Origin of the sequence: Cupriavidus pauculus (assembly GCF_008801835.1) — a bacterium.
In the GTDB taxonomy this organism is placed as follows: Bacteria; Pseudomonadota; Gammaproteobacteria; order Burkholderiales; family Burkholderiaceae; genus Cupriavidus; species Cupriavidus pauculus.
In genome coordinates this window covers 115344-230686 of the sequence record NZ_VZOW01000001.1, presented here as the reverse complement: position 1 = coordinate 230686, position 115343 = coordinate 115344, and the positions used below count along the sequence as shown (strand labels likewise).

Sequence of the window (115343 nt, the reverse complement as noted above, 5' to 3'; positions counted from 1 at the left end):
GGCATCGAGATAGCGCTGCATGTCGCTGTCGCGCATGACTTCTACGGGCGCGCCGGCCAGCGCCCTGCCGTATCCCTGCTCGATCATTGCCATGCAGCTGCGCGCCGTGGCGGCATCCATGAAAATGTGGTGGTACACGATTGTCAGCACATAGGCGGACGCACCGTATCGCGCCAGCGCAATGACGCCTGCGGCGGCCGTGATATCGAGCGTCTGCCGGTTCTGCTGGTCGATCCACGCCAGCGCCGCGTCACGCGGGCACTGGCCGCCCGAGTCGCGCAGGTCCCGGTATGCAAACCGCAGCCTGCTGAAATCCATCGGCGGCAGCACATGCTGGATTGGCTCCGACGCATCCACGATGACCGACCGGCTTGCTTCCATGTTGGCGTACGCAAATTCCAGCGCGCGCCGAAAGCAATCGTGATCGAGATCTCCCTGCAATTCATAACTGAGGAAGTTATTGAATCGATCAGACTTGTCGATGAGATAGGAAAGCCAAAGTTCGTGCTGCTGTTGCGTGAGCGGAAACTGCCGGTGGGTCAACATGGTATTGATGCGGAATACTGTGAGGGTGAAAGGCCAGACGCGCCGATTGCGCGTGGCTGGCGACAGCGCGATCACGCGCCGTAACAAAAGGTCTTTTGCAGGATCGGCCCCGATGTCAGGACATCGAAACACTGACGATGTGCGGTCGACAGATTCAGGTCGGCAACAGCTTCGGCAACGGGCAACCAGCGCCGCGGGGGCAATCCCGCTAACTCGACCGGTCGGCCCGCCGACGACGGGCGCGCGATGGCAACGCCAAGGCAGATTCCATGGGGCACCTCCGGTGCAAAGAAATCCCAAAGCCGCCCAGCGTTTTCCGGAGGAAGCCGGCATTCCGGCATCAACCGATTGAGGCGGTCGAAGGCAATCGCCTTCGGCGGCACGGAAAGCCCTGTCCCGATCGCCTTCAGATACGCCTCCTTGAGCGTCCACAGCCCTAACATATGCCGCGTATTCAGGGCGCCCGACTGCTGCCGCGGAAGTTCCTGCACTTCGCTGGTGTGGAGTTGGCCCAGCAAGGCGGTCGCCATGCCGGCATCAACATCTGTCGATTCGACATCGACGCCGATACCTTCGACACTCGCCACCGCGATGGCGACAGCCCGTTGGCAGTGCGAGATGCTGAAGTGCAATCCCACGGTGCCCCGCACCGCATCGATACGCGGCCGACCGGTCGCTTCGATGGCAAAGCACCAGCCCAGCGGCGCAATCGACGGGTGGCAGTGCGTCAGGACGTGCCGCAACATCAGCCTGGAAAGCAGATACAGATTTGCCGGCTCGACCGCGACGAAGCTGCGCCACCGAGAGATTTCATCGCGCGACAGCACCGTGCCGACCGCCGCCGTGGAAGCGCCGCCGGGCGCACCGGCATCGGACGTACGCACGTACCAGACGCTCGCGAAATGACCTCCATACGGCGGCAACGGCGATCCGTCCTTCCCGAGACTTCGGCCCGCGTGCGCAGCGCCCCCGCCGCCTGTCGATGCGGGAACTGACGCGGGCACGCCTGCGCGCGCGGTCACGGCGCGTGGGCGTCCAGATCGTCCACCGAATGCGCGCGCTCGGCCAGGTACGCTTTCATCGCCTCGGCGCAATGCGGTGGAATATCGAGACGGCTCCCGGGCCGCAGCATGGCATTCATCTTGTTCAGCCCATGCTCGCCGTGCCTGGTGAAATAATCGTCGAGAAATGCTCTTTTCTCGGCGAGAAATACCGCGTCCAGCGCAACCATTTCCCGAATCACCAGCAACGGCAATGGCGATTGCAGGGCATGGAAGTTCGCATTCCGAATGCCGGGCTTTTCACATCCTTCGTAAAACTCGCCCAGCATCAGACCCTGCGCCACAAATACCGGCTTCATGCGTTTATGAATTTCCGCAACATCCGCCGGACGGTCGAGTCGGTCGATAATAGTGAGAATGGTTTTGTGGCGCGCCTCGTCACCATCGGTGGGAATCTGGTCCCGATAAATTCCCAGCAGCGCTTCGATGGCATTATCGACGGCCTGGGCGGTTAATCCCGCAACGTCGATCCGGGTGATCCACAACGTATCCTGCGCAATTGCCACCGGCGTCCACGGGCAGACCACGCCCTTGCGGCCGAGCTCGGGATGGGGCCGGCACAGATATTCCATTACCCATTTCGCGATCGTGCCGACGCCGGCGGATGCGAAACGGTCGTCATCCATTGCTCGGGAAAACGGGATGAGTTCGAATTCGATTGTACTGATTGCACTTTGCATTTCGGGTATTGCCATACGAAAGCCAGACTAAACATGCCAGCGGATTGATGATTAATCCCAAAAATGCCAACGTGCACTGCCCAGCAGTGTGGAGATTACCTGACGTTTCCGGGAAGCATCGGCGATTGCCGGATCGAGATCTTGAATCGAACCGAATAGATGCTAGATGCCGAAGTCTATAGACCCGCTGTCATAGCGAGAATGGCACTTCGTCTAAATAAGGGCGTTGTTTATTCCGTTGTTTCAAATTTAAAAAGGCGATCGTCAATATCTGATCCTTCGAATAAACTTCACCATTCCTGAGGTAGATGCAATCCCCGTTTGAATTGCGATTCCTGTATATTTGACGCCCATCGTCGGGAGCGAGAACTCCCGCGGCGCACTTTCGCGCTTTCCATCCGCAGGATCCCAAATTGGCCGATCAAGACCTGAGCAAGCTGAAAATCGACCGTAGCGCCATGGCGCCCGTGCAGCGGCGGCGGCGCCCGTGGCGGCGTTACGCAATCATCACCGTGGTCCTCCTGGCGCTGATCGGCGTGGGTGTCAAATTGATGGGCCCGCAGCCCGTGGAAAGCACCACCGTCACCACCGCCTACCCATCCCAGAACTACACGCTGCTCAATGCCACCGGATACGTGGTGCCGCAGCGCAAGGCGGCCGTGGCATCGAAGGCGCAGGGCCGGCTGGAATGGCTGGGCGTGCTGGAAGGGTCGCGGGTCAAGAAAGACGAGATCATCGCGCGCGTGGAAAGCCGCGACGTCGAGGCATCGGCGGCGCAGGCGCGTGCGCAGGTGGAGGTGGCCCAGGCCAACCTGCAATTGCAGCAGGCCGAACTGCGCGACGCCGAAGTCAACCTGAAACGTTCCGAAATGCTGCTGGAACCGAAGGCCATCTCCAAGCAGCAGTACGACGCCGACCTCGCCCGCTACAACAAGGCGCGCGCGTCGATCAGCAATGCCCAGGCGTCTATCGTCTCGGCCAAGGCCAATGCCCGCGCCTCGGAAGTCTCCGTCGAGCAGACGGTGATCCGCGCGCCGTTCGACGGCGTGGTGCTGATCAAGCATGCCAACGTGGGCGACAACATCACGCCGTTCTCGGCCGCCGCCGACACCAAGGGCGCCATCGTGACGATTGCCGACATGGAAACGCTGGAGGTCGAGGCCGACGTGGCCGAATCGAATATCGCCAGGATCACGGTGGACCAGCCGTGCGAAATCCTGCTCGACGCCCTGCCCGGCCTGCGCATGGCGGGGCGCGTGGCGCGCATCGTGCCGACCGTGGACCGCTCCAAGGCTACCGTATTGGTCAAGATCCGCTTCGTTGACCGCGACCAGCGCGTGCTGCCCGACATGAGCGCGAAGATCGCCTTCCTGTCAAAGCCGGTGCCGCCGCAGGACAACACGCCGCTGCCGGCCGTGCAGCCGTCCGCCGTGGTCGAGCGCGATGGCAAGCCCGTGGTGTTCGTAATCGACAACGGCAAGGTGCGGCAAACCGCCGTCACGCGCGGCGCGAAGATCGGCGAACTGCAAACCGTGCAGGGCATCAAGCCCGGCGCTACCGTGGTGCTGGCGCCGGCTGACAAGCTGGCGGATGGCGCCAGCGTGACGCTGGCCAAGAAGTAAGACATGGCCGAACCCCTCGTTTCGATCCGCCATCTGGCCAAGTCTTACCAGCGCGGCGCGCAAACCGTGCCCGTGCTGTCGGACATCTCGCTCGATATCGCCGAAGGCGATTTCATTGCGCTGATGGGGCCGTCCGGGTCCGGCAAGAGCACGCTGTTGAACCTGATCGCCGGCATCGATCGTCCGGACCGTGGCGAGCTGCTGGTCGGCGGCATCGATATCTCCGGGCTGCCCGAAGCGTCGCTGGCCGACTGGCGCGCCGCGCACGTCGGCTTCATTTTCCAGTTCTACAACCTCATGCCGGTGCTGACCGCCTATGAAAACGTGGAACTGCCGCTGATGCTGACGCGACTGTCGCGCGCCGAGCGGCGCGAGCGCGTGGAACTGGTGCTGCGCATGGTCAACCTGGCCGATCGCATGGACCACTACCCCACAGAGCTGTCCGGAGGGCAGCAGCAGCGCGTGGCCATTGCGCGGGCGCTGATCACCGACCCCACACTGATCGTTGCCGACGAACCCACTGGCGACCTGGACCGCTCGTCGGCCACCGAGATCCTGGCCATGCTGCAACGGCTTAACGCCGACCTTGGCAAGACCATCATCATGGTCACCCACGACGCCCACGCGGCCGAGGCGGCAAAGTCGCTGGTTCACCTTGAAAAAGGCGAGCTGCTGCATACCGAACAGCGCCGCCCGGCGCCCCGGGACTGACGATGTTCGTGACCAAGCTGATCGCGCGCAACGCGATGCGCCACAAGCTGCGCACGATGTTGACCGTGCTCGGGCTGGTGATCGCCGTGCTGGCTTACGGACTGCTGCAGACCGTGGTCGATGCCTGGTACGCCGGCGCGTCCGCGGCATCCAACGCGCGCCTCATCACGCGGAACGCCATCTCGCTGACGTTTGCGCTGCCCCTCAATTACGAATACCGGATCAAGGGCGTGGATGGTGTGACGCTGGTGGCGCGTTCCAATTGGTTTGCCGGCATCTATCGCGATCCCAAGAACTTTTTCGCGCAGTTTGCGGTATCGGACAACTATCTGGACCTGTATCCCGAATACATCGTCCCGGCCGAGCAACGCGCCGACTACCAGCGCGACCGGCGCGGCGCGCTGGTGGGCCGCCAGTTAGCCGATTCCTACGGCTTCAAGGTCGGCGATGTCATTCCGCTCAAGGGCACGATCTATCCGGGCACCTGGGATTTTGTCGTGCGCGGCATCATCGATGGGCGCGACGAAAGCACGATCACGCGCCACATGATCTTTCACTGGGACTACCTGAACGAATCGGTGCGCAAGAGGAACCCGCGCCAGGCCGACCAGGTGGGCGTGTTCGTGCTGGGCGTCGACAATCCCGACAATGCCGCGGGCATTTCCCGCGCGGTCGACAACGTGTTCAAGAACTCGCTGGCCGAAACGCTGACCGAAACCGAGCAGGCGTTCCAGCTTGGCTTCGTGGCGATGTCCAACCAGATTATCGCGGCAATTCGCGTGGTGTCGTATGTGGTGATCGTGATCGTGATGGCGGTGATGGCCAATGCGATGGCGATGAGCGCGCGCGAGCGGATCACCGAATACGCGACGCTCAAGGCGCTCGGGTTTCGCGCCGGCTTCCTGTCGATGCTGGTGTTCGGAGAATCGCTGATCATCAGCGCGCTGGGCGGCGCGATCGGCATGCTCCTGACGCCGCCCGCGGCGAGTTTCTTCAAGCAGGCCGTGGGCGGTGTGTTTCCGGTGTTCACGGTGTCGCATGAAACCATGGCGATGCAGGCTGGCTGCGCACTGGTGGTGGGGCTGGCTGCGGCGATCGTGCCGGCCGTGCAGGCCGCGCGCGTGCGCATCGTCGAAGGCCTGCGGGCAATCGGATAGGCGCAGATGGCGATTCCGCTCCAATACATCGCGCGCAACGTGTGGGCCCGGCGCCTGACCACGGCGCTGACCGCCGGCGGGCTGGCGCTGGTGGTATTTGTCTTCGCCACCATGCTGATGCTCGATGCTGGCCTGAAGCAGACGCTGGTGACCACCGGCGAGCGCGACAACGTCGTAGTGATCCGCAAAGGCGCCGAAACGGAAATCCAGAGTTCGATCACGCGCGACCAGGCGGCCGCGATGGAAATGCATCCGTCCGTGGCGCTCACATCGGAAGGCCGTCCGACGTCGTCGCGCGAGGCCGTGGTGCTGATCTCGCTGACCAAGGCCGGCTCTCAGACCCCGTCGAACGTGGTGATTCGCGGCGTATCGCCGCTGGGTGTATCGATGCGCCCGCAGATCCGGCTGACCGAGGGCCGGGTGTTCAAGCCGGGGTCGGCGGAAATCATCGTCGGCAGCGGCATCGCCAAGGGCTACGGCAACGTGCGCGTGGGCGATCATCTGCGCTTTGCGCAGCGCGACTGGACCGTAGTGGGCCATTTCGACGCCGGCGGCAGCGGCTTCGATTCCGAGATCTGGGGCGATGTGGACCAGTTGATGCAATCGTTCCGGCGCACCTCCTATTCGTCGATGGTGGTACGGCTGACCGAAACCGACGCCTTCGACAAGTTCCGCACCGACATCGATGTCGATCCGCGACTGGCCAACGAAGCGAAGCGCGAGCAGCAGTTCTACAGCGACCAGTCCAAGGCGCTGTCGGCATTCATCAATATTCTGGGGCTGACGCTGACCACGATCTTTTCGGTGGCGGCGATGATCGGGGCGATGATCACGATGTACGCGTCGGTGGCCAATCGCGTCGGCGAGATCGGCACGCTGCGCGCGTTGGGATTCCAGCGCAAGAGTGTGCTGATGGCATTCCTGATCGAAGCGGGATTGCTGGGGCTGGTTGGCGGTGTCGCGGGGCTGCTTTGTGCGTCGCTGATGCAGTTTGCATCGTTCTCGACCACAAATTTCCAGACCTTCTCCGAGTTGTCGTTCCGCTTCCTGCTGACGCCGGCAATCGTCGCCAAGACGCTGTTGTTTTCGATGGCGATGGGCTGGATTGGCGGGTTCCTGCCGGCGTTGCGCGCGTCGCGGCTCAATATCGTCGACGCGCTGCGGGCGCGCTAGGCCTGGCCCATAACTTCCTCGCACACGGCGAGCCACGCGCGCGCCGCGTGCGATAGATAGCGCCCCGGCGACCAGATATGGGCCAGCGCCCAGTCCATGGTCGGCTCCGTCAGCCGTGCTACGGCCAACTTGTCGCGCGTTTCCAGCCGCGACAGCAGCGGCTCGGGCAGGAACGTCGTGCCAAGCCCGGCGGCGGCCATCGACGCGAGGAAATCCCAGTGGCCGCTTTGCGCCACCACATGCGGATCGATGCGGGCCTCCATAAACGCCTGACGCAGCTTGCGCGTCAGCGAGAAATCTTCGGTCAACAGGATCAGCGGCTCGTGGCGCAGCGCTTCGAGCGTGACGGTGCGTCCACTGGCCCACGCCGCGCGATGCGGCCCGACCGCCCAGATCGGATATTTCGCAAACGCGCGCGTTTCCAGCTGCAGGCCGCTGTCGCCGGGCAATACCGTGGCGCCCACTTCCAGTTCCCCGCTTGCCACCTGCTGCTCCACCACCTGCCCGCCATGCTCGGAGAGAATCAACTGCAGATTGGGATACCGCTTGCGGAACGCGCTGACCGCTGGCGAGAAAAACAGGTTCACCATCGGCGGGATGCCGACGGTCAACTGTCCGCGCCCGAGCGACGACAGGTCAGCCACCTCGAGCGTCAGCCGATGTACCACACCCAGCGCTTCCTGGCCCCGGTCATACACCACACGGCCCACGTCGGTCAGCCGCACGGTCTTGCCTTCCCGAATCAACAGCGGTTGTCCAACCTCGTCTTCCAGTTGCTTGACCATCTTGCTGATGGTTGACTGCGTGACATAGAGCGACGCCGCGGCCTGCGTGAAGCTCTTCAGTCGAGCCGTTTCAACGAAGTAGCGAAGCGCGCGGATATCGATCGGCATGAGCGCATTCCATGAATATTCCGAATAGAAGCTGGAATTTTAAATCATGACGTGAATATTTGCAGCGGGGCTACACTTGCCGTCCTACGCCCTCCTATTCACCACAATGCCGGACCACCGGCACATCACAACCATGGCTGGCTGGCCGCATGCCCGACAGTGGCTGTTTTCGCTGAAGGCATTCGCGGCCGCGATGCTGGCGCTGTATATCGCGCTGTTTTTCGGACTGCCGCGCCCTTTCTGGGCCATGGCCACCGTCTATTTCGTCTCCAATCCGCTGACCGGCGCCACGCGCTCGAAGGCGACCTACCGCGTGCTCGGGACATTGCTGGGCGCCACCGCCGCGGTCGTCACGGTGCCGCAGTTGGTGAACATGCCGATCGTGCTGATGGGTGCGATAGCGCTATGGATCATGCTGCTGGTCTACCTGTCGCTGCTGCAGCGGTCGCCGCGCAGCTATGTGTTCTTGCTGGCAGCCTATACATTGCCGATCGTGGCGCTGCCGGCCGTGATGCACCCCGCCGACATCTTCGACATTGCCGTGGCGCGCATCGAGGAAATCGTGATCGGCATTGTCTGCGCCGCGCTGGTTGGGGCCATCGTGTTTCCCGCCAACGTGGCCAGCGCGCTGCGCGAACGCACGCAAGTCTGGCTCGATGACGCCGCGGCCTGGGCTGCCGATATCGTGCGCGCCAATCCCCGCGCGGCCGCCAGCCGCCACCGGCTGGCGGCGGACATGCTGGCGCTGGACCAGTTGATCGCGCAGATGTCATTCGACGCCGGCAGCCAGCAGACGCTGTCGCACGCGCGCGCGTTACGGGCGCGGATGTCGCGTCTGATGCCCGTGCTGTCCGGTTGGGAAAGCGTGCTGCATGCGATGCGCGGCGAGCCCGGACATAAGCTGTCGCACACGGCGCTGGCAGAGACCGCCGCCTATCTGCAAACCCGCCAGGATGCGTTGATGCAGTCTTGCATCGCCCTGCAGCGAGCCATCGGCGATCACAACGGCACGTCACGGTCCGAGTCGCTTGCGGCAAGCGGGGCCACCCAGGCGACTGAGGCCGCTGAAGCCGCAGACGCGCAGGCGCTGTACCACGATCACGCGATGCTGTTGTTCGGCGCGGCCTCGGCTGGGCTTGCCGTGTTCTGCGCTGGGCTGCTGTGGATCTTTTCAGGCTGGGAGGATGGCGGCGGCCCGGTGGCGGTAGCGGCAATCGCCTGCTGCTTCTTTGCCACGATCGACGAGCCGCGCCCGGTGGCCAGGTCATTTATCCGTTGGGCCACCGTCTGCCTGCTGATCTCGTCGTTCTATCTGTTCCTGGTCATCCCGCATGCGCAGACCTTCGAAGCGCTCACGGGCATGCTGGCCGTGCCGTACCTCGGCATCGGCATGCTGATCACGCGACCCGGCTTCAATCTGATCGCGATGCTGCTGTCGGTCAATACGGCGTCATTCGCCAATGTGCAGAGCGTCTATGACGTCAATTTCGTCGGGCTCTTCAACGCCAATCTGGCCAACGCCGCGGCAATGGTATTCGCGCCGCTGTGGGCGATGCTGGCCCGTCCGTTTGGCGCCCATGTGGCGGCCCGCCGGCTGATTCGCGCCAGTTGGCAGGACCTTGCGCGTGCGGCTACCCGGCGCGGCGCCGACACTCACACCCAGGTTGGTGCGCGCATGTTCGACCGACTGGGGCAATTGATGCCCCGGCTCGGCGCCAGCCGGGGACGCATTGCATCGGACGGTTTCACCGAATTGCAGATCGGCTATTGCACGCTCGCGTTGCAGCGCGCGTTGCCGGCGCTGCCGCCCCACGCGCGCAAACCCGTCCGTCGCGTCCTGAGCATCGTGGCACGGCATTTCCGCGCGCGCGTGAAGTCGGGAGCGCCTCTGGTCGTGCCGCCGGCGCTGCATCCGTGGATTCAGGCGTCGTTAGCCGAAATGGCCTGCCTGCAGGATCGGAACCTGGCCGCCGACGTTGCCAGCGCGCTGACCGTGCTTGACGTCACGTTGCAGACACATGAAAAAATCGAATGAAAAATTGATTTTTAAATCATCACATGAATGATGCGGCGTGACTACACTTCGTCCCGTGCCGCACCACTCCGATGCGACATCGCCCACAAGGCGTCCAGGACGGCGCATCACCACTCCCCACCCCCGCACGATGCGCCGTCCACCCAATCAGTTGAAGATCCACATGCACAACTACACGATCAAGACCCTGCTTGCTACCACGATGCTCTGCGCCTGCACATTGGCCTCGGCGCAAACCAGCCAGGGCATGCAAGACCGCGGCGTTCCGGCCGACCGCTACGGCTACGCGACGCACAACGGCACGCGCGACGTCTACACCGAAGGCGCCAACGCCATCGGCAAGCGCGACGTTTATACGGACGGCGCCAACGCGCTGGGCAAACGCGACGTCTATACCGATGGCGCCCACGGTACCGCGGCGATGAACCTGGCCGGCATGGACCTGCATGGCGTTTCCGCCCCGCCGGCGCATACCGCCTGACGGGCTCACGCCCTCCACGCTCGCATTACTGCTTCGTTTTCTTGAGACCTTGTGCCGCGCCCGATTTCCGGGCGCGGCTTTTTTTCGATCGCGTGCTCAGCCCGGGCGCTTTGCCTGCTCCGTTGCCCATGCGCCAAGCGCGTCGAGCAACAGGCCCATCCCGTGTTCGCGCGATCCGGCATCGTCATAGCCATCGAGAAACGCACCATGCTCGGTCAGCGTAAGCTGCGTGCCTTGACCGGCCGGCTTGATCTCGAACGTGGCCAGCGACACCGAGATCTTGCGCGCGCCCATGTGCATCTCATAGCTGTAGACCAGCCGCTCGTTGGGGATCACGTCGAAATACACGGCATCGAACGTCGACACCATGCCGTTGTCCCACTTGCCCTGCAGATGCTCGCGCCCGCCGGGCCGTACATCCATCGAGCGCGACACCTCTGTATAGCCTGAACCACCATGAAACCACTGGCCCTTTGCCGCCGGATCGCTCAGCGCGCGGAATACCAGCGCCGGCGGTGCGTCGTAGGTGCGCTGGATCGAGAACGTGCTGTGCGCCACGGACCGCGGCGGTGTTTCCGCGCTGATCCGCGCAACCGTCTTTTCCAGCCGGTCCAGCGTCTGTAACCAGCCTTGCTCCGCGCCGCGCGTGAAATCGCCCGCCGTGGCATCGAGCAAGGTGTATTGCTGGGTCACCGTCATTTCGGTGCCGCCGCAGATGGTTTCAAAGCCGACCGCGGTGTGAGCGTTGAACAGCGGCTTGCCCTCGGTGGTCACTACGGACATGTCGATCACCAAGCGCGCGTGCGGCATGATTTCGACGTAGTGCCCGCGAATCCAGTGCTCGGACTCGCCGCCTTGCGACCGCATGCAGAGGTCGAACTTGCCGCCGGGATGGAAATCGATCTCGCACTCAGGCACGGTGTATCCCTGCGGGCAAAACCACTGCTTCAGGTGTTCTGCGGCGCTCCATGCCTTGAACACCAGATCGCGCGGCGCATTGAAGGCGCGCGATACGGTCAGGGATGGGCTCGGGTCTTGACGCTGTTGCGCGGCTTCGCGCGTTTCAGTTGCGGTTGCCATCGGATGCTGCCTCCTTTTTCATGGTTTCCAGGTACTCGCCCAGTCGATCGAAATGGCCTTCCCATTCCGCGCGCCGCGCGGTGATCCATTGCTCGGCCTCGCTTAGCGCATGTGGCGCCATTCGGCAGGTGCGCACCCGCCCCACTTTCTGCGTGTTGACCAGCCCGGCCTGTTCCAGCACGGACAGGTGCTGCATTACGGCCGGCAGCGACATGGCCAGCGGCCGCGCCAGTTCAGTCACCGACAGCGGCCCGCGAGCCAGTTGCGCAAGCATCGTGCGCCGCGTGGTGTCTGCCAACGCCTGAAAGGTTGCATCAAGCGGATCCGGAGAAGTGGAATAGTTAAGCATGTCCTTTAGTATATCGACGCGCGATAGTTAAGCAAGAACTTTAGTAAAGTATTTACGGAGCGGTCGGAAGAATCAGGAAACGGCCGACGTGGACGCCGCCCCGGCCTGGCGCTGCATCGCGGCGATGCGCGCCAGCACATCGGGCAATTCCGGCGGCGCCTGCAACCGCCCGAGCAGCCATTGCACCGATTCGACCAGCCGGTCGCGGCTGTAGTCGGCAGCGAAGCTGTGCAGCGTGGCGCCGTGCAGGAACAACCGCAACGCCAGCACCTCGGGATACGACTTGTCGGACGGGCCCTGGCCGAAAAGCCGCTCTGGCACCGTGGCCAGCAGCGGCCCAACGGCGTCGGCCAGGCGCTGGTCGCCGCGTGCCGCCATCCAGACTTCAAGGATTGCCACCGAGGTATGCCGCTGCCGGCGCTGCACCAGCATATGCAGCATCAGGTGCAGGCGTACGCGCGCCGACATCGGGCCCAGCGCGGCCAGGCGTCGGACCTCGGTATCAAGCAGAGCTTCGACCATCGCGGGCAGCAGGTCGTAGCGCCCTTCCGGAAACTGATGGCGCAGCGATCCGCGACTGATGCCGGCGAGCTCGCAGACGCGGGCCTCGCCAAAGGCGGCATAGCCTTGCTCGATCAGCAATGTGGTAGCGGCATCGATCAGCGCCTGACGTGTGAAGGCGCTTCGTTCGGCTTGTGTCGGCATGCGTGGATTGTAGCGATAACGTCATTGCGACAAGTTGAGTATTCAACCAATTCGTCGCATGTCACAAAAGAAACATACAAGTTTGTTTATATGTCGTCCGCGCGACTGTCCCGGAGCCAACGGGGACGGCGCGCTTCCAAAAACGACAAGGACTTCCACATGTTCAAGCTTCTCCGCACGCGCTGGCCGGCCGCGCTGTGCGCCCTGTCTGCCGTAGCGGCCGCATTGGCCGTCACGGCATGCGGATCCGACGACAACAAGGCGGCGGACAACACCACGCCCGCCGTTGTGGCGCCCGCGCCAAAGACGATCCAGTCGATCAAGCACGTGTTTGTGATCACGCTGGAAAACGAGAATTACGCCACGACATTTTCTGCAACGTCGAAAGCGCTGTATTTGTCCAAGACACTCACGGCCCAGGGCGCACACCTGCAACAGTACTTCGGCACCACCCACGTCAGCCTGGGCAACTACATCGCCATGATCAGCGGCCAAGCCATCACCGCCGATACGCAAATGGACTGCATGGTCTACAAGGACTTTGCCTTGACCGGCATGGGCGATCACGGTCAGGCGATCGGCACCGGGTGCGTGTATCCGGCTTCGATCAAGACCCTGCCCGACCAGCTCAAGGCCGCCAACCTGGCGTGGCGCGGCTATATGGAAGACATGGGCAACGATCCGTCGCGTGAAAGCGCCACCTGCGGCCATCCGGCGCTGAATACCACGGACGGCACGCAGGCTGCGCAGGCCGCTACCAGCGGCGGTCTGCCTGCCGACCAGTACGCGACGCGCCACAACCCGTTCATGTATTTCCACTCGATCATCGATTCGCCCGATTGCGCCACCAATGTCGTCAATCTGAACAAGCTCAGCGATGATTTGAAGTCGATCGACACCACGCGGAACTTCACGTTCATCACGCCAAACCTGTGCAACGACGGCCACGACGGCGGCAGCAGCACCTGCGTGAATGGCGATCCGGGCGGCCTGGTTTCCGCCGATGCATTCCTGCAGAAATGGGTGCCGATGATCATGGCATCGCCGGCGTACCAGAAAGACGGGCTGATCATCATCAATTTCGACGAAAGCTCGTACGCCACGCAGTCGCTGGACAACTCGACCACGCCCCCGAAGCTGACCATGGCGTTCTCCGGCAACACCTGCTGCAACCAGCAGGCCGGGCCGAACGTACCGGCACCGTCGTTCCCGATCTCGCAAACCTTCCCGGCATCCGTGTCGCACTACCCGTACGACATCGAATTGTTGACGCAGAACTTCGGCGGAGACCGCACCGGCGCCGTACTGCTGTCGCCGTTCATCAAGGGCGGTACGGTATCGACCACGCAGTACAACCATTACTCGATGCTCAAGACGCTGGAGGACATCTTCCAGCTTGGCGGATACCTTGGCTACGCAGGCCAGGAGGGGCTCGCCACGTTCGGCACTGACGTGTTCACCAACCTGTGACGCGCCGCCGCGGCCGGCAACGGCCCGGCGCGCCCAGCCGCCGCGGGACAGTGCGCCCCGGCGGCTTTCGCCATCATGACGTCTCATTCTTCCTTTCTGCGCTGGCTGGGCGCTGGGCTGCTGTGTCTTGGCATGCTTGCCGGATGCCAGCCCCGGCACGGCGCCAGCCATGCCACCAGTACTCCAAGCGGCACCGCCGCATCCACACCGGGCGGCACCTCCGCAGATGCGCGGATGGCGCCCGCCGCTGCCGACCCCGACGCCGCAACGCTGGCGCGTCTGGGCAAGGCGATGTTTTTCGACCCAACGCTGTCGGCCTCGGGTCGCCAATCGTGCGCCAGCTGCCACGATCCCGATCATGGCTACGGCCCGCCAAACCGCCTGGCCGTACAACTGGGCGGCCCCCACCTCGATCGCCAGGGCAAGCGCGCCACCCCGGCGCTGGCCTATACGCTCAATGCCACGCCGATCTGGACTCATACCCAGGCGGCAAGCCTGACCGAGCGCCTGACCGAAACCGATAACCCGCCCAAGGGCGGCTTGATGTGGGATGGCCGCTTCAACAGCCTGCACGACCAGGCCGCCGGGCCACTGCTCGATCCTGACGAGATGGCCAACGAAAGCCGCGCCGCGGTGGTCGAAAAGCTTTCACGCGCCAGCTATGCCGACGCCTTCCGCGCCGCATTCGGCGCCAACGTGTTCGACCAACCGGAGCAGGCATTTGCGCTGGCGATGCGCGCGCTCGAACGCTTCGAACTGGATGACCCCAGCTTTCATCGCTTTGACAGCAAGTTCGACGCCTATCTGGACGGCAAGGCCGCACTGAGCGCCGCCGAAATGCGCGGGCTCAGGCTGTTTGCCGATCCCGAAAAAGGCAACTGCGCGGCCTGCCATTTGATCGACAAGCGCGCGGACGGCTCGCATCCGCTGCTGACCGACTACCAGTTCGCCGCATTGGGCGTGCCGCGCAACCCGGAGATTGCGGCCAACGCCGATCCCGCATATTTCGATCTTGGCCTGTGCGGCCCCAAGCGCGCCGACAAGGCCGAGCGCGCCGATTACTGCGGCATGTTCAAGACCCCCTCGTTGCGCAATACCGCAAAGCGCGGCGCGTGGTTCCATAACGGACGCTTTCACCGGCTGGAAGATGTGGTTCGATTCTATGTGGAACGGGATCTCAAGCCGGGCAGATGGTATCCGGCCGCGGGCAGGAGCCCGAGCGAAGTCACGCTCTACGATGACCTGCCCATGGCGCTGCGCGGCAATGTCGACCACGTCGATCCGCCATTCGACCGCAAGCCGGGCGCCAGGCCAGCCCTGAACGATGCCGAGATCCGCGACGTGGTGGCCTTCCTGAAAACGCTCGACGACGGCTACGTCCCCGCCGCGCGCAAGCGCCTTTAAGGCGTCTTGCTGCGAGCGAACCCCGCCGTGAGGCCATTGCCGACTCCGATGGCCGGCTCGAGGCGTTGAACATCCAAAAGCCCGTGCCCTGCCATCCCTCGCTATATATAGTGAGTGCGCTGCGCACCGTGCCCGACGCCGCGTGTGACGCGCGCGGGTCCGTCCGGCGGCAAGCCCGGGGGAAAGCCCGCTGCCTGACGTCGATCTCCCGGCCTGGCTTTGGGCGCCGCGCAATACCCGGGCGAAACCGCGGCATCAGGTCAAGCCGATGCCGCTGTGCCCCCTGCGCAACGTGCAGCGGCGAGGGAATCGGCGTATTCTGGCGAACTTGTCATTCCTGCGTCGTAGGCGTAGTGTTTCGCATCGCCACGCACCCCCGGGTGCCGCAGCCGCCCCACCTGATTGTCGACGGATGAACCAGAACGCCCCCAAATTCCCGGACGAGCCGCCCTTGCCGTCCACCTGGGATGCCCGCATTGCCCGCCATCTGGTGCGGCCCCTGAAAAATACCCGCATCACCCCCAATCACCTGACCACGCTGCGCCTGCTGATCGGCCTGGCCGGCATCGCCTGCATCGCGTGTGGCGGCTATGCCTGGACCAACTGGGGCGCGCTACTGGTGGTGATCTCGAATTTCGTCGATCACACCGACGGCGAACTGGCGCGAATTAGCGGCAAATCGAGCAAGATCGGTCATTTTTACGACCTCGCCAGCGATGCGCTGATTACCGTGCTGCTGTTCGTCAGCTTTGGCATGGCGACCGCCGCGACAGGCGCCGCCGCTGACGCCATTGGCCCGGTTTGGCGTGGCACCGTGGCGGGCCTGGCCGTGGCGCTGATCTTCTTCCTGCGCATGCGTATAGAATCGCGGGTTGGCAAAAGTGGCACCAAGCAGGCGTCGGCCGGAGGTTTCGAAACCGAAGACGTGTTGTACCTGCTTCCGCTGGTCACGCTGACGGACGGCATCGGACCGTTCCTGGCGGCGGCTTCGATCGGCGCTCCGCTGTTTGCCGTCCTTGTCATCATCGATTACTGGCGAGTCATGCGGCGCCCCCAGCCAGTGGCCACTACCACCGATCATTGAGATAGCCCATGCGTGAGCCAGTTATCAGCGACATCGCGCTCGATCCGCCCGTATCCCCGCAAGCCGCCCGCACTGCCCCTGCCGCCCAGGCCGGCCAAGCCGCGCGCCGTCCCGATGCCGCTGTCGCCAGCGTCGTCGCCCAGCTCGACACCGCGTCGCTGCGCGCCGATTTCGAGCGCCAGGGCGCGTTCCTTTACCTGGACAAATTTCTCGCGCCGGAAGAGACCGCGCAGCTGGTTGCGCTGGCGCGCTCGGCGCTGGCGCGCTCGCTGCAGGCCGATCTGAACCGCAACTACCTGCCCGGCCACAAGCAGGGCGGCAGCGTCAGCCGGCACACGATCGACGAGAAGGCACCGTTCATTGCCGAGCTGTACCGCTCGAAGGCGCTGATCCACTGGCTCGAACAGGTCACGGGCGACAAGCTCCAGCCCTGCCCCGATTCCGACCCGCACACCTACGCGCTCTATTACTACACGCGCCAGGGCGACCATATCGGCTGGCATTACGACACCTCGTATTACGACGGCCGCCGCTATACGCTTTTGATCGGCGTGCTCGACGAATCGTCGTGCCAGCTGGAATACGAACTGCACACCCGCAACCCCGATGTGGCCGACGAGCCCGGCGCGGTGCGCATCCCGCCGGGCGGCATCGTGCTGTTCGATGGCGACAAGCTGCGCCACCGCATCACGCCGGCCGGGCCCAACGAGATCCGCGTGTCGCTGACGTTCGAATACGTGACCGATCCGGGCATGCGCCCGTGGCTGCGTTTCATCTCGAACATGAAGGACGCGGTGGCCTATTTCGGCTTCCGGCAGGTTTTCCGGCGTTTGCTGGGCGGGAAGTCACGGGCGTGAGTCGTGCAGCATTCCTTCTGTTGTCGGTAGGCGCGGCGCTGTTCGTCGGCCTGCTGGCGTGGCAGGGCTTTGGCGCGGTTACCAGCACGCTGCTGTCCGCCGGCTGGGGCCTGGCCGTAGTTGCCCTGTTCCACCTGATTCCGCTGGCGCTCGACGCCGGCGCCATTGCCGTCCTGCTCGACCGCAAGACCCGCCACGGGTCGTTCTGCAGCTCGCTGAAGGCGCGCTGGGCCGGCGAGGCGGTCAACAGCCTGCTGCCGGCTGGCCAGATCGGCGGCCCGGTGCTGATGGTGCGCTACCTTGCGCATCGCGGCGCGCGGATGCGCGATGCCGCCGCGGCCATTACCGTCAGCACCACCACGCAGGCGCTCTCGCAGATGCTGTTCGCGCTGCTCGGCATCATGGTGTTCGGCGCCAACGATGATCTGTCCGACTACCGCGCGCCGATCGTCGCTGTCACGGTGGTGCTCGGCGCTTGCGTGCTGGGGTTCTGCGTGCTGCAGCGCCGCGGCATGTTTGGCCGGGTGATGCGCATCGGCCAGAAACTGTTCGGCAAGCGCGCCGGCAATAGCGAAGGCAATGACGAAGGGGCGGCAGCCGACGCGAAGCCGGGCCGCTGGGCCGGGCTGGCGCTGCGCGCCGATGCCGTGGACGGTGCGATTCGGGAACTGTATCGCGATCGAAAAAAGGTCGCGGCCAGTTTTGGCCTTAACCTGCTGGGGTGGATCGTCGGCACGGGCGAGGTTTGGTTGATCCTGTATTTTCTTGGCCATCCCGTGGGCTGGCACGAGGCCCTGCTGCTGGAAAGCGTGGGCCAGGCGATCCGCGGCGCCGCGTTTGCCATCCCCGGTTCGCTCGGCGCGCAGGAAGGCGGCTACCTGCTGCTGGCGCCGCTGGTCGGCCTGCCGCCGGACGCCGCACTGGCGCTGTCGCTGGCCAAGCGCGTGCGCGAACTGGCGCTGGGCATCCCCGGACTGGTGTATCTGCATTTCAGCGAGCGCAAGTTCCAGCGCCGCCGTGCCGCAACGGCCCTGTCGACCGAACGGGGCTAGCAAAACCGTCTCAATCTGCATGTGAGAACAACATAATGCGAGCAATCATTCTTGCCGCGGGCCTTGGCCTGCGACTTCAGCAACAGCCGGGCAAGCAGTTCCCGAAATGCCTGTTGCGTTTTGACGGGGTCACGCTGCTGGAGCGTCACCTGCGCATGCTCGACGCCGCCGGTGTGACCGAAGTCGTGCTGGCACTCGGCTTCGAGCCGCAGCAGGTGCAGGACGAACTGGCCCGCATGGGCCGCAACCTCGAAATCGTCATCAACCCGCGCTACGACCTCGGCAGCGTGCTGACCGTGCACACCGTGGCGGACGCCATGACGCGCGGCGGCGATGTCCTGCTGATGGACGCCGACGTGCTGTACGACGAACGCATCATGGCCAAGCTGGTGGCCGGCGACACCGTCAACCGCCTGCTGATCGACCGCGATTTCGAAGCCGGCGACGAGCCCGTGAAGCTGTGCCTCAAGGACGGCGTACCGGTGGAATTGCGCAAGCAGCTGATGGCCGACCTGCAATACGACACCATTGGCGAATCGGTCGGCTTCTTCCGCTTCAAGGAAGACTGCGCGCGCCGCCTGGCCGAAATCGTCAAGGGCTACGTCGACAGCGGCCGCGCCAACATGCCGCACGAAGAAGCGGTGCGCGACCTGCTGCTGGAACGCTCGCACGTGTTCGATACCGCCGATGTCACCGGCGCGCCCTGGATCGAAATCGATTTTCCCGGCGACGTGGCTCGCGCCGCCGAAGAAGTCCTGCCCCAACTTCTGCCCGTAGGAATCGCACAATGAACGCCATCGACCCGAACCTGCTCGCCACCTCGCGCGCCGCCCGGCTGCGCCAGATGCTGCTGTCCAACGACCTCGAATTCATCATGGAGGCCCATAACGGGCTGTCCGCGCGCATCGTGCGCGAGGCCGGCTTCAAGGGCATCTGGGCGTCCGGGCTGGCGATCTCCGCCCAGTTCGGCGTGCGTGACAACAACGAGGCCAGCTGGACCCAGGTGGTGGATAACCTGGAGTTCATGGCCGACGCCAGCGATCTGCCGATCCTGCTCGATGGCGACACTGGCTATGGCAATTTCAACAACGTGCGCCGCCTGGTGCGCAAGCTCGAGCAGCGCGGCATTGCAGGCGTGTGCATCGAAGACAAGATCTTCCCGAAGACCAACAGCTTCATCGGTGGCGAACAGCAGCCGCTGGCCGATATCGACGAATTCTGCGGCAAGATCAAGGCGGGCAAGGATTCCCAGGCCGATGACAATTTCTCGATCGTGGCGCGCGTGGAAGCGCTGATCGCGGGCTGGGGCATGGAAGAAGCGTTGCGCCGCGCCGAAGCGTATCGCCAGGCCGGCGCCGATGCGATCCTGATCCACAGCAAGCTGTCCAAGGCCGACGAGATCGTCACGTTCGCGCGCGAATGGGCCGGCCGCGCACCGCTGGTGATCGTGCCGACCAAGTACTACAGCACGCCGACCGACGTGTTCCGCAAGGCCGGCATCAGCCTGGTGATCTGGGCCAACCACCTGATCCGCGTTGCGGCATCGGGCATGCAGGCCGTGGCCAAGGAAATCCACGACAGCGAAACGCTGATCAACGTGGAAGACCGCATCGCCACCGTCAACGAGATCTTCCGCCTGCAGGATGCCGACGAATACTCGGCCGCCGAGAAAATCTACCTGACCGGCGGGCAGGCGCCGAGCAGCGCCGTGGTGCTGGCCGCGGGCCGTGGCAAGGGCCTCGAGGCGCTGACCGAGGACAAGCCGAAGGTCATGCTGCCGGTGGCCGGCAAGCCGCTGCTGCGCTGGCTGGTCGACGGCTTCAAGAATCAGGGCATCAACGACATCACCGTGGTGGGCGGCTACAAGGCCGAGGCAATCGACGCCGCGGGCATCAATCTGGTGCGCAACGAACGCCATGCCGAAACCGGCGAACTCGCCTCGCTGGCGTGCGCGGCCGACACGCTGCAGACCGACACCGTGATCGCCTACGGCGACCTGCTGTTCCGCAGCTATATCCTGCGCGACCTGCTGGAAACCGACGCGCCGTTCAGCGTGGTGGTCGATTCGTCGGAATCGGCGCCGTCCAACCAGAGCGTGCGTGACTTCGCCTGGTGCTCGGCCGCCGATGACCGCGACCTGTTCGGCCAGAAGATCCTGCTGCGCAAGATTGCCGACGAGGTGCCCGCCGGCGACGCCCCGCATGGCCGCTGGATTGGCCTGCTGAGCGTGCGCGGCGAAGGCCGTGTGCGCCTGCAGAAGCTGCTGGGCGAACTGCGCCAGCGCGCCGATTTCGACAAGCTCGACCTGCCCGACCTGCTCAACGCACTGGTCGCCGCCGGCGAACAGGTCGAGGTCAAGTACGTGCACGGCCACTGGCGCGGTGTGAACGACCTCGAGGATTTCCGTCGCGCCGGCGATTTCGCGCATACGCAAACGCCGTACGCGCTGGGCAACAACGCTGGCGAGGCCGCTCGATGATCGAGGCGGTTCAATTCGTCCAGGCCGCGCGCGAGCGCGGTTTCGAATGGTATGCCGGGGTGCCCTGCTCGTACCTGACGCCGTTCATCAACTACGTGGTGCAGGACCCGTCGCTGCACTACGTGTCCGCCGCCAACGAGGGCGACGCGGTGGCGTTCATCGCCGGCGTGACGCAAGGTGCGCGCAACGGCGTGCGCGGCATCACGATGATGCAGAACTCGGGGCTCGGCAACGCGGTGAGCCCGCTGACGTCGCTGACCTGGACCTTCCGGCTGCCGCAGTTGCTGATCGTGACGTGGCGCGGCCAGCCCGGCGGCGCGGCGGACGAGCCGCAGCACGCGCTGATGGGTCCGATCACGCCGCAGATGCTCGATACGATGGACATCCCGTGGGAACTGTTCCCGACCGAAGCGGATGACGTCGGCCCGGCGCTGGACCGTGCCGTGGCGCATATGGATGCCACGGGCCGCCCCTACGCGCTGATCATGCAGAAGGGCAGCGTCGCGCCCTACCCGCTGACCTCGCAGACGCCGCCCGAGGTGCGCGCCCGCGCCACGCCGCAACACGCGTTTGCCGGCGCCGCGCAGCTGCCGAGCCGCCAGCAGGCGTTGCAGCGCGTGATCGCCCATACGCCGGTCCATTCCACCGTGGTGCTCGCGTCCACTGGCTTCTGCGGGCGCGAACTCTATGCGCTCGACGACCGGCCTAACCAGCTCTACATGGTGGGCTCGATGGGCTGCCTGACGCCCTTCGCGCTGGGGCTGGCGCTAGCGCGTCCGGACCTGAAGGTAGTGGCCGTCGACGGCGACGGCGCGGCGCTGATGCGCATGGGCGTGTTTGCCACGCTGGGCGCCTACGGTCCGGCCAACCTCACCCACGTGCTGCTCGACAACAACGCGCACGACTCGACCGGCGGCCAGGCCACCGTGTCGCACAACGTGTCGTTTGCGGGCGTGGCGGCGGCGTGCGGCTATGCGTCGGCCATCGAGGGCGACAACCTCGAGATGCTCGACGAGGTGCTGGCGGGCGCGGCCACGGCCGCCTCGGGGCCACGCTTCGTCTGCCTGCGCACGCGCCCGGGATCGCCCGACGGCCTGCCGCGTCCGTCGGTGACGCCGGTGGAAGTCAGCACGCGGCTGGGCCGCCAGATCGGCGCCGATGCGGGCAACACTCGCCCCGCCTGATCACCGCATGCCGCGCCACGCAACCCACGCCACGCCTCACACGAAAAATTGCCAAGGACCACCATGCTGCTGCTGAACCCGGGCCCCGTCACGCTATCGGAGCGCGTACGCAAGAGTCTGCTGCAAACCGACCTGTGCCATCGCGAAAGCGAATTCTTCGACCTCCAGGACGAAGCGCGCCAGCGCCTGCTGGAAATTTATGCGCTCGACCCCGCCGCGTGGTCGGCCGTGCTGATGACCGGTTCGGGCACGGCTGCGGTGGAAAGCATGATCGCCGGGCTGGTGCCCGCGCAGGGCAAGCTGCTGATCGTACAGAACGGGGTCTATGGCGAACGCATCGCGCAGATCGCGGCGCAATACGGGATCGCGCACACGCTGGTCACGCATGACTGGATGGAAGCGCCCGATCTGGCACGCATCGACGCCGCGCTGGCTGCCGATCGCGCCATCACGCACGTTGCGGTGATCCATCATGAAACCACCACGGGCCGCCTGAACGATCTGCCGGCCATCGACAAACTGTGCCAGGCGCGCGGCGTGCGGCTGCTGGTCGATGCGGTGAGCAGCTTCGGTGCCGAGGCGATCGACTTCGGCGGCAATATCGACGCCGTGGCCGCCACGGCCAACAAGTGCCTGCATGGCGTGCCCGGCGCGGCGTTCGTGATTGCGCGCCGCGATGCACTGGCCGGCGCGGCAAGCCGCACCTATTATCTCGACATCGCGCGCCACGCCAAACTGCAGGACCAGCGCAACACGCCGTTCACGCCGTCGGTCCATGCGTATTACGCGCTGGTCGAAGCGCTGCGCGAACATCGCGACGAAGGCGGCTGGCAGGCGCGCCACCAGCGCTATGCCGCATTGGCCGAAGAAGTGCGCAGCGGCCTCGCGGCACTGGGCGTCGAGGCGCTGTGGCCCGCCACGCAGTCGTCGGTGGTGCTGCGAGCCTACCGGCTGCCAGCAGGCGTCACGTACGAACAGCTGCACGATGGGCTCAAGGCGCGCGGCTTCGTCATCTATGCCGGACAGGGTGGCCTGTCGTCGCAACTGTTCCGCATCTCGACCATGGGCGCGTTGCACGCATCGGACATGCATCGCCTGATCGCGGGCTTCCGCGAAATCCTGCACCGGTAAAAGCGCGCCGCGTCGGCCGCCTTTTTTGTTGCGACGATGGCGCAACGATCAAGGCGGCGGCAGGCGCGGTCGCTGCGTCGCACGGCCGGCGCGGCCCGCCGGCCGCTAGAGCTCGCCCTCCACCGGCAGAATCCGCATCACGCCCTGCTTGAACTTGTCCCAGGCGTTCATGTCGGGCTCGCTGGTGTACGTGCGCAGCACGCCGCCCTCGCGCGTGATCCACTGCATCGCCCCGTCTTCGAGCACGACCTGGTACGCCGCATCGAGCAGCGACTCGTCGACGCCGCTGCCGAGCATTTCGCACAGCTCCTTGCTGTCGACCACGATCCCCATTTCCGTATTGAGTTTTGCCGAGCGCGGGTCGAGGTTCAGCGAGCCGATGAACAGGCGCTGCCGATCCACCATATACGTCTTGGCATGCAGGCTGGCGCGACTGCTGCCGCCCGGCCCGCGACGCTTCTTTTCCTTGGCAATCTCCGCATAGGCGCTCGGCTTCAGTTCGTACAGGATCACGCCGGCCTCCAGCAGCGCGCGGCGCTTGGGCGCGTAGCCGGCATGAACGATCGATACATCGGTGGCGCCATAGGAATTGGTCAGGATCCGCACTTGCACGCCGCGCTTCTGCAAGTCGATCAGCCAAGCCATGGCCGCTTTCGACGGCACGAAATACGGCGAGATCAGCGTGAGGTCGTGCCGGGCGCTGCCGAGAAACTGCACGAGCTTCGGGATCGCGTGGGTCGAATCGTCATCGGGCGGAGACAGCACCTTGGCCGCGCGGTCGGCGATCACCGTTGCGTCGCCCCAGAATTCGGGCAGCCGATCCTGCTGGATCAACTGCACGATGCCGGTTTCCAGCACCGACTTGCCGTACGGCGTGGCGCGCATGGCCACGGCGTGTTCGTCCAGATAAGTGCGCAGCTTCTGCTGTTGCGCCGCGGCCTCGTCGCCGCTCAGGGGCCGGGCCAGCGCCGACAGCGGATAGGCGGCCTCGCTGTTCCAGTAGTCGTCGAACACCGCGGAGACCTCCGGCACCACCGGTCCGGCCGCCAGCAGATCGAGATCGGTGAAATCGGTCTCGGACGCGCCGTAGTATTCGTCGCCGACATTGCGCCCGCCGACGATCGTCAGCTGGTTATCGGCGGTCAGCGACTTGTTGTGCATGCGCCGGTCAATGCGCCGGAAATCGATCACGTATTCGAACAAACGCACGTCGCGGCTGGCGAACGGATTGAACAGCCGCACCTCGACATTGGGATGCGCATCGATCGCGGACAGTGCCTGATCCAGCCCGGCGAGGTGAATGTCATCGAGCAGCACGCGCACGCGCACGCCGCGGTCGGCGGCGGCCATGATCTCGGCCAACAGCGTGAGGCCCGTGTTGTCGGGCTCGAAGATGTAGTACTGGACGTCGAGGCTGCGCTGCGCGGTGCGCGCCAGGGCGATGCGCATCGCGAACGCGTCGGTGCCCGACAACAGCGGATAGAACACGGCCTGCCCCGGATGGCTTGCCAGCCGCGGCGCCAGACCACGCGCCAGCGCGGTGTCGCTGGTGTCCTGCAGCGCGTGCTCCGGCGGCAGTTCGGGCCGCGGCGGCAGCCCCGCGCATGCCGCGGTCAGCAACGCCAGCAGCAGCATCAGCGGCCGCGCCAGCCGGCCCAGCGCCGTGTCGTAAGTCGCATGCGTACCGTGAGTCATTCCGCCCTCCGAGATTGTTCCAGTGGGAACAACGTAGCGATACTAAATCGCCGCTTGCGATAGTACCGCGCACTGCTATGCTTTCGTTACTTTCAACTTGATAGCTATATAGCTTTCGCACATATCGTTATGCCGACACTTTTCGACCCCCTGCAGATTGGCAGCCTCCGCTTGCCCAACCGGATCGTCATGGCGCCGCTGACGCGGCTGCGCGCGGCCGATCCGGTGCATGTGCCGAATGCGCTGATGGCCGAGTACTACACGCAGCGGGCGAGCGCCGGCTTGCTGATCTCCGAAGGCGTGCCGGTGTCGCCCGATGGCGTCGGCTATCAGAATGTGCCTGGTCTGTGGACCGACGAACAGGTGAGCGGCTGGAAACAGGTGACCGATGCTGTGCATCGCGCCGGCGGCCGGATCGTTGCCCAGCTGTGGCATGTCGGCCGCGTGTCGGACCCGAGCCTGCTGAACGGCCGCACGCCCGTGGCGCCGAGCGCCATCGCGCCGGCCGGCAACGTCAGCCTGCTGCGTCCGCAACGGCCGTTCGTCGTGCCGCGCGCGCTGACGGTCGAAGAAATCCGCCAGGTGGTGGCCGATTTCGGCCGCGCCGCCGCCAACGCCCGCGCGGCCGGCTTCGATGGCGTGACGATCCACGCGGCCAACGGCTATCTGCTCGACCAGTTCCTGCAGGACGGCAGCAACGTGCGCGACGACGCCTACGGCGGCTCGATCGAAAACCGCGCGCGCATCTTGCTGGAAGTGACGGACGCGGTCACGGCGGTGTGGGACGCCAGCCGCGTCGGCGTGCATCTGGCGCCGCGCTCGCCCAGCCATTCGATGGCCGACAGCCAGCCCGCGCAGACCTTCGGCTACGTGGCGCAGGCGCTGGGGCAACGCGGGATCGGTTTTCTGTTCGTGCGCGAGGCGCCGGGAGAAGGCGCGCTGCTGCCGCAACTGAAGCAGACATTCGGTGGCGCGGTGATAGCCAATGACGGATTCGACCAGGATGCCGCCCAGGCCGTGCTGGACCGCGGCGAGGCCGACGCCGTGGCGTTCGGTCGTGCGTATATCGCCAATCCGGATCTGGTGGAACGGCTGGCCCAGCGCGCGGCACTCAATGCGCTCGACCCGGCCACGCTGTACGGCGCGCCAGACGGCTCGCCAGCGCGCGGCTACGTCGACTATCCGACGCTGGACGCGCTGCAGGCGGGCTGAACCTGGCCGCAGGCATCAACCCTGAACGGGCTGGATTGGAATCACGGTGCGCGCGCCGCATTCGCGCAGCAGGTCGCGCAGTTCCTTGATGACCGGGAAGACCTCGTGGTTCCAGTCCTCGCCCTGGCGGTCGTGCGCGGCCTGCTCCATTTCCACGATCTCGCGGTCTTCCTTGAAGATGCGCTCGGTAAACCAGACCAGCAGCGGCCAGGCGATGTCGAGCGCGAACGGCACGCCCGGGCGGCGGATCGACAGCATGCCGAAGGTGCGGTTGGTGCGCTGCGCGGCGTCCAGCGGCACATAGGCGATCCACAGGTCCATCACCAGCGTGCCCGACCCGGAGCGAATCTGCAGCGTCTGATACGGATAGACGGTGCGCACCGTCATCACGTCCTTGTTGTTCTGGCCGCCGTCGTTGCCGAACACCAACGCCTCGCCTACCGGCTGCTTGCCGCCTTCACGCGTGAAGGTGTAGTCGACCTCGACAAAGCCCTCGCCGCGCCGGCGCCCCAGCGACCGCGCGCGCATCATGCCCATCTGCTTGCGATGCAGAAACTGATGGTTCATATCCATCAGGTTCTCGTGCATGAACGAGTAGTGACATTTCACCTCGCGGCCGAAGCGGCGCGTCTTGTACTTGGGATCTGCAACCGAGGCAAATTCGGGCAGCGGCGTCTGCTCGGCCAGCATCGGATTGCCCGGGAACACGAAGATCAGACCGGCGCGTTCCTCGCACGGATAGGCGCGCACGCCGTTGGGCAGGCGTTCCTTGCCCAGGTAAGGCACGTCGATGCAGCGGCCCGTGCAGTCGTAGGTCCAGCCGTGGTAGCAGCAGCGGATCGATTCTCCATCGACCACGCCCGCGTGTAGCGGCACCTGCCGGTGTGCGCAGCGGTCTTCCAGCGCGAAGATCTTGCCGGTTTGGGTGCGCACCAGCACGATCGGATCGCCGGCGAACTGCACGCCATGCGCGCGCCCGGGCTTGACCTCGCGCGACCATGCCAGCGGATACCAGTGATCAGGATGAATCGGGACACGACGCAGATCTCGCGGCGGCGCTTCGGGCAACACGGGCGCGCCGGGCGCGCTGGCGGGATCGGTGGCACGGCGGTCAAGCGCGGACTCTGCATACATGCGGGGCGTCTCCTTCGTCGTCCTGGAAACTCGCGCGGGGCCGGTACGGCCGTGCCGGATACGTCGAGCGAGTGAATCCCAACGAGTCTAACCCAATGCCGCACGGCTGGTCTGTCGGCTTTTCTCCGACTGGCGCCAAATGACTCAGACATGAGGGCGGGCGGCGCGGCGCTGGGCGCGCATTGGCACGCCGCGCCGCCGGGCCGCGGGACCGGCCGTGCGATGGATGGCGCGGCGCGCCGATTCGGGGTTATCCTTACCGCCACCATACAGAGACATGCCACAACGATCATGTCCCGATCCAGCCGGACAGTGACCCCCGACCCCGCGCCCGCCGCCGACACCGGCAACGCCCCCGCCTCATACCGCACGCTGGTCGAATCGATCAGCGACTACGCCATCTTTTCGCTCGACGCCCGCGGTTACATCACCAGCTGGAACGCCGGCGCGGCCCGCATCAAGGGCTATACGCGCGAGGAAATCATCGGACAGCATTTCTCGCGCTTCTACACTGAAGAAGCCAAGGCGCGCAACTGGCCCGCAACCGAACTCGAAGCCGCCGCGCGGCTGGGCCGGTTCGAGGACGAAGGCTGGCGCGTCCGCAAGGACGGCGGCCAGTTCTGGGCCAATGTGGTGATCACCGCGCTGCGCGACGAGCATGGCCGCCTGATCGGGTTCGGCAAGGTCACGCGCGACATGACCGAGCATCGCCGCACGGTCGAGGCGCTGCGCCAGAGCGAGGAGACATTTCGCTTGCTGGTGGAAAGCGTCAAGGACTACGCGATCTTCATGCTCGACGTCGACGGCCATGTCATGAGCTGGAATGCCGGCGCGTCATATATCAAGGGATACCGGCGCGACGAAATCGTCGGCAAGCATTTCTCCGTGTTCTACACGCCCGACGACATGGCCGCGGGCAAACCCGAGCGCGAACTGGCCACGGCCCGCGCGATCGGCCGTGTGGAAGACGAAGGCTGGCGCGTGCGCAAGGACGGTTCGCTGTTCTGGGCCTACGTGACGATCACGGCGGTCTACGATGGATCGCGCGAGCTGCGCGGCTTCGCCAAGGTCACGCGTGACATGAGCGAACGCAAGCGGCTGGAGGAACTGGAACAGTCGGAGCGACGCATGAACGAATTCCTGGCCACGCTCTCGCACGAGCTGCGCAACCCGCTGGCGCCGATGCGCAACGCGCTGACGGTGATGCAGATGCGTCGCGACGATCCCGCCATCATGCAGCGCAGCGTCGAACTGATCGATCGGCAAATGTCGCACATGACCCGACTGGTCGACGACCTGCTGGACGTGGGCCGGATTGCCGCCGGCAAGATCCAGCTGCAGCTCGAACACCTCGACGCGGCCGAAATCATCGCGCATGGCATCGAGGCGGCCGAGCCCGCCCTGATCGAAAAATCGCAGACCGTGCAAGTGACCAGCGACACCGCGCCAATGCCGCTGATGGCCGATCACACGCGGCTGGTTCAGGTGATGCAGAACCTGCTGCTCAACGCCTCGAAGTTTTCACCGCCCGGCACGGCCATCGACATCTCGGCGACGGTGCGCGACCGCATGCTGATCATCCAGGTGATCGATCACGGCCGCGGCATCGGGGCCCACGCGCTGGAATCGGTCTTCAATCTGTTCGCGCAGGAAGACCGGCCCGGCAGCAGCGCGCAAGGCGGTCTCGGCATCGGCCTGTCGCTGTGCCGCTCGCTGGTGGAAATGCACGGCGGATCGATCGCGGCGGCCAGCGAGGGCGCCGGACTGGGCGCCACCTTCACGGTGCAGTTGCCGCTGGCGGCGGCATCCGAAGCCGGCCGCCAGTCCGACGAGACGCCGCCCAGCCACGGCCGCACGCGGCGCGTGCTGCTGGTCGACGACAACCGGGACGCAGCCGACAGCATGGCGATGCTGCTCGAGATGTCGGGACACACGGTCGTCACCGCGTACGACGGCATGGAGGCACTGCACGTGGCCGCACGCGTGCGCCCCGATATCGCGCTGATCGATCTGGCCATGCCGGGCATGGACGGCTTCACCGTGATCCACGCGCTGCGCGCCATGCCGGCACTGTCCGACACGCGCTACGTGGCGCTGACCGGCTTCGGCCAGGCGTCGGACCGCGCACAGACCGCGGCGGCCGGCTTCCATGTGCACCTCGTCAAGCCCGTGGAAGTGGATCTGCTGCTGAAGATCGTCGCAGGCGACGCGGACGCGCCGTGATTGGCCGCAGTGGCCTCACCCACGCCGCCGTCGCCGATCCTTCCACCCTAGCCACCCTCCCCGCCCGGCGTGCTGCCGGTTTCCCCGCGCCATCCAGCCAGCCGCGTCAGCGCGGCGGCAAAGCCCACACCCGTCCACCGCCCACCGCATAGAGGCGCTCGCCCGCGCCGGCGCGCATCGTGGCGTGGCCGGTAAACGCCCCGAATGCAGGCAGGATCATGCCGTCCGGCGCGACGACGAAACATGGCAGGCGCAACGAATCCGCGCCCGCGCCGCGCAGCACGCAGGCCGGATGCAAATGGCCCGCCATCACATAGCCATGCGGCGACGCGCCCGGCGTGTGACACAGCGCGAACGGCGCGACGATCCACGGCTCGGCGACCACTTCGATGCCCAGACCTTCGGGCGGATCGCCGGCATGGGCGTCATGGTTGCCGCGCACCAGCGTGCAATGCACGCGCGACGGCATCGCGCGCCGCCAGTCGTGCAGCGCCAGCAGCACCGCCGCGGTGCGTGCGGCGCGCGCATGGAGGAAATCGCCCAGAAACACCAGTTCACGCGCCGGGTAGCGGCGGACCAGATCGGCCAGCCGGGCCAGATTGTCGGCGGTCGTACCGTGCGGCACCGGCTGGCCCAGCGCGCGGAACGCCGCCGCCTTGCCAAGGTGGACATCGGCCACCAACAGCATCGCGGCGCGGGGCCACCAGACCGCATGCTCGGGCAGCAGCCAGAGCGTCTCGCCAGCAATCTCGACGATCTGCGCGCCGGCTTCCCGCACGGCCGGGTCCTGGTTTGTGGCGGCACTCATAGCAGCGGCAGCGGTTTGGACGGCTTGCGCGGACGGCGCGCGCCGCGCGGTTTTCGTGTGCCATCCGCCGTGCGCGCGCCCGGCGCCCGGGCGTGATCGGCCATGCCAAAGCGCGCCAGTTCGGCCACGCGCTCGGCATCCACCGCGGGCGGCGAATCGTGCATCGGCCCGCGATAGCGGCTGGCATCGGCACTGGCCCGCGTGCGGCCTTGCCGGCTGGCGCGGGCCTCGCCGCCGGGGTCGGCATCGGGCTGCGCCGCGGCCAGCTCCAGTTCGGCCAGCATGCGCGCGATGCGGTCGGCCAGCTTCTCGGTGCTGAGCTTTTCGCGCAGGAATTCCACGATCAGCGGAAACGACAGCGGCGACGGGCGTAGCAGCGCGCGCAGGTCCAGCCGCAGCGCAGCCAGCCGCGTCAGCGTATCGGCCAGCCGGTGCGCGTCCAGTTCCTGCATCAGCACTTCGCGTTCGGCCTGGCCCAGCAGCAGGTTGCCGGGATCGTGCTTGCGGAACACCTCGTAGAACAGGCTCGACGACGCCTGCAACTGCCGCGCGCTGCGATGCGCACCGGGGTAGCCCTGGAAGATCAGCCCGGCCACGCGCGCGATCTCGCGAAAGCGTCGCAGCGACAACTCGCCCACATTGAGGCTGCCCATCACGTCGGCAGCAAGATCGCGCTGGCGCTCCTCGGCCAGCACCTGCGGCAGCCAGCGCGCCCAATCCATCGGCACCGACGACAGCAATTCCAGTCCGTAGTCATTGACCGCCACGGAGAACGTGGCCGGCACCTTTTGCCCGAAGCGCCATGCCAGCAGGCTGCCCAGCCCCAGATGGACCGAGCGCCCCGCGAACGGGTAGAGAAACAGATGCCAGCCTTCGCGCGAATGGAGCGTCTCGGCCAGCAACGTATTGGGCGATGGCAGCGCCGACCAGCGCGCCTGCAATTCGACGATCGGCGCGATCAGCGGCAGCTCGGGCGTGCTGGCCGGATCGAGCCGGCCCGCTTGCACCGCGTCGAGCGTCGCCACCACGGCATCGGCCAGTTCGGTCGATAACGGCATCTTGCTGCCATTCCAGCGCGGCACCGCCGGGCGTTTGCCGCTGGCGCGCCGCACATACGCAGTCATTTCCTGCACGCGCACCAGTTCCAGCAGGCGCCCGCCAAACAGGAAGCAGTCGCCGGGCGCCAGCCTTGCGATGAATCCTTCCTCGACCGTGCCCAGCGACGCGCCGCCACTGCCGGCGCGCGTCCAGAAACGCACCTGCATGGTGGCGTCGCTGACAATGGTGCCGACGCTCATGCGATGGCGCCGCGCCAGACGGGCATCGGGCACGCGCCACACGCCATGCTCGTCGGGCATGGCGCGTCGATAGTCCGGATACACGGACAGCGTTGGGCCGCCCTGCCGCACGAAATCCAGACACCAGCGCCACTCGTCGTCGGTGAGATCGCGATAGGCCCACGTGCGCCGTACCTCGTCGCGCAGCGCTTCGGCCTGGAATCCGCCGCCCAGCGCCACCGTGACCAGATGCTGCACCAGCACGTCCAGCGGCTTGTCCGGCGATTCGCGCGCTTCGATACGCCCGGCCTCGATTGCCATGCGCGCCGCCACCGACTCCACCAGTTCCAGCGAATGCGTGGGCACCACGGTCACGCGCGAGGCACGGCCCGGCGCGTGGCCCGAGCGCCCCGCGCGCTGCAGCAGTCGCGCCACGCCCTTGGGCGAGCCAATCTGCAGCACCCGTTCCACTGGCAGGAAATCGACACCGAGATCGAGACTCGATGTGCAGACCACCGCGCGCAACGCGCCGTTCTTCAGATTCAGTTCCACCCACTCGCGCACCGCGCGATCGAGCGATCCGTGATGCAGCGCGATCTGGCCGGCCCAGTCGGGCCGCGCGTCGAGCATGGCCTGATACCAGATTTCCGCCTGCGAGCGCGTATTGAGGAACACCAGCGAGGTGCTGCTCGATTCCAGTTCGCGCAGTACATGCGGCAGCATCGACAGGCCCAGATGCCCAGCCCACGGAAAGCGCCCGGCGCTGTCGGGCAGGAGCGTATCGACGATCAGCGTCTTGGGCGTGTGGCCGTGCACCAGCACGCGCCGCGCCTCCGGCACGCCGGCCAGCAGCACGTCACGCGCGTGCTCGAGATTGCCGAGGGTCGCCGACAGGCCCCACACGCGCAGATCGGGCTGCCAGCGATGCAGCCGCGCCAACGCCAGTTGCACCTGCACGCCGCGCTTGCTGCCGATCAGTTCGTGCCATTCGTCGACCACCACCAGCCGCACGCGGCCCAGCGCTTCTCGCGCATCGGCACGCGTCAGCAGCAAGGACAGGCTTTCGGGCGTCGTCACCAGCGCCGTGGGCAGCCGCCGCGCCTGCGCCGCGCGCTCGCTGCTGCCGGTGTCGCCGGTGCGCAGCGCCACGGTCCAGTCCAGCCCCAGTTCGGCCAGCGGCGCCTGCAGCGCGCGCGTGGTATCCGCCGCCAGCGCGCGCATCGGCGTCAGCCACAGCACCGTCAGCGGCGGCGGCAGCGCGTTGGGCCGTGCCGGCGGCTCGGCGAATGCCAGCAGCGCGCCGAGCCACGCCGCATAAGTCTTGCCAGTGCCCGTGGTGGCGTGCAATAGCCCGCTTTGCCCCTTGCCGATGGCGTCCCACACCTCGCGCTGGAAGTCGAACGGTTGCCAGTGGCGCGCGGCGAACAGCGCCGGCAGCGATTGCGCCACCGGCGGCGCCTGCACAAAAGGCGTATCGCCGGCGCTCATGCGGCGTCCCTGGCCTGCGGCGCGGGCAGCATCGCTTCGAGCGTGGCCAGCGTATCGGCTTCGTCGACCGGCTTGTCGGTGCGCCAGCGCAGCATGCGCGGAAAGCGCACGGCAATGCCGCTCTTGTGCCGGCCGCTGCGCGCGATGCCCTCGAATCCCAGCTCGAACACTTGCGTCGGCGTGACGCTGCGCACCGGGCCGAACGACTCCACCGTGGTGCGCCGCACGATGGCGTCGACCGCACGGATTTCCTCGTCGGTCAGCCCGGAATAGGCCTTGGCGAACGGCACCAGCGCGCGCTCCGGCGCGCCGGGCGGCGCATTCCACACTGCGAACGTGTAATCGGTATAGAGGCTGGCGCGCCGTCCGTGTCCGCGCTGGGCGTACACCAGCACCGCATCGACCGTGTAGGGATCGATCTTCCATTTCCACCAGACGCCGACGTCGCGCGTGCGTCCCGCGCCGTACGCGGCGCTGGCGGCCTTGAACATGAAGCCCTCGACGCCCAGCGCGCGCGATGTCTCGCGCAGACGGGCGAAGTGCGGCCAGTCATCGGCCTGGACCAACGGGCTGAGTTCCAGCGCGGGATGCACGTGATCGGCGATCACGCGCGCCAACTGCGCACGGCGCTCGGCCTGCGGGCGCGCGCGCCAGTCCTGGCCCTGCCATTCCAGCAGGTCATAGGCCATCAGGATCGCAGGCGCCTCGCGCAGCAGCTTCGCGTTCAGCGTCTTGCGCCCGATCCGTTGCTGCAACAGCGCGAACGGCTGCACCTGGCCGTCGATCCAGACGATGATTTCGCCGTCGAGCACGGTGCCATCCGGCAGCATGCGCGCGGCCTCGGCAAGTTCGGGAAAGCGCTCGGTGATCAGCTCTTCGCCGCGCGACCACAGCCACGACTGGCCGTCGCGACGCACCAACTGCGCGCGGATGCCGTCCCATTTCCATTCCACCAGCCATTGCGCCGGATCGCCGAGCACCGTGTCGAAATCGTCGACCGGCGCCTGCAGCGGATGCGCAAGGAAGAACGGATACGGTTGGCCGCCGCGCGGCGTCGCCTCGCCTGTCGCCGAGGTTGGCGCGATCAGCGCCAGAAAGCGCTCGGGTGTGGGCCGCGCGGAGATGTCGGTATAGCCGACCAGCCGCTCGGCAACGCGCTTGGGATCGACGCCCGCCACCTCGCCCAGTGCGCGCGTGACCAACAGCTTCGACACACCGACCCGAAACGCGCCCGTGATCAGCTTGAACAGCACCAGCCGCGCACGCGCGTCCAGCGGGCGCCACAGCACGTCGAGCGCCGCCGATAGTGTCTCGGGCGGTTGCCCGCGCAGCGGCAGCAGACGCTGCTCGACCCATTGCGCCAGTCCCGCCGTATCGGCGTGCTCGGCCTGCGGCAACAGCAGCGCGATGGTCTCGGCGAGGTCGCCAACGGCTTGATAGCTTTCCTCGAACAGCCACTCGGGCAATCCCGCCGCGCGTTGTGCAAGCTCGCGCAACGCAGCGACGGGCACGATCTGGCGCGGCTTGCCGCCTGCCAGAAAATAGACCGCCCACGCGGCATCGGCAGGCGGCGCGGCGCGAAAGTACTCGACCAGCGCGGCCAGCTTGGCGTTGCTCGATGTGGTGCCGTCCAGCGCGCTGTAGAGATCGGCGAACGCCTTCATGCCGTCACCTCCGCGGCGGCGCCGGTGCCATCGTCATCGTCAGCGAATTCCGTCGTAAACGCCTCGGCCGACAAGCCCTGCTCCGACAGGTAGCGCACCATCACCGGCACGTTGCCATGGGTGACGATCACGCGCTGCGCGCCCGTGGCGTCGATGGCCGACAGCAGGCCCGGCCAGTCGGCGTGGTCGGATAACGCAAAGCCACGATCGACGCCGCGGCGGCGGCGCGTGCCGCGCAGCTGCATCCAGCCGCTGGCGAAAGCATCGGAAGCGCTGCCGAAGCGGCGCAGCCAGGTGGAGCGCTGCGCCGACGGCGGCGCAACGACCAGCGCGCGCTGCAACGCCGGGCTGCGCGCGGGCAGGTCCGCGGTGGTGAGCGTTGGCGGCAGGGCCACGCCGGCCTCGGCATAGGCGCGGTTCAGGTTGGCCATCGCGCCATGGATCACGATGGGCCCGGGCATCTCCAGCGCCGCGCCCGCGTGGCGCATCAGTCCATGCAGAATGCGCTGCGCCTTGCCGAAGGCATAGCAGTACAAAACGCTGGCGCGCCCCGCCGCGGCGTTGACTTGCCACCAGTGAAAGATTTCGGCCATCAGCGTGGCCTGCGTGGGCCACCGATAAATCGGCAGGCCGAATGTGCTTTCGGTGATAAAGGTGTCGCAGCGCACCGGCTCGAATGGATCGCAGGTGCCGTCGGCTTCCACCTTGTAGTCGCCTGACGCCACCCAGACCTGACCGCCATGTTCAAGCCGCACCTGGGCCGACCCGAGCACATGTCCGGCGGGATGCAGGCTCAGCGTCACGCCATGATGCGTGATGCGCTGGCCGTAGGGCAACGTGTCGAGCGAAATCCCGGGCAGCCGCGCCAGCAGCACGCCGCGACCGGGTTCGGCGCACAGGTAGTGCGCGTGGCCAAAGCGGGCGTGATCGGAATGGGCGTGCGTAATCACGGCGCGCGCCACGGGCCGCCAGGGGTCGATATAGAAATCGCCGGGCGGGCAGTACAGCCCTTCCGGCCTTGCCACGATCAGGTCCGCCGCCATCGCCGCCGTTGCTGTCTTTGCCGCCAGATGCCTTGCCGCATTCGTCCTCCGGATCAGCCCACCGGCCCGCTTGCCGCCGCGTCCGGCCCGCGTTGGTCACCTTGGCCGTCACCTTGGCCGTCACCCGGTCCGCCATCGCGCCGCGCCTTGCGCGCTTCGGCCTGGCCTCGCAGGTTCAGTGCCGCCAGCGCAAACTGCAGCACCACCAGCGCCCAGGCGCCGGAGTGCAGGCCCCATCCCACCCATAGCGCGTTGCTGAACAGGAACACCCAGAAGCCGATTTTGCGCTTGCGCGGCGACTGGCACCCCACCAGCCATGTCGCCAGCACCGTCACGGCCATCGCGGGCCACTGCAATGCATCGAGCCAGTCCACCCTCGCCTCCGCCTGTGTCTACGTCTACGGCCTTTTTGCGGCCTGATGCTCACAGGCTAGGCGCAGCGCAGCGCTTTCGTCACCGGCCCCGGTCCGCTTCGCCTGTCGGCGCATTCTCACAGGTGCACCAATTCTGGCGCTAACTACACCCGTTTTGGTTGTTTCGTCAATCAGCCGGAAGCCGATAGTGTGATCTAGCCATCTCTCCTACAATGATTCGATCACCTCCTGCCGACGCTGTCCTGCGGCCGGCGTCCCCAACCCCATTCGATACTCGTCATGCGCCCCGAAAACCAGCGACTTGCCGATCTCCTGCGTAACGAGCAGGACAATGTTTTGCGCGGCTGGGCCGCGGAATACCAAAGCGCCGCCGATGGCCGCGGACTGAGCCAGAATCTGGCCGGCGACCAGCAGGCGATCCTGCGCGGCTTCGAGCGCGGCCTGCAGGCGGATGGGGCGGCCACCGGCTTTGCCACGTCGCCGGCGTGGTCGGCGCTGCGCGACACGCTGGCGCAGTTGTCGTCGGCGCGCGCCGCGCAAGGCGAAACTGCGGACGTCACCAGCGCCTTCGTGCTGTCGCTGAAACGGCCGATCTTCGACGCGCTGCAACGCCAGGCCGCCACCGGCGGGCTGGACTCGCAGATCGACGCGATCTGGGCCACCTCGGCGCTGGTCGACCGCATGGCGCAATGGACCGTTTCCACCTACACCCGCACGCGCGAGGACATCATCACGCGCCAGCAGCATGAACTGCTGGAACTCTCGACGCCCGTGATCAAGCTCTGGGAAGGCGTGCTGGCGGTGCCCGTGATCGGCACGCTGGACAGCAGCCGCGCCCAGATGGTGCTGGAGACGCTGCTGGATCGTCTGGTCGAGACCAGCTCCGAACTGGCCATCATCGACATCACGGGCGTGCCCACCGTCGATACGCTGGTGGCGCAGCACCTGATGAAAACCGTCACGGCCATCCGCCTGATGGGCGCCGAATGCATCATCAGCGGCATCCGCCCGCAGATCGCACAAACCATCGTCCATCTGGGCATCGATCTGCAGGGCATCATCACCAAGGCAAGCCTGGCCGACGCGCTTGGCGCCGCCATGCGCATGACCGGCCACACCGTCGTGCGCAACGCCAGCTAACCGGGAGCACGAGGTAGCCATGGAACGGATTCCAATCTTGCGGATGGGCAAGTATTTGCTGGTGACGATCCAGATCGACATGCAGGACCAGACCGCGCTGCTGCTCCAGGAAGACCTGGCCACGATGGTGGAAAAAACCGGCGCGCATGGTCTGCTGATCGACGTATCGGCGCTGGAAATGGTGGACTCGTTTATCGGACGCACGCTGGTCGGCATTTCCGATATTTGCCGCATCCTCGGCGCGACGACCGTGGTGGTCGGCATCCGCCCGGCGGTGGCGATCACGCTGGTGGAGCTGGGGCTGTCGCTGGGCGGCGTGAAGACGGCACTTAACGTGGAGCGCGGCATGGCGATGCTCAACGCTGCGCAGGACGCCTGACGTGGCCGGCGAACTGGCCCCGACCGGCAGCGCCCCGGTCCGCGACGAACGCGACATCGTTCAGGCGCGCGCCGTGGTGCGCACACTGACGGCCCAGCTGAAGTTCTCGCTGGTGGAGCAAACTAAGATGATTACGGCGGCCAGCGAGTTGGCGCGCAATGCAATGGTGTACGGCGGCGGCGGGGAAATGCGCTGGGAGATCGTCCAGGACGGCATCCGCCGCGGGCTGCGCCTGCATTTCGAGGATCAGGGCCCGGGCATTCCCGATGTCGAACAGGCGCTGGTGGATGGCTGGAGCACCGGTGGTGGCCTGGGCATGGGCCTGTCGGGCAGCAAGCGGCTGGTGAACGAATTCGCGATCCGTACCAAAGTTGGCGAGGGAACCTGTGTCAGCATCACTCGGTGGAAGTAGCAACCACGGACCCCACATCGTCGTGCCGATGGGCGATGCGAGCCGCGTGGGCGAGGCGCGCCGGCTGGCCGCCGAGTTGTCCACGCGCCTCGGGTTCGACGGCACGGTGGCGGGCCGGCTGGCCGTGGCGGTCAACGAGCTGGGCAACAACCTCGTGCGTTATGCGCAGGGCGGTCGCCTGTTGCTGGCCGCGCGCGAGGTCTCGGGCAACCTGGCCGTCGAGCTGCTGTCGATCGACGACGGCCCCGGCATGGACGACCTGCAGGCCTGTCTGCGCGACGGCCATTCCACGGGCGGCAGCGCCGGCCAGGGGCTCGGTGCAGTGAGCCGGCTGGCCGACGATTTCGACATCCACACCAGCCCAGGCCAGGGCAGCCTGATCCTGGCGCGCTTCTACCGCGACCGCGTACCGGGCGGCGCCGCACGGCGTCCCGGCGGCGGCTTCGCGGTAGGCGCCGTCTGCCTGGCCGCGCCAGGCGAAAGCGTCAGCGGCGATGGCTGGGGCGTGGCCGTGCACGACGGGCGCGCCGACGTGGTGGTGGTGGACGGCCTCGGGCATGGCCCCGACGCCGCCCACGCCGCCACGGCCGCCCTCACCGCCTTCGATGCCACGCACGGCGGCGCGCCGGGTGCTTACGTGGAACGTGCGCACGGCGCACTGCGCGGCACGCGCGGCGCGGCGGTCGCGGCATACCGGATCGACGCGGGCGCCAACCGCATCCGCTTTGCCGGCGCCGGCAATATCCTGGGCCGCGTCATCTCCGGCATCGGCGACCGCACCATGATCAGCCAGAGCGGCACGGCCGGCATCCAGGTGCGCAGCGTGCAGGAGCAGGAGTTGGACTGGCCCGCGCATGCGCTGGTCGTCGTGCATTCCGACGGCATCCAGTCTCGCTGGCAGTTGGACGATCCCACCTTGCTGCAGCGCGACCCGGCCATCGTGGCGGCATTCGTGCTGTGGAAGTTCTGCCGCGGCCGCGACGACGCCACCGCCGTGGTGATCCGACGTGCAAAAGACTGATATGAACGCGCCCACCTTGCCCCCATCGCCCATGACTTCCGACGATATTGCCGCGCTGCAGGCCACGCTCGAAGCTCGCACGCAGGAAGTGCTCGCGTTGCGCGCCGAACTGGAAGAGACCAATCGCGGCGTGGTGGCGCTGTACTCGGAGCTCGACATGCAGGCCGAGCAGCTGCGCCAAGCGACCGAACTCAAGAGCCGCTTCCTGGCCTACATGAGCCACGAATTCCGCACGCCGATCGTGTCGATCCAGAGCATCACGCGGCTGCTGATCGACCGCGTCGACGGCCCGCTGACCGCCGAGCAGGAAAAGCAGGTCAAGTTCGTGCGCGACACGGCGGCCGAGTTTGCCGAGATGGTCAACGACCTGCTCGACCTGGCGCGGCTCGAAGCGGGGCGCGTAGACGTGTCGCCGGCCTGGTTCGACATGGTGGCGCTGTTCGACGCGCTGCGCGGCATGTTCAAGCCCGTGCTGACCAATCCCGAGGTCTCGCTGATCTTCGAGGAACCGCATGGCGTGTCGAAGCTGTTCAGCGACGACCGCAAGGTATCGCAGATCCTGCGCAACTACATCTCCAACGCGCTGAAATTCACGCCCAGCGGCGAAGTGCGCGTGTCGGCGGTGTGCGAGGCGCCGGACACCATCACGTTTTCCGTGCGCGACACCGGCATCGGCATTCCGGCCGCTTCCCACGGCGAGGTTTTCCAGGATTTCGTGCAGATTGATTCCCCGCTGCAGCGGCGCTACCGGGGCTCTGGCCTGGGCCTGGCGCTGTCCAAGCGGCTGGCCGAACTGCTCGGCGGGTACGTCGGCTTCGAAAGCGAGGTCGGGGTGGGTTCGCGTTTCTACGTGACGCTGCCTACCACGTACCCTGCCGCCACGCCTGTTTCCGGAGCCGATCATGCCGGATGATCCGCAGCGCGACTCTTCCGCACCGGCCGGCCGCGACGGCGCCTGGCTGGCCGCCCCACATAGCACAGGCGCAAGCGGCGCCGATGCCGCGCACCAGTTGGTGCTGGTGGTGGACGACAATCCGGTCACGCGCTACGCGACGGTGCGCGTGCTGGCCGCGGCGGGATTTCGCACCGCGGAGGCCGACAGCGGGCAGCAGGCGCTGCAACTGGCCGACACCAGCGTGTCGGCAGTGGTGCTCGATGTGAACCTGCCGGACATCGACGGCTTCCAGGTGTGCCGCATCCTGCGCGAGCGGCCCGACACCACCACGGTGCCCGTGGTGCACCTGTCGGCCACCTACGTCGCCGACTACGACAAGGTGCGCGGCCTGGACGCCGGCGCCAGCGCCTATCTGGTCCATCCGGTCGAACCGACGGTGCTGGTCGCCACGATTTCGTCGCTGCTGCGCGCCAGCGCCGCGGAACGTTCGATGCGCGAAAACGAGGCGCGCCTGCGCGCGATCTACGACCAGGCGATCGGCGGCATCTGCACGCTGGACCTGGACGGCCGGCTGGTCGACGTGAATCCAGCCATGCTGACCATGCTCAAGCGCCCCGCGTCCGAACTGGTGGGCCAGCCGGTGTCCGCGTTCGCGCCGCCGTCCTGGCGCGAACGCGTGGCCGACGCCACCGGACACTCGCGCCAGGACGGCTGGCAAGGCACCTTTCCGCTGGAAGACGCCCACGGCGAGACCATGCACCTGGAGTGGAGCATTTCGCCCGCGCTGGAAACCGGCATCAAGGTGGCCGTGGTGTCCAACATTACCGACCACGTCAACCTCGAACGCCAGCGCGAACAGTTGATCGAACGCGAGCAGGCCGCGCGCGCCGCGGTGGAACGGCTCAATCGCATGAAGGACGATTTCATCGCGATCCTGTCGCACGAGCTGCGCAATCCGCTCAATGTGATATCGGTCTGGACCCATGTGCTGACGCGCCATGTCAACTCCGATGAGGGCCGGCGCGGACTGGCCGCCGTGGAGCGCAATATCGCGATCCAGCGGCGGCTGGTGGCCGATCTGGTCGACGTGTCGATGCTCAACGTCGGCAAGATGAAGCTCGAGCGCGAGCGCGTGGATCCGGCCGACGTGGTACGCGGCGCGATGGAGAGCATGCAGGCGCAGGCCGAGGAGCGCCAGGTGACGCTGGCGATCGAGCTGGCGCCCACGCTCACGCACACCGCGTGGCTGGACGCCGCACGCTTCCAGCAGATTCTGTGGAACCTGATCTCGAATGCGATCAAGTTTTCGCCCGAAGGCGGCACGGTGCGCATCCAGGTGTCCTCCGATACCGAATCGCTGCATGTGCGCGTGATCGACAACGGGCGCGGCATCCCGGCCGAATTCCTGCCGCTGCTGTTCGACCGCTTCACGCAGAGCGAAGACGCCAATCGCCGCAAGCACGGCGGACTGGGACTCGGGCTGGCCATCGTCAAGCATCTGTCCGAAATGCATGGCGGCACGGTGCGCGCCTTCAGCGCTGGACTGGACCAGGGCTCCACGTTCGACGTGACCATCCCGCTGATGGGCCGCGCCGAGCCCAATCCCGCCGACACGCTGGCCGACACGCCCCCGCTGCAGCAACCGGCGCCGCTCAGTGCACTGGACGTGCTGGTGGTGGAAGACGACGCCGATGCCGCTGCTGCGCTGTCCGCGATCCTGGCCGACTATGGTGCCCGCGTGCGTACCGCGCGCGACTGCGAGGAGGCGCTCGACCACGTCTCGCGCAGCCGGCCGGACCTGATGATCAGCGATATCGGCCTGCCCGGCCGCGATGGCAACGACCTGATCCGCGATGTACGGGTGCACGAGGCGCTGCAAGCGCTGCCGCGCATGCCGGCCGTGGCGCTCACCGCGTTTACGCGCCAGCAGGACCGGCGCGCCGCAATCGAATCGGGCTTCGACGCCGTGTGCGGCAAGCCGCTGCGCCTGCAGGAACTGATGGACGCCATCGAGGCCGCGCTGGCGTTGGGCCGGTAGCGCGGTAGCGCGCGGCAGCCGGGAGTCCACGGCAGGCGCGCAGAAGCCCGGCCCGCACGTCGGCCATTCAAAACGAAAACGCGATGCGCGAAGCGCGTCAGACCACGCCTGCCTCGCGCAGGCCCGCGAGATCGGCCTGCGTCAATCCCAACGCGCAATAGACTTCCGCATTGTGTTCCCCCACCGACGGACCGCTGCGTGCCGGCACGGCCGTGTAGCCCGAAAAGCGCGGCACCACGCACGGCGCCGGGATCGAACCGAGATCGGGATCGGGCAGGCGCACGATGGCTTGGCGCGCCTGGAAATGCGGATCGTCGACGATATCGGCGATCGAAAAAATCTTGCTGAACGGGATCTGATGCGCTTCCAGCGCCTGCGCCACGTGCGCATGCGGGTGGGCCGCAAACCACTGGGCGAGCACGGCGTCGAGTGCCTGCAGATGGCGCACGCGCGCGGGGTTGCTGGCAAAACGCGCATCGTCGGCCAACTCCGGCTGGCCGATCGCATCGCACAGGCGCCGGAAGATCGCGCCGGACGACGCCACAAGCGAAATCCATTGCCCGTCGGACGTTGCGTACATGTTCGATGGCGCGGTGTAGGTGGCGCGGTTGCCGGCGCGCTGACGGATCTGTCCCAACTGCTCGTATTCCACGGCCAGCGGCTCCAGCACGCGGAACAGCGCCTCGGTGGCCGACAAGTCGATATCTTGCCCCGGCATGTCGGCGTTGCCCGGCCGGCGGCGTTCGGCCATCGCGCAGGCGATCGCGAACGCGCCGAACAGGCCCGCCACCATATCGCCGATCGGATAGTTCATGTGCAACGGCGGGCCGTCGGCATCGCCGGTCAGGTTCGTAAAGCCGCTCATGGCCTCGAAGATGCGCGCAAATCCGGCGCGCTGCGCATAGGGCCCGGTCTGCCCGAAACCGGTCAGCCGCAGCACCGTCAGGCGCGGATTGGCGCGTTGCAGCGTGGCGAGGTCCAGGCCCCAGCGGTCCAGCGTGCCGGTGCGGAAGTTCTCGATCAGCACATCGAAATCGGGCAGCAGCCGCAGGAACAGTTCGCGCCCGGCCGGTTTGCGCACGTCGAGCGTGATACCGCGCTTGCCGCGGTTGGTGACCTTCCAGTACAGCGCCAGGTCGTCCTTGACCGGGGACAGGCCGCGCAGCGGATCGCTGCCGTCGGGCAGTTCCAGCTTGACCACATCGGCGCCCATGTCGGCACACAGCGTGCCGGAAAACGGTGCGGCGATGACGGTGGCCATGTCGAGAATGCGCACGCCAGCCAGCGGGCCTTGGGTATTGCCTTGCATATCGTCGCGGTCCTGTCGATTAGTCCAGCGTGGTGCCGGTAGATTTGACCAGCGCGCCCCACCACGCGCCATCGGCCTTGATCTGCTGCGCGAACTGTTCCGGCGTATTGCCGACCGGCTCGGCGCCCTGCTCGATCAGCCGCTTGCGGATATCGGGCCGCGCCAGCACCTTGACGACCGCGTGGTTGAGCTTGTCGATGATCGGGCGCGGCGTGTTGGCCGGCGCCATCATGCCCTTCCACGCCGTCACCGTATAACCCTTGAGCCCGGCTTCCTCGGCCGTTGGCACGTCCGGTGCGCCCGAGGCGCGCTTGTCGCTGGTCACGGCCAGCGCGCGCAGCTTGCCGGACTGCACGTGCGGCCACAACGCCGGCATGTTGTCGATCATCAGTGTGATATGTCCGGCGATCAGGTCCGCCACGGCCGGGCCGCTGCCCTTGTATGGCACGTGCTGCATGCGAATGCCGGCGGTCTGGTTCAGCAACGCGCCGGCCAGTTGCGCCGGGCTGCCGTTGCCGGGCGATCCGAACGTGACGTCGTTCGGGTGCGCCTTGGCATAGGCGATGAACTCCTTCACGTTCTTCACCGGCAGCGACGCATTGACCGCCATCAGGTTGTGATCGCGCGCGATCATCGTCACGGGAGCCAGATCGCGCGCCGGGTCGTAGCTCATCTTCGCGTAGAGGCTCGGATTGATCACGATCTGGCCTGCCGCGGCCATCAGCAGCGTGTAGCCATCCGGCGCCGCCTTGGCGACGATATCGCCGCCGATATTGCCGCCCGCGCCGGGACGGTTGTCGACGATTACGGTTTGCCCCAGCTCTTCGCGCAGCGGCTCGGCGATCAGCCGCGCCACGATGTCGGTGGATCCGCCCGGTGCGAACGGCACCACCAGCCGGATGACTTTGCTCGGATATGCGGCATCGGCGGCGTGCGCGGGCAGCGCCGCCACGCCGCCCAGCAGCGCGGCGGCTGCCAGCAGGGGCTTGAACATGGGTGTCTCCTCGTTGTCTGGGTGCCGCGGCGCGTCAGCGGCCGCCCGCCTGCGCAAAGGTGCGCTTGGCGATGTTGAGTTGATGGATCTGGCTGGTGCCTTCGTACAGGCGGAACAGGCGGACGTCGCGATAGAAGCGCTCGATGCCGTAGTCGGCGATGTAGCCGTAGCCGCCAAACAGCTGCACGCAGCGGTCCGCCACGCGGCCGCACATCTCGGAAGCGAAGTACTTGCAGATCGACGCTTCCATCGTCACGTCCTGCCCCTGGTCCCGCTTGCGCGCGGTTTCCATGATCAACGCGCGTGCGGCGTGGATATCGGTCTGGCAGTCGGCGATCATCGCCTGCACGAGCTGGAAATCGGCCAGCGGCTGGCCAAACTGCTTGCGCTGCGTGACGAAGCGCACGGCGTCGTCGAGCATACGGATCGCCGGTCCCGTGCACAGCGCAGCCAGATGGATGCGCTGCTTGTTAAGCACCTTCATCGCGGTGCGAAAGCCCTGCCCTTCCTCGCCGCCGATCAGGTTGGCGGCCGGCACGCGGCAATTGTCGAAATGCACCTCGGACACCGGCGACCCGGCCTGGCCCATCTTCTGATACGGCTGCCCGGTGGTGAGCCCGGGCGTGTCGCGCGGCACGATAAACGCCGAGATGCCGCCCGCGCCGGCGCGCGCCGGATCGGTACGCGCCATCACGGTAAACAGCCCGGCGATCGGCGCGTTGGTGATGAAGCACTTGGTGCCGTTGAGCACATAGTGATCGCCGTCGCGCCGGGCCGATGTGACTAACGCGGTGGCATCGGACCCGGCATCGGGCTCGGTCAGCGCAAACGCGCCGGTGACGGCGCCGCTGGCCAGCAACGGCAGCCAGGTGCGCTTCTGCTCGGCCGTGCCGTCCGCCACCAGGGCCTCCGATCCGATCCCGGTATTGGTGCCCACGCGGGCGCGGAACGCGACCGAGCATTGCGACAGCTCGATGGCCGCCAGCACCAGTTCCTCGGTGGTCATGCCGGCGCCGCCGTACGCTTCGGGAATCGAATAGCCGAACATGCCCTGCGCCGCCATCGCGTCGACGAGATCCTGCGGCACCTCGTCGCGTTGCGCCACTTCCGCTTCACGCGGAACCAGCTGTTCGCGCACGAAGCTGCGCAGCGTGTGCAGGAATGCCTGGAAGGATTCTGCGTCTCGGATCATCTTGTCTCGCTCCTGAGGGGTGGATGTTGTCGTCGTTGCCGGATCGCGCCGGCCGCGCGCCAGCGGTTCAATGCGTTTTTTTGATGGGCCCGAGCGTACGCCTGGCTTCGAAATACCGGCACGCTTGTTTCGCTATCTTGAACATCGGCCGGGATAAAAGGCGGCCGCTTCGGTAAGATCGTCGCCAATGACCACGTTGCCGTCTCATTCGCCTGATGCGCCTGATGGGCCGCGCAAGCCGCGCCCGCGCCACCCCGACCCCGCCTTCGCCACGACGCTGGCCCACGGGCTGGCGCTGCTGCAGTGCTTTGGCGTGGGCGACGCCGCGCTGAGCAACAAGGAATTGGCCGAACGCACGCAGCTGTCGAAGGCCACCATCAGCCGGCTGACGTACACGCTGGCGGCGCGCGGGCTGCTGCTGTATGACACGCGCCTGCGCCGTTACCGGCTGGGATCGACCGCGCTGTCGCTGGGCTATCCGCTGCTGGCCAGCCTGCGCATTCGCCAGGTGGCCCGGCCGTTGATGAAGGCGCTGGCCGACCGCGTCGGGGGATCGGTCTCGCTGGGGCTGCGCGACCGGCTGCGCATGGTCTATGTGGAAACCAGCCGCGGGCACGATGCGATCGCGTTCCGGCCCGATATCGGCGCATCGCTACCGATGCTGTCGTCCGCAATGGGCCGCGCCTGGCTGGCGCAGGCGCCGGCGGACGTGCGTGCCGCCGTGGTCGACGCCTTGCGCGAGGCCGATCCCGGCGACTGGCAGCGCCATGCCGAGGCCATCGCCAGCGCCGTGAACGATCTTGCCGCGCTTGGCTTCACGCGGTCGGCCGGCGACTGGCTGCGCGACGTGCATGCCGTGGCCGTGCCGATGCGCCGGGCGATCGACGGCGAAATCCTGGTGTTCAATTGCGGCGTGCCGATTGCGCGCATGTCGCCGCGCAAGCTCGAACGCGAAATGGGCCCACGGCTGATCGCGCTGGTGGAAGACGTCGAGGCGCTGCTGACATGACGCGCCGTACCGTTCCGGGCGGACCGGCCGATCCCGTCGATCCCGCTGGTCCCGCCGACGCAGCGATTGGGGCCGGATCGGGATGGTCGGGCGCCTCCGGCGTCACGGCGGGTGCGATCGACGCAGGCAACCGGAACGCACCGGCCGACGCGCCTCCGAAGGATCGCCAGTTCGCCACGACGCTGGCCAGCGGCATCGACATCCTGCTGGCATACCGGCCCGGCGACGCGCTGCTGGGCAACAAGGACTTCGTACAACGCACCGGGCTGTCGAAGTCGACCGTGGCGCGGCTGACCCATACGCTGTGCGTGCTGGGCTATCTCCGTCACGAGGCGGCGCTGGGCAAATACCGGCTCGGCGCGCCGGTGCTGGCGCCCGGCTATCCGCTGCTGGCCAGCATGCAGATCCGGCAGGCGGCGCGCCCGCTGATGAAGGCGCTGGCCGACGAAGTGGGCGGCGCCGTGTCGCTGGGCATCCGCGACCGCACGCAGATGATCTACGTGGAAACCGCGCGATCGACCGACAACCTCGTGGTCCCGCCCGATATCGGCGCCGCGCTGCCGATGCTGACCACCGCCATCGGCAAGGCATGGCTGTGCCGCGTGCCGGCCGCCCTGCGCGACCCGGTGCTCAACCGGCTGCGTCTGCAGGATGGCGACGCGTTTCGCCGCGCCGCGCCCGGTCTGGCGCAGGCGCGCGAAGATCTGGAAACGGTCGGCTTCTGCTCGAATCGCGCCGAATGGCGACACGACGTATTTGCGTTTGCCGTGCCGCTCTGCAAGCCGGTGGACTCGCAGTGGTTCGTCATCAACACCGGCGTCCGCGCGCGATCGGGAGCGTTCGAGGCGTTGCGCCGGACCGTTGGCCCACGTCTGGTCGCGGTCGCGCATAACCTGGAGTCGCTTCTCGGGCTGCGATAGCGCGCGTGGCGGAACGACACCGCGCCCAGATGGCCCACCGGATCCGGCCATCGGATCGCCCACGGGTTCGCCCACCACATCGCGACAGATCGACCCGGATCAGCGATTTTCCTCGGCAAAAGCTCGCTTGACTCGCCGCCTGCAACGGTTCGGGCCTGGTCCTGTTCAACGGAAAAGCGACACAAGAGCCATGCCGCCGTGAGGCTTTCCTTGACGCATCAATTGTCCGATGGGCATAATGCGCACTGATTACGTAATGCGAGTCGTTCGCATTCGTGTTTACATTTACATCTACGAGCCACCGTACCATGATGTCCACTTCGTCGTCGGCCCTGCGCCGACCGCAAGCGCCTTCGCGCATCCGTCCCCTCGCCGCATTTGCCCGCCTCGCCGTCGTCGCCGGATTTCCGCTGTGCGCCACCGCGTACGCCCAGACGGCCACCGAGGCGGCGTTGCCCGCCGTGACCGTCAGCGCGAAGCAGGATATCGAGATCGGCCAGCCGCTCGACAAGAAAACGTCGGGCGGTGCGCTTGGCAGCAAATCGCAACTGGACACGCCATTCTCGACCGCCGTGTTCACCAGCGACGACCTCGCCGACCGCCAGGTGGCCAAGCTGGGTGACGTGTTCTTTACCGATGCGTCGGTCTCGGACAACAGCAACGCGACCAATGCCTGGGCGGCCTACACCACGGTGCGCGGCCTGCAGTTGGACTGGCGCAATGCGTTCAAGATGAACGGCATGCCGTTCATCAGCTACGGCCTGACGCTGCCATACGAGCAACTCGAACAGGTGGAGCTGCTCAAGGGCGCATCGGGCTTTATGTACGGCTTTGGCAATCCCGGCGGCACGATCAACTACGTGACCCGGAAGCCGACCGACACATTTACCGCCAGCGCGGAACTAGGCTTCCGCTCGTCGCACGTCTGGTCCGAGCATGTGGACGTGGGCGGCCGCGCCGGCCCGGACAACATGTTCGGCTATCGGCTGAACCTGACGCACGAGGAAGGCAAGCCGTCCAACGCGGTGGGGCTGAATCGGAATTCTGTGTCGCTCGGCCTCGATGCGCGCATCACGCGCGATCTGACCTGGACGTTCGACGGCATTTATCAGGACCGCAACAGCTGGGGCGGCACGCCATCGTTCTATGTCGGTGGCATTGCGCCCAACGGCCAGCTGCCCAGCGTGATCAGTGGCCGCGGCGGCCGGTACGGCGGATCGGACACCCATTTCTATTCGAACCTGCAGGTGTATCAGACCGGACTGCGCTACAAGCTCAACGACGACTGGACGGTCAGCACGCTCTACAGCTTCAGCAAGCAATCGCGCAGCCGCAATGAATCGACGCTGTTCCTGTCGAATGCGGCCGGCGACTACACCGATCTGCGCTACGACGGCGCCGAAAGCCAGCAGTTCAGCAACTGGACGACGATGGTCGAAGGCAAGTTCCGCACCGGTCCGTTCAAGCATGAACTGGTGGCGGGCCTGAGCTGGCAGGAACAGATCGATCGCTACAGCAGCAACTTTGTCAACACGCCGCTGGCCAGCGGCAATCTGTTTGCGCCGTACACCGGCGTCTATTACAGCGCTACCGCATTCAACAAGTACCGCGCCAGCGACACCACGCAGAAGGCCGCTTTCGTCAGCGACACGATCCAGTTGACCGAGCGCTGGTCCGTACTGGCGGGCCTGCGCGTGACGAACTACGAGCAGAACGGCTATGGCGTGCCGGGCAGCACCGGCGGCGACACGCAATACACCAAGAACGGCCTGTTGACGCCGACGGCGGCCATCATGTTCAAGCCGCTGCCGAGCACCACCCTGTACGCGAGCTATGTGGAATCGTTCGATGGCGGCGGCGTGGTATCGACGTTCTATGCCAACTCGGGCGCCGCGCTGACGCCGGCCAAGAGCCGCCAGTACGAACTGGGCGCAAAGACCGAGCAAGGCAACTGGAACGGAACGGCTGCATTGTTCCGCATCGAACGTCGCGCGGAGTATGTCAACTCGCAGAACGTGTTCGTCCAGGATGGCCAGTCGATCTACCAGGGCGCCGAACTGGCTGGCGCCGCGCGCATCGGGTCGCAATGGGAAGTGGGCGGCAGCGCGATGTACCTCGACAGCTACTACAGCGAAGGCGAATTCAACGTCGGCAATCGCGTCGCCGGCGCACCCAACTTCATCCTGACAGGCCGTGTTGCGTACCGCGTGCCTTTTGTGCCGGGCCTCAAACTCGGCATCGACGGCAAGTACACGGGCACTACCAAGGTGCGCCCCGAGGGCGACCTGACGCTGGGCGGATACACGGTGTTCAACCTCGGCGCCACGTACAACACGCGCGTTGCCGGCAAGTACCTGACGCTGCGCGCGGCCGTGACCAACCTGACCAACAAGCGCTACTGGGGCTTCCAGTACGCCAACTACATCCAGCCCGCCGATCCCCGCGCCATCAGCCTGAGCGCAAAGATCTCGTACTGAAGCACCGGATTTTCGGGACGTCGGATCGCTGGATCGCCATGCGACGGTCTGACGATCCGACGGGTTGATGCCCTGACGCCCCGATGCGTCGATCCGTTGCCCCCGTCTGCCGTCTGCCCGAGGATGCCCCCAACCGAGCGATCGGCGGGGCAATTTCGTTTTGTGGCCCCACCTGTCCGGCGCGGCCGCGGGCCGTATACAATCGCGTTTTTTCTTTCCCTGCCCGAGCCGCCCCATGACCACTCTTGGAACTCCCCTCTCCCCGTCCGCCACCAAAGTCATGCTGCTGGGCTCCGGCGAGCTAGGCAAGGAAGTGCTGATCGCACTGCAGCGGCTGGGCGTGGAAACCATCGCCGTCGACCGCTATGAAAACGCGCCCGGCCAGCAGGTGGCGCATCACGCGCGCACGATCACCATGAGTGACGGCGAGCAGTTGAAGGCGCTGATCGAAGCCGAACGGCCCGATCTGGTTGTGCCGGAAATCGAAGCGATCGCGACGCCGATGCTCGAAGCGCTGGAAGCCGCCGGCGTGGTCCGCGTGATTCCCACGGCGCGCGCCGCGCGCCTGACGATGGATCGCGAAGGCATTCGCCGCCTTGCCGCCGAGACCCTGAACCTGCCGACCAGCCCCTACAAGTTCTGCGATTCGCTGGAAGAACTGCAGGCCGCGATCGACGGCGGCATCGGGTATCCGTGCGTGGTCAAACCCGTGATGAGCAGCTCGGGCAAGGGCCAGAGCAAGATCGACGGCCCGGCCGACGTCAAGGCGGCATGGGACTACGCTATGGCGGGTGGCCGTGTCAGCCACGGCCGCATCATTGTCGAAGGCTTTATCGACTTCGACTACGAGATCACGTTGCTGACCGTGCGCGCGCCGGGCGCCAATGGCGAGGTGGAAACACATTTCTGCGAGCCGATCGGTCACGTCCAGGTAGCGGGCGACTACGTCGAAAGCTGGCAGCCCCACCCTATGCATCCCAAGGCCCTACAGACCGCCCAGCATATCGCGCGCGCCGTGACTGCCGATCTGGGTGGCCAGGGCCTGTTCGGCGTGGAGCTGTTCGTCAAGGGTGAACAGGTCTGGTTCAGCGAAGTCAGCCCGCGTCCGCACGACACCGGCATGGTCACCATGATCACCCAGTCGCAGAACGAATTCGAACTGCATGCGCGCGCAATCCTGGGCCTGCCGGTCAGCACTGCCCTGCGCGCACCGGGCGCCAGCGCCGTGATCTACGGCGGCGTGGACGCCGAAGGCATCGTCTTCGACGGGGTGGACGACGCACTGCGCGTTCCCCAGACGGAACTGCGACTGTTCGGCAAGCCCGAATCGTTCACCAAGCGCCGCATGGGCGTGGCGCTGGCTTACGCCGACGACGTCGAGACCGCACGCGCACGCGCCAAGGAAGCCGCTGGCAAGGTCAAGCCGCGCAAGGCCTAGCCGTAGCACCGCAGACCATCGCAGGGCCAGCCGCGGTATTGCAGTCCGCGGTGTCGCAGCAGTCCGGCGTGCCGCAATTAGTCGTGTCGCCGTCCGCTGACACCGCCAACCATCACGCTACCCGGTCCGCGCGGTCCGTATGCGCGCCGACCGGGTCGCGCGCGCCCGGATCGGCGGCCGCAGCAGCCAGCGCCGCATGAGCGCCCTGCGGCGAATGATCGCGCAAGCCGCTCAGATCGGCGCCGGACGGCGCCTGATAGAGCCGCAATCCCAGCTCGGGCAGGATCGACAGCAGGTGATCGAAGATATCGCCCTGAATGCGCTCGTAATCCATCCAGCCCGTGCGTGTGCTGAAACAGTAGACCTCGATCGGAATGCCCTGCGAGTCGGGCTCCATCATGCGCAGATTGAGCAGCAGGTCCTGGTGGATATCGGGATGGGCGCGCAGGAACGCGATGCCATAGGCGCGGAACGTGCCGACATTGGTTAATCGGCGGCGATTGACGGGGTCGGTGTTTTCGCCCAGCAGCGCCCGATTGGTCTGTTCCACTTCCTGCTGCTTGACCTCGAGATAGTCGTGCAGCAGCCGAAAGCGCATCAGCGCCTTGACCTCGGCGTCGTCCAGGAACCGCACCGTCGTGGCGTCGATACGCAGCGTGCGCTTGATACGGCGCGCGCCGGACTCGAACATGTGACGGTAGTTGCGATAGCTCTCCGAGAACAGCTTGTAGGTGGGCACCGTGGTGACGGTATTGTCCCAGTTCTTGACCTTGACCGTGTGCAGCGCAATGTCCATCACAAAGCCATCGGCGTTGGATTGCGGCATCTCGATCCAGTCGCCGATACGCAGCATATCGTTCGACGTCAGTTGCGTGCTGGCCACCAACGACAGCAGCGTGTCCTTGAAGACCAGCAGCAGCACCGCCGACAGCGCACCGATACCGGACAGCATCCACAGCGGCGAACGGTCGATCAGGATCGACAGCACCAGCACGGCGCAGACCAGCCACAGCGCAAGCTGGGCGATCTGCACATAACCCTTGATCGAGCGCGTCTGCGCGCGGCGGCTGTTGGCAAAGACGCTCTGCCAGGCACCGAGCACGCCGGAAAGCATCAGGAACACGCTGATCCAGGTGCCCGCGTGCGCCAGCCGCTCGATCAGGATCGAAAACTTGCCGAGGTTGGGCACCTGGCTTACGCCGACCGTGATCACGGCCAGGAACACCGCGTAGCCCAGCCGGCGGTAGGTGCGGTGGCGCAGCAGCGCGGTGGCCCAGTCGGCATTGCCGGACAGGCTCAGCACGCGGTAGACCAGGCGTCCCACGACGCGCGCGACCAGCCACTGCGCGATGCCCGCGATCAGCACCAGCGCCAGCACATACAGCGATACCTGGGCCCACGGATGGGCCGGAATGCGTTGCTCGAAAAGCTCAAGCAGAGCGTCGAAATTCATGGGGGATGATGCATGGATTCAGCCAGACAAGCCGCAAGTCTACCCGCCGCGCGCCTTGCTGCCATCATTTGCGGCGGCGGATTCTGGCATTTCCCCGATTTTTCAGAATCGTCTCAGGCGATCGGCATGGCCGCCCGCGGCGCGCGGCGCGCGCACAGGCGGCCGCCGCGCCGTCATTTGGCGTGCGGTGCGTACATCGCCATCAGTTGCTCGTCGGTGAAGCCCCACTGGCGCGCGTCCTCGAAAGCGATGACGGTGTCCTCGCTCTGCGTGAGATCCAGCACTTCGGGCGGCAGCGGCCGCGACTCCGCCACGGAATAGAACGCCATGACGCGCGGGCGCAGCGCTTCGTTGTCGTTCTGGCCGCAGACCACGGCAAGGCGTCCCGAGCGCAGGCGCAGCACGGTGCCCAGCGGATAGATGCCGACCGTGCGCGTAAACGCCTTGAACACGCGGCGATCGAACAACGTGTCCACCCGCACGGCGATGTATTCCATCGCGCGCGCCGGCGACCACGCCAGATGATTGGGTCGCGGCGAGGTCAGCGAATCGTACGTATCGCAAATTGCCGCGATCTTTGCGTGGATGCTGATTTCGTGCTCCAGCAGACCGAACGGATAGCCGCGGCCGTCCACCCGCTCATGGTGGTGCACGCAGACATCGAGCGGAATGTTGGTGTACAGGCGCGCCTCGTTGAGGATCCGATAGCCGGCCGACGGGTGGCGGCGCATCTGCTCTTCCTGCGCGGGCGTCAGGTCGCCGGCCTTCATCAGCAGCGATTCGGGCAGCGTGAGCTTGCCGATGTCGTGCACCAGGCCGGCCAGCCCCAGCTCGCGTACTTCGCCATCGGGCAGCTTGAGGTTGCGTCCGACCGCGATCATCAGCGCGCAGACCGAAAACGAATGGAGATAGGTGTAGTCGTCCTTGGCCTTGAGCCGCGCCATCGCCAGCAGCGCCTGGGAATGGCGCGACAGCGACGCCGATGCCGAATCCACCAGCAGCAGCGCGCCATGGGTTTCCAGGGCACGGCCCATGCGCACGTCGTTGAACAGGTTGCCGATCAGCGCGCGGCCCGACTTGATCAGCTCACGCGCGCGCTCCAGTTCTTCTTCGAAGCTGCATTCGGGGGCGTCGTCGACATCGGCCTCCATCATCTCCGGTGCGGCCGGAGTCGGCAGATTGCGTCCCTTCAATATGTCGATCCAGACATCCTGCACGTTGGCCGCCTGGATCTGCTCCACCTGCTCGTCGCTGGTGACCAGAAAGCGCGAGCGCCAGAACGGATGGTTCATCCATGGTCCGCCCAGCCTTGCCACAAACATGCCTATCTGCAGTTGCTCTGCCTTGATTCTTCTCAGCATGTACTTGCCCCTATCAATGGGTGCGAAGCGCGCTTCGCGCATCCCGTGAGCGGGGCTCTTGGCAGGCCCCTTCTCTGATACTTCTTGTTGGCCGCCATTATCGGCAGGCAACCGGATTTCTTTAGCGTTTTCTGACACGAAGCCGATCCGACCCGCGATCCAACCCGCTTCGCCGCGCTTTCGCGCGCCGACGGACAGCATGCCAAAAGTCCGGGCCATCCCATCGTCATGCGCCAAAATACAACACCGCTGGCTTCGGCCGCGGTTCGGCGTGGTAACGCCATGTTGCGCCGAACGTGCTCGCTTTGTTCGCCAGCCCGCAGACCGGCCGGCGGGCCGGCATCAACAATCGGCAACGTGCGGCGCAGCTGCGCCCGGCGCTGCGGACTTGAAAAAAGCGGCCGTATTGCCGTTATTTGTTGTCGACCACCGATATTGCGTCCTTTCCGCTTGATGCATACCCATTACGACAACCTCAAGGTTTCACGCGATGCGCCCCCGGAAGTGATTCGGGCCGCGTACAAGTCATTGAGCCAGAAGTACCATCCCGATCGCCATGCCGACAGCGACGAAGCCAATCGCATCATGCGACTGCTGAACGCGGCCTACGAAGTGCTGCGCGATCCGGCGCGGCGCGCTGAGCATGATCAGTGGATTGCCGCACAGGAAAAGCGCGAGGCGGAACAGAAGCAGCGGCGCGCCCAGGCCCAGCGAGCGGCGGCTGCGGCGCAGGCGCAGCGTCGGGCCACGCAGCCGCCGCCACGGCCTGCCGCCCGGCCGGCACCGCAGCCCGCGCCCGAGCCCGAGGCCGAACCCGACTGGGATGCGCCGCCGCGACGCCGCAAGGCCCGCCGTCCCCGTCCCGATCGTCAGGACCGCAACGACGGTCCGGCGATGCCGTTGCCCAGGTACGGCTCGTTCGCGCTGTACGCGGCGGTTGGCGCGGTGATCGTGATCCTGCTGGGCGACTGGTCTGGCGCGAGCGAAGCCACGCCCGAGCACCGCGCGTCGCAAATCATCAAATCCGCACAGGCAAGCGGCGCCACGGCAGCGCCACGGGCCGCCGCGTCAGAGACGGGCGCGGCCGCGCGCACCGGCAAGTATCAGCGGCCCGCGCTGACACCGCGCGGCCTGCCATGGCCGGCGCATTCTGGATATCTGTCGGGCTATCCGGTGCTGAACGACCGTGGCCTGTCGACGCTGACGGTCGACAACGCGCGCAGTCTGTCGGACGTGCTGGTCAAGCTGGTGGCCCTCGACGGCAATACGCCGCTGCCGGTGCGGACGAGCTTCGTGCGCGGCGGATCGTCGTTCACGATGGAGAACATCTCGCCGGGCAGCTACGACATCCGTTATCAAAGCCTCGATACGGGGGAGATTTTTCGCTCGGAGCGCTTCGAACTGGCGCAAGCGAAGGAGAACGGCGGCACCAGTTTCGGACGTACCATCCTCACGCTGCAGACGGTGCCGGAAGGCAAATCGCGCTCGGCGATGATCAGCGAGCGCGATTTTCCCTGACTCAGTTGGCCTTCGGCTGCTGGCCGTCAGGCGTCCATGGCTTGGGCTTCGGGGCAGGCACCGGCAGGTTGCCGTAGAGCTTTTGCCAGCGCGACTTCAGGCCATCGGCAATTTCTTTCTGGTTGTACTGGTCGGCAAAGTCGATCACGGTCATGCCCTGCTGGTTTTTCAGGCGCATGTCGGCGCCCTCGTCCAACAGCAGCTTGACGGTCTCGATATGGCCGCCGCGCGCCGCCATCATCAGCGGCGTGGTGCCGTTGGGACTTTCCGCATCGATATAGGCGGCGTGGTCGACCAGATACTTCACCACATCGTTGTGGCCGTTGGTGGCCGCATAGTGCAGCGGCGCCCAGCCCTTCTTGTTGACCTCGGCTTCCATGCCGTCGACCATCAGCTTGACCATGTCTAGCTCGCCTTGCAGGCTGGCCATCATCAGCGCGTTCTCGCCGGCCGGATTGGTCTTGTCGAAGTCGATATTTTTCGCCTTGATCAGCGCCGTGGCCGCCTTGGTCGATTTCTCGCGCAGCGCCACCACCAGCATTGGATTGCCGCGGTTATCGACCAGGTTTGGATCGACACCCTTGGCCAGCAGCTTTTGCACCGTATTGCCGTCGTCGAATTCCACCGCCTTGCGCATATCGTCGGCCGGCGCGGCGTGCACCAGCGCGCAACCCGCCAGCGCGCCGCAGCCGACCAGTGCCATCGCTGCGGCGAGTCGTCGAATCTTGATATCAAGCATGAGCATTCCTATCTATGTGCTTGAACAAACGGAAAAAATTTTCGGTCGTCTGTTCCGCGACGGTTGCCACGGGCACACCGCGCAGGCCGGCGATGAATTCGCCGACATGACGCACCCATGCCGGCTCATTAGTCTTGCCGCGATACGGCACGGGCGCCAGGTACGGCGAATCGGTCTCGATCAGCATGCGGTCCAGCGGCACCTTCTTCGCAGTTTCCTGCAGGTCGGCCGCGCTCTTGAACGTGACGATGCCCGAAAACGAGATATAAAAGCCCTCGTCCAGCGCCTGCCGGGCGATGTCCCATGTCTCGGTGAAGCAATGCATCACGCCACCCGCTTCGCGCGCGTTTTCCTCGCGCATCAGTCGCAGCGTATCGTCCGCCGACGACCGCGTATGGATGATCAGCGGCTTGCCGGTCTGCCGCGCCGCGCGGATATGGGTGCGAAAGCGCTCGCGCTGCCATTCCATCTCGTCGATGCTGCGGCCGTTCAGGCGGTAGTAATCGAGGCCGGTTTCGCCGGTGCCGACCACGCGCGGATGCGCGGACAGCGTCACCAGCCGTTCCAGCGTAGGCTCTTCGGCATCTTCCTCGTAATCGGGATGCACGCCCACCGACGCATACAGGTTGGGATGCTGCTCGGCCAGCGCCAGCACACGCGGGAAATCCTCCAGCGTCACCGAGATGCACAGCGCATGGGTGACCTGGTTGGTCTTCATGTTTTCGAGCAGTTGCGGCAGACGCTGCGCCAGCTCGGGAAAATCGATATGGCAATGGGAATCGACAAACATCGGGATTCTCGGTTTTTTGGACGCGGACGGTGTCGCGCCGCGTCAGTCCAGGCGACGGCCGACGATCACGAGATCGCGTTCAATGCCATCGAGCACGGCTACGCGCGGCAGGTCGCCCCAACGCACGAAACCATGCCGCTCGAAAAGCGCCAGGCTTGGCGCATTGTGGCCGAAGATGAAGCCCAGCAGCGTATTGACGCCGACCTTGGGCGCATGGGCGATAGCCTGTTCCAGCAGATACCGGCCCAGCCCCTGGCCGCGAAACGCTTCGTGCAGATAGATCGACACCTCGGCGGTGGCGCCGTAGGCGGGACGGCCATAGAAATCGGAAAAACTGACCCAACCGGCCATCCGGCTGTCGGCGGCCGTACACACCCATAGCGGGCGGCGCTCGGGCTGGTGGGCGTCGAACCATGCTTCACGCGACTGCACGGTGACCGGCGCGGTGTCGGCCGTCACCATGCGCGACGGCACCGTGCTGTTATAGATGTCGACGATACCAGGCAGATCCTGACGCGTGGCAAGGCGCACGGTGAAACCAGAATTACTCATAAATACATGTATTTGCGCGATAGTCTTCGCGCAATTTATTAGGTTACAAAGTCTGCGTGGGACGCCCCGATTCGACGGTCTTGCCCAACAGTTCCTCGACCGCGCGCTTCAGGGCGCGGCCGTTGTCGTCATCGGGCAGGTGCACGCCCACGCCGGGCGTCTTGAGCGGCGTGCCGACAGGCGTGATCCATGCCACGGTGCCCTGGATCTGGTATTTCTGCGGCCGATCCAGCAATGAAAGCACCAGAAAAACCTGTTCGCCAAGCCGGAACGGGCGGTTCGACGGTACAAAGATGCCGCCGTGCGTCAGGAATGGCATGTAGGCGCCGTAGAGCCCGGCCTGGTCCTTGATCGACAGCGACAGCACATTGGGACGCTGCGGCGCGCCCGGAGCTGCCGCGCCGCCGCTGGCGGCAGGCGGATTCCCAGGCGCAGCCGTTGCCGCGCGTGGCGGCATCGTGACTGGTGCATTCATTGTTTGACCCCTTGCTGCATGCCCGCTTTGCGCGGGCTATTTATCGTGGAACTGCGTCGCTCGATTTTTACCACGTGCGTATCACAATGCCTATGGCTTTGTCGCCCCGCGCCATCACTTTGCAGCGCCGGACCCGAACAATTGCCGATAGTCGAGAAATACCGATTCCATCACGAGCCGGGCCGCCAGCGGATGGTTTTCGCTGCGGCGATGATTGACCAGCCGGCCCGCGAACGCCTGCAGCCGATGCGCGTCGGTAGCGCGGGCGCAACGTTCAAGCGCGGCGTGTTCCTTGGGGAAATACCGCGCCACGCCGGTGCCCAGGCAGAGCGCCAACAGATCGTAGGTCCAGCGCTGCAGCGTGCCGAGGATCGCCGGCACGGGCAGCTTCTGCAATTGTTCGGCGGCGGCGAACGCATCGAACGCGGCGCCGTTGCCGAGCTGACCGACCAGCCAGCGCTGCAGCGGCTGTTCCTCGGCTTCGGCGGCGTGCATCGCGGTCAGCGGCGAACCGCCCGCCAGCGCCAGTTGCGCCTCGACATCGGCCACGCCCTGGCTGCGCAGCCAGGCCAGCGCCTCATCGGCCGTCGGGCGCGTCACGGAAAACTGGCGGCAGCGCGACAGGATCGTCGGCAGTACGCGGTCGATACGGTCGGTCACCAGCAGGAAAACGGTCGACGGCGGCGGCTCTTCCAGCGTCTTGAGCAGGGCATTGGCGCCTTCGGTCTGCAACGCATCGAGCGGATACACCACGACAACGCGCAATCCGGCGCGGTGGGTGCCGACGCCTACCGCCTCGATCAGCGCTCGCACCTGCTCCATGCGGATGATCTTGCTGGGCGCCTTTTTCTTGCTGCCACTCTCGGCGTCGCTGTCCGCATCGCCGCCCGCGCCGGTCTCCAGCGCCTCCGGCCGCACCACGGTGAAGTCCGGATGGTTGCCTTGCCCAAACCAGTGGCATGCGCTGCAGCCATTGCACGGCTGCCCGTCAGCCAGGGGCGTTTCGCACAGCAAACCCTGGGCGAAATGCAACGCCAGATCGCGCTTGCCGATGCCTTGCTGCCCGTGCACCAGCAATGCATGGGGCAGCCTGCCGCGTAGCGCAGCCAGCTCTTGCCAGTCTTTTCGTTGCCAGGGATAAAGCATGCGGATTCAGTAAGTTATCGCCACTTTCTCATGTGTTTTCGCAGTAACTGCCGGCGACATCACGGTGACGATATAAACCATAAAAATCAAAGAGTTGAGACGATTTCATCAAGTTTTTGACGAATTGCGTCGATCGACCGCGTGGCGTCGATCACTCGGAAGCGATGTGGCGCCTGCGCCGCGCGACGCAGGTATTCGGCGCGCGTGCGCGAAAAGAAGGCGCGCGACTCCGCTTCGAACTTGTCTGGCGTGCGCGCTCCGGCCAGGCGCTCGGCGGCGGTTTCCAGCGGCACGTCGAACAACAATGTCAGATCCGGCTGCAGACCGCCCTGCACCCACTGCTCCAGGACTTCCAGGCGCTCGCACGGCAGGCCACGACCTCCGCCCTGATAGGCGAAGGTGGCATCGGTAAAGCGGTCCGAGATGACCCAGTCGCCGCGCGCCAGGGCCGGTTCGATGACTTCGGCGATGTGTTCGCGGCGGGCCGCGAACATCAGCAGCGCCTCGGTTTCCAGATGCATCTTGCGATGCAGCAACAGGTTGCGCAGGTCCTCGCCCAGCGGAGTGCCGCCCGGCTCGCGCGTGGTCACGACCGGTGCGCGTGCGCGCAGGCGCTCGGCCACCCATTCGATATGGGTGCTTTTGCCCGCGCCGTCGATGCCTTCGAAGGTGATGAATTTGCCGCGCATGAAGTTATGGCTTGCCGCGCTGGTATTTGTCGACCGCGCGGTTATGTTCGGGAAGTGAATTGGAAAAATGGCTGCTGCCGTCGCCGCGCGCCACAAAATACAGCGCGTCGGTTGGCGCCGGCGCGGTGGCTGCGGCCAGCGAGGCCAGGCCCGGCAGCGCGATCGGCGTCGGCGGCAGGCCGGTGCGAGTGTACGTATTGTACGGGGTGTCGGTCAGCAGATCCTTCTTGCGCAGATTGCCGTCGAACGACGGACCGATGCCGTAGATCACGGTCGGATCGGTCTGCAGCATCATGTTCTTGCGCAGCCGATTGGCGAACACGGCGGCAATCATCGGCCGTTCGGCCGCCTGGCCGGTCTCCTTCTCGACGATCGACGCCATTACCAGCGCCTCGTACGGCGACCGGTACGGCAGGTCCGGCGCGCGTGCGTTCCAGGCGTCGTTCAGGCGCCGCTGCATGGCGCGATAGGCGTGCTTGTACAGCTCGATATCGCTGCTGCCGCGCGCAAACAGATAGGTATCGGGAAAAAACAGCCCTTCCGGCGAGGTTTCCGATGCGCCAATCGCCTTCATCAGATCGGCATCCGACATGCCCTGCGTATCGTGCTTGAGCGCCGGATTGGCATCCACGGCCGCACGCATCTTGCGGAATTCCCAGCCTTCGATCACGGTGACCACATAGTGCGTGACCTCGCCCTTGGCCAGCTTGTCGATCACGCCCAGCGGCGTCACGCCGGTTTCGAACTGATAGCCGCCCGCCTTGAGATCGGCGCCATGGCCGGTGATGCGCGCCAGCAGCTGAAACAGTTGCGAATCAATGGGCACGCCGCCCCGCTGGATTTGGCGGCCCACGCTGGCCACGCCCGAATTGGGCTTGACGATGACTTCCACGGGCGACGTGGCAAGGACCAGCGGCTGATTGGCCCACCATGCAAAACCGCCGGCGGCGGCGATGGCAAAGACCAGCAGGACGCCAAGCAGGCGCAGGAACAGACGTTTCATGTGCGATGGCAAGGACTGGCCGCCATGTCCCCGCCGGCGGGTCGGGATCAGCGGGGCGGCCGGTCGGAATGGCGACAGCCCCATATAATACCGGGAGCCTTGTGGCCGATGTGCCACTACGCGAGAAGCGTTACACCATGCATCGTCGCGATGCCTTGTATCGACGCCCGATCGCCCCCATTCATCTGTATCTTTCACCGCCTTTCAGGACCGCCTGCATGTCCGCCACTGATTTCCCGACCCTCGCCGACAGCCTCGCATCGCTGCACAGCGCCGGCATTGTGTCCGCGCCCGCCGGCCTCGGCCTGATCCGCGTGGCTGGCGACGACGCCGCCACCTTCCTGCACAGTCAGCTCACCAATGGCGTCGAAGATCTGACCGCGGACGCCGCGCGCCTGGCCGGCTACTGTTCGCCCAAGGGCCGCCTGTTGGCCAGTTTCCTGATGTGGCGCGACGCCGAGGGCATCGTGCTGCAGTTGTCCGCCGATATCCAGCCGGCAATCCAGAAGCGTCTGACGATGTTCGTGCTGCGCGCCAAGGCAAAGCTGTCGGACCTGTCCGCCACGCATCGCGTGCTGGGCGTGGCCGGTGCGGGCGCCGAAGCCGCGCTGGCGCAGGCCGGCCTGCCCGCGCCGCACGCCCCGCTGGCCACGGCCCATGCCGACGGCGTGACGGTAATCCGGCTGGCCGACGCCGAAGGCGAGCCGCGCTGGCAGATCGTCGCCGCCGCCGATCAGGCCGATGCGCTTCACGCACGGCTGGCCCAGGCGCTGGCCGGCGCCGCGCCGGCATTCTGGGATTGGCTGGAAATCGGCGCGGGCATTCCGCGCATCGCCGCCGCCACGCAAGAACAGTTCGTGCCGCAGATGATCAATTTCGAACTGGTCGGCGGCGTCAATTTCCGCAAGGGCTGCTATCCGGGCCAGGAAGTGGTGGCGCGCAGCCAGTACCGCGGCACGCTCAAGCGTCGCATGTGGCGCGTGCATGGCGATGGCGATGTGCCTGCCGCGGCCGCCGAGGTGTTTCGCCCCGAGGATCCCGAACAGCCGTGCGGCATGATCGTCAATGCCGCCGCCGCGCCGCAGGGCGGCTGGGACGGCCTGGCGGAACTGAAGATCGATGCGGCCGCCGGTGCGCTGCATCTGGGCCGCGCCGATGGTCCGGCGCTGGCCACGCGTGCGCTGCCGTACGAAGTGCCACTGCCAAACGAGGCGCAAGCCGCCGGCTGAACGCCACGGGAATCACGTCATGAGCGATCATCTCTACGTCTATTTCAAGGTGCCGGACGAGCGTGCCAGCGCTGCGCTGCCGCACTGGCACCGCTGGATGGAAACCGTGGCCGAGGCCACGGGAATTGGTGGTACGCTGATGCGCAGGCCGGAAACCCGCGCCGGCCTGCAGACGTGGATGGAGTGTTACGCCGATGTGCCGCCAGCGTTCGACGCCACGCTGGACGGGTTGTGGCGCCAGAGCGGGCTGGCGCAGTGGATCAGCGGCGAGCGGCTGTCCGAGCGTTTTGTCGACCTGGACGCGCTGTGAGCCGCACGATGATCCGCAAGCAGCAACGCGCAGCAAAGGAAGCGATATGTGCCTGATATTGGTGGCCTGGCAATCTCACCCGGACTATGCCCTGGTGGTTGCCGGCAACCGCGACGAATTCTATGCCCGCCCCGCGGCGGCCGCGCAATGGTGGCAGGACGCGCCCGGGGTGCTGGGCGGTCGCGACCTCGCCGAGGTGATCGGCGACGCCGGCACGTGGATGGGCGTCGCGGGCGGCGACGCGCAGCACGGACATCACGGCGCGCACCTGCCGGGCCCGCGCTTTGCCGCGCTGACCAACTACCGCGCGCCGTCGGAAAAACGCATCGACGCGCGGTCGCGCGGCGAACTGGTCGCCCATTTCCTGCGCGGCCACCAGACGCCCGATGAATATCTACACGCCCTGGCGGGCGCGCACGGCGCGTACAACGGCTTCAACCTGCTGGCCAGCGATCTGCACGATCTGTGGTGGTACAGCAACCGCTCGAAATCGCGCCAGCCGCAGAAGCTCAAGCCGGGCCTGTATGGCTTGTCGAACGCGCTGCTCGATACGCCGTGGCCCAAGGTGCGCAGCCGCGTGGGCGCGTTGTGCGAGGTGCTGGCTGCGGATCGCGGGCAACTGGGATCGAGTCCCGAAGCCTATCTGCAGATGCTGGCCGACGACCGCCAGGCGCCCGACTGGGAACTGCCCGACACCGGCGTGGCCGCCGATTGGGAAAAGCTGCTGTCGTCGGCGTTCATCCGCTCGCCAAGCTACGGCACGCGCGCCAGCACGGTTCTGCGCGTCAAGCACGACGGCCGCTTCGATTTCGTCGAACGCAGCTTCGATGCCGACGGTCAGACCGGCGAGGTCTCGTATCAAGGACGCCTGAACGTGGCGCGCGATACCGGCACGATCCCCGCGCCGCGCTGAGATTCGCGCCGCCGATAGGCCTCAGCCCAGGCGCTTGCGCATCTCGATGTGCGGGATGCTGGCCTCCTCGAATTCTTCCCCCACCTGCTCGAAGCCCACGCGCGCATAGAACGGCGCGGCGTGGGTCTGCGCGTTGAGGATCAGCTCACCGTAGCCCAGCTCGACGGCCTTGGCCATCAAGGCGTCGAGCACGCTGGCGCCCATGCCGGTGCCGCGCGCGACGCGGAGCACGGCCATGCGGCCGATATGCCCGTCAGGCAGCAGGCGTCCGGTGGCCACCGGCGTGCCATCCTGCGCAAACGCCAGCGCGTGCCAGCTCGGCGCGTCCATATCGTCCCACTCCAGTTCCACCGGCACGCCCTGCTCTTCGACGAACACGCTGTATCGAATGGCCCGCGCGCGTTCGCGGGCGGTATCCCAGTCACAGACCAGTACGGCGGAAGCTGGCGCCTCGGTGGACGGCGTTTGGACAGGCGTTTTGTCGGACGATGCAGGCATGGTGGTCAGCAAAAGGAGTTTGCGAAAGAGGCGCAATCATACGCCGACGCGCACTGGCGTGAACCGACGTGAACTGGCGCGAACCGACCCAAATGGGGCAAATTGAGGCGAATCCACGCGAACCGGCGCAATCGAGGTCGGACATGCGCGAATGCGCCGTGCAACGCGCGCCATCGCCCCACCGGCTAGATCGCGCGATTATCGGCCAACCTGCGAAACAGGGCAGGGATAACCCGTCTGCCCTCCGCCAGTGAAATTTGTATGATGACCTGACTACCGGATGACGTGATGGCGATGTTCGAAAAAGTTCCTGCGCGCGCGCTGACCGACAGCGTGGCTGAGCAACTGCTGGAAAAGATACAGGGCGGCGTGTTTGCGCGCGGTGCGAAGCTGCCGACCGAAGCCGTGCTGTCCGAGGAATTCGGCGTGAGCCGCACGGTGATCCGCGAGGCCATCGCGCGGCTCAAATATGAGGGACTGGTGGAATCGCGCCAGGGCAGCGGCGTGTTCGTGACCGAACAGGCCGGCATCCGGCCGCTGCGGATCGACTACACCGACGTCGATGCGCTGGAATCGGTGCTGCAGATTGTCGAGCTGCGCCGGTCGATCGAGGCCGAAGTCGCAGCGCAGGCCGCGCGGCGGCGCACCGATGCCGCGATGGCCAATATCGATGCGGCGCTGGCCCGCATCGATACCGAAGTGCTGACGGGCGGCGACGGCGTGAGCGCCGACGTGGCGTTTCATCGCGCCATCGCCGAGGCCACCGGCAATCCGTACTTCCTCAAGACGCTCGCGTTCCTGAGCCAGTATCTGGAAACCGCCACGCGCGTCACGCGCACCAACGAGGCGCGGCGCGAAGACTTCTCGCGGCAGGTTCGCGAGGAACACCAGGCCATCGCCGCGGCAATTCGTGCCGGCGATCCCGATGCCGCGCGCAATGCCGCGCAAAACCACATGTACAACGCGGCGCGCCGCCTTTCGCAGCTTGGCACGGACGAATCGGCCACCGGAGCGGCGCCGACGGGCCCCGCGCATTAATCCCGAATTCAGGAGACATTCATGTCCAGAAACATTGGCGTCATTGGCTTGGGCGCGATGGGCAATGGCGTGGCGCATTCGCTGTTGCGCGCCGGCTTCAAGGTCCATGCCTGCGATCTGCGTGCGCCGGTGCTGCAGCGCTTTGCCGACGCGGGCGGCGTGCCTTGCGCCGATCCGGCCGAATTGGGGGAACGCTGCGATGTGGTGATCACGCTGGTGGTCAATGCCGCGCAAACCGAAGCGGTGCTGTTCGGCGCGCAAGGCGCCGCGACGACGATGGCGCCTGGCAAGCTGGTGATCGCCAGCGCCACGGTGCCGCCCGGTTTTGCCGAATCGCTGGGCCGGCGGCTGGCCGAGCGCGGTGTGCTGATGCTCGATGCGCCCGTGTCCGGCGGCGCGGCCCGCGCGGCCAGTGGCGAGATGACGATGATGACGTCCGGCCCGGCCGAAGCCTATGCATTGGCCGAGGACGTGCTGGCCGCGATTGCCGGCAAGGTGTACCGATTGGGCGATGCGCATGGCGCCGGATCTAAGGTCAAGATCATCAACCAGTTGCTGGCCGGCGTGCATATCGCCGCTGCTGCCGAAGCCATGGCGCTGGGCCTGCGCGAAGGCGTCGATCCCGACGCGCTGTACGACGTGATCACGCACAGCGCCGGCAACTCGTGGATGTTCGAAAACCGCGTGCCGCACATCCTGTCCGGCGATTACACACCGCTGTCGGCCGTCGACATCTTCGTCAAGGATCTTGGCATGGTGCTCGATACCGCGCGCACCAGCAAGTTTCCGCTGCCGCTGTCCGCCGCGGCGCACCAGATGTTCATGATGGCGTCCACCGCGGGCCATGGCGGCGAAGACGATTCGGCCGTCATCAAGATCTTTCCCGGTATCGCACTTCCCACGGGCAAAGCCGCCGCAACCGACCAGCCCGGCGACCCGTCCGCGCGCCAGTCCGCCGACAAGTCCAGGGAGTGAGCCGATGACCCTCAACCGTCCGCTGCTTGGCTGCATCGCCGACGATTTCACCGGCGCGACCGATCTGGCCAATACGCTGGTGCGCAACGGCATGCGCACCGTGCAGACCATCGGCGTGCCGGCGTCGGCCAGGGGCGCCGATGTCGATACCGATGCCGACGCCATCGTCGTCGCGCTGAAGTCGCGCACGATCCCCGCGCGCGATGCCGTCGCGCAATCGCTGGCCGCGTTACGCTGGCTGCGCGAGCAAGGCTGCCGCCAGTTCGTCTTCAAGTACTGCTCGACCTTCGATTCGACCGACGCGGGCAACATCGGCCCCGTATCGGACGCGCTGCTCGATGCGCTGGGGAGCGACTTCACGATCGCCTGTCCGGCCTTCCCCGAGAACGGCCGCACGATCTTTCGCGGTCACCTGTTCGTGGCCGACGCGCTGCTGAACCAGTCGGGCATGGAACACCATCCGCTCACCCCGATGACCGATGCCAACCTCGTACGTGTCTTGCAACGGCAAAGCGCGTCGAAAGTGGGCCTGCTGCGTTACGACACGGTGGCCCAGGGCACGGGCGCAATCGGCGCGCGCATCGACGCACTGCGCGGCGAAGGCGTGCGTCTGGCCATTGCCGACGCCATCTCGGACGCCGATCTGCTGGCGCTGGGCGAAGCCTGTGCAGCGTTGCCGCTGATTACCGGCGGTTCGGGCATTGCGCTGGGCCTGCCCGAGAACTTTCGTCGCGCTGGCTTGCTGCCGGCGCGCAGCGACGCCGCACTGGTGCCGCCCGTCGACGGACACGGCGTAGTGCTGGCCGGCAGCGCATCGCGCGCCACCAACGCGCAGGTCGCCCACTGGATCGCGCAGCAACGCCCCGCGCTGAGGATCGACCCGCTGCGGCTGGCGCGCGGCGATGCGGTGGTCGACGAGGCGCTGGCCTTCGCACGCGATCACGATGCGGCCGTGCTGATCTACGCCACCGCGCAGCCAGACCAGGTGAAGGCCGTGCAGGCCGAACTGGGCGTGGCGCGCGCCGGCGAGCTGGTGGAGCACGCGCTGGCCGGCATCGCAGCGGGCCTCAAGGCGCGCGGCACGCGACGCTTCGTGGTGGCCGGCGGCGAAACGTCGGGCGCCGTGGTGCAGGCGCTTGGCGTGCAGGCGCTGCGCATCGGCAAGCAGATTGCGCCGGGCGTGCCGGCCACCATCACGCTCGATGCGCAGCCGTTGGCACTGGCGCTGAAGTCCGGCAACTTCGGCGGAGAGAACTTTTTCGACGAGGCGCTGCGGGCGCTGGGAGGCGCGCAATGAGCCAGGTCACGCCCCATCAAATCAGCCGGGAAAACGCGCTGCGCGAGGAAATTTGCCGGGTCGGCGCCAGCCTGTACCAGCGCGGCTATACCGTCGGCACGGCCGGCAATATCAGCGCGCGGCTCGACGACGGCTGGCTGATCACGCCAACCGACGCATGCCTCGGTACGCTCGACCCCGCCCGCGTGGCCAAGGTGGCCACGGATGGCAGTTGGGCGTCGGGCGACAAGCCGTCGAAGACGCTCGCACTGCATCGCTGTGTCTACGACAACAATCCCGCCGCGCAGGGCGTGGTCCACACGCATTCAACGCATCTCGTCGCACTGACGCTGGCCGGTGTCTGGCAGGACGACGACGTTCTGCCGCCGATCACACCGTACTACGTGATGAAGGTGGGACATATCCCGCTGATTCCGTATCACCGTCCCGGCGATCCCGCCGTGGCCGCGCGCGTGGCGCAACTGGCCAACGAGGTGCGTGGCGTGCTGCTGGCGCGGCTCGGCCCGGTGATGTGGGAAGACAGCGTGTCGCGTGCCGCCTATGCGCTCGAGGAGCTAGAGGAAACCGCCAAGCTCTGGCTGATGCTGGCGAACAAGCCCGCGCCGCTCGATGCCGACGCGCTGCAGGAACTGCGCGAGACCTTCAAGGCAAGGTGGTGACGCACAGCGCGTTGCGCCCGCATGACTAGCCATTATGTGCGGCGTTCAATGACCGACGTCCCTGCGATTGTCGTCACGAACATCCTCGGGCACAGCGCTGATGGGCGCCACGGGCTTTGCCATTGCTGCGCCGCTCACCCACAATACGCCGGTGGCCATCGCGGCGCTGTCGATCGCTGACGCCGGCGAAGCTGGTCAACCGCTGAGCCCTTTTCTGAATCCGCTGTTAGACGTGTTGCAAGGAGACCTGACATGCCGCGCTTTGCCGCGAACCTCTCGATGATGTACACGGAGCACGATTTCCTGGACCGGTTTGCTGCCGCGGCCCGGGACGGCTTCCAGGCCGTCGAGTACCTGTTCCCGTACGACCATCCCGCTGCCGAGATCCGCAAGCGGCTCGACGACAACGGCCTGACCCAGGCGCTCTTCAACGCGCCGCCCGGAGACTGGGCCGCCGGCGAGCGCGGCATCGCCGCACTGCCCGGCCGCGAAACCGAGTTCCGCACGGCCTTTGCCCGCGCGCTTGAATATGCCGCCGTGATCGGCAACGACCGCGTGCATGTGATGGCAGGCATCGTCGCGGCCGACGCCGACCGCGCGCAATGTCGCGCCGTGTATCTGGAAAACCTCGCCTATGCTGCAGCGTCGGCGGCCGCGCATGGCCTGACCGTGCTGATCGAGCCGATCAACACGCGCGACATGCCGGGCTACTTCCTGAACCGGCAGGACGACGGCCAGACCATCTGCCAGCAGGTGGGCGCGGCAAACCTGAAGGTTCAGTTCGACTGCTACCACTGCCAGATCGTGGAAGGCGATATCGCCAAGAAACTGGCGCGCGACTTCGCCGGCATCGGTCATATCCAGATCGCCGGCGTGCCCGAGCGACACGAACCCGATATCGGCGAACTGAATTACCCGTATCTGTTCGACGTGATCGATCAACTCGGCTACACGGGCTGGATCGGCTGCGAATACCGCCCGCGCGCCGGCACGTCGGAAGGACTGGGCTGGCTCAAGCCGTACCTGAAGCGCTAAACACAGGGAATACCGCCATCATGAATGTTCTGATTACCGGCGGCGCCGGTTTCCTGGGCCTGCAACTGGCGCGGCTGCTGCTGCAGCGCGGCGCATTGCAGCTCGACGGCAAAGCCGTCGCCATCGATCGCCTGACACTGCTCGACGTCGTGGCGCCGCAGATCGACGATGCGCGGGTGCGCGTGGTAACCGGCGACCTGTCCGATCCGGCCGTGCTCGCGCAAGCGATCGATCGCGATACGGGCGCCATCTTCCATCTAGCCGCCGTCGTCAGCGGCCAGGCCGAAGCCGATTTCGATCTCGGCATGCGCGTGAACCTCGACGCGTCGCGCGCGCTGCTGGAGACCTGCCGCCGGATCGGGCACGCGCCGCGCGTGGTGTTCACCAGTTCCGTCGCGGTCTATGGCGGCGAGCTGCCGCCCGTGGTGCAGGACGACACCGCGCTGAATCCGCAATCGTCGTATGGCGTGCAGAAGGCGATCGGCGAACTGCTGCTGTCCGACTACAGCCGGCGCGGCTTTGTCGACGGGCGTGTGCTGCGGCTGCCCACGATCAGCGTGCGTCCGGGCAAGCCGAATGCCGCCGCGTCGTCGTTTGCCAGCGGCATCATCCGCGAGCCGCTCTCCGGCATCGCGGCCAACTGTCCGGTGGCGCCCGACACGGCGTTGTGGCTGCTGTCGCCTCGCGGCGCGATCCAGGCGCTGGTCAACGGCATCGAACTCGATGGCGCACGCCTGGGCACTCGTCGCGTGGTCAATCTGCCGGGGCTATCGGTGACGGCGGCGCAGATGGTGGAAGCGCTGCGGCGCGTCGCGGGCGATGCGGTGGCCGACCGCGTGTCCTGGCAGCGCGAGCCGCGCGTGGAAAACATCGTCGGCACCTGGCCAGCCGCGTGGGACGTCACGCGCGCGAAAGCGCTGGGCTTCGAGAGCGATGCGAGCTTCGACGACGTGATTCGCGCCTACGCCCAGGACGCCGGCATCGCTCTGTAAGGCGCTCTGCTGCGGATGCGGGCCGACGCCGATCTGTCGGCCCGCGGTCTTTCCTGCCGGCGCGCCGGTCAGGCCGCCGGCTTTACCACTTCCCACGCGGCGATCGTTTCCCTTACCTGCGCGGGGATCGGCGCCGACGTCTGCGTCTTCGGGTCGGCGCACACGTAGACGATCTCGCCGGTGATCAAATGCTCGTCGCCGCGATACATCTCCACGCGGAACAGCATGCTTGAGCGCCCAAGCCGCGCCATGCGTCCCCGGATCTCCAGCATGTCGTCGAAGCGCGCCGAGGCGTGGTATTCGAGCGTGGATTTCACCACGAAGATATCGACACCATGCGCGTGCAGCACGTCTTCGGGATAGCGGATACCTACCGCGCGCCAGTATTCGGTCACGCAGATATCGCAGTAAGTGAGGTAATGCGCGTTGAAGACGATCGATTGCGGATCGACTTCGGCCCAGCGTACGCGCAACGGCACGCTGTGACGAAAATCCTCTTTGGCCATCTGTCGGGGCTCCAATGAAAAACGGGGCGCCCGTGTCGAGCGCCCCGTTGTCTTGCAATGCTTACTGACCCTTGGCCAGTCCCAGCTTTTCGATGATCGCGCGCTCGCGCTTGACCGTATCGGCCGCGAACGCCGCGTACTGGCTGCTGCCCATGTAGTACGGCTCCATGTCGAACTTGGCCAGCGACTCGCGGTAGTTCGGCATTTCCATCGCCTGCTTGAATGCGTCATGCAGCTTCTTGACGATGGCCGGATCGGTGCCCTTCGGTGCCACCAGGCCAAACGGCGAGGTTTGCACGATGCCCATGCCCAGTTCCTTGAGCGTCGGCACATTGGGGAAGCGCGCCGAGCGCTTGTCGCCCCAGGTGGACAGCAGGCGCAGCTTGCCCGATTCCACGTACTGCGCCCACGCCGGCGTGTCGGCCACCGACATCACATGGCCGCCCAGCAGCGCCTGCATCGATTCCGAATTGCCCTTGTACGGAATATGCGAGAACTGCACGCCCTGGCGCATCGCCAGTTCTTCCATCGTCAGGTGCAGCGTGGTCATCGATCCCGGCGAGCCGTAGGTCAGCTTGCCCGGGTTCGCCTTGGCATAGGCGATGTAGTCCTGCATCGTCTTGATCGGCGAATCGGCCGGCACCACCAGGCCGAAAGAATAGCCGGCCAGGTTGATCACGTAGGACAGGTCCTTGACCGGATCCCAGTTGATCTTGGTGGTGTACGGCAGGCGATACACCGGCATGGCCACCTGCGCGAGCGTGTAGCCGTCCGGTGCGGTCGATTGCATCATCTGCGCGGGCAGCACGCCGCCTGCGCCGGGCTTGTTCTCGACGATCACCGGCTGACCGAGGATCTTCGAGGCGTTGTCCGCGAGCACGCGGAACGGAATATCGGTGGACCCGCCCGCGGTGTAGCCGATTACCAGGCGGATCGGACGATTGGGAAATTTGTCCGCCTGGGCGTGGGCCGGCATGGCGGCCAGACCGATGGCGGCCGATGCGGCGAACAGGCCCGCGCGGGCCAGAAAGTGGCGGCGTTGCATAAGTCTTGTCTCCTTCTTCTGCTGCAAAAATGCGCTATTGCGACTTCGATAAAACCATTGCGGGCCGCCCCTGATTCTTGTGCGGGGTCGGACCGAAAACTTGCTGGCGCCTACGCCATGCCGAACGCGCCCTTCAGCGCGGCGACGGCATCGGCATGGGCGCCCGCTACGGCGGCGACAAAGCGGCCGAGCTTGAAAAAATCGTGAATCATCGTCGGATAGTCGGCCAGCGCCACGTCGACACCGGCCGCCGCGAGCTTGGCGGCATACGCCACGCCTTCGTCATGCAACGGGTCATAGCCGGCCACCGCGATCCAGGCCGGGCACACGTTTCGCACGTCGGCCCCGCGGCCGCCGCCGTCGAGCGGCGCGAAGCGCCAGTCGTCGCGGCTGGCGTCGCGATCGAGATACTGCGCAAAAAACCACTGGATCATGTCGGACGTCAGCAGATAGCCATCGGCCAGCGCGCGGTGCGACGGCATGTCCTGGCGTGCGCTGGTGCCGGGATAGATCAGCATCTGCAACACCGGCTTCAAACCCTTGTCGCGCGCTTCGACGGCGCAGGCCGCGGCCAGCGTGCCGCCCGCACTGTCGCCACCCAGCGCGATCCGCTGCGGATCGGCGCCCAGCCGCGCGGCGTCTTCGAAGGCCCAGTGCAAGACATCGAATGCGTCGTTGGCCGCGGTCGGAAATTTCCAGTCCGGCCCGAGCCGATAATCGACCGACAGCACCAGGCACTGTGCGCCGTTGCAGAACATGCGGCACAACGGGTCATGAGATGCGATGCTGCCCACCGTAAAACCGCCGCCATGAAAGTAGATCAGCAACGGCAGCGGATCGGCCCAGCTAGCCTCGCGTGGCGCGTATAGCCGCACCGGAATCGGATAGCCATCGCGCGCGGTCACGGTGAAATTCTCGACGCCGTGCACGGCAGCCGGCGAAATATCGAGAATCGGCGCGCTCTTTTCATATCCGATCTTCGCGTCCGCCGGATCGAGCGTATGGATGGCCGGCCGCTTGGCCCGCGCGATCAGCTCCAGCAGCTGCGCGACCTGCGGGTCGAGCGGCTGGTCGGGCAAGCCGGGCGTGGACGGAGAAGGCTGAGCGGACATGTTGACGGTCGAAATCGGACAGGCGGTCAATGGTAGACCGGCGACCGACCGGGGCATACCACAACCATGGGGTTCGAATAGTGAACGATCGTTCGATTTCCGTATCATGCCAGCGTTTGTGGCGTGCAGCATTCCGAAATAACCCTCAAGACAACCGCTGTCGCAGCTTTTGCGCGATCACCGGCCATGCTGCCAACCGCACGTTCGCCGCCTATGCTTGGAAGACGCCACACGACACACGACACAAGCCACCAGTTGGTCCTATCAAAACAGGAGACACCATGACAGGCGAACACTTGCAGGTTGTGCACGGGGATATCACGCGGATGGAAGTCGACGCGATCGTCAATGCGGCCAATAGCGGGCTGCTGGGCGGCGGTGGCGTCGATGGCGCGATCCACGGCGCGGGCGGTCCGGCGATCATGGAAGCCTGCCGCGCCATCCGCGATGCGCAAGGCGGCTGTCCGACCGGCGAGGCGGTCATCACGACGGGCGGCCGGCTGCCGGCGCCGTACGTGATTCATGCGGTGGGACCGGTGTGGCAAGGCGGCGGCCAGAACGAGGATGCGCTGCTGGCCAGCGCCTATCGCAACAGCATACGCATCGCTGCGGCGCACAATCTGCGCACGCTGGCGTTCCCGAACATCAGCACCGGGATCTACGGCTTTCCACGCGAGCGCGCCGTCGACATTGCGATCGCCGCGGTACGCGAGGCGCTGGCCAAAGCGCCGTCCATCGAACAGGTCACCTTTGTCTGCTTCGACGACCAGAACTATCGGCTCTATCGCGAACGCCTGACCTGAAGCCGCATCGGCTGCGCGCCGCGCGCAAAACGCCAATGGCGCCCGGTCAAGGCGCCATTGGCTTGTGCACGGCCCGCTTGGGCCCGTCAGGGCAGCGCGCTGCGGATCAGCAGGTTGATCCGTTCGGGCTGTTCATGGATCACCCAGTGCGTGGCTTCGGGGATCCGTTCGAGTCGCATGTCGGGCACGAATTCTTCGAGTCCGTCTACCAGCGATTTAGGCAATGCACGGTCGTTTTCGCCCCAGATCACCAGCGTCGGCACGCGCACCACGAACATCGACGGATCGAGCCGCGAAATGTCGGGCGCGGTCTCGCCGGGCGCGGGCGGATGCATCGGCGACGCGCGGTAATAATTCACGCCGCCCGTCATCGGATGCGAACCGTCGTCGCCCGCCTGGGACCATGCGGCGTGATAGCGCGCACGGGTTTCGCCGGCAAACCACGTCGGCAGACGGTCTGCCCCGCCGGCCAGCATGTTTTCCAGCAGCGCGAAGTCGTTGGCCGCCAGCGCTTGTTCGGAGCCCGGCTTGCGCAGCCAGTTCATGTACGCCGACGCCTGCTGCTGCGCAGGATCGGATGACAACGCTCGCGCAAACACATACGGATGCGGCGAGTTGATGATGATGAAGCGGTCGATCAGTTCGGGGAACTGCGCGGCCAGGTTCCAGCAGATCGCGCCGCCCCAGTCGTGGGCGACGATCGTACAGCGCTGGTAGCCCAGCACGCGGATGAACTGCACCAGATCCTCGACCAGCTGCTTCGGCTTGTAGGCCTCCACCGCAGCCGGCTTGCTGGACAGGTTGAAGCCGCGCAGATCGGGCGCGACCGCGAAATGCGTCTGGCCGAACTCGGCCAGTTGATGTTCCCATGCGTACCAGAACTCCGGAAAGCCGTGCACGAACAACATCAGCGGCTTGCCCGGCTCCCCTGCACTGCCGTAATGCAATCGCGTGCCGTTGGGCAGGTTCGCGAATTGCAGGTGATGAATCACGGCGGGTGCAGTCATCATGGTCTCCCTGGCTATCTCTGCCATCACAGGTCTCCCGATCGACGATGCAAGAAAGTGGCCAGGTCAGCCGCGCAGTGCGGCAACCAGGCTGGCGCGGACTTCCGGCTTGTCGCCGAATGGATCGCCAGGATTGCGCTGGTTGACGATGTCCTCCATGCGATGCCGAACCGTGGCCAGGGCCTGTGGGTGGGAATAAATATAGAAGCTTTCGTCGCGAATGGCGTCGAACGTCATCTGTGCAACATCGGCGGCAGTCACCTTGCCCGAATTGACTGCCTTGTCCGACAGCGCCTGCGACACCATCTGCGAGCGCGTGGGCGGTGCGTCGTTGGACAGACCCGCGGGCCGGTTGCGTTGCGACTGGCTGATGCCGGTCGGCACAAAGTACGGGCATAGCACCGAGCAATGCACCTGCTCGGTGACCAGGCTCAGATCCTGATACAGCGATTCCGACAGCGACACGACCGCGTGCTTCGACACGTTGTACACGCCCATGGCCGGCGGATTGAGCAGGCCCGCCATCGACGCAGTATTGACGATATGACCCTGGAACGACGGATCCTTCTGCGCGGCGGCCAGCATCAGCGGCGTGAAGATGCGCACACCGTGGATCACGCCATACAGGTTCACACCAAGCACCCAGTCCCAGTCCTTCTGGGTGTTTTCCCAGAGCAGGCCGCCGGCGCCCACACCGGCGTTGTTGAACAGCAGATGGACTTCGCCAAACGCGGTCATCGTGGCGTCTGCCAGCGCCTGCACCTGCTCGGCCTTCGACACGTCGGTGCGCAGGCCGATCACCTGAACGCCCTGGGCCTTGAACTCGGCCACGGTGGTGTCGAGCGCATCCTCCTGGACGTCAGCCAGCACCAGCTTCATGCCAAGTTGCGCGCCGATTCGTGCAAATTCCCTGCCGAATCCGGACGCGCCGCCCGTGATCACGGCCACCTTGCCTTCGAACTGCTTCATGGTTGTCTCCTCCGCCTCTGATTTTTTGTATCGGATGAATGCGTTCAGGCCGCGGCCTGGACGTGATAGTTCTGTCGCGGGAAATGCACGTTGACCGCACCAGCACGCGGATCCTGGCGACGGATCGTGACCACGCGCTCGCTCAGCGTCAGCAGCAGGCCGGACACCGGGTCTTTCGCGTAGTCGGTCGGTGTGACCGTCACGGCGTCGCCCGCGGCAAAGCCACCGCCGGGCAGAATCGTCGAGTCATGCGGCAGCGGATCGTGGTTGTACGCTTCGGCCACGGCCGATTCGGACGGAATCACGCGCAACTTGCCGTGCCCATACGCCTGCATGCGCGCGAACCACGTCTTGACCAGCGGATAGCCATCGAGCAGCGCGGCCAGCGGCGTGGCGCGGCGGATGAACCAGATGCAATGGAACAGCGAGAAATCCGCGATCGACAGCTCCGGACCGGCCACATGCTGCACGCCCGCCGCGAACTGTTCCTGCAAGCGCGCCAAGGTTTCGTGCAGCATGGCCGCCGCTTCGGGCAACGGCATGCGCAACGCGTTGGTATCGCCGCGCATCGCCTTGCGGTCGGCCATGAACGCCTGGATCTGTGCCGGTGTCAGGTGCGACAGCATGGCCTGCACACCGGCCGGCTGCATGGTGTACGCCACCGTTGCCGTGAACAGCGCGCTGTCGATCCACGCCGCCGCGAGGCGCGACTGCGCCGCTTGCAAAGCAGGATAGAGCGGCGGATTCGGTGCCAGCCGGTCAAGTACTTCGCAGATCAGCGCCGAATCGCAGTAGATATCCGCGCCGATCTGCATCACCGGCGTGCGGCGATAGCCGCCGGTCAGCGCGATCACGTCGGGCTTGGGCATGATCGGCGGGATTTCCACCGCGTTCCAGGACAAGCCCTTGGCGCCCAGTACAAGGCGGACTTTTTCCGAGAACGGCGACGTGGCGTACTGGTGAAGAATGATGTCAGGCATCCTGCCTTTCCTTTTCGAGTGAGAGTGCAACCCTCTTAATCGAGCAGATCCGGCTGTTCTTTAACGATCCGCGCGTAAAGCGGCTGGAACTGGAACCATCCGGCCTGCGCCGTGCCGACGATCGAGTACGCCTGGCGCGCCGCCGCGTCGCTGATCGTGCGCGGCGGCTCGCCCGTGCGGGCCGCGGCCGATTCGGCCAGGATCTGCACCTGGCACGAGCGCTCCATCGTGATGAACCACCACGCGGCTTCGTCCACGGTCTTGCCGACCGTCAGCAGGCCATGATTCTGCAGGATTGCCGCCTTGTTGGCGCCCAGCGCGTTGGCAATGCGCTGGCCTTCGTCCAGTTCCACCACGACACCGCCAAAATCGTCGTACAGCGCGTGATCGTTATAGAACGCGCAGACATCCTGTGTCAGCGGATCGAGCTTGCGGCCCAGTGTCGACCAGGCGCGTCCGTAAGTGCTGTGCGAATGCGCGGCCGCGACGGCGTCGCTGCGCGTCTGATGCACTCGCGAATGAATCGCAAACGCGGCGGCGTTGACCGGATAATCGCCCTCGACCACGTTGCCGTGGTGATCGCAGCGGATCAGGTTCGATACCTTGACCTGGCTGAAATGAACGCCGAACGGATTGACCCAGAACGTGTCGGCAAACTCGGGGTCGCGCGCCGTGATATGGCCGGCCACGCCTTCGTCGAAGCCGAACTTCGAAAACAGCCGGAACGCCGCCGCCAGCCGTTGCTTGCGATGCAGGCGCTCCTGCGCCGGGGTGTCGAAGCTCGGTGGTCGCGGCAGGTTGCGGTAGCGGGCCTTGACCTCTTCGGACAAGCCCGCGGCGATGTCGTCGTTGTCCGCTGGCGATTGGGGGGCGTTCATGGCTGTCTCCGGTTCTTTTGCGGGAAGGTCGTGGCGCCGATACGCGCGGCGCCGCGCGGGTCAGGCGAGCTTGACCAGTTGCTTGCCGAAATTCTTGCCCTTGAGCAGGCCCATGAATGCTTCGGGCGCGCTGGCCAGGCCTTCGGCGATGCTTTCGCGGAACTTGAGCTTGCCCTGCGCCACGAAGCCGCCAAGCTCCTTGAGCGCCTGCGGCCACACGTCCATGTGCTCGGAAACGATGAATCCTTCGATCTTGCAACGCGACACGAGGATCGCGCGCGGGTTGCGCATCGGCATATCCTGGCCGTCGTAGCCGGCGATCAAGCCGCACACGGCGATGCGGGCAAACGGATTCAGGCGGGCCATCACCACATCGAGAATGTCGCCGCCGACGTTTTCAAAATAGCCGTCGACACCCTTGGGCGTGACCGCCTTGACCATCGCATAGAGTTCCTTGGCGTCCTTGGCGGCCTTGTAGTCCACGCAGGCGTCGAAGCCCAGTTCGCCGGTCACGTAGTCGCACTTTTCCTTCCCGCCGGCCACACCCACCACATAGCAGCCCGCCAGCTTGGCCAGTTGGCCAACCACGCTGCCCACGGCGCCGGAAGCCGCGCTTACCACGATGGTTTCGCCCGCCTTCGGCGCGATGATCTTGTTCAGGCCGTACCACGCCGTCACGCCGGGCATGCCGACCGAACCCAGATAGGCCGAAAGCGGAATGTGGGTGGTATCGACCTTCTGCATGCCGCCGCCATCGGTCACGCCGATTTCCTGCCAGCCAAACATGCCGACCACCTTGTCGCCAACGTTCCACTTCGGATTCTTGCTGGCGATGACTTCGCCGACGGTGCCGCCGATCATTACCTCGTTCAGCGGCTGCGGATCGGCATACGACTTGCCTTCGCCCATGCGGCCGCGCATGTACGGATCCAGCGACAGGAAATGATTGCGGACCATCACCTGGCCATCGGCCAGTTCGGGCACGGGCACTTCCTCCAGACGGAAGTTATCGGGCGTGACCGCAGCAGTGGGGCGCGAGGCCAGGACGATGCGCTTGTAGGTTTGCTTCGACATATTCGTTTCCTTCGCTCTTGTGGAGGTACGTGTGTGGAGTGGAACAGCGCGACGGCGATCGGTCGATCAGCCGTCCGCGCCGGAATCGGCCGCACCGATCTGGCGCTTGGGCGGCTTGCGGTTGATGAACTTGAACGTGCCCGACGCCTTTGACACGATCTTGTCGTCGGCATCGACGATCTCGCCTTCGCAGAACACCATCGTCAACGTGCGGTGCACGGCAACCCCGCGCGCCCTGAGCTTGCCGCGCCCGGGCGCCATGAAGCTGGTCTTCATTTCGATCGTCACGACGCCGCGGCCTTCGGCATCGGTCGAACGGCCGGCAATGGCCATGGCCACATCGAGCAGCGTCATGAGGACGCCGCCGTGCGCCATGTCCCAGCTGTTCTCGTGACGCTTCTGCAGGTCGAGCTCGATCTCGCTGCGGCCGCCCTCCATGTAGTTGCACAGCACGCCGAGATCGGCAAGAAAGGGAATGTTGAGTTGGCGTTGAGTCATGGTCTGGGGCAACGAAAATATGTGGGCCGCATTATGCGCCCGGTTGCCGTGTCCGCATCGATGGACGCACGGCAAGCCTCTGCATCGTCAGACTGCGCTCACGCCACCATCCACCGCCAGCACCTGGCCGGTGATGTGCTTGCCGGCGTCGCTGGCAAACAGCAGCGCCGCGCCCTTCAGGTCTTCGTCGTCGCCGAGCCGGCGCAGCGGCACGCCTTCGCACATCTTTTCCACGCCAAGACGCTCCAGCGATCCCTTGGTCATCTTCGACGGAAAAAAGCCCGGCGCCAGCGCGTTCACGGTGATGTTGTGCTCGCCCCATTCCGCGGCCAGCGTGCGCGTGAAATTGATCACCGCGCCTTTGGACGTGTTGTAGGCAATGGTGTCCATCGATCCGGGCGGGTTGCCCGACAGGCCCGCAATCGACGCCACGTTGATGATGCGGCCGTGCCGGCGCGGGATCATCGACAGCTTGCCGATCTTCTGCGACAGCAGAAACAGCCCGCGGATGTTCAGGTTCATCACCTTGTCCCACGCTTCGATGGGATGGTCTTCGGCCGGCGCGCCCCAGGTGGCGCCGGCGTTGTTGACGAGGATGTCGACGTGGCCGAGCTTGGCCAGTGTTTCGTCGGCCAGCCGCGCGATGTCTTCGTCGCGCGCGCCGTCGGCGGCGATCCATTCGGCCTCGATGCCGCGCGCCTTCAGGTGCGCCTGCGCCGATTGCAGTTCGTCAGCCTTGCGGGCCGACAGCACCAGACGCGCGCCCTGCTCGCCCAGCGCCTCGGCAATCTGCAGGCCCAGGCCGCGCGAGCCGCCCGTGATCAGCGCGGTGCGGCCCTTGAGGTCGAACAGTTGTTGAATGCTTCGCATGTTGTCTCCCATTTCTTGATAGTTCTCGCAGGAGCGCCCAGCGCAGTGCGCTGGCGCTCAGCGGTTAAAACCAGGCGTCCTGCATGTCGAGCGTGGTGCGATCGAGCGATGCCAGCAGATCGAGCTGCGGGTAGATCCTGGGCAGTTCGAAGCGGAAGAAATACGCAGTGGCCGCCAGCTTGCCGCGATAGAAGTCGGCTTCGTCGCCCTGGGCCGACGCCATCGCGGCGTGCGCCACCAGCGCCTGTTCGAGCCAGATCCACGCCACCACGACGTGGCCGAACGCTTCGAGATAGACCGATGCGTTGGCCAGCGTCACGTTCGGATCGCCGGCCGCCCACAAGGTGCGCGTGACTTCGGCCAGCCGCGCGGTGGCCGCGCCGAGCGCGCGGGCCTGCTCGCCCAGCGTGGCGTCGCCGCTGTTCGCCGCCTGTTCGCAGGTGGCCTGCACCCGCTTGCCGAGCAGCTGGAACGCGGCGCCATCCTGCATCACGACCTTGCGGCCCAGCAGGTCCAGACCCTGAATGCCATGCGTGCCTTCATGGATCGGGTTGAGGCGATTGTCGCGATAGAACTGCTCGACGTTATATTCGCGTGTGTAGCCATAGCCGCCATGCACCTGGATCGCCAGGTTGTTGGCTTCCAGGCACCACTGCGACGGCCAGCTCTTGGCGATCGGCGTGAGGATATCGAGCAGCAGCGAAAGCTCGCGCTGTCGATCGGCCTGCCCGGCCGCCTTGGCGGCGTGTTCGTCGTCCACCAGCCGCGCGCAATAGAGATTCAGCGCCAGTCCGCCTTCCACATAGCTCTTTTGCGCCAGCAGCATGCGGCGTACATCGGCATGTTCGACCAGCTTGACCTGCGGCGACGCCGGATCCTTGCCTTGCGGGCCCATCGGGCGGCCCTGCGGGCGATTGCGCGCGTAATCGAGCGCATGCAGGTAGCCGGTATAGCCCAGCGCGACGGCGCCCAGGCCGACGCCGATGCGCGCCTCGTTCATCATATGGAACATGCAGGCCAGGCCCTTGTGCGGCTCGCCCACCAGATAACCGATGGCGCCTGCCTTGCCGTTCGGGCGGTATTTCATGCCTTCGCCGAAGTTCAGCAGGCAATTGGTCGTGCCGCGATAGCCCATCTTGTGGTTCAGGCCGGCCAATACGACATCGTTATGCTCGCCGAGCGACCCGTCCTCGTTGACCAGGAATTTCGGCACGATGAACAGCGAGATGCCTTTCACGCCAGGGATCAGCTTGCCATCCGGGCCGGGGATCTTGGCCAGCACCAGATGCACGATGTTGTCCGACAATTCGTGCTCGCCGGCCGAGATCCACATCTTGTTGCCACGCAGCCGGTATTGCTGGCCTAGCGGCGATTCGCCCTCGTAATCGGCGCGCGTGGTGATGTCGGACAGCGACGAACCCGCCTGCGGCTCCGAGAGACACATCGTGCCAAAGAACCGCCCTTCCAGTTCCGGTCGCACGAAGGTATCGATCTGCGCCGGCGTGCCGTGGGTCAGCAGCAGGTTTGCATTGCCGATGGTCAGAAACGGATATGAGCTGGTGCCGACGTTGGCGGCCTTGAAGTACGCGAATGCGGCTTTTTCCAGCGTCACCGGCAATTGCATGCCGCCGTACTCGTAGTCCTGCCCCGCCGCCATCAGGCCGGCCTCGCAGAATGCCTTCAGCGCGACCTTGACTTCGGGAATGATGGTGACCGTTTCGCCATCGAAATGCGGCTCCTGCGCGTCGCTTTTCTTGTTGTGTGGCGCGAACAGATCGGTGGCGATTTTCTCGCAGGTATCGAGCGCGGCGTCGAAAGTTTCGCGCGAATGATCTGCGTAGCGGGGAATCTGCGTCAGTGACTCGGCCTTCAGCCATTCGTACAGGACGAAATTGAGATCACGGCGGGAGAGAATCAGCGACATGGGAGAAGTGACTCCGGGCTGAAAACTGCGCGGCAGACAGCCGTCGCAAGGGATGGAAAATCACGCCTTCCCCGGCGTGCGGGAAAGGCGTGAAAAGCGTGTACCGGGCCGCGCAGGCCCGGCAGGCATTACAGAACTTCGAACAGGCCGGCAGCACCCTGGCCGCCGCCGATGCACATCGTCACGACGACGTACTTGACGCCGCGGCGCTTGCCTTCGATCAGCGCGTGGCCGACCAGACGCGCGCCGGACACGCCATACGGGTGGCCCACGGCGATCGCGCCGCCGTTAACGTTCAGGCGATCCATCGGGATGCCCAGCTTGTCGGCGCAGTACAGCACCTGCACGGCGAACGCTTCGTTCAGTTCCCACAGGCCGATGTCCTCGACCTTGAGGCCGGTCTTCTTGAGCAGCTTGGGCACCGCGAACACCGGGCCGATGCCCATTTCATCGGGCTCGCAACCGGCCACGGCAAAGCCGCGGAACACGCCCAGCGGCTGCAGGCCCTTGGCGGCCGCCACGCGCGCGTTCATCACCACGGCGGCCGACGCGCCATCCGAGAACTGCGAGGCGTTCCCGGCCGTGATCACGCCGCCCGGCATTGCGGTGCGGATCTTCGAGACGCCTTCCAGCGTGGTGTCGGCGCGGATGCCTTCGTCGGCGTCAATGGTGACTTCGCGCGTCATCAGTTGGCCGGTTGCCTTGTCGGCTACGCCGGCCAGCACCGTGATCGGCACGATCTCGTCCTTGAACTTGCCGGCTTCCTGGGCAGCTGCGGCGCGCAACTGGCTCTGCACGCCGTACTCGTCCTGGCGCTCCTTCGGGATGTTGTAGCGCTTGGCGACGTTCTCGGCGGTCTGCAGCATGCTCCAGTAGATTTCCGGCTTGTTCTTGTTCAGCCAGCTTTCCTGGATCATGTGGCGGTTCATCTCCTGCTGCACGCACGAGATCGATTCCACGCCGCCGGCCACGAAGATGTCGCCTTCGTCGGCGATCACGCGTTGCGCGGCCATGGCGATGGTCTGCAGGCCGGACGAGCAGAAGCGGTTCACGGTGGCGCCGGGCACGGTCACCGGGCAGCCGGCGCGCAGGGCGATCTGGCGCGCGATGTTGGCGCCGGTGGCGCCTTCAGGGTTGGCACAGCCCATCAGCACGTCTTCCACTTCGCCCGCTTCGATCTTGGCGCGCGCAATCGCGTGCTGCACGGCATGGCCGCCCAGCGTGGCGCCGTGGGTCATGTTGAAGGCGCCCTTCCAGCTCTTGGCCAGCCCGGTGCGGGCCGTGGATACGATGACAGCTTCGTTCATGTGTTGCTCCTCGGTATCTTGGTGTCTCTGCTAACTGCGAGAAATATTCGGTGGATGCGGTATCGGCCGTGCGTGAAGGTTTCAGGATTCGGGCAGCCAGGGATTGTGCTGACGGGCGGCAGCGGACAGCAGCGCTTCAGATGTCGTGCGTTCGACACCGGCATCGGCGAGCGCTCGCCATGCCCGGTCGAGCGATCCATCCAGATCGATCGCCCGGCACGCGTCCTCCACCACCACCGCATCGAAGCCCGCGGCGCGCGCATCGAGCGCGCTCCAGGCCACGCAGAAATCCGTTGCCAGTCCGACGCACACCACCCGGCGCACGCCGTGTTCGCGCAGGTATCCCGCCAATCCGGTGCGGGTGGTCCTGTCCGCTTCCACGAACGCGCTATAGCTGTCGACGCCGGCATGATGACCCTTGCGGATCAACAGCCGGGCATGCGGCACATGCAGGTCCGCATGCAACGCCGCGCCGTGCGTGTCCTGAACGCAATGCTCGGGCCACAGCACCTGCTCGCCGTACGGCAGCATGATGGTCTGGAACGGCGTTGCGCCGGCGTGGCTGGCGGCAAACGACGCATGCCCCGCCGGATGCCAGTCCTGCGTCAGCACCACATGCTCGAACGCGCTTGCCAGCCGGTTCACAACGCTCACCACCTCATCGCCACACGGCACGGCAAGCGCGCCGCCCGGCATGAAGTCGTTCTGAACATCGATCACCAGCAGGCAATCCTGCGCGCCGTAGGCCATGGTCCTGATCCCTATTTCCTATTCCCTGTTCCCTATGCCTTCCGATTCACGTCGTCGGTATCAGCCGTTGAAGCCTTTGCCTTCGTCCGCCAGCTTTTGCAGCAGCGGGGCAACCTGCCAGGCTTCGCCGTGATAACCCTTGGCGTAGCGCTTCATCGACTGGGCCACGTTGAACAGGCCGACCTGATCCGCGTAAAGCATCGGGCCGCCGCGGAACAGCGGGAAACCGTAGCCGGTCAGGTAAACCATGTCGATGTCCGAAGCCTTCGACGCGATGCCTTCTTCCAGAATCTTGGCGCCTTCATTGACCAGCGCGAACACCAGGCGCTCGACGATTTCCTCGTCGGAAATCTTGCGGCGCGTGATACCGAGTTCCTTGGAATGCTCGACGATCATGTCGTTGACCTGCTGGTTCGGGTACGGCTTGCGGTCGCCCGCCTTGTAGTCGTACCAGCCGGCGCCGGTCTTCTGGCCGAAGCGGCCGAGTTCGCAAAGCTTGTCGGCGGTCTTCGAATACTGGATGTCCGGCTTGTCCACGGCGCGGCGCTTGCGGATGGCCCAGCCGATGTCGTTGCCGGCCAGATCGCCCATGCGGAACGGGCCCATCGCAAAGCCGAACTTCTCGATCGCCTTGTCGACCTGTTCGGGCAGCGCGCCCTCGTCCAGCAGATACCCGGCCTGACGGCTGTACTGCTCGATCATGCGGTTGCCGATAAAGCCGTCGCAGACGCCCGACACCACGGCCGTCTTCTTGATCTTCTTGCCGAGTTGCATGACGGTGGCCAGCACGTCCTTGGCGGTCTTCTCGCCGCGCACCACTTCCAGCAGCTTCATCACGTTGGCAGGGCTGAAGAAGTGCATGCCCACCACATCCTGCGGGCGGCGCGTGAACGAGGCAATCTTGTTCACGTCCAGCGTGGACGTGTTGGAGGCCAGGATCGCACCGTCCTTCATCACTTCGTCCAGCTTCTTGAACACCGTTTCCTTGACGCCCATTTCCTCGAACACGGCCTCGATGACGAGGTCGGCGTCCTTGATATCGTCATAGGACAGCGTGGTGGTCAGCAGGCCCATGCGCTGCTCGACCTTTTCCTGCGTCAGCTTGCCCTTCTTGGCGCTGTTCTCGTAGTTCTTGCGGATGATGCCCACGCCGCGGTCGAGCGCTTCCTGCTTGGTTTCCAGCATCGTCACCGGGATGCCTGCGTTCAGGAAGTTCATGGTGATGCCGCCGCCCATGGTGCCGGCGCCGATCACGGCCACCTTCTCGATCTTGCGCACCGGCGTGCCTTCGGGCACATCGGGAATTTTGCTGGCGGCGCGCTCACCGAAGAACGCATGGCGCAGCGCGCGCGATTCCGGCGTGCCGACCAGGTACATGAAGCCTTCGCGTTCTTCCTTCAGGCCGGCCTCGAACGGCTTGAGCGAGGCCGCCACGGCGTCCACGCACTTGGCCGGCGCCGGGAAATTCTTGGCCACGGCGGCCACGGTATTGCGCGCAAAGGCCAGGAAGCCTTCCGGGTTTTCGTGGCGCACCTTCAGGTCGCGCACCTTCGGGTGCGGGCCGGGCGCAGCCGCCACGCTCTGCGCAAACTTGACTGCGGCGGGCAGCACGTCGCCGTCGACTACTTCGTCGAACAGCTTCGAGCCGGCAAACTTTTCCGACGGAATCGCGGTGCCGGACACGATCATGTTGAGCGCGTGCTCCAGCCCGATCAGACGCGGCAGGCGCTGCGTGCCGCCGGCGCCCGGCAGCAGGCCGAGCTTGACCTCGGGCAGTGCGATCTGCGCGCCCTTGGCGGCCACGCGATAGTTGCAGCCCAGCGCCAGTTCCAGTCCGCCGCCCATGGCCACCGAGTGGATCGCCGCCACGACCGGCTTGGTCGAGGCTTCCAGCGCGCGGATCACCGAATGCAGCGTCGGCTCCTGCGTCGCCTTCGGCGTGTTGAATTCGCGGATGTCGGCGCCGCCCGAAAAAGCCTTGCCGGCGCCGGTGATGACCACTGCCTTGACGGCCGCATCATCCAGCGCACGGGTCAAGCCTTCGACGATGCCCAGGCGGGTACTGTGACCGAGGCCGTTGACGGGGGGATTGTCGAGCGTGATAACGGCTACGCCGTCCTGAACCTGATACTGCGCTGTCATAACGCGTTCCTTTGATGAAGTTTTTGTCTCGGGATTCGAATTCTCGAATGTAGGTACCGCCAGGATGCGGGTGGGTTCTGTTTGTGCCCCGCAATCCCTTGCCGCACAAGCCCTCCGGCTTGAAAGCGGGTCAAGCATACACAAAATAGCACGGTCGTTCAATTTCATTTTTCGGCCATGGAAATCGCGTCATGCGTGCTCTTCATGACGGGCTTTTCCGGCGTTCATGTTGATCCCGCGCGCGCCGCGAAACCCTAAGGGGGAACCCCTACACCAGCGGTGCTGGTGCGCTTGCAGAATGCTGCACGCCGCACATTCGCCCGGCCATCGCGACGCCAGAACGTTTTTTTTGACGCCGGCCTCCAATCCACTAAAAAAGACACGGTAGACTCGCGCCTTTTCGTTTTTCGGCAGGCCGTCGCGCCCTTCCGGCCCACAAGGCACATTCGCGCGAGCCAACCACGCCGACGATCCAGCGACCCTGATGCCATCCCACCCACATCCCCATCAGCACCCCGTCGTCGAGCACGACGATCTGCACCGAAAACTCAAGGCCCGGCACCTGACGATGATTGCCCTGGGCGGCGCCATCGGCACCGGCCTGTTCGTGGCGTCCGGCGCGTCGATCGCGCAGTCGGGGCCCGGCGGCGCGTTGTTGGCGTACTGTCTGATCGGCCTGATGGTGTATTGCCTGATGACCAGTCTGGGAGAACTGGCGGTGCATATGCCCGTGGCGGGTTCGTTCGTGACGTACAGCGCGCTGTATGTCGATGAAGGTTTCGGCTTTGCCTTGGGCTGGAACTACTGGTTCAGCCTTGCCGTGACGATCGCGGTGGAGCTGACCGCCGCGCAACTGGTCATGCAGTACTGGTTCCCCGACGTGGCGGGCGTGTACTGGAGCGCAGCGTTCCTCTTCCTGATGTTCGTGCTCAACGCATTTTCGGTGCGTGGCTTTGGCGAAGCCGAGTACTGGTTCGCGCTGATCAAGGTGATTACGGTTATCGTGTTCCTCGGCGTTGGCACGCTGATGATCTTTGGCGTGCTCAAGGGCGGCCCGCAATCGGGCTGGCACAACTTCAGCGTCGGCGAGGCGCCCTTCGTCGGCGGGCTTCCCGGGATGTTCGCCGTGGCGATGATCGCGGGCTTCTCCTTTCAGGGCACCGAGACCGTTGGCGTGGCCGCTGGCGAGGCCGACGATCCGTCCCGGACGATTCCGCGCGCCATCCGGCAAACGTTCTGGCGCATTCTGATGTTCTACGTGGTGGCGATTCTGATCATCGGTGTGCTGATTCCCTACACCGACCCCAGCCTGCTGCGCAACGACGTAACCGATGTCGGCGTCAGCCCGTTCGCGCTGGTGTTCCGGCACGCCGGCCTTGCTTTCGCGGCGGGCCTGATGAATGCCGTGGTGTTGACCGCGTTGTTGTCGGCCGGCACATCGAGCATGTATGTGTCCACGCGCATCCTGTACGGCCTGGCCGTCAGCGGTCGCGCGCCACGCGCATTCGGCAAGCTCACGCGCAGCGGCGTACCGTTCAACGCGCTGCTGCTCACCACAGCCATCGGCGCCTTGTGCTTTTTCAGTTCGCTGTTCGGCGACAAGGCGGTGTATCTGTGGCTGCTCAACACCTCGGCGATGACGGGATTCTTCGCGTGGTTCGGCATCGCCATCAGTCACTATCGGTTCCGCAAGGGACTGATCGCGCAAGGCTACAAGGTCACCGACCTGCCTTATCGGTCGCCGCTGTATCCTTTCGGCCCGATCTTTGCGGGCGTGCTTTGCCTGGTGATCGTGGCCGGACAGAACTATCAGGCCTTCAGCGATATACCGGGCCGCTGGCAGGAAATCCTGGCCACCTATATCGGCGTACCGGTGTTCCTGGCGTTGTGGCTCGGTTATCGACTGGCGAAGGGCACGCGACTGATCGATTACGAGGACATGCCGTTCGATCTCGTGAAAAGGGACTGAGCCGGTCCGAAGGCCAGCGGAAGCCACGATCCAGATTGAGGACGAGGCGTCCAGGGAACAGGCGCCGCACGGGCGCCTTTTTTCATGCGCGCGGCTTGCAGCCCGGTATCAGACTTCGAGCCATTCCTTGCGGATTTGCGTGTTGGCTTTGAGTTCGGCGGGCGATCCTTCAAACACGATGTGCCCGTGGCCCATCACGTAGACACGCTGCGAGATGTCGAGTGCAATCGCCAGCTTCTGTTCGATCAGCAGCACCGACACGCCCCGCTCCTTGAGGGTCTTCAGGAATTCTCCCACCAGCGTCACGATCATTGGCGCCAGGCCCTCGGTCGGCTCGTCGATCAGGATCAGATCGGGATCGCCCATCAGAGTGCGGCACAGCGTCAGCATCTGCTGCTCGCCACCGGACAGAACGCCCGCGGCAGTGTGCTCGCGCTCCTTCAGCCGTGGAAACATGCGGTACATGTCGTCCACGCTCCAGCGCGGCTTGGCCTGCCGTGGATTGCGCTTTTCGCCGAGCAGCAGGTTCTGGCGCACGGTCAGGGTGGGGAAGATGTCGCGGTTCTCCGGGACGTAGCCGATGCCGGCATGGGCGATCTCGAAGGTGCGGCGACCGAGGATTTCTTCGCCGCGCAGCCGTACCGACCCTTCGGCCTTCACCATCCCCAGGATGGCCTTGGCCATGGTCGAGCGACCGACGCCATTGCGTCCCAGCAGCGCCACGATCTCGCCCGTGTCGACGTGCGCATCGACGCCGTGCAGGATGTGGCTCTTGCCGTAGTAGGCATGCAGCCCGGAAACTTCCAGCATGGGCTGGCTCATGCGTGCGCTCCTTCGACGGCCGGCTCGTCCAGCGTAGTGCCGAGATAAGCTTCCTTGACGCTGCGGTTGTTGCGGATCGCCTGCGGCGTATCGGTGGCGATGACCTCGCCGTAGACCAGCACGGAGATGCGGTCCGCCAGGCCGAACACCACGCTCATGTCATGCTCCACCATCACCAGCGTCTTGCCGACCGTCACCTTGCGGATCAGTTCGACAGCGTGATCCGATTCCGACCGGCTCATGCCCGCCGTGGGTTCGTCGAGCAGGATCACCTCTGCGCCGCCGGCGATGGTGATGCCGATTTCCAGCGCGCGTTGTTCCGCGTAGGTCAGCAGCCCGGCCTGCGTTTGGCGTCGATGCTGCATGCCGATCAGTTCCAGCACCTCCTCGGCGCGCTCGCGCGCATCGCGCAGCGCCGCCAGGCGATGCCAGAACGAATACTTGTAGCCCAGCGACCATAGCACCGCGCAGCGCAGGTTTTCGAACACGCTCAGGCGATGAAAGATGTTCGTGATCTGGAAGCTGCGCGACAGCCCCATGCGGTTGATCTCGAACGGGCGCATGCCGGCAATGCTTTGCCCGTTAAGCTTGACCGTGCCCGAAGTCGGCGCGAAGCGGCCCGAGATCAGGTTGAACGTGGTCGATTTTCCCGCGCCGTTCGGCCCGATCAGCGCGTGCCGCTCGCCCTTGCCAATCGACAGCGTGACGCCACGGATGATTTCGGTCTGCCCGAAGCGTTTGCGAACGTCGTTCAATTCCAGTGCGGCCGTCATGCCACGCCTCCCGTTTCCGCCTGGATGGCGTCCAGTTGCGCACGCACCTTCGCGCCGGCCCATCGCCATGCGGCATAACCGATGCCCCACAACGCCGCGGCCACGATCCATGGGGTCAGCGTGGCGGCGTCGAATCCAATGCCCAGCAGCGTCATGGCGGTCCCGTTGGCGCTATCGACCTGCACCTTGTAGATCATTTCGACGGTCAGGATCGTGGCGGCCAGCAGCACCAGCCCCGCGGCGCCGGCCTGCGCATACGATGGCAGCATGCGGCCCAGTTTTTTCCTGGCCAGCAGCGGCACCTGCATCAGCAGCAGGCTGGCGATACCGCCGGGCACGAACATCACCATCATCACGAAGAACAGGCCCAGGTACAGCAGCCACGCCTTCGTCAGATCCGACAACGCCACCGCGAACAGCGTGAAGACGATCGCGCCGATCACCGGGCCGAAAAACACGCCCGCGCCGCCGATAAAGGCCGCCAGCAGCACGCCGCCCGAACGCACCGCGCTGACATTTTCTGCCGAGACGATTTCGAAGTTGATCGCGGAAAGCGCACCTGCGATGCCGGCGAAGAATGCCGACAGGATCAGCACCAGGTATCGCACGCGCTGGGTGTTGTAGCCGATGAATTCGACGCGCTCGGGATTGTCGCGCACGGCATTGGCAATGCGGCCGAGCGGCGTCTGCGTCCAGGCATACATCGCCACCATCGACAGGAAGCACCAGATCGCGATCAGGTAGTACACCTGGCGCCCCGGGCCGAACGTGATGCCCAGGAACGGATCGCCAACCACGCGGTTGGTGGAAATGCCGCCTTCGCCGCCGAAGAAATCCGGGAACATCAGCGAACTGGCGAAGACCATCTCGCCGATCCCCATGGTGATCATCGCGAAGGTGGTGCCGGACTTCTTGGTGGTGACGTAACCGAACACCACGCCGAAGAACGCGCCCGCCAGCCCGCCCACCAGCGGCAGCATCGACACGGGCAGCCAGACCTTGCCGGCGCCCACCATGTTCAGCACGTGCACTGCGATGAACGCGCCGAGGCCCGAATACACGGCGTGCCCGAAGGACAGCATGCCGGTCTGCCCGAGCAGCATGTTGTACGACAGCGCGAAAATGATCATGATGCCCATCTGCGACATCAGCGTCACGGCGAAACCGCCCGTGAAGATTAGCGGCATCACCAGCATCACCAGGGCCGTGGCGCTCCAGATGATCCAGCGCGCCAGATTCATCGGCTGGTAGCGCATGGTGCGTCCCGTCACAACCGGTTGCGGGCTTTGTTGCATCGTCGTCGACTCCATCGCCTAGCTCTCCCGGGTGCCCATGAGCCCGCGTGGGCGGAAAATCAGCATCACCACCATCAGCAGATAGGGCAGCACCGGTGCCACCTGGGCCACGGTAAGGTTCCACAGCGAGCTGAATGGCGTGGCGGCCGTGACCGTCATGCCGAGTGCGCCGAACAGGCCGGCCAGCGATGCGTCAACGGTGATCGCGAACGTCTGCAGCACGCCGATCAGGATCGACGCGATAAACGCGCCGACCAGTGAACCCATGCCGCCGACCACGGCGACCACGAAGACGATCGATCCCACCGCGGCCGCCATCGACGGCTCGGTGACGAACGCGTTGCCGCCGATCACGCCGGCCAGCCCGGCAAGCGCCGCACCGCCGCCAAACACCATCATGAATACGCGCGGTACGTTGTGGCCCAGCGCCTCGACCATTTCGGGATGGGTCAGCGCGGCCTGGATGACCAGCCCGATGCGGGTGCGCGTCAGCACCAGATAGATCGCCAACAGCATGCCGAGCGACACCAGCATCATGAAGGCGCGGTACTTCGGGAACGACGAAGTGAACACTGTGAAGAGCGGGCCGTCGAGTTCGGCAGGGATCCGATACGGCACGGCGGCCAGCCCCCACACCAGCTTGACGCCCTCCTCGATCAGATAAGCGAGCCCAAACGTAAACAGCAGCTCGGCCACGTGGCCGTACTTGTGCACCGTGCGCAGCCCGAAGCGTTCCACCAGCGCGCCTGCCCCGGCCACCAGCAGCGGCGCCAGGATCAGTGCGGGCCAGAAGCCGACCTTGCCGGCCAGCGTATAGGCGAAGTAGGCGCCCAGCATGTAGAAGCTGGCGTGCGCGAAGTTGAGCACGCCCATCATGCTGAAGATCAGCGTAAGTCCCGACGACAGCATGAATAGCAGCAAGCCGTAGCTGATGCCGTTCAGTAGCGATATGACAAAGAATTCCACGGCAAGTCCTCAGGGCCTTATTCAGGCGCCGGCGTCTGACCCGGCAAAAGCCATATTGTCAGGGGTTCCGGCGCAAGGCGGAACCCCGTACCGCATGTGGCCCGGGCGTCAGTTCGGCCGCTTCATCTGGCACGACGTCGGCTGCGCCGCGACGAACTGGTCGAGCGCGGCGTCGGTCTTCCAGCCATAACCAGTGTTTTCCTGGTCGAACTTGATGTCCTTGCCGTTGACCTTGGTCCACGTCGCAACGACCAGCGGCTGCTGCGCCTGGTGGTCGGTGTTACGCATCTCCACGGTGCCGTTCATGCTCTCCACCTTCATGCCTTCCAGCGCCTTGGCCACCTTGACCGGATCGGTCGAGCCGGTCTCCTTCATGGCCTTGGCCAGCATGGCGATGCCCGTGTACGAGGCCATCACGTAGAAGTCGTCGTTGTACTTCTTCTTGAAGCCCTCGACGATGTCGCCGCCGCGGAACGTCGGATTGTTCGGGTTGTAATAGCCGACGTACTTGACGTGTTCGGCGCCCGACGCGCCCATCGCCGTCGGCACGCCGGTGGTAGCCGCGTAGTAGGTGTAGTAGTTGACCGGCAGGCCGGCGTCCTTGCCGGCCTTGATCAGCAGCGCGAGGTCGCTGCCCCAGTTGCCGGTGATCACCGTGTCGGCGCCCGATGCCTTGATCTTGGCCGCGTACGGCGCGAAGTCCTTCACCTGCGCCAGCGGATGCAGGTCGTCGCCGACGATCTGGATGTCGGGACGCTTGCGCTTCAGGTAATCCTTCGCCGCGCGCGCCACCTGGTGGCCGAACGAATAGTTCTGGTTGATCAGGTAGACCTTCTTGACCGCCGGATCCTTGGCCAGGAACGTGGTCAGGGCCTCCATCTTCATATCCGAATTGGCGTCGAGACGGAAATGCCAGTAATTGCACTTGCTGTTGGTCATGTCCGGGTCCACCGCCGCGTAGTTCAGGTAGACGATTTCCTTGCCCGGATTGCGCTCGTTGTGCTTGGCCACCGCGTCTTCAAGTGCCAACCCCACCGACGATCCGTTGCCCTGGACGATATAGCGGATGTTCTGGTCGACCGCCTGCTTCAGGATCGTCAGGCTTTCCTGCGGGCTGAGCTTGTTGTCGAAGCCCACCACCTCGAACTTGTGCGCGCCGGCCCAGTTCTTCTGATTGGCGACATCGGCCACGTATTGCCAGCTCTTGAGCTGGTTCTGCCCGACCGGGGCCATCAGTCCCGACAGCGGATCGATGAAGGCGATCTTCACCGTATCGGCCGCCGCCACTCCCGAAACCAGCACGGAACCCAGAGCAACTACTGCTGCCACACCGTTTACCAGCGGACGCAACTTCGTCATACCTGTCTCCTTCACGTTATTGTGGTTGGCCGATAGCAGCCGCCAACGCCCTCCTCGCGCGGGCGGCAGCATATCCGGTCATTTCTTCAGGATCGAACCACCGCGACAGCCCGGCGCCGCTGCGACGCAGGCCGGTGCGGCTTCAGGCGGGCAGCCTGTAGTCCTTGAACTGTTCGCGCAGCTTCAGCTTCTGCATCTTGCCGGTTGCGGTCAGCGGAATCTCGGTCACGAACGCCACGTCGTCCGGAATCCACCATTTGGCCACCTTGCCCTCGAAGAAAGCCAGCAGTTCCTCGCGCGTGACATCCATGTTGGCGCGCTTGACCACCACCAGCAGCGGGCGCTCGTCCCATTTGGGGTGATAGGCGGAAATGCACGCGGCCATGTGCACCGCCGGATGCGCGGCGGCCACGTTCTCGACGTCGATCGACGAAATCCACTCGCCCCCCGACTTGATCACGTCCTTGCTGCGGTCCGTGATCTGCATGTAGCCTTCCTCGTCGATCGTGGCCACGTCCCCGGTCGGGAACCAGCCATCGACCAGCGGATTGTTGTCGTTGCGATAGTAGTGGTCGATGACCCACGGGCCGCGCACCAGCAAATCGCCGAACGCCTTGCCGTCCCAGGGCAATTCGTTGCCCTCGCCGTCGACGATCTTCATGTCGACGCCGTAGATCACGCGGCCCTGTTTTTCCAGGATCTTGTGGCGGGCATCCTCTGGCAGGTCCTTGTGTCGCGCCAGCAGCTTGCACGATGTGCCCAGCGGCGACATCTCGGTCATGCCCCAGGCGTGGATCACTTCCACGTCCAGCGCCTCGAGTGCGCGGATCATCGCCGGCGGCGCGGCGGAGCCGCCGATCACGGTGCGGCGGAAAGTCGAGAACTTGAGCTTGTTCGACTGCACATACTGCAGCAGGCCAAGCCACACCGTCGGCACGCCGGCGGAGAACGTTACGCCTTCCTGCTCGAACAATTCGTAAAGCGATGCGCCGTCGAGCCGGGCGCCCGGGAACACCAGCTTCGCGCCGACCAGCGGCACCGAATAAGGCAGACCCCATGCGTTGACATGGAACATCGGCACCACCGGCAGGATCACGTCCTTGGCCGAGCAGCCCAGTGCATCGGGCAGCGCCGACGCATAGGAATGCAGCACCGTCGAGCGGTGCGAATACAGCGCGCCCTTCGGATTGCCCGTGGTACCCGACGTATAGCAAAGGCTGGACGCCTGGTTCTCGTCGAGATCGGGCCACGTGTAGTCGCCGTCCTGCGCGTCGATCAGATCCTCGTAGCAGAGCAGCGGAACCTTTGGATCGACCGGCATGTGCGCGCGGTCGCTCATCATCACCCAGCCCTTCACGTTCGGGCAATGCGGCGCCACGCCTTCCACCAGCGGCAGGAACGTGGCATCGAAGAACACGTACTGGTCGTCGGCGTGATTGACGATGTAGGCGATCTGCTCGGGAAACAGCCGCGGATTGACGGTATGGCAGACCGCGCCCATGCCGGACACGCCGTAGTAGATCTCGAGGTGACGGTAGCCATTCCACGCCAGCGTGCCCACCCGGTCGCCCTGCTGCACGCCCAGCGCCCCCAGCGCCTGCGCCAGCTTGCGCGCGCGCAGCTCGCAGTCCCGATAGGTATAGCGATGCAGATCACCTTCGGTTCGCCGCGAGACGATTTCCGTGCTGCCGTAGTAGCGTGCAGCGTGCTTGATGATGGAGGAAATGAGCAGCGGCGCGCTCATCATTTGACCCATCAATGCCATGAAGCGGTCTCCCGTCTGATTGTCTCGATCAAGAAAAAGCGAACAACCGTGCTTATTTTCGGCCGATCGCCCTCATACGCTGCAGCACTCAAAAAACTCTGAACTTGTCGATGATGATGTTGGTGGACTGACGCGCAGCGGACCTCTCTCGGGAACCGTACGCGCGCCCTGCCATGCATGGGATTGATGTCCACCATATGCGTCGCTTTTTGATTGGTCTGCGAGCAGCGGACAACCCTTGGCCGACAGGGGAAAACCGGTGCAAGTACAATACTGCGAGCCCCGATGCGTCTCAATATGTCGTTTTCCCCTAGCGCCGTGCACTGCACGCCCGCGCGCGCAAATGGGACAAGCCCACGGACGCATCTTTTCGATCGCGAATACGCAGCCGCAACACAGGCCACGACACAGGCAGCCGCCCCCAATGCCCACCGAATCCGACACCGCACCGCCGCGCGCGGCCGCTCCCGTAGCCTTTCCCGTGCCGTTCAACACGACGCCCGGCATTGCCTCGCTTGGCGAGCGTTTCTTTACGCGCCTCGCGCCCACGCCGCTGCCGTCCCCGTACCTCGTCAGCGTGGCGCCCGCCGCCGCGGCGCTGCTGGGCTGGGATGAGCCGGGCCTGCAGGCCGCTTCCAGGGACCCGGCCTTCCTCGACACGTTCGTCGGCAACCTCGTACCCGATTGGGCCGACCCGCTGGCCACGGTCTATTCCGGGCACCAGTTTGGCGTCTGGGCCGGCCAGCTTGGCGATGGACGCGCGATTCGCCTCGCCCAGGCGGCCATGCCCGACGGCCCGTGGGAAATCCAGCTCAAGGGCGCGGGACTGACACCCTATTCGCGCATGGCCGATGGCCGTGCCGTGCTGCGCTCGTCGATCCGCGAATACCTGTGCTCCGAAGCGATGCATGCGCTGGGCGTGCCGACCACGCGCGCGTTGTCGATCGTCGGCTCCGATGCGCCGGTGCGGCGCGAAACCATCGAGACGTCCGCGGTGGTCACGCGGCTGGCGCCGAGCTTCCTGCGCTTCGGCCATTTCGAGCATTTCGCGGCGCGCGAGGATCATGCCTCGCTCCGGCAGCTCGCCGATTTCGTGATCGACAACTTCTATCCCGCATGCCGCGATGCGGCCAATCCATACCAGGCGCTGTTGCGCGAGGTTTCGCTGCTGACGGCGGACATGGTGGCGCACTGGCAGGCGGTGGGTTTTTGCCATGGCGTCATGAACACCGACAACATGTCGATCCTTGGCCTCACGATCGACTACGGCCCGTTCGGTTTCCTGGACGCCTTCGACGCCAATCACATCTGCAACCATTCCGACCAGCAGGGCCGCTACGCGTATAGCCAGCAGCCGCAAATCGCGTTCTGGAACCTGCATTGCCTGGCGCAGGCGCTGCTGCCACTGTGGCGCGATGCGTCGGCGGCCGACGCCGAGGCCGCCAAGAACGACGCGGTGGAGGCCGCGCGCGAAGCGCTCGATCCGTTCCGCGATCGCTACGCAGAGGCGTTTTTCCGCCACTATCGCGCCAAGCTTGGCCTGCGCGCCGCGCACGAACAGGACGAGGCGCTGATGACGGACCTGTTCCGCGTGCTGCACGCCAATCGCGTCGATTACACGTTGTTCTGGCGCGGCCTGGCGCAGGTGGATTCGCGCGATGGCGCGCACGATGCGCCGGTGCGGGACCTGTTCCTCGATCGTGCCGCCTGGGATGCGTGGGCCGCCGAATATCGCGCCCGGCTGCTGGCCGAACAATCGGACGACGCCGCGCGCAGGGTTGCAATGCTGCAAGTCAACCCGAAATACGTGCTCCGCAATCATTTGGCGGAAACCGCGATCCGCGCGGCGCGCGACAAGGATTTTTCCGAGGTGGACCGTCTGCTCGCCGTGCTGTCCAGGCCATTCGACGAGCAACCGGAAGCCGAGCACTATGCGGCCTTGCCGCCAGACTGGGCATCGGGGCTGGAAGTCAGCTGCTCGTCGTAGCAGCACCCCAAACCGCCTTGCACCCTCGACCACGAAACAGGAAGCGAGATGACCACCACCAAGACCGACGCCGAATGGCGTGAGCAGTTGTCCGATATCGAATACCGTGTGACGCGCGAAGCGGCCACCGAACGCCCCTTCACGGGCCGCTACTGGGACCACTGGGACCAGGGCATCTACCATTGCGTGGGCTGCGGCACGCCGCTGTTCGAATCGGCCACCAAGTTCGACGCCGGATGCGGCTGGCCGAGCTACTTCCGGCCCATCAACGGCGAGGTAATTTCCGAACATGTCGACCATACGCACGGCATGACGCGCGTGGAAGTGCGCTGCAAGGAATGCGGCAGCCACCTGGGACATGTGTTCGAGGACGGCCCCGCGCCAACCGGTTTGCGCTATTGCATCAACTCGGCTGCGCTAAAATTCGACGATCGCGATCCGGCCGACCGCGGGTGAAGCCACCCGCACCCGGGACGCCTCGTCCGATCCGCCACGCGGATCGCCAGCAAGCCCGGCCGTCGGCCGGTCTTGCCTATCAGCCCTGGCCCGCATGAAATTTCTCTTCGACCTCTTCCCGGTCATCCTGTTTTTCGTCGCTTTCAAGCTGTTCGGCATCTATCCGGCAACCGCCGTCGCCATCGGCGCCACGGTGCTGCAAATCGCCTGGGTGCGCTTCCGGCACGGCAAGGTCGAGCCGATGCAATGGGTCAGTCTGGCCATCATCGGTGTGTTCGGCGGCGCGACGATCGTGCTGCACAACGACACCTTCATCAAATGGAAGCCGACCGTGCTGTACTGGCTGTTCGCGGTCACGCTGATCGGCTCGGTGATCGGCTGGCGCAAGAATCTGATCCGCGCCATGATGGAAAAGCAGGTAACACTGCCCGATCCGATGTGGGGCCGGCTCAACACGGCCTGGGCCGTGTTCTTCGCTGCCATGGGCGCGCTGAACCTGTATGTCGCCTATCAGTTTTCCACCGACACGTGGGTCAACTTCAAGCTGTTCGGCAGCATGGGCCTGATGCTGGTGTTCATCGTGGCGCAAAGCATCTGGCTGTCGCGCCATATCCAGGAAACCCCTTCCCAGAACGGCCGTCCGGACTGACCGGCTGGCTTTCCGCCCTCACCCCATTTGCAAGGAATCCGGATGGCAGCCGATCCCGCCACCATCGAGGCGCTGCTCCGCGCAGCGCTGGCCCCCACACACCTGAACGTGCACGACGACAGCGCGGCCCATGCCGGGCACGCCGGAGCGGCGTCGGGCGGGGGACATTACAACGTCCTGATCGTCAGCGAGCGGTTCGCCGGGCATTCGCGCGTGACGCGCCATCGTATGGTGTATGATGCGCTGCGCGAACTGTTCCCCTCGCAAATCCATGCGCTGGCCGTCAGCGCATACACCGACCAAGAATATCAATCCCGCGAAGCATCACGCGACGCTACTCGCAACTCTCAGATCTGACTCCATGAAGACCACCGTCCTCTCGTTCAGCCTGGCGGCTGTGCTCGCTGCTGGCAGCCTGCCCGCAATCGCCCAGAACGCCGCCGTTGTGAATGGCAAGCCCATCCCGTCGGCCAAGGTGGACAAGCTGATTGCCGGAACCGGCCAGCCCTCCTCGCCGGAACTGCGCGACCGTGCCCGCACCATGCTGATCGACCGGGAACTGCTGCTGCAGGAAGCCAACAAGCGTGGCATCACGCAGCGCCCCGATATTCAGGAGCAACTGGAACAGGCACGCCTGAATGTGCTGGCCGGCGCGGTATTCGAGGACTACGTCCGCACCCACGGCGCCAACGACGACGAACTGCGCAAGCAATACGACAAGATCAAGTCGCAGTTCGGCAACGGCAAGGAATACCATGCCCGCCACATCCTCGTGGAGAAGGAAGCCGACGCCAAGGCGCTGATCGCCAAGATCAAGGCCGGCGCCAAGTTCGAGGACGTCGCCAAGGCTTCGTCGAAGGACACCGGATCGGCAGCCAATGGCGGCGACCTGGACTGGGCCAACAGCAGCAGCTACGTGCCCGAGTTCTCGGCCGCGATGACCGGCCTGAAGAAGGGTCAGATGACCGATACGCCGGTCAAGACGCAGTTTGGCTGGCACATCATCGAGCTGGTGGACACGCGCGACGCGAAGATCCCGTCGTTCGAGGAAGTGAAGCCGCAGTTGCAGCAGATGCTGATGGGCGACCAGGCCTGGCAGCGCGAGCAATTCCAGGCGATGATGAAGTCGATCAAGGACAAGGCAAAAATCCAGTAAGCGGTGTTGCACTGGACATGAAAACCGGCGCCACTGCGCCGGTTTTTTTATGCCCATTTGCCATCGTGCGGGCTTCGGCACACATCGACACTATTGCCTTGTTTTCTCGGCGCGTGGCTCTCGGTAATATCGAAGCCATCGTCCGGGGCCGCCGCGCCATCGGTGTCCAATCGGCAAAACGAGGAAATTTGAGTCATGGGCGTTACGAGCGGCTACTGGCAGATGTGGCACCTCTACTCCAGTGGCATCGTCTACTGCGCATTGGGGATGCCCCACATCGAATGCACCGGCTCGCGCTGGCGCCAGCTTCACCCCCACCTGCCCGCGCGCGACCGGTACGCGCAGTCCAAGTTGCTGCAAGCCACCATTGCCTTCATGGAAGTGCGCGGCGAGGTACCGGTGCCGCCGGGCTCGGACCGCCTGCGGCTGCTGTACTCGCGCTACCTGCCATGGAGCGCGCGCCAGCATGCCGAGCCGATCCGGCCCGTGGTGCAGCCGAACCCCGCCGCTTGAGATAACCGCGCCGACGGCGCTACCCGTGGGCACAAGCCGCGCAAGCCGCACGCCCACCTCCGCATCCGGACGAAAAAATGCCCGCCATTGCAGCGGGCATTTTTTCATCTCGGCGTGGGCCTGTCAGCCGACCCACTTGCGCGCGTTGCGGAACATGCGCATCCACGGGCTGCCGCCATCGGGAATGTCCTTCCACGCATCGGGCGCCCAGCTCATCGTGGCGGTTCGGAACACGCGTTCCGGGTGCGGCATCAGCGCGGTGAAGCGCCCATCGCCGGTGGTCACCGACGTAATGCCCTGCGGCGATCCATTCGGGTTGAGCGGATACGTCTGCGTCACCACGCCGCGGTTGTCGACGAACCGAAGCGCCACGTCGACCTTGCCGATATCGCCCTGCTGCGAGAAATCGGCAAACCCCTCGCCGTGCGCGACGGCGATCGGGATGCGGCTGCCTTCCATGCCGGCAAAGAAAATCGACGGCGACTGCTGCACTTCCACCGTCACGAAGCGCGCTTCGTACTGTTCCGACTGGTTGCGCGTGAACTTCGGCCATGCGCCGGCGCCCGGAATGATCGGGGCCAGGTTGCTCAGCATCTGGCAGCCATTGCACACGCCCAGCGCGAAGGTGTCCTGACGGTTGAAGAACGCGGCGAACTGCTCGGCCATCTGGCCATTGAACAGGATCGTCTTGGCCCAGCCCTCGCCCGCGCCCAGCACGTCGCCGTAGCTGAAACCGCCGCAGGCCACAAAGCCCTTGAAATCGGTCAGGTTGGCGCGGCCGGCGATCAAGTCGCTCATATGCACGTCGACCGTATCGAAGCCGGCCAGATCCATGCTGTAGGCCATTTCGATCTGCGAATTGACGCCCTGCTCGCGCAGGATGGCAACGCGCGGACGGCTGCCGCTGGCGATAAACGGCGCGGCGATGTCCTGCGCCGGATCGAACGTCAGCACCGGGCTGATGCCGGGATCGGCGGCGTCGAGCAAGAGGTTGTACTCGCTGTCCGCGCAGTCCGGATTGTCGCGCAGGCGCGCGATACGCCAGCTCACTTCGCTCCAGGTGCGCTGCAGGTCGGCCCGCGCGGCGCCGAACACCTTCTTGGCATCGCGATAGATCTCGATCTGGTCGTTGGCGTTGGGCTTGCCGATCACATGGCTGCAGGCCGAGAGCCCAGCCTCGCGCAGCACCGCGAACACCGCGTCGCGCTCCTCGGTGCGCACCTGGATCACGGCACCCAGTTCTTCCGAGAACAGCGCGCGCAGCGTGCGGTCGTTGCGCAGTTCGGCAACCTGTTGCGCCCAGTTCTTGGCGTCGCCGTAGTCCTGTTCCTGGTTCGGATCCAGCGTCAGCATGTCGACGTTCAGCGACACGCCGGTACGGCCGGCAAACGCCATTTCGGCCACCGCTGCCATCAGGCCGCCATCCGAGCGGTCGTGGTAGGCCAGCAGCTTGCCTGCGCGGTTCAGGCGCTGGATGACGTTGAAGAAATTCTTCAGGTCTTCCGGATTGTCGACGTCCGGCGCGCGATCGCCCACCTGCTGCGACACCTGCGCAAGGATGCTGCCGCCCATGCGGTTCTTGGCGCGGCCCAGATCGATGGCGATCAGCACGCTGTCGCCCAGGTCGGTGCGCAATTGCGGCGTCAGGGTCTTGTTGACGTCATCGACGGCAGCGAAAGCCGAAATGATCAGCGACACCGGCGCGACCACTTCCTTGTCGCCATCGGCATCGCTCCATTTGGTGCGCATCGACAGCGAATCCTTGCCCACCGGGATGCTGATGCCAAGCGCGGGGCACAGTTCCATGCCGACCGCGTGAACCGTGTCGTACAGTTTCGCGTCTTCGCCGGCCACGCCGCAGGCCGCCATCCAGTTGGCCGACAGCTTGACCTTGTCGAGGCTCTTTACCGGCGCGGCGGCCAGGTTCGTCAGCGCCTCGCCAACGGCCATGCGTCCCGAAGCCGGCGCGTCGATCACGGCCAGCGGGGTGCGCTCGCCCATCGTCATTGCCTCGCCGGCGCGGCCCTTATAGTCGAGCGTGGTCACCGCCACGTCGGCCACCGGCACCTGCCACGGTCCGACCATCTGGTCGCGCGCATTCATGCCGCCCACGGTCCGGTCGCCGATCGTGATCAGGAACGACTTGCTGGCCACGGTCGGATGACGCAGCACATCGCGCACCGCCTGTTCCAGCGAGATGCCGGTGACATCGACCGGCGGCAGTTCCTGCGCCACGCGCTGCACGTCACGGTGCATGCGCGGCGGCTTGCCCAGCAGCACGTCCATCGGCATGTCTACCGGATAGTGCTCCTTGAGCGCGGCGTCCACGCTGGCGTCCACCAGCTGCAACTGCTTTTCTTCCGTGGCGATGCCGACTACGGCGAACGGCGAGCGCTCGCGTTCGCACATGGCCTGGAAGCGCGGCAGGTCGTTCGGGGCGATCGCCAGCACGTAGCGCTCTTGCGACTCGTTGCACCAGATTTCCGCCGGCGACAGGCCGGATTCTTCCAGATGCACCTGGCGCAGGTCGAAGCGCGCGCCGCGGCCGGCGCCATCCACCAGTTCCGGGAAGGCGTTCGAAATACCGCCAGCGCCGACGTCGTGGATCGACAGGATCGGGTTGTCTTCGCCAAGCTGCCAGCAGGCGTTGATCACTTCCTGCGCACGGCGCTCCATTTCGGGGTTGCCGCGCTGCACGGAGTCGAAATCGAGATCGGCCGTGTTGGTGCCGGTCGCCATCGAGCTGGCGGCGCCGCCGCCCATGCCGATGCGCATGCCGGGTCCGCCCAGCTGGATCAGCAGCGTGCCCGGGGGCAGCGGGTTCTTGTGGGTGTGGTTCGCATCGATATTGCCGATGCCGCCGGCGATCATGATCGGCTTGTGATAGCCGCGCACGGTGCCGCCCACGTTCTGCTCGTAGACGCGGAAATAACCGCCCAGGTTGGCGCGGCCGAACTCGTTGTTGAACGCCGCGCCGCCGAGCGGCCCTTCGATCATGATCTGCAGCGGCGATGCGATGCGGTCCGGTTTGCCGGTCACGCGGGGCTTGTCGTCGGGATTGCGGTGCGCCACAGGCTGGGCCGCGTCGCGCGCGTTTTCCCACGCTTCGACCGCATCGGGCAGCATCAGGTTGGACACCGTAAAGCCCGTCAGGCCAGCCTTGGGCTTCGCGCCGCGGCCGGTCGCGCCTTCGTCGCGGATTTCGCCGCCAGCGCCAGTCGATGCGCCCGGGAACGGCGAGATCGCGGTCGGGTGGTTATGGGTTTCCACCTTCATCAGCGTGTGGGTCAGCGCTTCATGGCGACCGTACTTCTGGTCCGCGCCGCGCGGGAACCAGCGCTCGGCGACATCGCCTTCCATCACGGCCGAATTGTCCGAATAGGCGACGATCGAGCCCTGCGGATTCAACTGGTGCGTATTGCGGATCATCGCAAACAGCGATTTGTCCTGCGCAACGCCGTCGATGGTCCACGTGGCATTGAAGATCTTGTGGCGGCAATGCTCGCTGTTGGCCTGCGCGAACATCATCAGCTCGACATCGGTGGGATTGCGGCCGAGCTTGCCGTAATTCTCCAGCAGATAGTCGATTTCGTCCTCGGACAGCGCCAGACCCATCGCGGTGTTGGCCTCGACCAGCGCGCTGCGGCCAGCCGAAATGTCGACGAACTGCAGCGGCTTCGCAGGCAGCTCCTGGAACAGGCCGGCCGCCTCCTCGCGCGAGGCGACGACGGTTTCGGTCATGCGATCGAACAGGTGCGCGGCCACGGCGGCGCGCGTACCGGCGTCGAGCGACTTGCGGCCACGCAGCAGGCCCTTCTTGCAGATCACCGTGATCTCGATGCCGCGCTCGATGCGATGCACGTGCGTCAGGCCGCAGTTGTGGGCGATGTCGGTGGCCTTGCTGGCCCACGGCGAGATCGTGCCAAAACGCGGGATCACCACGAAGCGGTCGCCCTCGGTCTGGGCCGGGAACGGCGCGCCGTAGGTCAGCATGGCGCCGATGCGCGACTGATCTTCGGCGGAAAGCGGCGTGTCCGAATCGACAAAATGCACGAACTGGCCGTGCACGGATTCAATATCGGCGTCGATTTGTTGGAGAGCGGCAAGCAGGCGTTGCTGACGGAAGGCAGAAAGCGCCAAAGCGCCGGGGAAGCACGAGAAATGCGCCATGATCGGTACGGTCAGGAGGCGAAGGAGGGTCGGGGCAGGCGGCCGCCGACACTGCTGAATGGAATGCCGGCTGGCGGGAAGCCGCTATTGTACCTTGTTGCGGCCCGCTTTTTGCATTGCGCAATGAACCGGCGGAGATTGGCGAGGCGAAAACCGGCCGCCAACGCCCGCCGGTGGCGGATCCGGCGCCCGGCGCAGACCGCCGTGCGTGGCCGCAGACCGGCTTGCGGCGCCCTTCAGAGTGACGTTGCCGAGCGCGCGGCCTGCTCGTACAGGCCGGTCAGCACGCGCAGCAGGCGTGCCAGTTCGCCGATTTCGACGTTTTCTTCGCTGCCTTCGGTGAAATTGCTGGTCAGGCACTGCTCGCGGATCTCCCGGTATTTGGCGCACGCGGCGGCGCCGGCGACGGTGGTGGCGTAGGTGGCCTCCTTGCCGACGCGTTCGCCGGCCACCAGGTCCAGGCCGACGAGTTTCTTCAGCGAATACGTCACCAGATGTGTGTCCTCGACGTTGAGCACGAAGCAGATATCGGCCAGCCGCTTGGCGCGCCCGCGATGGTTCACATGGTGCAGCACCAGCACATCGAGGAAGGTCAGGTCGCGCACGCCGGCCGCGCCCATGCAGCGCACCACCCAGCGGCTGTAGGCGTTGTAGGCGGTATTCAGGCCGAATTCGAACTCGGACAATTCCGGACTGCGCACGGACACCAGATGCGAGGACGAGACGATGTTCACGCCTGGGGCGCGCGCTAGCGGCGCGGCCCGGCCGGCGCCGGCGTCGGATGCGGCGTCTGGCTGGCGGACCGGGGCGGGCTTGCGGGCCATGGAAATCTCCGTAGCTGAGACGAGGGGGTGACGATAGGAATGGCGATAGGTGAAAGCCCGAAGCGGCTTCGGGCAATTTCAGCTTGACAGTTTATCGGCGAATTATGAGCATGAATACCTTATTTCACCGAGGCAATGCGTGAATGCGGTCCGGTTCCGCGACGCCCTTCAGATGGTTAATCGCGCATGCTGCCTCACGCTGAATCACCGGAATCGCCCCAACCTCTCCAATCGCTGGAATCGCTGGAATCGCTTCACACCGCGCTGCGCACCGGCGTGGTCGACCGTGCCGGGCTGATCGCGCACGCCGCGGCGCGCGCGCAAAGCGAAGCCGGACGCGCGGTCTACCTGCACCAGACGTTCGCGGCCGCCAGCCAGGTGGCGCGCGCAGCCGATGCCGCCGCGGCTGCCGGCAAGCCTTTGCATCCGCTGGCCGGGCTGCCGGTTTCGATCAAGGATCTGTACGACGTGGCCGGCGAAGTCACGCGCGCTGCGTCGGCCGCGCGCCATGACGCCGCACCGGCCGCTGGGGACGCCACCGTCGTGGCGCGGCTACGCGCGGTCGGCGCGGCGTTGGTCGGCCGCACCAACATGACCGAATTTGCCTTCTCGGGCGTCGGCATCAATCCCCATTTCGGTACACCGGTGAACCCGTGCGACGCAGCCGTTGCACGCATTCCGGGCGGATCGTCGTCCGGCGCGGCAGTGTCGGTCGCCATCGGTTCGGCCGTCGCCGCGCTGGGCAGCGATACGGGCGGGTCGATCCGCATTCCCGCTGCGCTGTGCGGCATCACGGGCTACAAGCCCACGGCGCGCCGCGTGCCGCTTACCGGCGCCTACCCGCTGTCGTACACGCTGGACACCGCTTGCGCGATGGCGCGCACGCTGGCTGATTGCATTGCCGTCGACAGCGTAATCGCCGACGATGCGGTGATCCCCGCCGTGACCGCGCCTGCCGCGATCCGGCTGGCGATTCCGCGCCAGCTTGTGCTCGACGACCTCGACGAGACGGTGTCGCGCGCGTTCGACCGGGCCATGGGTCGGCTGTCGGCGGCAGGCGTGCGCATCGAGCACGTGGACATGCCGGAGCTGAACGAACTGGCCGCGCTCAATGCCGCGGGCGGTTTTTCCGCACCGGAAGCCTTCGCGCATCATCGAGCGCTGATTGCCACGCATCGTGATCGCTATGACCCACGCGTGCTGATGCGCATCGAGCGCGGCGCGCAGATGAGCGCGGCCGACTATATCGCCTTGCATCGCGCGCGGCTGGACTGGATTGCGCGCATGACCGCGCGACTGGCGCCGTTCGACGCGGTGGTGTGTCCCACGGTGCCGATGGTGGCGCCGCCGATCGCCCCGCTGGTGGCAGACGACGCGCTGTTCGTGCGCACCAACGGGCTGCTGCTGCGCAATACATCCGTGTTCAATTTTCTCGACGGCTGCTCGGTGTCGCTGCCGTGCCAGGCAAGCGACGAACTGCCGGTCGGGCTGATGCTCTCGCACGGGCCGATGCGCGACGCGCAACTATTGGGCACGGCCCTTGCATTGGAATCGATCGTTCAACCGTCACCGCGCGGGGGCTGAGCCACCTCCTTGCCGTGACCGCAGTACCGCGCCATGTCGCATACATCCGCGACCTGCGCGGCGGCAGTTCCAGGTAGTGCCAACCCGCGCGTACGGCCAGGCGCCCCGCGCAAAACACCAGGAGAGATCGAGATGCGAGTCAAGGCAACGGCAGTCGCGGCGGCGGCATTGCTGCTGGCCGCCACGGCGGCACGGGCGGATACCAAGTGGGACCTGCCGACCGGATATCCGGCCACCAATCTGCACACGGAAAACCTGCAGCAGATGGCCAACGATGTGGAAAAGGCCACGGGCGGCAAGCTCAAGATCGTCATCCATCCGAACGGCTCGCTGCTCAAGGCCAACGAGATCAAGCGCGGCGTGCAAACTGGCCAGGTGCAGATGGGCGAGATCCTGATGTCGCTGCTGGCCAACGAAAACCCGGTGTTTGGCGTCGATGCGGTGCCGTTCCTGGCCACCAGCTATGCGGAATCGTACAAGCTGTGGCAGGCGTCGAAGCCCGTCACCGACAAGGTTCTGGATCGCCAGGGCATGAAGCTGCTGTACGCCGTGGCTTGGCCGCCCCAGGGCATCTATGCCAACAAGCCGATCAACAGCGCCGCCGACATGAAGGGCCTCAAATGGCGCGCCTATAACCCGGCCACGTCGAAGATCGCCGAACTGGTCAGCGCCCAGCCCGTGACGATCCAGGCGGCCGATCTGGCCCAGGCGCTGGCCACCGGCACCGTCAACTCCTTCATGTCGTCGGGCGCGACCGGCGTGGACACCAAGGTGTGGGAGTCGGTCAAGTATTTCTACACCGTCGATGCCTGGCTGCCCAAGAACATGCTGGTGGTCAGCAAGAAGGCCTTCAACGCGCTCGACAAACCCACCCAGGATGCGCTGCTCAAGGCAGTGGCCGATGCGGAAAAGCGCGGCTGGCAGGTTTCCGAGCAGAAGACCCGCGACTATCTCGCCACGCTTGCGAAGAACGGCATGACGGTGGCGCCGCCCTCCGCCCAGCTCAAGACCGACATGCAGAAGGTGGGCGACACCATGGTCGGCGACTGGGCAAAAAGCGCGGGCGAGGACGGCAAGGCCATCCTGGACGCCTATCGCAAGTAATCCCGCCCGGCAGGGTAGTCATCGGCCCGGTCCAGCCGCGCGCGCCTCGCGCCCGCGCCGACCGGGTTCCCTCGTGTTGGCTGTGCCGCATTACAGGTAGCCTGTTACCGATATGGAAGCCCCCCTCCTTCGCAAGCGATGGCTCGACCATCTGCTTGACCTGTTCGCCGTGCTCGGCGCCCTTTGCATCCTTGCGGTCTGCATCATGATGATCGCGATGTCGGTCTCGCGTGAGACGCTGATCGTCCTGAAGGGCGGCGACGACATCGTGGCGTGGCTGTGCGCCGCGTCCGCATTCCTCGTGCTCGGCCAGACGTTCCAGCACGGCGGCATCGTGCGCGTGGAAATGATGCTCGACGCCGTCGGACCCCGTCGCCGCTGGGTGCTGGAAGCGCTGTCGCTGTCGATCTGCCTGGTGTTCGCCGCGTACGCCACCTGGGCGCTTGGCACGTTCGCGTGGCAGAGCTGGGACATCGGCGATGTTTCCCAGGGCCAGATCGTGATTCCACTCTGGATGCCGCAAAGCTTCGCGGTACTGGGCGCCGTCGGCTTCATGCTGGCGGTCGGCGACGAATGGCTGCGCGTGATGCGCCGCCGCAAGCCGCGCTATCAGTTGGCGCAGGAAGCCAAACTCGCCGCGGGTGACTTCGGGGAGACCGTCTGATGAGCACGATACTTGTTGCGCTGGTCCTGCTGCTGGTGATGATCGTCTTCCTGGCGATCGGCGCGTGGATCCCCGTGGCGATCGCCGTCACGTCATGGGTGGGCCTGGTGGTCTTTTCCGATCACGATGCGCTGGTCAACCTGGCCAATGCGTGGTGGTCGTCCAGCGCGTCGTACACGCTGGCATCGCTGCCGTTATTCGTGTGGATGGGCGAAATCCTGTTTCGCACCAAGCTGTCGGAACAGATGTTCAACGGCCTGTCGCCGTGGCTGAACTGGCTGCCCGGACGCCTGATGCATGTGAACATCCTGGGCTGCGGCATCTTCGGGTCGGTGTCGGGCTCATCGGCGGCCACCTGCGCCACCATCGCCAAATCCGCCCTGCCCGAACTGACGCGGCGCGGCTACGATGAGCGCGTCACGCTGGGATCGCTGTCGTGCGCGGGCACGCTCGGCATCCTGATCCCGCCGTCGATCACCATGGTGGTGTACGCGGTCTCGGCCGATGTGTCGATCATCCGCGTGTTCCTGGCCGGCTTCCTGCCCGGGCTGCTGCTGATGCTGCTGTTCTCCGGCTATATCGTGGTGTGGGCGCTGATGAATCCGGACCGGACGCCCGCAGCCGAAACCTTCGGCTGGCGCGCGCGCATGGCGTCGATCAGGCAACTGATGCCGTGCATCATCCTGATCGCGTTCATCACGTGGATCATGGTGGCCGGCTATTCCACCGCCACCGAGGCCGCGGCCTACGGCGTGGTGGCGTCGCTGGCGCTGGCCTGGGCGGGCGGGTCGCTGACGCGCAAGGCCTTCTGGGAAAGCCTGATGTCGGCCACGCGGTTGACCGCGATGATCATGTTCGTGCTGGGCGCCACGTCATTCCTGTCGGTCACAATGAGCTTCACGGGGATTCCGCGGGCGCTGGCCGAATGGGTGGCCGCGCTGCACCTGTCGCCCTGGGCGCTAATCGCGGTGCTGACGGTGATCTATATCCTGCTGGGCACGGCACTGGACGGCATTTCGATGATCGCGCTCACCACCGCCACGGTCCTGCCGATGGTGCAGGCGGCCGGCTTCGATCTGGTATGGTTCGGCATCTTCATCGTGCTGCTGGTGGAGATTGCCGAGGTGACGCCGCCAGTCGGCTTCAACCTGTTCGTGCTCCAGAGCATGACCGGCAAGGACAGCAACTACATTGCGCGCGTGTCGTTGCCGTTCTTCATGATGATGGTGCTTGCCATCGCCATCGTCACCGTCTGGCCGGCCGTGGTCACGTGGCTGCCCGACGTGGTGATGGCCAAGGAGATCAAGTAGCCAAATAGCAAGTAGCAGCCACGCGCGGCACATCGACAGGGATCACCCAACCCCATGCACGTCATCGTGATCGGTGCCGGCGCCATCGGCGTCAGCACCGCGTGGTATCTGCGCCAGGCGGGTTTCGACGTCACCGTGCTGGAGCGGCGCGGCGCGCCCGCGCAGGAAGCCAGCTTCGGCAATGCCGGTGTGATCGCCCCCGGCTACGTGACGCCATGGGCCGCGCCCGGCATGCCGGGCAAGATCCTGCGCGCGATCTTCGCGCGGGAATCGCCCGTGCTGTTCCGGCCCAGCGCCGATCCCGCGATGTGGCAATGGATCGCCCGCTGGCTGCGCGAATGCCAGCTTGAACGCTACCGCGCCAACAAACTGCGCATGCAGCGCCTGGCGTTCTACAGCCGCACTTGCCTGCACGCGTTGCGCGCCGAACTGGCAATCGAATACGAACAGTCGCGCGGCTATCTGCAGTTGTTCCGCGCGCAGAAGGATCTCGACCTCGCCGGCCCGGCGCTGGCGTTGCTGCGCGAAAACAAGGTGCCGCATCGTCTGGTGGACGCGGTCGGCTGCCGGCAGATCGAGCCAGGCCTGACCACCGACACGCCGCTGGCAGGCGGGCTGCATCTGCCCGACGACGAATCGGGAAACTGCCCGATGTTTGTGCGTCGGCTGCACCAGCATGCCGAAGCCGCCGGCGTGCGATTCCGCTTCCACGCCGATGTGGCGCGGCTGCGTGTGGGCGCGGGGTCGGCGTTGCAGGTGGAACTGACGCCCGCGCATCCCGGCATAACTGCCGAAACGCTCGTCGCCGACCGCGTGGTGATGGCCGCCGGTGTCGGCAGCGCGCGCCTGCTGCGCCCGCTGGGACTTCGGCTGCCGCTGTATCCGGTCAAGGGTTACTCGGCCACGGTCATGGTGCGCGACGAACTGCAAGCGCCGCTCGGTGCGCTGATGGACGAATCGTTCAAGGTAGCCATTACGCGCCTGGGCAACCGCCTGCGCGTGGCCGGCACGGCTGAACTGGGCTCGCGCAAACTGGATCTGCGGCCGGCCGCACTGAATACGCTGATCCGGGTGGCGCGCGACTGGTTTCCAGTCGCCGGACACTACCAGGAAGCGACACTTTGGGCAGGCGCCCGCCCGATGCTGCCGGACGGTCCGCCAGTCATCGGCGCGACGCGCATCCGCGGTCTTTTCCTGAATCTGGGCCACGGATCGACGGGCTGGGCGATGAGCTGCGGATCGGGCAAAATTGCCGCAGACCAGATTGCCGCCAGCGCTGGCCAGGGCGACGGGCCCGCCATCGACATGGAGGGCCTGACGCCGGCGCGCTATCGGCTGGCACCCGAGTCATCCGACACATGAATACCACCGCGCCCCCCTCTTCCGCTTCCAACCCGGCGCCGGACGCCGCATCGGCTTGGACCACGCTCGACGCCGCCGGCCGCGAACCGACGCCGCTGTACGACGTCGCAACGATCCGGCGCGTCGAACACGCGGGGCTGGCCGCGACGCCTGCGTTCACGCTGATGTCGCGCGCCGGCGCCGCGGCCGCCGAGTGGGTCGGCCAGCATGTCCCGCACGGACGCATCCTGTTTCTTGCGGGACAAGGCAACAATGGCGGCGACGCCCTCGTTGCGGCGACGCGCCTGCATCAGGCCGGGCGGCTGGTGGAAGCCTGGCTCGTGGCCGATCCTGACCGTCTGCCCGACGACGCCGCGCGTGCGTGGCTGGAGGCGCGCACGGCCGGCGTGCCCCTGCTGGTCATGCATGACGATCCCGACGCGGCGCTGCCGCCCTGGCCGTCCGGCTGCGCCGCAGTGGTCGACGGACTGCTCGGCATCGGACTCAACCGCCCGGCCGACGGCAGCATGGCGCGCTGGATCGATCATCTGAACCACGCGCATCTGCCCGTCTATGCGCTGGACATCCCAAGCGGGCTTTTTGCCGATACCGGCGCGGGCCACCCTGCCATTCGCGCACACCGCACGCTGACGTTTCTGGCGGCCAAGCCGGGCCTGCTGACGCTTGACGGCCGCGATTGCGCGGGCAAAATCGACATCGCGCCACTTGGCCTCGACTATCCCCCGGCAGAGCTGCCGGCCGCGGTCGTCAACCAGCCTGGCGGGTTCGACGCAACGCTGCCGCGGCGCGAACATTCGGCCAACAAGGGCCGGTTCGGCAGCCTGGCGGTGATCGGCGGCAATCTGGGCATGACGGGCGCGCCGTTGCTCGGTGCGCGCGCAGCGCTGCAGCTCGGCGCCGGTCGCGTTCATATCGGATTTCTCGCCCAGCCCGCGCCGTTGATCGATCCGATTCACCCGGAACTGATGCTGCATCCGGTGTCCGACCTTGCGCTCGACACCATGTCGGCGTTCGTGGTCGGTCCCGGCATGGGCAGCGGCGGCGTGGCGCGCAAGCTGCTGGCGCAAGTGATCGACGTTTGCGCCAATGCACAGCCTGGCTTGCCGATGGTGCTCGATGCCGACGCGCTGAATCTGCTGGCCGGCAACGCGGCGCTGGCTGAACAGTTGCGCGACAGCGGCGTGGACATCGTCATGACCCCACATCCGCTCGAAGCCGCGCGGCTGCTGGGCAGCGACGTTGCAACGGTGCAGCGCGACCGGCTGGTCAGCGCCCGCGCCTTGGCCGTCCAATGGCGCGCGACGGTCGTACTGAAGGGCTCAGGCACGGTGATCGCCACCGCGGACAACGCCCCGCCCGCCATCAATCCCACCGGCAATGCGGGGCTTTCCACCGCTGGCACCGGCGACGTGCTGGCGGGCATGATCGGTGCGCTGCTGGCCCAGGGCATGCCGATCGTCGCGGCGTCACGCGCGGCGGTGTGGATACATGGCCGCGCCGCCGATCGGCTGGTCGCTGAAGGCATCGGGCCGGCCGGCCTGACGGCCAGCGAGCTGTACCAGCCGGCCCGCGCCATCTTCAACGCGCTGCTGCAAGGCGACGCAGCGTGAACCCATCGGCCACGGCAGCCAGTGGCATGGACACCCGCCGGCGCCTGCTGACGGGCATCGCGCTGCTGGTCGTGGGCCAATGGATCCTGAGCCTGCTCGACGCCACGGGCAAGACGCTGACCCAGCAGGGGCTGCCCGTGGTCGCCGTGGCGTGGGTGCGCTATCTGGGCCATGTGGTGGCGATTTTCCTGCTGCTTGGCCCGGCGCGCTGGCAGCAGCAGTCGCGTCCCGCACAGCCTCGGCTCCAGTGGCTGCGCGGCGCACTAATGCTGGCTTCGACGCTGGTATTTTTCAGCGTGTTGCGCCTGATGCCGCTGGCCACTGCAACGGCGCTCAATTTCTGCGCGCCGCTGATCGTGGTCGCGCTGTCGCCGTGGCTGCTTGGCGAACGCCCAGGGCTGCATGCGCGCTGGACGCGGTGGCTTGGCGTCGGCATCGGCTTTGCGGGGATGGTGGTGGTGGTGCGCCCCGGCGGCGAACTCGATGCGTTCGGCGTGGGCCTGGGTCTGTTGTCGGCGCTGCTGTTCGCCTTGCTGCAGATGCTGACCCGACGCATCGCCGCACATGATGCGCCGATGACCACGCTGATCCAGAGCGGCGTGACCGGCGCCGCACTGACCACGGTGCTGGTCCCATTCTTCTGGTTCGAGGCAGTTCCCACCGTTACCCAGGGCATGTTGCTGCTGTCGGCCGGGCTGACTGGATCGATCGGGCACTACTTCGTGATCCGCGCGTTCCAATACGCCGATGCATCGTTTCTCAGTCCCTTCCTGTATCTGCAGATCCTCTCGGCAACGGCCATCGGCTATCTGGCCTTCGGCCATCTGCCCGACTGGACCACCGCCATCGGCATCGGCATCATCTGCGCAGGTGGCGTCTGCGTGGCGGGAGGCGAGCCGCTGTTGCGACGCATTGCCGCGCGCCTGCAGCGCTGAGGCGCCCGCCCGCGCACAAATCCCAATTCCCACGCGCCCGTCGGACATCGCCCGATACGACGCCGTACCGCGGCCTGCTACCGTTTGGGAGGACGTCGCAAGCAGCGTTACGATTTGCTGCCTTATCCCGTTATTGGGATCACATTGAGGCGATATACTTGCAACCGGCCCATCCCCCTGGGCATATTCCCGATTCTCAGAAGAACGCATGCCGACTGAATTCCACGCCTGGACCGCCCTTCGTCACCACTACGATGCCATCCGCGATACGCCGATGCAGGAGTGGTTTGCCGAAGCCGAGGCCGCCCGTCGCGTTGAGGATTTTTCGCTCGAAGCTGCGGGTCTTTATCTGGACTACTCGAAAAATCGCATCACGTTCGAGACCTTCGCGCTGCTGATGAAGCTGGCCGAGGAAGCGGGCGTGCCGCAGCGCCGCGACGCCATGTTCGCGGGCGAACATATCAACACCACCGAAGATCGCGCCGCGTTGCATGTGGCGCTGCGCGCCCTGCCCGACGCACCGTTCAAGGTGGACGGCCACTCGGTGATGTCCAGCATCCATGACGTGCTGCATCGCATGCGCGACTTTGCCGATCGGGTGCGCTCGGGCGCGTGGACCGGATTCACGGGCCAATCGATCACGGACATCGTCAATATCGGCATCGGCGGCTCCGATCTCGGTCCGCGCATGGTGTGCCGCGCATTGGCGCATCTGGCGGACCCGAGCGGTCCGCGCATGCACTTCGTCTCCAATGTCGACGGCACCGAACTGGCCGAAACGCTGGTGCGGCTGGATCCGTCGCGCACGCTGGTAATCGTCTGCTCGAAGACGTTCACCACGCTCGAAACCATGGCCAACGCATGCAGCATGCGTGAATGGTTTCTGCAGAATGGCGTGGCCGAGGACCAGCTTGCGCGCCATTTCGTCGCCGTGTCGACCAACCGCGAGGCGGTGGTCAAGTTCGGCATCGATCCCGCCAACATGTTCGAATTCTGGGACTGGATCGGCGGCCGGTTTTCGCTGTGGTCGTCGGTCGGTCTGTCGATCGCGCTGGCGGTTGGCTTCGATGCCTTCGACGATCTGCTGCTCGGCGGCCGGGCGATGGACGATCACTTCCGCACCGCTCCGCTGGCGCGCAACATGCCCGTCGTGATGGCCATGATCGGCATCTGGTATCGGAATTTCTTCGGCATGCCGACCAGCTGCCTGGCGCCGTATTCAACGTCGCTGGAACTGTTCCCCGCGTTCCTGCAGCAGCTGGAAATGGAAAGCAACGGCAAGTCGGTGCAGTTGAGCGGCGATGCGGTCCATGTGGACACATCGCCGGTGGTCTGGGGATCGGCTGGCACCAACGGCCAACACGCGTACTTCCAGATGATCCACCAGGGCTCACAGATCGTGCCCGTCGACTTCGTCGCGCCGCTGGTACCGCCCCGCGCCCTGCCGGGACACCACGCCAAATTGCTGGCGAACTGTTTTGCGCAAGCCGAAGCGCTGATGCGCGGGCGCAGCGCAGAGGAACTGCGCGCGGCCGGCGTCACCGACGAAGCGCGTCTGCCGCATCTGGTATTCGAAGGCAACCGCCCCAGCAATACGCTGCTGATGGAAGACCTGACGCCGCATGTGCTGGGTGCGCTGATTGCGCTATACGAACACCGGACGTTCGTTCAGGGCGTGGTGTGGAATATCAATTCGTTCGACCAGTGGGGCGTGGAGCTGGGCAAGATCCTGGCGCGTCCGATCGAATCGGAGCTGACCGGCCGCGGCACCGCCGCGCACGATGCGTCGACCGCCGCCCTGATCGCGCGCGCGCGTCGTGTGCTCACGCGCGGCTGATCGCCTCTGTTTGCCAGGCGCCCTGTGCGCCTGTGCGTCTTCAGCTTTAGACTGCGGTACCCATCAGTTCGTCACTGGCCACCCGGCCGGTGTCGATCGTCAGGATGCGGCCGCAGCGGGCGGCCACGGAGCGGTCATGCGTGACCAGGACCAGCGTCGATCCGGCATCGCGATTCAGTTCGAACATCAGCGCGATCACGGCCTCGCCGGTTGCCGTGTCGAGGCTGCCGGTCGGCTCGTCCGCGAACAGGATGTCCGGGCGCGCCACAAACGCGCGAGCCAGCGCCACGCGCTGCTGTTCACCGCCAGACAGCGTGCGCGGATAGTGTGTCAGCCGCTTGCCAAGTCCGACCCGCTCGAGCATTTCGGTGGCGCGCTCGCGCACGCGATCGGTCTCGCC

The 115343-nt window shown here is 65.7% G+C and carries 103 protein-coding genes and 1 pseudogene (2 of these 104 cut by a window edge); 54 read left to right on the top strand and 50 right to left on the bottom strand.

The genetic code is table 11. The features are described 5' to 3' along the window. Positions 1–483 carry the 5' end (the start) of a non-ribosomal peptide synthetase gene (locus F7R19_RS01020; protein ID WP_223505954.1) on the bottom strand. It extends 8001 nt beyond the left edge of the window, so 483 of the gene's 8484 nt are visible here — the first part of the coding sequence; the start codon lies at positions 481–483; its stop codon lies off the left edge, out of view. On the opposite strand from F7R19_RS01020, the gene F7R19_RS30095 reads away from it, so the two are divergent. Continuing rightward, the gene (locus tag F7R19_RS30095; protein ID WP_223505967.1) at positions 421–630 is read left to right on the top strand and encodes a hypothetical protein; all 210 of its coding nucleotides are present in this window, start codon (positions 421–423) and stop codon (positions 628–630) included. The genes F7R19_RS01020 and F7R19_RS30095 overlap by 63 nt on opposite strands. Here the strand turns inward: F7R19_RS30095 and F7R19_RS01015 are convergent. Together F7R19_RS01015 and F7R19_RS01010 are read right to left on the bottom strand one after the other, a co-directional pair. Beyond that, positions 618–1373 carry a 4'-phosphopantetheinyl transferase family protein gene (locus F7R19_RS01015; protein ID WP_150979068.1) on the bottom strand — a complete coding sequence of 252 codons (756 nt, stop codon included), beginning with the start codon at positions 1371–1373 and terminating at the stop codon, positions 618–620. The genes F7R19_RS30095 and F7R19_RS01015 overlap by 13 nt on opposite strands. 191 nt (positions 1374–1564) lie before the next feature. Continuing rightward, on the bottom strand, positions 1565–2287 hold the full coding sequence (locus F7R19_RS01010; RefSeq protein WP_150979067.1) for a DUF6875 domain-containing protein: 723 nt from the start codon (positions 2285–2287) through the stop codon (positions 1565–1567). A 413-nt stretch (positions 2288–2700) separates the two neighbouring features. On the opposite strand from F7R19_RS01010, the gene F7R19_RS01005 reads away from it, so the two are divergent. From F7R19_RS01005 to F7R19_RS00990, 4 genes are read left to right on the top strand one after another with little or no spacing between them, the layout of a single operon-like run. After that, on the top strand, positions 2701–3909 hold the full coding sequence (locus tag F7R19_RS01005) for an efflux RND transporter periplasmic adaptor subunit (protein WP_150979066.1): 1209 nt from the start codon (positions 2701–2703) through the stop codon (positions 3907–3909). A 3-nt stretch (positions 3910–3912) separates the two neighbouring features. After that, on the top strand, positions 3913–4620 hold the full coding sequence (locus tag F7R19_RS01000) for an ABC transporter ATP-binding protein (protein ID WP_150979065.1): 708 nt from the start codon (positions 3913–3915) through the stop codon (positions 4618–4620). 2 nt (positions 4621–4622) lie between these two features. Next, positions 4623–5777: an ABC transporter permease gene (locus F7R19_RS00995; protein WP_061955042.1), complete on the top strand. Its 1155-nt coding sequence runs from the start codon at positions 4623–4625 to the stop codon at positions 5775–5777. A gap of 6 nt (positions 5778–5783) precedes the next feature. Continuing rightward, on the top strand, positions 5784–6950 hold the full coding sequence (locus F7R19_RS00990) for an ABC transporter permease (protein ID WP_061955040.1): 1167 nt from the start codon (positions 5784–5786) through the stop codon (positions 6948–6950). Here the strand turns inward: F7R19_RS00990 and F7R19_RS00985 are convergent. Next, the gene (locus F7R19_RS00985; RefSeq protein ID WP_061955038.1) at positions 6947–7843 is read right to left on the bottom strand and encodes a LysR family transcriptional regulator; all 897 of its coding nucleotides are present in this window, start codon (positions 7841–7843) and stop codon (positions 6947–6949) included. The genes F7R19_RS00990 and F7R19_RS00985 overlap by 4 nt on opposite strands. A gap of 133 nt (positions 7844–7976) precedes the next feature. Between F7R19_RS00985 and F7R19_RS00980 the strand changes: the two genes are divergently transcribed. Both F7R19_RS00980 and F7R19_RS00975 read left to right on the top strand, forming a co-directional pair. Beyond that, positions 7977–9878, top strand: a complete 1902-nt coding sequence (locus F7R19_RS00980) for an FUSC family protein (RefSeq protein WP_150979064.1) — start codon at positions 7977–7979, stop codon at positions 9876–9878. Between the two features lie 163 nt (positions 9879–10041). Continuing rightward, positions 10042–10359, top strand: coding sequence for a hypothetical protein (locus F7R19_RS00975; protein ID WP_061955077.1), 318 nt, complete (start codon positions 10042–10044; stop codon positions 10357–10359). 96 nt (positions 10360–10455) lie between these two features. On the opposite strand, the gene F7R19_RS00970 is transcribed toward F7R19_RS00975, so the two are convergent. The 3 genes from F7R19_RS00970 to F7R19_RS00960 form a co-directional block, all read right to left on the bottom strand. Continuing rightward, on the bottom strand, positions 10456–11439 hold the full coding sequence (locus tag F7R19_RS00970; RefSeq protein WP_150979063.1) for an SRPBCC family protein: 984 nt from the start codon (positions 11437–11439) through the stop codon (positions 10456–10458). Further along, positions 11423–11788, bottom strand: a complete 366-nt coding sequence (locus F7R19_RS00965; protein ID WP_061955032.1) for an ArsR/SmtB family transcription factor — start codon at positions 11786–11788, stop codon at positions 11423–11425. Before F7R19_RS00965 ends, F7R19_RS00970 begins: the two co-directional genes overlap by 17 nt. Positions 11789–11860: 72 nt before the next feature. Continuing rightward, positions 11861–12493, bottom strand: a complete 633-nt coding sequence (locus tag F7R19_RS00960) for a TetR/AcrR family transcriptional regulator (RefSeq protein WP_150979062.1) — start codon at positions 12491–12493, stop codon at positions 11861–11863. A gap of 159 nt (positions 12494–12652) precedes the next feature. On the opposite strand from F7R19_RS00960, the gene F7R19_RS00955 reads away from it, so the two are divergent. The 9 genes from F7R19_RS00955 to F7R19_RS00915 all read left to right on the top strand — a co-directional run bounded on the left by F7R19_RS00955 (position 12653) and on the right by F7R19_RS00915 (position 23154). Next, positions 12653–13963 carry an alkaline phosphatase family protein gene (locus F7R19_RS00955; protein WP_150979061.1) on the top strand — a complete coding sequence of 437 codons (1311 nt, stop codon included), beginning with the start codon at positions 12653–12655 and terminating at the stop codon, positions 13961–13963. Between the two features lie 75 nt (positions 13964–14038). Then, positions 14039–15367, top strand: coding sequence for a cytochrome-c peroxidase (locus F7R19_RS00950; RefSeq protein WP_223505723.1), 1329 nt, complete (start codon positions 14039–14041; stop codon positions 15365–15367). Positions 15368–15779: 412 nt separating this feature from the next. Next, positions 15780–16451 (top strand): CDP-alcohol phosphatidyltransferase family protein, encoded by a 672-nt coding sequence (locus F7R19_RS00945; RefSeq protein WP_061955024.1) that lies wholly within the window; start codon positions 15780–15782, stop codon positions 16449–16451. Positions 16452–16459: 8 nt separating this feature from the next. Then, positions 16460–17308, top strand: coding sequence for a HalD/BesD family halogenase (locus tag F7R19_RS00940; RefSeq protein WP_150979060.1), 849 nt, complete (start codon positions 16460–16462; stop codon positions 17306–17308). Next, entirely contained in the window at positions 17305–18360 is a 1056-nt protein-coding gene (locus F7R19_RS00935; RefSeq protein WP_061955020.1) for a lysylphosphatidylglycerol synthase domain-containing protein, read from the top strand. The genes F7R19_RS00940 and F7R19_RS00935 overlap by 4 nt, the downstream gene beginning before the upstream one ends. A gap of 35 nt (positions 18361–18395) precedes the next feature. Then, a complete protein-coding gene (locus tag F7R19_RS00930) occupies positions 18396–19151 on the top strand; it encodes a phosphocholine cytidylyltransferase family protein (RefSeq protein ID WP_150979059.1) in 756 nt (251 codons plus the stop codon). After that, positions 19148–20839 carry a phosphoenolpyruvate mutase gene (gene aepX / locus F7R19_RS00925; RefSeq protein WP_061955016.1) on the top strand — a complete coding sequence of 564 codons (1692 nt, stop codon included), beginning with the start codon at positions 19148–19150 and terminating at the stop codon, positions 20837–20839. Before F7R19_RS00930 ends, aepX begins: the two co-directional genes overlap by 4 nt. After that, positions 20836–22023 (top strand): phosphonopyruvate decarboxylase, encoded by a 1188-nt coding sequence (gene aepY / locus F7R19_RS00920; RefSeq protein ID WP_150979058.1) that lies wholly within the window; start codon positions 20836–20838, stop codon positions 22021–22023. Before aepX ends, aepY begins: the two co-directional genes overlap by 4 nt. Before the next feature lie 63 nt (positions 22024–22086). Then, complete coding sequence (locus tag F7R19_RS00915) at positions 22087–23154, top strand: 2-aminoethylphosphonate aminotransferase (protein ID WP_061955012.1); 1068 nt, start codon at positions 22087–22089, stop codon at positions 23152–23154. Positions 23155–23259: 105 nt separating this feature from the next. Here F7R19_RS00915 and F7R19_RS00910 read toward each other — a convergent pair whose 3' ends face one another. Further along, entirely contained in the window at positions 23260–24849 is a 1590-nt protein-coding gene (locus tag F7R19_RS00910) for a phospholipase D family protein (RefSeq protein ID WP_150979057.1), read from the bottom strand. A 129-nt stretch (positions 24850–24978) separates the two neighbouring features. Here F7R19_RS00910 and F7R19_RS00905 point away from each other — a divergent pair, with 129 nt between their 5' ends. Next, on the top strand, positions 24979–26061 hold the full coding sequence (locus tag F7R19_RS00905; RefSeq protein WP_150979056.1) for an alkene reductase: 1083 nt from the start codon (positions 24979–24981) through the stop codon (positions 26059–26061). Between the two features lie 15 nt (positions 26062–26076). Here F7R19_RS00905 and F7R19_RS00900 read toward each other — a convergent pair whose 3' ends face one another. Next, positions 26077–27195: an aromatic ring-hydroxylating oxygenase subunit alpha gene (locus F7R19_RS00900; RefSeq protein WP_084003903.1), complete on the bottom strand. Its 1119-nt coding sequence runs from the start codon at positions 27193–27195 to the stop codon at positions 26077–26079. Positions 27196–27486: 291 nt separating this feature from the next. Here F7R19_RS00900 and F7R19_RS00895 point away from each other — a divergent pair, with 291 nt between their 5' ends. Continuing rightward, entirely contained in the window at positions 27487–29418 is a 1932-nt protein-coding gene (locus tag F7R19_RS00895; RefSeq protein WP_150979055.1) for a PAS domain-containing hybrid sensor histidine kinase/response regulator, read from the top strand. A 106-nt stretch (positions 29419–29524) separates the two neighbouring features. Here the strand turns inward: F7R19_RS00895 and pdeM are convergent, their stop codons facing one another. The 5 genes from pdeM to F7R19_RS00870 are packed head-to-tail and all read right to left on the bottom strand — an operon-like array spanning position 29525 to position 36072. Next, positions 29525–30226 carry a ligase-associated DNA damage response endonuclease PdeM gene (gene pdeM, locus F7R19_RS00890; RefSeq protein ID WP_061955006.1) on the bottom strand — a complete coding sequence of 234 codons (702 nt, stop codon included), beginning with the start codon at positions 30224–30226 and terminating at the stop codon, positions 29525–29527. Continuing rightward, a complete protein-coding gene (locus F7R19_RS00885; RefSeq protein ID WP_150979054.1) occupies positions 30223–32991 on the bottom strand; it encodes a ligase-associated DNA damage response DEXH box helicase in 2769 nt (922 codons plus the stop codon). The genes pdeM and F7R19_RS00885 overlap by 4 nt, the downstream gene beginning before the upstream one ends. After that, positions 32988–34655 carry an ATP-dependent DNA ligase gene (locus F7R19_RS00880; RefSeq protein WP_150979053.1) on the bottom strand — a complete coding sequence of 556 codons (1668 nt, stop codon included), beginning with the start codon at positions 34653–34655 and terminating at the stop codon, positions 32988–32990. Before F7R19_RS00880 ends, F7R19_RS00885 begins: the two co-directional genes overlap by 4 nt. Continuing rightward, positions 34652–35698 carry a ligase-associated DNA damage response exonuclease gene (locus tag F7R19_RS00875; protein ID WP_150979052.1) on the bottom strand — a complete coding sequence of 349 codons (1047 nt, stop codon included), beginning with the start codon at positions 35696–35698 and terminating at the stop codon, positions 34652–34654. The genes F7R19_RS00880 and F7R19_RS00875 overlap by 4 nt, the downstream gene beginning before the upstream one ends. A gap of 53 nt (positions 35699–35751) precedes the next feature. Then, positions 35752–36072, bottom strand: a complete 321-nt coding sequence (locus F7R19_RS00870; protein WP_211922704.1) for a hypothetical protein — start codon at positions 36070–36072, stop codon at positions 35752–35754. A gap of 279 nt (positions 36073–36351) precedes the next feature. On the opposite strand from F7R19_RS00870, the gene F7R19_RS00865 reads away from it, so the two are divergent. From F7R19_RS00865 to F7R19_RS00840, 6 genes are read left to right on the top strand one after another with little or no spacing between them, the layout of a single operon-like run. Then, positions 36352–37212 (top strand): STAS domain-containing protein, encoded by an 861-nt coding sequence (locus F7R19_RS00865; RefSeq protein WP_150979051.1) that lies wholly within the window; start codon positions 36352–36354, stop codon positions 37210–37212. Positions 37213–37231: 19 nt separating this feature from the next. Continuing rightward, positions 37232–37591, top strand: a complete 360-nt coding sequence (locus F7R19_RS00860) for an STAS domain-containing protein (protein WP_061954996.1) — start codon at positions 37232–37234, stop codon at positions 37589–37591. A gap of 1 nt (position 37592) precedes the next feature. After that, entirely contained in the window at positions 37593–38003 is a 411-nt protein-coding gene (locus F7R19_RS00855; RefSeq protein ID WP_223505721.1) for an anti-sigma regulatory factor, read from the top strand. Continuing rightward, positions 37978–39024, top strand: coding sequence for an ATP-binding SpoIIE family protein phosphatase (locus F7R19_RS00850; RefSeq protein WP_223505719.1), 1047 nt, complete (start codon positions 37978–37980; stop codon positions 39022–39024). Before F7R19_RS00855 ends, F7R19_RS00850 begins: the two co-directional genes overlap by 26 nt. A gap of 31 nt (positions 39025–39055) precedes the next feature. Then, complete coding sequence (locus F7R19_RS00845) at positions 39056–39937, top strand: ATP-binding protein (protein WP_150979050.1); 882 nt, start codon at positions 39056–39058, stop codon at positions 39935–39937. Next, complete coding sequence (locus F7R19_RS00840) at positions 39927–41957, top strand: hybrid sensor histidine kinase/response regulator (protein ID WP_150979049.1); 2031 nt, start codon at positions 39927–39929, stop codon at positions 41955–41957. Before F7R19_RS00845 ends, F7R19_RS00840 begins: the two co-directional genes overlap by 11 nt. 97 nt (positions 41958–42054) lie before the next feature. On the opposite strand, the gene F7R19_RS00835 is transcribed toward F7R19_RS00840, so the two are convergent. Genes F7R19_RS00835 through F7R19_RS00825 form a run of 3 tightly spaced genes read right to left on the bottom strand, consistent with a single transcriptional unit; the run spans position 42055 to position 45452 of the window. Beyond that, positions 42055–43266 (bottom strand): CaiB/BaiF CoA transferase family protein, encoded by a 1212-nt coding sequence (locus tag F7R19_RS00835; RefSeq protein ID WP_150979048.1) that lies wholly within the window; start codon positions 43264–43266, stop codon positions 42055–42057. 19 nt (positions 43267–43285) lie between these two features. Continuing rightward, the gene (locus F7R19_RS00830; protein ID WP_150979047.1) at positions 43286–44260 is read right to left on the bottom strand and encodes a Bug family tripartite tricarboxylate transporter substrate binding protein; all 975 of its coding nucleotides are present in this window, start codon (positions 44258–44260) and stop codon (positions 43286–43288) included. Positions 44261–44294: 34 nt separating this feature from the next. Beyond that, on the bottom strand, positions 44295–45452 hold the full coding sequence (locus tag F7R19_RS00825; protein ID WP_150979046.1) for an acyl-CoA dehydrogenase family protein: 1158 nt from the start codon (positions 45450–45452) through the stop codon (positions 44295–44297). A 187-nt stretch (positions 45453–45639) separates the two neighbouring features. Here F7R19_RS00825 and F7R19_RS00820 point away from each other — a divergent pair, with 187 nt between their 5' ends. The 4 genes from F7R19_RS00820 to purT all read left to right on the top strand — a co-directional run bounded on the left by F7R19_RS00820 (position 45640) and on the right by purT (position 51296). Further along, entirely contained in the window at positions 45640–46461 is an 822-nt protein-coding gene (locus F7R19_RS00820) for an IclR family transcriptional regulator (protein ID WP_150979045.1), read from the top strand. After that, positions 46458–47381 (top strand): IclR family transcriptional regulator, encoded by a 924-nt coding sequence (locus F7R19_RS00815; RefSeq protein WP_150979044.1) that lies wholly within the window; start codon positions 46458–46460, stop codon positions 47379–47381. Before F7R19_RS00820 ends, F7R19_RS00815 begins: the two co-directional genes overlap by 4 nt. A gap of 311 nt (positions 47382–47692) precedes the next feature. Continuing rightward, entirely contained in the window at positions 47693–49858 is a 2166-nt protein-coding gene (locus F7R19_RS00810) for a TonB-dependent siderophore receptor (RefSeq protein WP_407648869.1), read from the top strand. Between the two features lie 235 nt (positions 49859–50093). Continuing rightward, on the top strand, positions 50094–51296 hold the full coding sequence (gene purT / locus F7R19_RS00805; protein WP_150979042.1) for a formate-dependent phosphoribosylglycinamide formyltransferase: 1203 nt from the start codon (positions 50094–50096) through the stop codon (positions 51294–51296). A 112-nt stretch (positions 51297–51408) separates the two neighbouring features. Here the strand turns inward: purT and F7R19_RS00800 are convergent, their stop codons facing one another. Continuing rightward, positions 51409–52749, bottom strand: a complete 1341-nt coding sequence (locus tag F7R19_RS00800) for a mechanosensitive ion channel family protein (protein WP_150979041.1) — start codon at positions 52747–52749, stop codon at positions 51409–51411. A gap of 173 nt (positions 52750–52922) precedes the next feature. After that, positions 52923–54110 (bottom strand): HD-GYP domain-containing protein, encoded by a 1188-nt coding sequence (locus F7R19_RS00795; RefSeq protein WP_061955060.1) that lies wholly within the window; start codon positions 54108–54110, stop codon positions 52923–52925. 453 nt (positions 54111–54563) lie between these two features. On the opposite strand from F7R19_RS00795, the gene F7R19_RS00790 reads away from it, so the two are divergent. Beyond that, entirely contained in the window at positions 54564–55628 is a 1065-nt protein-coding gene (locus tag F7R19_RS00790) for a J domain-containing protein (RefSeq protein WP_150979277.1), read from the top strand. Between the two features lies 1 nt (position 55629). Here the strand turns inward: F7R19_RS00790 and F7R19_RS00785 are convergent, their stop codons facing one another. The 7 genes from F7R19_RS00785 to mltG all read right to left on the bottom strand — a co-directional run bounded on the left by F7R19_RS00785 (position 55630) and on the right by mltG (position 61022). Continuing rightward, complete coding sequence (locus F7R19_RS00785; RefSeq protein WP_223505717.1) at positions 55630–56367, bottom strand: ankyrin repeat domain-containing protein; 738 nt, start codon at positions 56365–56367, stop codon at positions 55630–55632. Then, on the bottom strand, positions 56360–57157 hold the full coding sequence (locus F7R19_RS00780) for a TatD family hydrolase (RefSeq protein WP_150979040.1): 798 nt from the start codon (positions 57155–57157) through the stop codon (positions 56360–56362). The genes F7R19_RS00785 and F7R19_RS00780 overlap by 8 nt, the downstream gene beginning before the upstream one ends. Positions 57158–57199: 42 nt before the next feature. Beyond that, entirely contained in the window at positions 57200–57709 is a 510-nt protein-coding gene (locus F7R19_RS00775) for a GNAT family N-acetyltransferase (RefSeq protein ID WP_150979039.1), read from the bottom strand. Positions 57710–57752: 43 nt separating this feature from the next. Then, positions 57753–58184 (bottom strand): PilZ domain-containing protein, encoded by a 432-nt coding sequence (locus F7R19_RS00770; RefSeq protein WP_099047594.1) that lies wholly within the window; start codon positions 58182–58184, stop codon positions 57753–57755. A 114-nt stretch (positions 58185–58298) separates the two neighbouring features. Beyond that, positions 58299–59330 carry a DNA polymerase III subunit delta' gene (locus tag F7R19_RS00765; RefSeq protein WP_150979038.1) on the bottom strand — a complete coding sequence of 344 codons (1032 nt, stop codon included), beginning with the start codon at positions 59328–59330 and terminating at the stop codon, positions 58299–58301. An 86-nt stretch (positions 59331–59416) separates the two neighbouring features. Next, positions 59417–60019, bottom strand: a complete 603-nt coding sequence (gene tmk, locus F7R19_RS00760) for a dTMP kinase (RefSeq protein WP_061957739.1) — start codon at positions 60017–60019, stop codon at positions 59417–59419. A 4-nt stretch (positions 60020–60023) separates the two neighbouring features. Then, the gene (gene mltG, locus F7R19_RS00755; protein ID WP_150979037.1) at positions 60024–61022 is read right to left on the bottom strand and encodes an endolytic transglycosylase MltG; all 999 of its coding nucleotides are present in this window, start codon (positions 61020–61022) and stop codon (positions 60024–60026) included. A gap of 218 nt (positions 61023–61240) precedes the next feature. Between mltG and ygfZ the strand changes: the two genes are divergently transcribed. Genes ygfZ through F7R19_RS00740 form a run of 3 tightly spaced genes read left to right on the top strand, consistent with a single transcriptional unit; the run spans position 61241 to position 63474 of the window. Next, positions 61241–62251 carry a CAF17-like 4Fe-4S cluster assembly/insertion protein YgfZ gene (ygfZ, locus tag F7R19_RS00750; protein ID WP_150979036.1) on the top strand — a complete coding sequence of 337 codons (1011 nt, stop codon included), beginning with the start codon at positions 61241–61243 and terminating at the stop codon, positions 62249–62251. A gap of 19 nt (positions 62252–62270) precedes the next feature. Then, entirely contained in the window at positions 62271–62561 is a 291-nt protein-coding gene (locus F7R19_RS00745; RefSeq protein WP_061957742.1) for a DUF4936 family protein, read from the top strand. Between the two features lie 46 nt (positions 62562–62607). Continuing rightward, a complete protein-coding gene (locus F7R19_RS00740) occupies positions 62608–63474 on the top strand; it encodes an NRDE family protein (protein WP_150979035.1) in 867 nt (288 codons plus the stop codon). A gap of 21 nt (positions 63475–63495) precedes the next feature. On the opposite strand, the gene F7R19_RS00735 is transcribed toward F7R19_RS00740, so the two are convergent. Continuing rightward, positions 63496–63972 (bottom strand): GNAT family N-acetyltransferase, encoded by a 477-nt coding sequence (locus F7R19_RS00735; RefSeq protein ID WP_150979034.1) that lies wholly within the window; start codon positions 63970–63972, stop codon positions 63496–63498. 294 nt (positions 63973–64266) lie between these two features. Here F7R19_RS00735 and F7R19_RS00730 point away from each other — a divergent pair, with 294 nt between their 5' ends. From F7R19_RS00730 to denD, 6 genes and pseudogenes are all read left to right on the top strand, one after another. Continuing rightward, a complete protein-coding gene (locus F7R19_RS00730) occupies positions 64267–65010 on the top strand; it encodes a FadR/GntR family transcriptional regulator (protein ID WP_150979033.1) in 744 nt (247 codons plus the stop codon). A 21-nt stretch (positions 65011–65031) separates the two neighbouring features. After that, positions 65032–65922 (top strand): annotated as a pseudogene (gene ltnD / locus F7R19_RS00725) (L-threonate dehydrogenase); the annotation flags it as partial. A gap of 67 nt (positions 65923–65989) precedes the next feature. After that, complete coding sequence (otnK, locus tag F7R19_RS00720; protein ID WP_150979031.1) at positions 65990–67282, top strand: 3-oxo-tetronate kinase; 1293 nt, start codon at positions 65990–65992, stop codon at positions 67280–67282. 20 nt (positions 67283–67302) lie between these two features. Beyond that, positions 67303–67941, top strand: coding sequence for a 3-oxo-tetronate 4-phosphate decarboxylase (gene otnC, locus F7R19_RS00715; RefSeq protein ID WP_061957792.1), 639 nt, complete (start codon positions 67303–67305; stop codon positions 67939–67941). A gap of 252 nt (positions 67942–68193) precedes the next feature. Then, entirely contained in the window at positions 68194–68976 is a 783-nt protein-coding gene (gene otnI, locus F7R19_RS00710; protein WP_150979030.1) for a 2-oxo-tetronate isomerase, read from the top strand. A gap of 20 nt (positions 68977–68996) precedes the next feature. After that, positions 68997–69968 (top strand): D-erythronate dehydrogenase, encoded by a 972-nt coding sequence (denD, locus tag F7R19_RS00705; protein WP_150979029.1) that lies wholly within the window; start codon positions 68997–68999, stop codon positions 69966–69968. Positions 69969–70036: 68 nt separating this feature from the next. Here the strand turns inward: denD and F7R19_RS00700 are convergent, their stop codons facing one another. From F7R19_RS00700 to F7R19_RS00690, 3 genes are all read right to left on the bottom strand, one after another. After that, entirely contained in the window at positions 70037–70474 is a 438-nt protein-coding gene (locus F7R19_RS00700; RefSeq protein WP_150979028.1) for a YbgC/FadM family acyl-CoA thioesterase, read from the bottom strand. 61 nt (positions 70475–70535) lie between these two features. Then, a complete protein-coding gene (locus tag F7R19_RS00695) occupies positions 70536–71519 on the bottom strand; it encodes a tripartite tricarboxylate transporter substrate binding protein (RefSeq protein WP_061957748.1) in 984 nt (327 codons plus the stop codon). A 110-nt stretch (positions 71520–71629) separates the two neighbouring features. Continuing rightward, complete coding sequence (locus F7R19_RS00690) at positions 71630–72631, bottom strand: alpha/beta hydrolase (RefSeq protein ID WP_150979027.1); 1002 nt, start codon at positions 72629–72631, stop codon at positions 71630–71632. 281 nt (positions 72632–72912) lie between these two features. Here F7R19_RS00690 and F7R19_RS00685 point away from each other — a divergent pair, with 281 nt between their 5' ends. After that, complete coding sequence (locus tag F7R19_RS00685) at positions 72913–73434, top strand: O-acetyl-ADP-ribose deacetylase (RefSeq protein WP_150979026.1); 522 nt, start codon at positions 72913–72915, stop codon at positions 73432–73434. An 86-nt stretch (positions 73435–73520) separates the two neighbouring features. Here F7R19_RS00685 and F7R19_RS00680 read toward each other — a convergent pair whose 3' ends face one another. The 11 genes from F7R19_RS00680 to F7R19_RS00630 form a co-directional block, all read right to left on the bottom strand. Further along, positions 73521–74441, bottom strand: a complete 921-nt coding sequence (locus F7R19_RS00680) for an alpha/beta fold hydrolase (protein ID WP_150979275.1) — start codon at positions 74439–74441, stop codon at positions 73521–73523. Between the two features lie 66 nt (positions 74442–74507). Beyond that, the gene (locus tag F7R19_RS00675) at positions 74508–75410 is read right to left on the bottom strand and encodes an SDR family oxidoreductase (RefSeq protein ID WP_150979025.1); all 903 of its coding nucleotides are present in this window, start codon (positions 75408–75410) and stop codon (positions 74508–74510) included. Positions 75411–75454: 44 nt separating this feature from the next. Then, positions 75455–76390, bottom strand: a complete 936-nt coding sequence (locus F7R19_RS00670; protein ID WP_150979024.1) for a glutathione S-transferase family protein — start codon at positions 76388–76390, stop codon at positions 75455–75457. Between the two features lie 35 nt (positions 76391–76425). Next, positions 76426–77268: a class II aldolase/adducin family protein gene (locus tag F7R19_RS00665; RefSeq protein WP_150979023.1), complete on the bottom strand. Its 843-nt coding sequence runs from the start codon at positions 77266–77268 to the stop codon at positions 76426–76428. Positions 77269–77328: 60 nt separating this feature from the next. Continuing rightward, positions 77329–78342: an NADP-dependent oxidoreductase gene (locus F7R19_RS00660; RefSeq protein ID WP_061957755.1), complete on the bottom strand. Its 1014-nt coding sequence runs from the start codon at positions 78340–78342 to the stop codon at positions 77329–77331. A 66-nt stretch (positions 78343–78408) separates the two neighbouring features. Further along, positions 78409–78840 (bottom strand): PaaI family thioesterase, encoded by a 432-nt coding sequence (locus F7R19_RS00655; RefSeq protein ID WP_061957756.1) that lies wholly within the window; start codon positions 78838–78840, stop codon positions 78409–78411. 87 nt (positions 78841–78927) lie between these two features. Continuing rightward, positions 78928–79710, bottom strand: coding sequence for an SDR family oxidoreductase (locus F7R19_RS00650; protein ID WP_061957757.1), 783 nt, complete (start codon positions 79708–79710; stop codon positions 78928–78930). 64 nt (positions 79711–79774) lie between these two features. Next, positions 79775–81634 carry an acyl-CoA dehydrogenase gene (locus tag F7R19_RS00645; RefSeq protein WP_061957758.1) on the bottom strand — a complete coding sequence of 620 codons (1860 nt, stop codon included), beginning with the start codon at positions 81632–81634 and terminating at the stop codon, positions 79775–79777. 128 nt (positions 81635–81762) lie between these two features. Continuing rightward, on the bottom strand, positions 81763–82941 hold the full coding sequence (locus F7R19_RS00640; RefSeq protein ID WP_150979022.1) for an acetyl-CoA C-acyltransferase: 1179 nt from the start codon (positions 82939–82941) through the stop codon (positions 81763–81765). Positions 82942–83022: 81 nt separating this feature from the next. Next, the gene (gene pncA / locus F7R19_RS00635) at positions 83023–83691 is read right to left on the bottom strand and encodes a bifunctional nicotinamidase/pyrazinamidase (protein ID WP_150979021.1); all 669 of its coding nucleotides are present in this window, start codon (positions 83689–83691) and stop codon (positions 83023–83025) included. Between the two features lie 60 nt (positions 83692–83751). Then, complete coding sequence (locus tag F7R19_RS00630) at positions 83752–85833, bottom strand: 3-hydroxyacyl-CoA dehydrogenase NAD-binding domain-containing protein (protein ID WP_061957761.1); 2082 nt, start codon at positions 85831–85833, stop codon at positions 83752–83754. A gap of 484 nt (positions 85834–86317) precedes the next feature. On the opposite strand from F7R19_RS00630, the gene F7R19_RS00625 reads away from it, so the two are divergent. Further along, entirely contained in the window at positions 86318–87802 is a 1485-nt protein-coding gene (locus F7R19_RS00625) for an amino acid permease (protein ID WP_150979020.1), read from the top strand. Positions 87803–87910: 108 nt separating this feature from the next. Here the strand turns inward: F7R19_RS00625 and F7R19_RS00620 are convergent, their stop codons facing one another. The 6 genes from F7R19_RS00620 to F7R19_RS00595 all read right to left on the bottom strand — a co-directional run bounded on the left by F7R19_RS00620 (position 87911) and on the right by F7R19_RS00595 (position 94782). Continuing rightward, positions 87911–88624, bottom strand: coding sequence for an ABC transporter ATP-binding protein (locus F7R19_RS00620; protein WP_061957763.1), 714 nt, complete (start codon positions 88622–88624; stop codon positions 87911–87913). Further along, positions 88621–89397, bottom strand: a complete 777-nt coding sequence (locus tag F7R19_RS00615) for an ABC transporter ATP-binding protein (RefSeq protein WP_061957764.1) — start codon at positions 89395–89397, stop codon at positions 88621–88623. The genes F7R19_RS00620 and F7R19_RS00615 overlap by 4 nt, the downstream gene beginning before the upstream one ends. Then, on the bottom strand, positions 89394–90707 hold the full coding sequence (locus F7R19_RS00610; RefSeq protein ID WP_150979019.1) for a branched-chain amino acid ABC transporter permease: 1314 nt from the start codon (positions 90705–90707) through the stop codon (positions 89394–89396). The genes F7R19_RS00615 and F7R19_RS00610 overlap by 4 nt, the downstream gene beginning before the upstream one ends. Positions 90708–90710: 3 nt before the next feature. Beyond that, entirely contained in the window at positions 90711–91658 is a 948-nt protein-coding gene (locus tag F7R19_RS00605; protein ID WP_061957766.1) for a branched-chain amino acid ABC transporter permease, read from the bottom strand. A gap of 108 nt (positions 91659–91766) precedes the next feature. After that, the gene (locus F7R19_RS00600; protein ID WP_061957767.1) at positions 91767–93017 is read right to left on the bottom strand and encodes a branched-chain amino acid ABC transporter substrate-binding protein; all 1251 of its coding nucleotides are present in this window, start codon (positions 93015–93017) and stop codon (positions 91767–91769) included. A gap of 142 nt (positions 93018–93159) precedes the next feature. Then, positions 93160–94782 carry a 3-(methylthio)propionyl-CoA ligase gene (locus F7R19_RS00595; protein WP_150979018.1) on the bottom strand — a complete coding sequence of 541 codons (1623 nt, stop codon included), beginning with the start codon at positions 94780–94782 and terminating at the stop codon, positions 93160–93162. A gap of 424 nt (positions 94783–95206) precedes the next feature. Here F7R19_RS00595 and F7R19_RS00590 point away from each other — a divergent pair, with 424 nt between their 5' ends. The 6 genes from F7R19_RS00590 to F7R19_RS00565 all read left to right on the top strand — a co-directional run bounded on the left by F7R19_RS00590 (position 95207) and on the right by F7R19_RS00565 (position 99543). Further along, complete coding sequence (locus tag F7R19_RS00590; RefSeq protein WP_150979017.1) at positions 95207–96769, top strand: protein adenylyltransferase SelO; 1563 nt, start codon at positions 95207–95209, stop codon at positions 96767–96769. A 48-nt stretch (positions 96770–96817) separates the two neighbouring features. Beyond that, on the top strand, positions 96818–97225 hold the full coding sequence (gene msrB, locus F7R19_RS00585) for a peptide-methionine (R)-S-oxide reductase MsrB (RefSeq protein WP_061957770.1): 408 nt from the start codon (positions 96818–96820) through the stop codon (positions 97223–97225). Positions 97226–97319: 94 nt separating this feature from the next. Beyond that, complete coding sequence (locus F7R19_RS00580; RefSeq protein ID WP_061957771.1) at positions 97320–97874, top strand: septation protein A; 555 nt, start codon at positions 97320–97322, stop codon at positions 97872–97874. 42 nt (positions 97875–97916) lie between these two features. Continuing rightward, positions 97917–98231, top strand: coding sequence for a BolA family protein (locus F7R19_RS00575; RefSeq protein ID WP_061957772.1), 315 nt, complete (start codon positions 97917–97919; stop codon positions 98229–98231). Between the two features lie 4 nt (positions 98232–98235). After that, a complete protein-coding gene (locus F7R19_RS00570; protein ID WP_061957773.1) occupies positions 98236–99030 on the top strand; it encodes a peptidylprolyl isomerase in 795 nt (264 codons plus the stop codon). Between the two features lie 195 nt (positions 99031–99225). After that, a complete protein-coding gene (locus F7R19_RS00565; RefSeq protein ID WP_061957774.1) occupies positions 99226–99543 on the top strand; it encodes a hypothetical protein in 318 nt (105 codons plus the stop codon). 123 nt (positions 99544–99666) lie between these two features. Here the strand turns inward: F7R19_RS00565 and purL are convergent, their stop codons facing one another. Next, positions 99667–103713, bottom strand: coding sequence for a phosphoribosylformylglycinamidine synthase (gene purL / locus F7R19_RS00560; protein ID WP_150979016.1), 4047 nt, complete (start codon positions 103711–103713; stop codon positions 99667–99669). 236 nt (positions 103714–103949) lie between these two features. Next, positions 103950–104537 carry a winged helix DNA-binding protein gene (locus tag F7R19_RS00555; protein WP_061957776.1) on the bottom strand — a complete coding sequence of 196 codons (588 nt, stop codon included), beginning with the start codon at positions 104535–104537 and terminating at the stop codon, positions 103950–103952. Between the two features lie 186 nt (positions 104538–104723). Between F7R19_RS00555 and F7R19_RS00550 the strand changes: the two genes are divergently transcribed. The 8 genes from F7R19_RS00550 to pgi all read left to right on the top strand — a co-directional run bounded on the left by F7R19_RS00550 (position 104724) and on the right by pgi (position 114943). After that, the gene (locus F7R19_RS00550) at positions 104724–106121 is read left to right on the top strand and encodes an amidase (protein ID WP_150979015.1); all 1398 of its coding nucleotides are present in this window, start codon (positions 104724–104726) and stop codon (positions 106119–106121) included. A gap of 132 nt (positions 106122–106253) precedes the next feature. Then, the gene (locus tag F7R19_RS00545) at positions 106254–107225 is read left to right on the top strand and encodes a TRAP transporter substrate-binding protein (protein ID WP_061957778.1); all 972 of its coding nucleotides are present in this window, start codon (positions 106254–106256) and stop codon (positions 107223–107225) included. A gap of 112 nt (positions 107226–107337) precedes the next feature. After that, complete coding sequence (locus F7R19_RS00540; protein ID WP_061957779.1) at positions 107338–107889, top strand: TRAP transporter small permease subunit; 552 nt, start codon at positions 107338–107340, stop codon at positions 107887–107889. Continuing rightward, positions 107889–109199 (top strand): TRAP transporter large permease, encoded by a 1311-nt coding sequence (locus F7R19_RS00535; RefSeq protein WP_061957780.1) that lies wholly within the window; start codon positions 107889–107891, stop codon positions 109197–109199. The genes F7R19_RS00540 and F7R19_RS00535 overlap by 1 nt, the downstream gene beginning before the upstream one ends. Positions 109200–109253: 54 nt before the next feature. After that, positions 109254–110561, top strand: coding sequence for a D-amino acid dehydrogenase (locus F7R19_RS00530; protein ID WP_150979014.1), 1308 nt, complete (start codon positions 109254–109256; stop codon positions 110559–110561). Continuing rightward, the gene (locus F7R19_RS00525; protein ID WP_150979013.1) at positions 110558–112171 is read left to right on the top strand and encodes an NAD(P)H-hydrate dehydratase; all 1614 of its coding nucleotides are present in this window, start codon (positions 110558–110560) and stop codon (positions 112169–112171) included. Before F7R19_RS00530 ends, F7R19_RS00525 begins: the two co-directional genes overlap by 4 nt. Beyond that, positions 112168–113106: a DMT family transporter gene (locus F7R19_RS00520; protein WP_223505714.1), complete on the top strand. Its 939-nt coding sequence runs from the start codon at positions 112168–112170 to the stop codon at positions 113104–113106. The genes F7R19_RS00525 and F7R19_RS00520 overlap by 4 nt, the downstream gene beginning before the upstream one ends. A gap of 208 nt (positions 113107–113314) precedes the next feature. Continuing rightward, the gene (gene pgi, locus F7R19_RS00515; protein ID WP_061957784.1) at positions 113315–114943 is read left to right on the top strand and encodes a glucose-6-phosphate isomerase; all 1629 of its coding nucleotides are present in this window, start codon (positions 113315–113317) and stop codon (positions 114941–114943) included. A gap of 46 nt (positions 114944–114989) precedes the next feature. Here the strand turns inward: pgi and F7R19_RS00510 are convergent, their stop codons facing one another. After that, positions 114990–115343: the 3' portion of an ABC transporter ATP-binding protein gene (locus F7R19_RS00510; protein ID WP_061957785.1), read on the bottom strand. It continues 345 nt past the right edge of the window; the window shows 354 of its 699 coding nt (coding positions 346–699); its start codon lies off the right edge, out of view; it ends in the stop codon at positions 114990–114992.

Coding starts and splice junctions, on each gene's coding strand:
- F7R19_RS01010 (WP_150979067.1), bottom strand. CDS start 2,287: ATGCAAAGTGCAATCAGTACAATCGAATTCGAACTCATCCCGTTTTCC.
- F7R19_RS01000 (WP_150979065.1), top strand. CDS start 3,913: ATGGCCGAACCCCTCGTTTCGATCCGCCATCTGGCCAAGTCTTACCAG.
- F7R19_RS00995 (WP_061955042.1), top strand. CDS start 4,623: ATGTTCGTGACCAAGCTGATCGCGCGCAACGCGATGCGCCACAAGCTG.
- F7R19_RS00990 (WP_061955040.1), top strand. CDS start 5,784: ATGGCGATTCCGCTCCAATACATCGCGCGCAACGTGTGGGCCCGGCGC.
- F7R19_RS00985 (WP_061955038.1), bottom strand. CDS start 7,843: ATGCCGATCGATATCCGCGCGCTTCGCTACTTCGTTGAAACGGCTCGA.
- F7R19_RS00980 (WP_150979064.1), top strand. CDS start 7,977: ATGGCTGGCTGGCCGCATGCCCGACAGTGGCTGTTTTCGCTGAAGGCA.
- F7R19_RS00975 (WP_061955077.1), top strand. CDS start 10,042: ATGCACAACTACACGATCAAGACCCTGCTTGCTACCACGATGCTCTGC.
- F7R19_RS00970 (WP_150979063.1), bottom strand. CDS start 11,439: ATGGCAACCGCAACTGAAACGCGCGAAGCCGCGCAACAGCGTCAAGAC.
- F7R19_RS00965 (WP_061955032.1), bottom strand. CDS start 11,788: ATGCTTAACTATTCCACTTCTCCGGATCCGCTTGATGCAACCTTTCAG.
- F7R19_RS00960 (WP_150979062.1), bottom strand. CDS start 12,493: ATGCCGACACAAGCCGAACGAAGCGCCTTCACACGTCAGGCGCTGATC.
- F7R19_RS00955 (WP_150979061.1), top strand. CDS start 12,653: ATGTTCAAGCTTCTCCGCACGCGCTGGCCGGCCGCGCTGTGCGCCCTG.
- F7R19_RS00950 (WP_223505723.1), top strand. CDS start 14,039: ATGACGTCTCATTCTTCCTTTCTGCGCTGGCTGGGCGCTGGGCTGCTG.
- F7R19_RS00945 (WP_061955024.1), top strand. CDS start 15,780: ATGAACCAGAACGCCCCCAAATTCCCGGACGAGCCGCCCTTGCCGTCC.
- F7R19_RS00940 (WP_150979060.1), top strand. CDS start 16,460: ATGCGTGAGCCAGTTATCAGCGACATCGCGCTCGATCCGCCCGTATCC.
- F7R19_RS00930 (WP_150979059.1), top strand. CDS start 18,396: ATGCGAGCAATCATTCTTGCCGCGGGCCTTGGCCTGCGACTTCAGCAA.
- aepX (WP_061955016.1), top strand. CDS start 19,148: ATGAACGCCATCGACCCGAACCTGCTCGCCACCTCGCGCGCCGCCCGG.
- aepY (WP_150979058.1), top strand. CDS start 20,836: ATGATCGAGGCGGTTCAATTCGTCCAGGCCGCGCGCGAGCGCGGTTTC.
- F7R19_RS00915 (WP_061955012.1), top strand. CDS start 22,087: ATGCTGCTGCTGAACCCGGGCCCCGTCACGCTATCGGAGCGCGTACGC.
- F7R19_RS00910 (WP_150979057.1), bottom strand. CDS start 24,849: ATGACTCACGGTACGCATGCGACTTACGACACGGCGCTGGGCCGGCTG.
- F7R19_RS00905 (WP_150979056.1), top strand. CDS start 24,979: ATGCCGACACTTTTCGACCCCCTGCAGATTGGCAGCCTCCGCTTGCCC.
- F7R19_RS00900 (WP_084003903.1), bottom strand. CDS start 27,195: ATGTATGCAGAGTCCGCGCTTGACCGCCGTGCCACCGATCCCGCCAGC.
- F7R19_RS00895 (WP_150979055.1), top strand. CDS start 27,487: ATGTCCCGATCCAGCCGGACAGTGACCCCCGACCCCGCGCCCGCCGCC.
- pdeM (WP_061955006.1), bottom strand. CDS start 30,226: ATGAGTGCCGCCACAAACCAGGACCCGGCCGTGCGGGAAGCCGGCGCG.
- F7R19_RS00885 (WP_150979054.1), bottom strand. CDS start 32,991: ATGAGCGCCGGCGATACGCCTTTTGTGCAGGCGCCGCCGGTGGCGCAA.
- F7R19_RS00880 (WP_150979053.1), bottom strand. CDS start 34,655: ATGAAGGCGTTCGCCGATCTCTACAGCGCGCTGGACGGCACCACATCG.
- F7R19_RS00875 (WP_150979052.1), bottom strand. CDS start 35,698: ATGGCGGCGGACCTGATCGTGGCAAGGCCGGAAGGGCTGTACTGCCCG.
- F7R19_RS00865 (WP_150979051.1), top strand. CDS start 36,352: ATGCGCCCCGAAAACCAGCGACTTGCCGATCTCCTGCGTAACGAGCAG.
- F7R19_RS00860 (WP_061954996.1), top strand. CDS start 37,232: ATGGAACGGATTCCAATCTTGCGGATGGGCAAGTATTTGCTGGTGACG.
- F7R19_RS00845 (WP_150979050.1), top strand. CDS start 39,056: ATGACTTCCGACGATATTGCCGCGCTGCAGGCCACGCTCGAAGCTCGC.
- F7R19_RS00840 (WP_150979049.1), top strand. CDS start 39,927: ATGCCGGATGATCCGCAGCGCGACTCTTCCGCACCGGCCGGCCGCGAC.
- F7R19_RS00835 (WP_150979048.1), bottom strand. CDS start 43,266: ATGCAAGGCAATACCCAAGGCCCGCTGGCTGGCGTGCGCATTCTCGAC.
- F7R19_RS00830 (WP_150979047.1), bottom strand. CDS start 44,260: ATGTTCAAGCCCCTGCTGGCAGCCGCCGCGCTGCTGGGCGGCGTGGCG.
- F7R19_RS00825 (WP_150979046.1), bottom strand. CDS start 45,452: ATGATCCGAGACGCAGAATCCTTCCAGGCATTCCTGCACACGCTGCGC.
- F7R19_RS00820 (WP_150979045.1), top strand. CDS start 45,640: ATGACCACGTTGCCGTCTCATTCGCCTGATGCGCCTGATGGGCCGCGC.
- F7R19_RS00815 (WP_150979044.1), top strand. CDS start 46,458: ATGACGCGCCGTACCGTTCCGGGCGGACCGGCCGATCCCGTCGATCCC.
- F7R19_RS00810 (WP_407648869.1), top strand. CDS start 47,693: ATGTCCACTTCGTCGTCGGCCCTGCGCCGACCGCAAGCGCCTTCGCGC.
- purT (WP_150979042.1), top strand. CDS start 50,094: ATGACCACTCTTGGAACTCCCCTCTCCCCGTCCGCCACCAAAGTCATG.
- F7R19_RS00800 (WP_150979041.1), bottom strand. CDS start 52,749: ATGAATTTCGACGCTCTGCTTGAGCTTTTCGAGCAACGCATTCCGGCC.
- F7R19_RS00795 (WP_061955060.1), bottom strand. CDS start 54,110: ATGCTGAGAAGAATCAAGGCAGAGCAACTGCAGATAGGCATGTTTGTG.
- F7R19_RS00790 (WP_150979277.1), top strand. CDS start 54,564: ATGCATACCCATTACGACAACCTCAAGGTTTCACGCGATGCGCCCCCG.
- F7R19_RS00785 (WP_223505717.1), bottom strand. CDS start 56,367: ATGCTTGATATCAAGATTCGACGACTCGCCGCAGCGATGGCACTGGTC.
- F7R19_RS00780 (WP_150979040.1), bottom strand. CDS start 57,157: ATGTTTGTCGATTCCCATTGCCATATCGATTTTCCCGAGCTGGCGCAG.
- F7R19_RS00775 (WP_150979039.1), bottom strand. CDS start 57,709: ATGAGTAATTCTGGTTTCACCGTGCGCCTTGCCACGCGTCAGGATCTG.
- F7R19_RS00770 (WP_099047594.1), bottom strand. CDS start 58,184: ATGAATGCACCAGTCACGATGCCGCCACGCGCGGCAACGGCTGCGCCT.
- F7R19_RS00765 (WP_150979038.1), bottom strand. CDS start 59,330: ATGCTTTATCCCTGGCAACGAAAAGACTGGCAAGAGCTGGCTGCGCTA.
- tmk (WP_061957739.1), bottom strand. CDS start 60,019: ATGCGCGGCAAATTCATCACCTTCGAAGGCATCGACGGCGCGGGCAAA.
- mltG (WP_150979037.1), bottom strand. CDS start 61,022: ATGAAACGTCTGTTCCTGCGCCTGCTTGGCGTCCTGCTGGTCTTTGCC.
- ygfZ (WP_150979036.1), top strand. CDS start 61,241: ATGTCCGCCACTGATTTCCCGACCCTCGCCGACAGCCTCGCATCGCTG.
- F7R19_RS00745 (WP_061957742.1), top strand. CDS start 62,271: ATGAGCGATCATCTCTACGTCTATTTCAAGGTGCCGGACGAGCGTGCC.
- F7R19_RS00740 (WP_150979035.1), top strand. CDS start 62,608: ATGTGCCTGATATTGGTGGCCTGGCAATCTCACCCGGACTATGCCCTG.
- F7R19_RS00735 (WP_150979034.1), bottom strand. CDS start 63,972: ATGCCTGCATCGTCCGACAAAACGCCTGTCCAAACGCCGTCCACCGAG.
- F7R19_RS00730 (WP_150979033.1), top strand. CDS start 64,267: ATGTTCGAAAAAGTTCCTGCGCGCGCGCTGACCGACAGCGTGGCTGAG.
- otnK (WP_150979031.1), top strand. CDS start 65,990: ATGACCCTCAACCGTCCGCTGCTTGGCTGCATCGCCGACGATTTCACC.
- otnI (WP_150979030.1), top strand. CDS start 68,194: ATGCCGCGCTTTGCCGCGAACCTCTCGATGATGTACACGGAGCACGAT.
- denD (WP_150979029.1), top strand. CDS start 68,997: ATGAATGTTCTGATTACCGGCGGCGCCGGTTTCCTGGGCCTGCAACTG.
- F7R19_RS00700 (WP_150979028.1), bottom strand. CDS start 70,474: ATGGCCAAAGAGGATTTTCGTCACAGCGTGCCGTTGCGCGTACGCTGG.
- F7R19_RS00695 (WP_061957748.1), bottom strand. CDS start 71,519: ATGCAACGCCGCCACTTTCTGGCCCGCGCGGGCCTGTTCGCCGCATCG.
- F7R19_RS00690 (WP_150979027.1), bottom strand. CDS start 72,631: ATGTCCGCTCAGCCTTCTCCGTCCACGCCCGGCTTGCCCGACCAGCCG.
- F7R19_RS00685 (WP_150979026.1), top strand. CDS start 72,913: ATGACAGGCGAACACTTGCAGGTTGTGCACGGGGATATCACGCGGATG.
- F7R19_RS00680 (WP_150979275.1), bottom strand. CDS start 74,441: ATGACTGCACCCGCCGTGATTCATCACCTGCAATTCGCGAACCTGCCC.
- F7R19_RS00675 (WP_150979025.1), bottom strand. CDS start 75,410: ATGAAGCAGTTCGAAGGCAAGGTGGCCGTGATCACGGGCGGCGCGTCC.
- F7R19_RS00670 (WP_150979024.1), bottom strand. CDS start 76,390: ATGCCTGACATCATTCTTCACCAGTACGCCACGTCGCCGTTCTCGGAA.
- F7R19_RS00665 (WP_150979023.1), bottom strand. CDS start 77,268: ATGAACGCCCCCCAATCGCCAGCGGACAACGACGACATCGCCGCGGGC.
- F7R19_RS00660 (WP_061957755.1), bottom strand. CDS start 78,342: ATGTCGAAGCAAACCTACAAGCGCATCGTCCTGGCCTCGCGCCCCACT.
- F7R19_RS00655 (WP_061957756.1), bottom strand. CDS start 78,840: ATGACTCAACGCCAACTCAACATTCCCTTTCTTGCCGATCTCGGCGTG.
- F7R19_RS00650 (WP_061957757.1), bottom strand. CDS start 79,710: ATGCGAAGCATTCAACAACTGTTCGACCTCAAGGGCCGCACCGCGCTG.
- F7R19_RS00645 (WP_061957758.1), bottom strand. CDS start 81,634: ATGTCGCTGATTCTCTCCCGCCGTGATCTCAATTTCGTCCTGTACGAA.
- F7R19_RS00640 (WP_150979022.1), bottom strand. CDS start 82,941: ATGAACGAAGCTGTCATCGTATCCACGGCCCGCACCGGGCTGGCCAAG.
- pncA (WP_150979021.1), bottom strand. CDS start 83,691: ATGGCCTACGGCGCGCAGGATTGCCTGCTGGTGATCGATGTTCAGAAC.
- F7R19_RS00630 (WP_061957761.1), bottom strand. CDS start 85,833: ATGACAGCGCAGTATCAGGTTCAGGACGGCGTAGCCGTTATCACGCTC.
- F7R19_RS00625 (WP_150979020.1), top strand. CDS start 86,318: ATGCCATCCCACCCACATCCCCATCAGCACCCCGTCGTCGAGCACGAC.
- F7R19_RS00620 (WP_061957763.1), bottom strand. CDS start 88,624: ATGAGCCAGCCCATGCTGGAAGTTTCCGGGCTGCATGCCTACTACGGC.
- F7R19_RS00615 (WP_061957764.1), bottom strand. CDS start 89,397: ATGACGGCCGCACTGGAATTGAACGACGTTCGCAAACGCTTCGGGCAG.
- F7R19_RS00610 (WP_150979019.1), bottom strand. CDS start 90,707: ATGGAGTCGACGACGATGCAACAAAGCCCGCAACCGGTTGTGACGGGA.
- F7R19_RS00600 (WP_061957767.1), bottom strand. CDS start 93,017: ATGACGAAGTTGCGTCCGCTGGTAAACGGTGTGGCAGCAGTAGTTGCT.
- F7R19_RS00595 (WP_150979018.1), bottom strand. CDS start 94,782: ATGGCATTGATGGGTCAAATGATGAGCGCGCCGCTGCTCATTTCCTCC.
- F7R19_RS00590 (WP_150979017.1), top strand. CDS start 95,207: ATGCCCACCGAATCCGACACCGCACCGCCGCGCGCGGCCGCTCCCGTA.
- msrB (WP_061957770.1), top strand. CDS start 96,818: ATGACCACCACCAAGACCGACGCCGAATGGCGTGAGCAGTTGTCCGAT.
- F7R19_RS00580 (WP_061957771.1), top strand. CDS start 97,320: ATGAAATTTCTCTTCGACCTCTTCCCGGTCATCCTGTTTTTCGTCGCT.
- F7R19_RS00575 (WP_061957772.1), top strand. CDS start 97,917: ATGGCAGCCGATCCCGCCACCATCGAGGCGCTGCTCCGCGCAGCGCTG.
- F7R19_RS00570 (WP_061957773.1), top strand. CDS start 98,236: ATGAAGACCACCGTCCTCTCGTTCAGCCTGGCGGCTGTGCTCGCTGCT.
- F7R19_RS00565 (WP_061957774.1), top strand. CDS start 99,226: ATGGGCGTTACGAGCGGCTACTGGCAGATGTGGCACCTCTACTCCAGT.
- purL (WP_150979016.1), bottom strand. CDS start 103,713: ATGGCGCATTTCTCGTGCTTCCCCGGCGCTTTGGCGCTTTCTGCCTTC.
- F7R19_RS00555 (WP_061957776.1), bottom strand. CDS start 104,537: ATGGCCCGCAAGCCCGCCCCGGTCCGCCAGCCAGACGCCGCATCCGAC.
- F7R19_RS00550 (WP_150979015.1), top strand. CDS start 104,724: ATGCTGCCTCACGCTGAATCACCGGAATCGCCCCAACCTCTCCAATCG.
- F7R19_RS00545 (WP_061957778.1), top strand. CDS start 106,254: ATGCGAGTCAAGGCAACGGCAGTCGCGGCGGCGGCATTGCTGCTGGCC.
- F7R19_RS00540 (WP_061957779.1), top strand. CDS start 107,338: ATGGAAGCCCCCCTCCTTCGCAAGCGATGGCTCGACCATCTGCTTGAC.
- F7R19_RS00535 (WP_061957780.1), top strand. CDS start 107,889: ATGAGCACGATACTTGTTGCGCTGGTCCTGCTGCTGGTGATGATCGTC.
- F7R19_RS00530 (WP_150979014.1), top strand. CDS start 109,254: ATGCACGTCATCGTGATCGGTGCCGGCGCCATCGGCGTCAGCACCGCG.
- F7R19_RS00525 (WP_150979013.1), top strand. CDS start 110,558: ATGAATACCACCGCGCCCCCCTCTTCCGCTTCCAACCCGGCGCCGGAC.
- pgi (WP_061957784.1), top strand. CDS start 113,315: ATGCCGACTGAATTCCACGCCTGGACCGCCCTTCGTCACCACTACGAT.